The sequence below is a fragment of the Pseudomonas sp. RC4D1 genome, from assembly GCF_018390395.1.
GTDB lineage: Bacteria > Pseudomonadota > Gammaproteobacteria > Pseudomonadales > Pseudomonadaceae > Aquipseudomonas > Aquipseudomonas danubii.
Window position 1 is genome coordinate 1621153 of the sequence record NZ_JAHBAW010000002.1, and the last position, 114319, is coordinate 1735471.

Sequence of the window (114319 nt, forward strand, 5' to 3'; positions counted from 1 at the left end):
ACCCGGACTTCGCCCGCCTCTATGGCGCGCAGTTGCTGGCAGTGGACAACTGGCTCAGCCAACTCGGGGTGCGCCAGTTGCAACGCCGCGGGCTGGGCCTGGAGTTCAATCAACTGCGGGAGTTTCGCGAAGGCGACAGCCTGCGACAGATCGACTGGAAAGCCACCGCCCGCCAGCGCACGCCCATCGCCCGGGAGTATCAGGACGAACGCGACCAGCAGATCATCTTCATGCTCGACTGCGGACGCCGCATGCGCAGCCAGGACGGCGAGCTGGCGCACTTCGACCATGCCCTCAACGCTTGCCTGCTGCTCAGCTATGTCGCGCTGCGCCAGGGGGATGCAGTAGGCCTCTACAGTTTTGCCGGAGAACGCTCGCGCTACCTTGCGCCAGTCAAGGGCTCGGCCCAACTGAGTGTGCTGCTCAACGGCGTCTACGACCTGGACACCAGCCAGCGTCCAGCCGACTACCAGGCTGCAGCCAGTGAATTGCTGGCGCGGCAGAAGCGTCGGGCGCTGGTGGTACTGGTCACCAACCTGCGGGATGAAGACGACCAAGAGTTGCTGACTGCGGTCAAACGCATCAGCCGCCAGCACCGGGTACTGGTGGCCAGCCTGCGCGAGGAAGTGCTCGATCAGTTGCGCCAAAGCCCAGTACAGACCTTGCCCGAGGCGCTGATCTACAGCGCCGCCGTGAACTACCTCAATAGCCGGGCCGAACTGCATGAACGCCTGAGCGCCCACGGCATCGCCCTGCTCGACGCCCGTCCAGGCGAGCTGGGGGCGGAGCTGGTCAGCCGGTATCTGAGCTGGAAGAAAGCCGGCAGCCTGTAGTGGGCTGCCGCGACATTCAGGCCGATGTCTGCAACGGATGGAAGCTGAAGTAGTGCCGCAAGGCCTGCTCCAGTTCAGCGAATTCGGCGGTCGCCCGCAGCAGGCTGAAACCGCTGTCGTACTGGTGAGGGGTCAGGTCCTCATGGCACCACAGGCAACAGGCGCTGAAATCGATGAACTGCGTCTGTCCATCACTGCCGGGGACTTTCACCCGCAACTCGAACTCGGCACCGATCAGCATCGGCAACTGGCTGATCAACATCAGCCCGTCAGCGGAAATATTGCCCAGGTAACCGACAGGCTTGTCGGTAAACCGGTTAAAGACTTTCAAGTAGGACGGCAGTTGATGCCGCTCGATCCGAGGTTCCGTGAACATGCTGGGTATCGCTATGAAAGGTCATTAAGCATGACCGCACTAGTGCTTCGGAACGGGCCTTGAGTAGCGGCTCGTTCTCCCGGATTCGAGGTGCGAGGAAAATCTCCACAAGGATTTCAACGCCACTGCGCCAGGCAGGAACCGTGCAGTGTTCGAACAACCTGTACAAATGTTAGCTCAAGCGCGAGGGGCAATTACACTGCCCCTGACCGGTATCGCTTACAACGCTGTACGGCGAACTTGTGCTGCACCGTTTGCCGGGTAATGCCCCAGTTGCTGCAAGGTGTCCAAGCGGGCACGAGCACGGTAGGCGTATTCGCTGCTGGGGTACTGGGTAATGATGAACTGATAAGTCTGCGCCGCATCGACGAACAACTTCTGCCGCTCCAGGCATTGCCCGCGCAGCATCGACACTTCCGGCTGGATGTAAGGCCGCGCACGGCTGTTGCGGTCGACCTGGCTCAACTCGAGCATCACGCTCTCGCAGTTGCCGCGGTCATAAGCGCGGTAGGCGTTATTCAAATGATGGTTCATGGACCAGCGGGTGCAGCCGACAACACTGACGGCCAAGATAGCAATGAGTACGAATCGCATGGGGTATCTCCTGTCTTGTGCAGTGTATCGACTCATCGGCAAAAATCTTCAAGGTTGTTGCGGTAAACAAACAAAGCAATAAGTAGTGCAAACGAACAATGACTACAACTTCGGAGCATAGTAGCCTCTCGTTGCGCTTGAACTCAGGAGTCCGTGCATGTCCGTTCGTCGTACCAAAATCGTTGCCACCCTTGGCCCAGCCAGTAACTCGCCGGAAGTTCTCGAACAGTTGATTCTCGCGGGCCTGGATGTTGCCCGTCTGAACTTCTCCCACGGCACTCCGGACGAGCACAAGGCTCGCGCCCAACTGGTCCGCGACCTGGCCGCCAAGCACGGCCGCTTCGTGGCCATCCTCGGCGACCTGCAAGGCCCGAAAATCCGCATCGCCAAATTCGCCAACAAGCGTATCGAACTGAAGATCGGTGACAAGTTCACGTTCTCCACCGTGCACCCGCTGACCGAAGGCAACCAGGACATCGTCGGCATCGACTACCCGGATCTGGTCAAGGACTGCGGCGTCAATGACGAGCTGCTGCTGGACGACGGCCGTGTGGTGATGCGCGTGGAAACCGCCACCGCCACCGAGCTGCACTGCGTGGTGACCGTCGGCGGCCCGCTGTCCGACCACAAAGGCATCAACCGTCGTGGCGGCGGCCTGACCGCTCCGGCCCTGACCGAGAAAGACAAGGCCGACATCAAGCTGGCCGCCGAAATGCAAGTCGACTACCTGGCCGTGTCCTTCCCTCGCGACGCTGCCGATATGGAATACGCGCGCAAACTGCGTGACGAATCCGGTGGTACGGCCTGGCTGGTGGCCAAGATCGAACGCGCCGAAGCCGTGGCCGACGACGAAACCCTCGACGGCCTGATCAACGCCAGTGACGCAGTGATGGTGGCCCGTGGCGACCTGGGTGTGGAAATCGGCGACGCCGAGCTGGTGGGCATCCAGAAGAAAATCATTCTTCACGCGCGCCGCCACAACAAGGCAGTGATCGTCGCGACCCAGATGATGGAGTCGATGATCCAGAACCCGATGCCGACCCGTGCCGAAGTGTCCGACGTGGCCAACGCCGTGCTCGACTACACCGACGCGGTCATGCTCTCGGCAGAAAGCGCCGCCGGTGCCTACCCGCTGGAAGCGGTCCAGGCCATGGCGCGGATCTGTGTCGGTGCGGAAAAACACCCCACCAGCAAGACCTCCAGCCACCGCATGGGCAAGGTGTTCGAAAGCTGCGACCAGAGCATCGCCCTGGCCGCCATGTACACCGCCAACCACTTCCCGGGCGTGAAGGCCATCATCGCCCTGACCGAAAGCGGCTACACCCCGCTGATCATGTCGCGCATCCGTTCCTCGGTGCCGATCTATGCCTACTCCCCGCACCGTGAAACCCAGGCGCGTGCAGCCATGTTCCGCGGCGTCTACACCATCCCGTTCGACCCGGCTTCCCTGCCGCCTGAGCAGGTCAGCCAGGCTGCGATCGACGAGTTGCTCAAGCGCGGCGTAGTAGAGAAAGGCGACTGGGTGATTCTCACCAAGGGCGACAGCTACCACACCACCGGCGGCACCAATGGCATGAAGATCCTGCACGTTGGCGACCCGATGGTCTGAGCCCTGGCTCGCTGAACGCAAAAGCCCCGGTGGTGGAAACCCCGGGGCTTTTTTATGTCCGTCCTTCCCTGTAGCGACAGGTGTCAGCCTTTGGCGAAAAAACCCGACAAGGCGGCGATGGCTTCTGGTGAACGCAGGCGCTGAGTGAACTGCGCGCCCTCTTCTTCTATTACCTGGCGCAGTTGCTCACGGTAGGGAGCCTTCATCAGGCGCTTGCTCACTTGCACCGCCTCCGGCGCCAGTTGGCTGAAACGCAATGCCGCCTCCCTGGCTTTGGCCAGGGCTGCCGCGCCATCTCCCAGGGCCGCAGTGGCAATGCCCCAGGCCGCCGCCTGTTCACCACTGAAGCCTTCGCCGAGCAGCAACAACTCAGCGGCCTTGGCCTGTCCCAGCAAGCGCGGCAGGATCAGGCTCGAGCCAAATTCCGGGCACAGCCCGAGGTTGACGAACGGCATGCGCAACCGTGCATCACGGCTGACATAGACCAGATCGCAATGCAGCAACAAGGTGGTGCCAATGCCCACGGCCGCGCCGGCCACCGCAGCCACCACCGGCTTGCGGCAATCGAGCAGGTTGCGCATGAACTGGAACACCGGGCTGTCGAGGTCCCTGGGCGGCTGTTGCAGGAAGTCGGCGATGTCGTTGCCGGCGGTAAAGCATTCGCTGCTGCCGCAGATCAGCAGGGCATTGATTTGCGGATCGGCGTCCGCCTCGGCCAGGGCTTGCGCCAGACGACTGTACATGGCACGGGTCAAGGCGTTTTTCTTGTCGGGGCGGTTCAGGCGCAGGGTCAGCAGCCCGCCCTCGCGTTGCAGCTCGATGGCATCGGTCATGAAGATCTCGCTCTAGAAAAATCAGCGCTCAACCACGGGGCAGGAACACATCGGCCAGCAGTTGATTGCGCGGCAGCCCCGCCAGGTACAGGCGTCGGGCAAAGGCATCGACACTGTCGGGGTGCCCGCAGAGTAAGGCCTGGGTTTGCCGGGAAACAAGTCGCAGTTGCGCCAGGGCCGTCGTCAGCTGCGCCCCCTGCCACAGCTCCACACTCAGATGGGGACGGTTCGCTGCCAGGGCTGCCAAGGGTTTGGCCAGGTAATGCTCGGTGGCGTCATGGGCCAGGTGAATGATGCGGATAGGGCCTTGGTGATCCTGACGCAAGGCTTCGCGCAACACCCCGAACAAGGGCGCCAGGCCGGTTCCCGAGGCCAGCAGCCACAGCGGTCGCTGCTGCCAGTCCAGATCGTAGTGCAAGGCGCCGCCGCGCAACTCGCCCAGGCGGATCGGGTCGCCCAGTTGCAACTGGCGTGCGGCGTCGCTGAATTGTCCCGGATGCCGGCAGTCCAGATGAAACTCCAGGAAGCGGTCCTCTTCCGGCAGGCTGGCCAGGGAATACGGCCGGGCGATCTGGCTGGTGGTCCACAGCACCAGGTGCTGGCCGGCGCGATAACGCAACGGCCGCTCAGGTTGCAGACGCAAGCGCAGGACTGTGGGCGATAGCCAGTCGAGCCCGACCACTTGGGCCGGCCGGCCATCGCGCAACGGATCGAAAGTCTCGACCTGCAGGTCCTCCACCACCTGGCACTGGCAGGCCAGGCGCCAGCCGCGGCGGCGCTGTTCATCGCTCAGGGCATCCGGCCGACTGTCGTTGGGCAGGCCCTGGACGCAATGCACCAGGCAGGCATGACAACTGCCGGCGCGACAACTGTAGGGCACCGCCACACCGGCCTGATTCAAGGCATCCAGCAGGTTGCTTGCCGGTGCCACCGACCAGCGCCGGCTGCCCACGGTCAATTCAGGCATCGAGGTTTTCCCAGGCGGCGGAACAACGATTGCGGCCGTCGCGCTTGGCCCGGTACAGCGCCTGATCGGCGCGTTGCAGGGCATTGTCCAGATCATCACCGGCCTGCAGCAGGGTCATCCCTGCCGACAGGCTCAGGTCACGCACATTCAGGCCCACCAGTTGCACCTCCATGAAGGCCAGGCGCAGACGCTCGCAACAGGAGGTCAGGCGCTCGGCATCACAGTCGGGCAGTAGCACCACAAACTCCTCACCGCCGTAGCGGGCCAGTACATCACCGTCCCGCAGGCAGGCCGTGGCCACCGCGGCGAACGCCTGCAGCACCTGATCTCCTGCCGCATGGCCGTGAAGATCGTTGATGCGCTTGAAATGATCCAGGTCGATCAGCGCCAGCCCATGCATCTGTTCCTGGTCCATGGCCTGCAACTCACGGCTGGCGATACGCAGGAAGTGCCGGCGATTGAACAGCCCGGTCAACTCATCGGTAGCCACCAGATCTTCCAGTTGCCGCATCATCCCCCGCAAGGTGTCCTGATGGGCCTGCAAGGCAAAACGCCGCTGCCGCATGCGCGAACGCGACGCCTGGACATAGGCAGCGTACAGGCACATCCACACCAGTATCACCAGCAGCACACAGACTTGCAGCGCCGCCAGCTGGGGATCGTCGAGGACAAAGCGATAGCCGTCCCACAGGTTGACCCCGGCAAAACAGAAGAAGATCAGCGCCGCGCAACGCAGGTAGGCCCGGCGGGATAAATGGAACAGGCCGAACAGCAGCGGCAGGATATAGAACACCAGGAAAGCGCCCCGGGCCTGATCCAGGTGGGCGATCAGCCAGGTCTGCCAGGCAATGCCCAGGACCACTTGGACTTCAGTCAGGCTGGGGTCGGCAAAGCGCAGGTTGCGCCCGCTGATGAACACCCAGCACAGCAGGCCCTGAGTGGCCAACACCAACCCCGAGGCCAACAGCGCACTGCTGGTGGAGGCGCGATAGTGCCCCGCGAGAACCGCCAGCCAGAACAGCAGCAGGATCAGTCCGTAGGTGCCCGCAGCAATGGTGAAGCGCTTGAGTAACAAGCTCTGGATGGCTTTATGGGTCAATCGTTGACTCACCGTGAGAAAGGAGGCTTAAAGAGTTTCCTACCCTGCTGGCCAGTTGCAACTTTAGTGCTGCGCCCGGCAAATGACTATCCAAATTTTAAGCCGTGTTCTGCGGTTTTGCCGCTGATTCAGGCAAGAACAGTGCCCATCCGATGGGCGACTTTCGTTTGCCCGGCTGGCGGGTGTGCCGGACCCCCAGGCGCGGTATACTGCCGCGCCTTTTTAGCGTCGCGCCAGTTGTCTGTCCGGCGTGCCTTAGAAGGTGTCTGCAACCGACCGATACACCCTGCTGCAGCCACCTTATTAAATGTTCCCGTCTTTTAGAGGAGCGCGACTCATGACCGTGATCAAGCAAGACGACCTGATTCAGAGCGTTGCCGACGCCCTGCAGTTCATTTCCTACTACCACCCCGTGGACTTCATCCAGGCGATGCACGAGGCCTACCTGCGCGAGGAATCGCCGGCCGCTCGTGACTCCATGGCACAGATCCTGATCAACTCGCGCATGTGCGCCACCGGCCACCGGCCGATCTGCCAGGACACCGGGATCGTCACCGTGTTCGTTCGCGTGGGCATGGACGTGCGCTGGGACGGCGCCACCATGAGCCTGGACGACATGATCAACGAAGGCGTGCGTCGCGCCTACAACCTGCCGGAAAACGTCCTGCGCGCTTCCATCCTGGCCGACCCGGCAGGCGCCCGGAAAAACACCAAGGACAACACCCCGGCGGTGATCCACTACTCCATCGTTCCCGGCAACACCGTGGAAGTGGACGTGGCGGCCAAGGGCGGCGGCTCCGAGAACAAATCGAAGATGGCCATGCTCAACCCGTCCGACTCCATCGTCGACTGGGTCCTCAAGACCGTACCGACCATGGGTGCCGGCTGGTGCCCACCGGGCATGCTGGGCATCGGCATCGGCGGCACCGCCGAGAAGGCTGCGGTGATGGCCAAGGAAGTGTTGATGGAATCCATCGACATCCACGAGCTCAAGGCTCGCGGCCCGTCCAACCGCATTGAAGAAATGCGCCTGGAGCTGTTCGAGAAGGTCAACCAACTGGGCATCGGCGCCCAGGGCCTGGGTGGCCTGACCACGGTGCTCGACGTGAAGATCATGGACTACCCGACCCACGCCGCCTCCCTGCCGGTGTGCATGATCCCCAACTGCGCCGCCACCCGTCACGCGCACTTCGTGCTCGACGGCTCGGGCCCGGCCGCACTGGAAGCGCCACCTCTGGACGCCTACCCGGAAATCGTCTGGGAAGCCGGTCCGTCGGCACGTCGGGTCAACCTCGACACCCTGACCCCGGAAGACGTGCAAAGCTGGAAGCCGGGCGAGACCGTGCTGCTCAACGGCAAGATGCTCACCGGTCGCGATGCGGCGCACAAGCGCATGGTGGAGATGCTGAACAAGGGTGAAACCCTGCCGGTAGACCTCAAGGGTCGCTTCATCTACTACGTCGGCCCGGTTGATCCGGTGGGCGACGAAGTAGTGGGCCCGGCCGGCCCGACCACTGCCACGCGGATGGACAAGTTCACCCGGCAGATCCTCGAGCAGACCGGCCTTCTGGGCATGATCGGCAAGTCCGAGCGTGGCCCGACCGCCATCGACGCGATCAAGGACAACAAGGCCGTGTACCTGATGGCCGTCGGCGGCGCCGCCTACCTGGTGGCCCAGGCGATCAAGAAGTCCAAGGTCCTGGCCTTCGCCGAACTGGGCATGGAAGCGATCTACGAGTTCGAGGTCAAGGACATGCCAGTGACCGTCGCCGTCGACAGCAAGGGCGAGTCGGTCCACATCACAGGTCCTGCCATCTGGCAGAAAAAGATCAGTGACAGCCTGGCGGTAGAAGTGCAGTAAGCCCTTCTCACGTTTGGCCAAAGCGGCGGTGCTGTTGAGACAACAGCCCGTCGCTTTTTTTATGCCGCGCCCTTTCGCGACACTGTCGGCGATCAACGTTCCACCCGTCGCTCATGCTATCGTTCCCGCCCCCATTGCAGCCTGCCCCGACTCATGGCCCAGATCTCTCGCCCTCTCCGCTTGACGTTCTATATCCTGGTTATTCTCGCTGGCACCGTCATCAGCGCCGGCCTGGCCATGCGCCACGCCGAACGCCAGACGCTGGTGGAGGATGCCGCCCGAGCCAATGAACAGCTAGGGCTGTATGCCAACTCGCTGCACACCCTGATTGAACGCTATCGCGCCCTGCCAGCGGTGCTGGCCCTGGACCCGGAACTGCGTTCGGCACTTCAGGGCCCGGTGACGGCAGACACCCAGGATGCACTGAACCGCAAACTGGAAAAGATCAACGGCGCCGCCCGCTCCTCGACCCTGGAACTGCTGAACCATGAAGGCCTGGCCGTGGCGGCCAGCAACTGGCGACTGCCCAGCAGCTATGTCGGCCACAACTATGGTTTTCGCCCCTACTTCAAGCAGACCCGCAGCCAGGGCAGCGGGCGTTTCTACGCCGTGGGCGTCACCAGCGGCATTCCGGGGTATTTCCTCTCCAGCGCGGTCAAGGCCGACAACGAGGACTTCCTCGGGGCCATGGTGGTCAAGCTGGAGTTCCCCGAACTGGAGCATGAATGGAGCCAGGGCAACGACACCCTGCTGGTGAGCGACGCCCGGGGCATCATCTTTATCGCCAACCAGCCCGGCTGGCGTTACCGGCAGTTGCAACCGCTGTCCGCAAACGACCTGGCGGAGATCAAGCTGACTCGCCAGTACGACAAGCAACCGCTGACAGCGCTGCAACATACGACCCTGCAAACATTCGACGACAACAGCAGACTGGTCCAGGTCGAAGGCCCCGAGGGCGTGGCCAACTATCTCTGGGAATCCCTGCCGCTGACCGCCGAAGGCTGGACCCTGCACCTGCTGCGCAAGCCGGCCAGCGCTTTCGAGGAAAGCCGCAATGCCGGGCTGGCGGCCGCCGGTGCCTGGCTGACCCTGGTGTTCCTGTTGCTGTTCCTCAGCCAACGCTGGCGCTTGGGGAAAATCCGTCAACGCAACCGTGAAGAGCTGGAGCAATTGGTCCAGGAACGCACTCGGGATCTGCGCACCGCCCAGGAAGGCCTGGTGCAATCGGCCAAGCTGGCCGCCCTGGGGCAGATGTCCGCGGCCCTGGCCCATGAAATCAACCAACCCCTGACCGCCCAGCGCATGCAGCTTGCCACGCTGCGGCTGCTGCTGGATCACGGCCGGGTGGATGAGGCTTACAAAGCCCTGCGACCATTGGACGACATGCTGACCCGCATGGCCGCCCTTACCAGCCATCTCAAGACCTTCGCCCGCAAGAGCCCCGGCGGCCTGCGCGAACGCCTGGATCTGGCCGCGGTGGTGGACCAGTCGCTGCAGCTGCTGGAAACCCGGCTGCGTGCCGAAAACATCCAGATCGAGCTGCACCTGACCCGCCCGGCCTGGGTTCGCGGTGATGCCATCCGCCTGGAGCAGGTGCTGATCAACCTGCTGCGCAATGCCCTCGACGCCATGCAGAACAAGCCTGAAAAGCACCTGCAGATCAGCCTCGAAGCCGAGGACCAATTGTGGCAACTGCGGGTCGCCGACAACGGCGGCGGGATCGCCGAAGAGCACCTGCTGAGCGTGTTCGACCCGTTCTTTACCACCAAGCCGGTGGGCGATGGCCTGGGCCTGGGGCTGGCCGTGTCTTACGCCATCGTCCATGAACTGGGGGGACGCTTGAGCGCCGCCAACCAGGATCAGGGCGCGGTGTTCACCCTCAGCCTGCCCATCGATCTGGAGGCGCACATCCAATGCTGAACTCGGTAATCGTGGTGGATGACGAGGCCAGCATCCGTACCGCCGTCGAACAATGGCTGAGCCTGTCGGGGTTCGAGGTCCAGCTGTTCAGCCGCGCCGAGGATTGCCTGGCGCAACTGCCGAAGAACTTCCCCGGGGTGATCCTCAGCGATGTGCGCATGCCCGGTATCAGCGGCCTGGAGCTGCTGGCCCAGGTCCAGCGCCTGGACCCCGACCTGCCGATCATCCTGCTGACCGGTCACGGTGACGTGCCCATGGCGGTCGAGGCCATGCGCGACGGTGCCTATGATTTCCTGGAAAAACCCTTCAGCCCCGACACCCTGCTCAGCAGCCTGCGCCGGGCCCTGGACAAACGCCGCCTGGTCCTGGAAAACCGTCGCCTGCACCAGCAGGCTGACAGCCGGGCCAAGCTCGACGCCACCTTGCTTGGCATGTCCCGGGCCCTGCAGACCCTGCGCCGCCAGGTACTGGATCTGGCCGCCTTGCCCGTGAATGTGCTGATCCGAGGTGAAACCGGCAGCGGCAAGGAATTGATCGCCCGCTGCCTGCACGACTTCGGTCCCCGGGCCGGCAAGCCCTTTGTCGCCCTGAACTGCGCAGCGATCCCCGAGCAGCTGTTCGAGGCCGAGTTGTTCGGCCATGAAAGCGGCGCCTTCACCGGCGCCCAGGGCAAGCGCATCGGCAAGCTGGAGTACGCCCATGGCGGCACGCTGTTTCTCGACGAGATCGAAAGCATGCCCCTTGCCCAGCAGGTCAAGCTGCTGCGGGTGCTGCAGGAGCAGAAACTGGAACGCCTGGGCTCCAACCAGAGCATCAAGGTCGACCTGCGGGTGATCGCCGCCACCAAGCCCGACCTGCTGGAGGAGGCCCGGGCCGGACGCTTTCGCGAAGACCTGGCCTATCGCCTGACCGTCGCCGAACTGCGCCTGCCGCCACTGCGTGAGCGCCGCGAGGATATTCCACAGCTCTACGAACACTTCGCCCAGGCCGCCGCCGAGCGCCTGGGGCGCAGCGTCGCGCCCTTGAGTGGCGCCCAGTTGAGCCGCCTGCTCAGTCACGACTGGCCGGGCAACGTGCGCGAACTGGCCAACGCCGCCGAGCGTCAGGTGCTGGGCCTCGGGGAGCCGGAAGCCGAAGTCCTCGAAGCCGGCCAATCCCTGGCCGCGCAGCAAGAAGCCTTCGAAGCCCAGTGCCTGCGCGCTGCCCTGACTCGCCACAAGGGCGAGATCAAGGCCGTGCTCAACGAACTGCAACTGCCGCGCCGGACCCTGAATGAAAAAATGCAGCGTCACGGCCTGACCCGGGAAATGTTCCTCAAAGACCCATAACCCCCGCCTGTAGGAGCCGGCTTGCCGGCGAACAGGCCACAAAGCCAGGTACTGCCCCCAGCAACACCCTCACCCACAAAGACAACGCCTCCCACGAGCGCCTCCCGGAGCCGTGTTCACTTAGGCAATTTCCCGCCTACCCCACAGGCACTCATAGGCGGATTTCCGCTCATCACCACCGATCAAACCCCTCTAGCCCGGGCTTCTTGTCCTTGGCACAGGTCCTGCTATAGCCCCAGCAGGCTGCGCTTGCGCGCGCTCCACAAAAACAATGAATAGAAGGGTCCGTCATGGATATCTCTAATACCCTGCCTGCCGGGTCGGCGGCTGCATCCGCCACCGAAAAGACCACCGCCAGCCGCCTGAAGTCGATCTTCAGCGGTTCCGTGGGCAACATGGTCGAGTGGTACGACTGGTACGTCTACGCGGCATTCTCGCTGTACTTCGCCAAAGTCTTCTTCCCCAAGGGCGACACCACCGCGCAACTGCTGAACACCGCCGCGATCTTCGCCGTGGGCTTCCTGATGCGCCCGATCGGTGGCTGGCTGATGGGCCTGTACGCCGACCGCAAAGGCCGTAAAGCCGCGCTGATGGCTTCGGTGCTGCTGATGTGCTTCGGCTCGCTGATCATCGCCCTGACCCCGGGTTACGAAACCATCGGCGTCGGCGCCCCCATCCTGCTGGTGCTGGCGCGCCTGATGCAGGGCCTGTCGGTGGGCGGTGAATACGGCACCTCGGCCACCTACCTCAGCGAGATGGCGACTAAGGAACGTCGCGGCTTCTTCTCCAGCTTCCAGTACGTGACCCTGATCTCCGGCCAGCTCATCGCCCTGGGAGTACTGATCGTGCTGCAGAACATTCTGACCACCGAGGAGCTGCAATCCTGGGGCTGGCGGATTCCGTTCGGCATCGGTGCCCTGTGTGCGGTCGTGGCCCTGTACCTGCGTCGCGGCATGGAAGAAACCGAGTCCTTCACCAAGAAGAAAGAGAAGCCAAAAGAAAGCCTGATGCGCACCCTGATGCGTCATCCCAAGGAACTGATGACCGTGGTCGGCCTGACCATGGGCGGCACCCTGGCCTTCTACACCTACACCACCTACATGCAGAAATACCTGGTGAACACCGTCGGCATGAGCATCTCCGACTCCACCACCATTTCTGCCGCCACGCTGTTCCTGTTCATGTGCCTGCAGCCGGTGATCGGTGCACTCTCGGACAAGGTGGGCCGGCGGCCGATCCTGATTGCCTTCGGCATCCTCGGCACCCTGTTCACCGTGCCGATCCTCACCACCCTGCACACCATCCAGACCTGGTGGGGCGCGTTCTTCCTGATCATGGCGGCACTGATCATCGTCAGTGGCTACACCTCGATCAACGCGGTGGTGAAGGCCGAGCTGTTCCCCACTGAAATCCGTGCCCTCGGCGTGGGCCTGCCCTACGCGCTGACCGTATCGATCTTTGGCGGCACCGCGGAATACATCGCCCTGTGGTTCAAGAGCATCGGCATGGAAACCGGCTACTACTGGTACGTCACCGCCTGTATTGCCTGTTCGTTGCTGGTCTACGCGACCATGAAGGACACCCGCAAGCATTCGCGGATCGAGACCGACTGATAGAAAAACGGCGCCCGGGTGCAAGGCCCGGGCGCTTTTTTCGCGATCTGTGGGGAGGCTTTCGCCGGCCAGCCGGCTCCTACAGATGATCAACAGATCAGGCAAGTGCGGCGGTGCCCTGGCGCCCATAGCGGTTCTGGGCCCAGGTCGCCCCCACGATCATCACCAGCACAATCCCCGCCAATCCCGCCAACGAGCCGATGATGCCGAAGTCCAGGCCACCCTTTTCATGGGGCTTGCTGAGGAAGTCGCGCGCATTCGCGCCAAACGGCCGGGCCATCAACGACAGATCACCTGCGGTGTTATCCGGGATCGTCGCGCCGATGTTCATGACCCAGGGCCTGAGTGATCTGGGGGAGTTTGTTCACGGGCAAGGAAACTCACGGCGGCGCCTACGAGTGAGCCTCGTCATGGGGCTGGCTGAAAGAACCGCTGAAGGTTTTTTGTGCTGTTTTATCCGCCACCTGAACAATTAATGATCAGTTAATGGCGCATGCGCAGTCTGACAGTGAATCCAAGTTGCGACTTGGCACGTATCTGTAGTGAGGCCTGGGTGCGGTAACCGGTGGTCAGTAATGACGGCCTACATATCGGTAAATTCGATTTTAATTAGCATTAATTTGCGCTTTTTAATCAAATTTACAGGAGTAGGATTCATTCCAAGCCCAACGCAAACACCTCAACAAACCTGGAGTCACCACCATGAAAAGCAAACTGATCCTCGCCCTGACCCTGTCGGTACTGACTGCCAATACCTTCGCCGCTGACGGTTTCGATCGCACCGGTTCCGCCACCTTCGCTGCCGACGGTTACGACCGCACCGGTTCCGCCACCCTCGCTGCCGACGGTTACGACCGCACCGGTTCCGCCACCCTCGCTGCCGACGGTTACGACCGCACCGGTTCCGCCACCCTCGCTGAAGACGGCTACGACCGCACCGGCTCCGCTACCTTCGCTGCCGACGGCTACGACCGCACCGGCTCAGCCACCTTCGCTGCCGATGGCTATGACCGCACCGGTTCCGCCACCCTCGCTGAAGACGGCTACGACCGCACCGGTTCCGCTACCTTCGCTGCCGACGGTTACGACCGCACCGGCTCCGCCACCATCAGTTGATCAATTCACCTGACACCACAGCCCGGCTTCGGCCGGGCTTAGTCTTTTCTGGCCGAGGAAAATCTTTCGCCCCCTGGATCAACCGAGGCCGGGACGCTGGAATTCGACCAGAGCGCACTGCACTATGGCGCCCTTCACTCGCCCCACAGCAGGAACCTTGAGCCATGTCCGACGATATCCACTTTTACCAACCTGCCCTAGGCCACGGCCTGCCCCATGACCCGTTCAATGCCATCGTCGGCCCGCGTCCCATTGGCTGGATTTCTTCCCAGGATGCACAAGGCCGGCTGAACCTGGCGCCTTACAGTTTCTTCAATGCCTTCAACTACATTCCGCCGATCATCGGGTTCTCCAGCGTCGGGCGCAAAGACAGCCTGAACAACATCGAGGCCACCGGAGAGTTCGCCTGGAACCTGGCCACCCGGCCCCTGGCCGAGCAGATGAACCAGAGCTGCGCCGCGGTCCCCGCCGAGGTCGACGAGTTCGAACTGGCCGGGTTGACGCCCGTGGCCTCGAAGATCATCAGCGTGCCCCGGGTTGCCCAGAGCCCGGTGTCCTTCGAATGCAAGGTCACCCAGATCATTCAGTTGCAGCGTGCGGACAAGGAGCCAGTGCCGAGCTGGCTGATCCTCGGCGAAGTGGTCGCCGTGCATATCGCCAAGTGGCTGCTCAAGGACGGGATCTACGATACCGCCGCGGCAGAACCCATTCTGCGCGGCGGCGGACCGGCGGACTACTTCCAGCTGGGACCCGAGGCCCTGTTCAAGATGCACCGCCCGGGAGCGGTCAGGTAGTTCGGCGACTCAGTGACGGTGAAAGCTCAGTTCGCCGTCTTGATCGACGTCGGCCAGCTGTTCGAGTTGTTGCGCGGCAGCCTGGTCGGCTTCGTGAGCGGTCTTGAATGTCTGCTCAACCAGAACCTTATGAAAACGTGGAGCCCCTGAAGCGCCCAGGGCTTTGACGGCGATCGCTGCGCTGTATCCCCCCTCCCCTGGAACCACAGCGGAAACTGCTTCGTAGTGTGCAAACTCTTTACGTGCCATGTTGCTGATCCTGGCCAATGGAAAGTCGGCCATTCTAAACCTTCAACTGGCCAGCTTGTGCAGCGGCGCACGCTGTAGCTGCGCGTACTCTCCATGAGCCTCAAGCGCCGACACCGTGCTGAAGGTGTGGAAGTCCAGGCTGTTGACCACCAGGTCCTGCACCAGCTCGGCGAAGATGGCCATGGTTGGCGAGTTGAAATAGGCGGTCATGCTCTGCTGACTGCTCCAGAAGCCGGACACCAGCCACAGGTCGGCATCGCACTGCGAATGCTGCAGAGCAAAGTGCAGGCAACCGCTGGCCTGGCGCGATGGTTCGATCAGGCTACTCAAGCGCGCACCCAACTCCGTGGAGCGCCCGGCCCGGGCCCGAACAAAAGCCATGTGACTGACGGGAATATGCGTGGACATGTGGAACCCTCCCAGGGTGTTGTCGAGGCAGCCGGGGACGGGCTGCGACAGAATCAACGATACGGGGCGGGCCCACTTGCGCGTTAGTCGATTTCTGCCGTTGATTTGCCCAATCCTGCGACAAGCCCGCTGCTGCTGCGCATGGGCGGCGACAGGGCACAGAAGCGTTACAACGGTGTTTCAAGCAAGTGAAGCCCCCGAGCATCGGCTCATCTTGTCTATCTCGCGCGCAAGCAGCAGGATCAGGCAAGTTTTACGCAGAATTCGCCTACCCGCGACTCTTGCACAAACTTAAGCTGTGTCGACTGCAAACACCCCGAGGCGCCCCATGTCATCACTGGATACCCTGCCGCCGCCCCTGGCTCCGGAGATGGAACGCCAACGCGTAGAACTGGCTGCGATCATTGCGCGCAACACCACCGAAGATGGCAGCTATGCCACCGCCATCGACTCGCTGTTTGTCTCGCGCCACAGCACTTCCCATCACTTCGGCTCGGTGCTGGCGCAACCGGCGCTGTGCATCATGGCCCAGGGCCGCAAGGAAGTGCGCCTGGCCGATGAAAGCTACAACTACGACCCGCTGAATTACCTGGTGGTGTCGGTTTCCGTGCCACTGAGCGGCAAGGTGGCGATCGTTTCGCCGCAAGAGCCGATCCTGGCCCTGCGCCTGGACATCGACCCCGGGGAAATCAATGCACTGATCGCCGACGCCGGCCCTCTGGGCGTGCCCGCCCGGCCCACCGGACGGGGCCTGTACGTAGAGCGCCTGGACCCGGCGATGCTGGACGCCGTGCTGCGCCTGACCCGCCTGCTGGACACCCCGAAAGACATCGCCATGCTCGCGCCGCTGGTGCGTCGGGAAATTCTCTATCGCCTGCTGCGCAGCCCCCAGGGCCACCGTCTGTACGAGATCGCCACCGCCAACAGCCAGGGTCACCGAGTCAACCAGGCCATCAAGTGGCTCAACGGCAATTTCGTGCAGCCGTTGCGCATCGATGACCTGGCCCGGGAAGTGAACCTGAGCGTGTCGACCCTGCACCACCGCTTCAAGGCGATGACCGCCATGAGTCCCTTGCAGTACCAGAAACAGCTGCGTCTGCAGGAAGCCCGGCGCTTGATGCTGGCCGAAGGTCTGGAAGCTTCGGCGGCGGGGTATCGAGTCGGCTATGAAAGCCCGTCTCAGTTCAGCCGTGAGTACAGCCGACTGTTTGGCGCGCCGCCCTTGCGGGACATGGCGCGCCTGCGGGTTGGCGGGTAACCCGGGTTCACCGGCAAGCCGGCGCCTACAGCGCGCGGATTACGTGCTTGAGCTCCTGGAAGGCTTGCAGGCCCCAGGGGCCCAGTTCACGGCCGATGCTGCTCTGCTTGTAGCCGCCCCAGGCAGTCTGGGGAAAGATCACCTGGGGGGCGTTGATCCACACCAGGCCGGCCTGCAGGGCATTGGCCACCCGCTCGGTATTGTCCACGTCCGCCCCCACCACACTGGCCACCAGGCCGAACTCGCTGTCATTGGCCAGTTCGATCGCCTCTTGCTCGCTGCTGAAACTGCGCACACAGAGCACCGGGCCAAAGATTTCGTCACGCCACAGGGCACTGTCCAGCGGCACCTCGGTGAACACCGTGGGCTGGATGAAAAAGCCCTGCTGCAACCCGGCCGGGCGGCCGCCGCCACACACCAGCTTGGCACCGACATTCAGGCCACGATCGATGTGCGCCAGTACTCTGTGGTATTGCGCCTGGTTCACCAGGGCGCCCATGACCACCTCGGGGTCGAACGGGTCGGCCACCCGAATGCCTTCGGCCCGGGCCTTGAGCCGCAAGAGGAATTCATCGGCCAGCTCGTCGGCGACCAGTACCCGGCTGGTGGCGGAGCACATCTGCCCGGCATTGAAGAAGCCACCGCCACAGGCCAGCTCCACCGCCAGGTCCAGGTCGGCATCCGCCAGCACCAGCAAGGATGACTTGCCCCCCAGTTCCAGGCTCACGCCCTTGACGGTTTCCGCCGCCCGCTGCATGACCTGGACGCCCACCGCATTACTGCCGGTGAAGGAAATCTTCGCCACTCGCGGGTCCGCCGCCAAAGGCGCACCGACCGCCAGGCCCGTCCCGCAGACCAGGTTGAACACCCCGTTGGGCAAGCCGCTTTCGGCGATGATCGCCGCCAGCTCCAGCTCCGGCAGCGGGGTGACTTCCGAGGGCTTGAGCACCACGCTGCAGCCGGCGGCCAGGGCGGGCGCCAACTTCCAGGCCGTGGTGACCATGGGGAAATTCCACGGCACGATCAGCCCGACCACGCCACAGGGCTCACGACGCAGGCGCGCGCTGAAATCCTCACTGGGCAGCGGCACATTCGCATCCTGGGTCGCCTCCAGCTCCTCGGCCAGCCCGGCGTAGTACTCAAAGGTGGCGATGACATCGTCCACATCCATGGCCGCCTCGAACTGCGGCTTGCCGTTGTTGCTCGACTGCAGGTGCATCAGCCGCTCCCGGCGTTCGGCCACGCCGGCAGCGATCTTGCGCAGCACGGCGGCACGCTCGCTGCCACTGCTTTGCGCCCAGCGGGCAAGCCCCGCCGTAGCGGCCCGCAGCGCCTGATCCACGGCTTGCGGCCCGGCGCCTGCCACCCAGGCCAAGGGCGCCTCGGTGGACGGGTTGATCACCTGCAGGTGCTCGCTGCCTGCCGACCATTGGCCGTCGATGTACACACCGTTCAACAGGTGCGGCGAACTCATGCCTGTACTCCTTGAGTCCAGCGATTCTGGTCAACTTCAATCAAGGTCGGTCCCTGGCGGTCAACGGCCATGCGCAGGGCCGCACGCAGTTGTTCGACACTGTCGATGCGCTCGGCTGCGCACCCGAGGCCCTTGGCCACGGCAATGAAATCCGGGGTGTAGATGTCGACGCCGACTGGCTCGATGGCCCGATTGACCATGTATTTCTTGATTTCTTCATAACCCTGGTTGTTCCACAGCAGGACGATGATCGGCGTGCGGGCTTCCACGGCGCAGGCCAGCTCCGCCAGGGTGAACTGCAAGCCGCCGTCGCCGATCAGGCAAGCCACCGGTCGCCGCTGACTGGACTGGGAAGCGCCCCCGAGCCAGGCGCCGATGGCGGCCGGCAAGGCATAACCCAGGGTGCCGTAGCCGGTGGACGAGTTGAACCAGCGCCGCGGCTGCTCAGGATTGAACGTCAGGTTGCCGCTGTACACCGGCTGAGTGGAATCGCCCACCAGGACGATCTCCGGCAACTCCTGGACCACGGTTTCCAGAAACAGGGTCTGGGCCCGGGTCGGCGTATCCCACAGGTTCTCGAGTTCGCTGCGCAAGGCCGCGGCGCGGGCCTGGCCCCAATCGCTGCTGCGCTCGCTCAAGGTTTGCCGGGACAGCTCTGCCAGCAGGGCTTGGGCTGCGTTCCCGGCATCGGCCACCAGTGCCACTTTCGGTGGGTAGTTGCGCACCGTTTGATCGGCATCGATATCGATCCGCAGCAAGGCCCCGGGAATTTCAAAGCCGCCGGCAAAGGTCACGTCGTAATCGGTTTCCGCCAGTTCGGTGCCGATGGCCAGCACCACGTCGGCCTCGGCCACCAGGGCACGGGTTGCCACCAATGACTGGGTGGAGCCAATCAGCAGCGGGTGGGCCGACGGCAACATGCCCTTGGCGTTGATCGTCAGGGCCACCGGAGCCTGCAGCAGTTCCGCCAAACGGGTCAGGGGAGCGGCCGCATCAATGGCGCCGCCACCGGCCAGGATCAGCGGGCGCTTGGCCATCGCCAGCAGCTGACTCATCCGGGCGACAGCGTCCGGGGCGGCACCGGCACGGGCAATGGTTACCGGCTCGCTGGCCAGCAGATGATCGGCATCCTGAACCAGTACATCGAGAGGAATCTCGATATGCACCGGACGTGGACGTCCAGCCTGGAACAGGGCGAAAGCCCGGGCCAGCACCACTGGCAACTCGTCGGCGCTCATCAGGGTATGGGAAAACGCCGCCACGCCGCTGACCAGCGCACTCTGGTTCGGCAACTCATGGAGCTTGCCGCGCCCGCCACCCAGCTGGCTGCGGGTCTGCACGCTGGAGATCACCAGCATGGGAATCGAGTCCGCATAAGCCTGGCCCATGGCGGTGGTGATGTTGGTCATGCCGGGGCCGGTGATGATGAAACACACACCGGGCTTGCCGCTGGTGCGGGCGTAGCCGTCGGCCATGAAACCGGCACCTTGCTCATGGCGCGGGGTGACATGCTGGATGGGCGAGCGGGCCAGGCCGCGATACAACTCGACGGTATGCACCCCAGGAATGCCGAACACCTGCTCAACCCCATAACCTTCAAGTAACTTGACCAGTACTTCGCCGCACGTCGCCATCTCATCGCCCTTCTTATTGGTGGAATACCCGACTGACTGCCGACTGAAAAACTCAGCAGACGTCGGGAGGGCTATTGGAACGGTGAGGCTGTAGCCGCAACAATGGATAAAAAGTCATACTAGCCATGTCCTCACGTCATGCCTTGGCTGCCCATGAAACGCTTGCCTCCCCTGCCCGCACTGCACACCTTTCTGGTCACCGCCCAGTGCTGCAATTTCACGCGCGCTGCCGAGCAGTTGCACATCACCCAAGGAGCGGTGAGCCGACAAATTGCCGGCCTGGAAAGCCATCTGGGTTATCCGTTGTTCCAGCGCCATGCCCGGGGCTTGAGCCTCACTAACGAAGGGGCGCAATGGTTGCCGCGGGTGCAGCAGGTATTCGAACTGATCAATGGCGCGGTGGATGACATCGGTGGGCAGAGCCGCAACCTGCGCCTCAAGGCGCCGACCTGTGTGATGCGCTGGCTGCTGCCACGGCTGCTGCAGTGGCAGAGGGAACGCCCGGATGTACCGGTGCAACTGACCACCACCATTCAGCACGGCGTGGATTTCAGCCGCGAACCCTTCGATGCCGCCGTCATGTACGGAGCCCCGCCGTCCCCGACCCTGGGTTCGCGTCACCTGTTCAATGAACAACTGACGCCGGTCTGCTCGCGACCGCTGCTGGAGGGCCCGGTGCCCCTCAAGAACCCGGCGGACCTGCAACAGCACTTGCTGCTGCATCCCTCCCACGATCAACGGGACTGGCAAAGTTGGCTGAAAGCCGCCGGCACGCCACTCAATACCCTGGGCAAGGGTCAGCATTTCGAGACCCTGGACCTGGCAATGTCCGTGGCGTCCCAGGGAACGGGCGTGGCGATTGGCGACTGGGCATTGATTGGCGACGACCTGAGTGCCGGACGGCTGGTCATGCCTTTTGAACTGAAGATCCCGACGGGCCAGGCGTACTATCTGGTCTACCCGGAGCACCCAGGGCCTGCGGCGGCCTTGCAGGAACTGCTGGACTGGCTGGTGGAGCAGGCCAAACAGCGCTGAATGAGAAAACCCTGATGCCGGCAGACCGCAAAAAGGCCCGCGAGGGCCTTCAACACTGATCGGAACTCCCCGATAACCGCCAACGGTAGGCGGCTACCGGGGCAATCGGCCGCTCATCAGTAACCGACGGTGAAGCGCTGGCGACGGTGGGCCGGCTTCTCCACTTCATCGAGCATGGCGATGGCGTAGTCGGCGAAGCTGATCCAACTGCGCCCCTGGGCATTGACCAGCAGATCGTCCTGGCCCAGGCGGAACTGCCCGGTGCGCTCACCCTCAACGAACTCCGCCGATGGCGAGAGGAAGGTCCAGTCCAGATCCTGCTCCTTGCGCAAGGTGTCCAGGTACACGCCACCGGCGCTGGCCTCGGCCTTGTATTCCTCCGGGAAACCGGGGCTGTCGATGACCTTGCCACCACCGGGCAGCAACAGCGAACCGGCACCGCCCACCACCAGCAGACGCTTGACCCCGGCCTTTTTCACCGGATCGATGATGGCATCGGCCGGGATGGTGGAAAAATGCGCGGCACTGATCACCACATCGTGGCCGGCTACCGCCGCTTGCAATGCAGCACTGTCGGCCACATCCACTTCGCGGGTGAGCACGCCGGCACGCTGGCCGATCTTCGCCGTGTTGCGGGCGATGGCGGTGACGCTGTGACCACGACGCAGGGCCTCTTCCAACAGTTGGCTGCCGGCACGGCCGGTGGCACCAATGATTGCGATCTTGCTCATGACATGTCTCCAGTTGGCTAAGAGAGTACAGGGGCATCCGCTCCCCGAAGGGAGCGGGTCAAACCGGTTTCACCACTTCATTTCGCCCTTGGCAACCTTGGCGCTCAGTTCCAGGGAACTGTCTTCGCCCAGGTCCGGGTAACGCTTTTTCATGGCCGCGATCAGCGCAGCAGAGTCCTTGGCCTTGGCCGTCTCTTCATCGAAGGCCTTGATGTAGTCCGCGGTGAAGTGCACCGGGGCCAGGGAGCGTGCGCTGTCGCCGAGGAAGTGCCCGGGAATCACGGTCTTGGGGTTCAGGCCCTCAATGGTCTTCAGGGTGCTCAGCCAGTCCTGGTGGGACTGCGGGGTCTGGGTATCGGCCATCCATACGTGGATGTTTTCCGCGACCACCACACCACCGACTACCGCCTTGATCGACGGAATCCAGACAAAGCTGCGATCCGGTTGCTTGCCGTCCAGGCCGATGACTTCGAGCTTCTGCCCTTCCAGGGTCAGGCTGTGGCCCTTGAGTACGCCGGGCACGATGGTCTTGGCCGGAACGTCAGCGCCCATTTTCGGGCCCCAGAACGCCAGCTTGCCATCCACCGTGGCCTTGATGTGATCCACCGTAGGCTGTGAGGCAACAACCTTGGCATCAGGGAAAGCCTTGGTCAGGGTGTCGAGGCCGAAGTAGTAATCCGGATCACCGTGGCTGATGTAGATGGTGGTCAAGTGCTTGCCACTGGCACGGATCTTTTCCACCAGTTGCTGGGCCTGGGATTTGCCGAACTGGGCATCCACCAGGATCGCGTCCTTCTTGCCGCTGACCAGTACCGAGGTCACCGGGAAGATGGCATTGGCCCCCGGGTTGTAGACATCCAGCTTCAGGCTGGGCTCGGCGGCTGCGGCATGGGCGGCAAAACCCAGGGTGGCGGTGGCCAGCAGCAGGCGTTTAAGAGAGGTGAATCCGATCATGAGGGCAGCTCCAGCATCTGTTGGCTTGGTGAGAAGTGGACAAAGCTTAGTTGCCAGACTCGTTACAAAAAATGCGATGCTTGAACATAGTTTGTTTCTGAAAGCGGGCAAATCATGGATCGTCTCCAAGCAATGCGGGTCTTTGTCACCGTTGTGGACCTGGGCAGCCAGTCGGCCGCCGCCGACCACCTGGACCTTTCACGGCCAGTGGTTTCACGTTATCTGGCGGAGCTGGAGGATTGGGTCGGCGCCCGGTTGATGCACCGCACCACGCGCAAGCTCAGCCTGACCGCGGCCGGCGGCGAGATCCTGCCCCGCTGCCGGCAGATGCTGGAACTGTCCAACGATATGCAGGCTGCGGTGGGCGAGCCTGATGATGCGCCCCGCGGGCTGCTGCGCATCAGCGTCAGCACCTCGTTCGGCCAGTCACAACTGGCGGAGGCGGTGGCCGACTACGTCAAGCGTTATCCCGGTGTGAGCATCGATCTGCAGATGCTCGACCGCACGGTGAACCTGGTGGATGAGCGTATCGACTTGGCGATCCGCACCAGCAACGACCTGGACCCGAACCTGATCGCCCGACGCCTGACCGTCTGTCGCTCGGTGATCTGCGCCTCACCGATCTACCTCCAGGAGCACCCGGCGCCACAACGGGTGGAGGACTTGAGCCAGCACAACTGCTTGACCCACTCCTACTTCGGCAAAAGCCTGTGGCATTTCGAACAGGACGGCGAGCAAGTGTCGGTGCCGGTGCAGGGCAATATCAGCGCCAACGAAGCCAGTACCCTGCTGCGCACCACAGTGGCCGGCGCCGGCATCGCCATGCTGCCCAGCTACCAGGCCGGGGAGTACATCAAGCGGGGAGAACTGGTGCGCCTGCTGACCCATGCCGAACCCCGCAAGATGAACATGTACGCGGTCTACGCCTCGCGCAAGCACATGCCGGCGACCTTGCGCAGCATGCTGGATTTCCTGGTGCTCAGGTTTCCCCAGGAACCGCTCTGGGATGTGGGGCTGTAGACACGATCCAGCGGTTCAATACCTCGCCAAACAGGCTGGGCAGCAGCCTGGCAAGCCCCCGCAACTGACCTATGCTGATATCAGTGCCCCTGAAAACACGGGGTATTGGTTCAGAGGTCGTTGCCATGAACGTCAAGACAAGAAGGTACCTGGCCATCTTCATGACCTGCACCATGACCCTGGCGCTATACGGTACCGCCGCTTATCGCGTCGAGCAGGCCCGCATGCAACAGCGCAACTACGCCAGTTGCAACCTGGAACGCTGCATTCCCCACAACGCCACCTTGAACGCCCTCAGGTGAGCGGCAACGCCCCAGGTTCCCCCGCCTGATCGGCCTTGAGCCGGTCGCGGAACACCTTGGGCGAAATCCCCTCGCGGCGTCGGAACAGCCGGGTGAAATTGGTGGGATCGGAAAAGCCCAGGTCATCGGAAATCTCGTAGATGGTCATCCCGGTGTAGGTCAGCAGGCGCTTGGCCTCCAGCAGTTGACGCTCGTGCATGATCTGCAGCGCCGGTTGCCCGGCCAGCTCGCGGCAGGTGCCGTTGAGGTGCGATACGGAGATGCCTAGCTTGTGAGCCAGGTCCTCGACCTTCACATGCTCGCGGTAATGGGCCTCCACCAACTGGATAAAACCGTTGAAATACTCCCGGGCCCGCTGAGGACGCTGACTGGAACTGCTGCGCTGCAGTGCCTGGCGACCAATCCAGACCACAATCATGCTCACCAAGGCGTGCATGAGCATTTCCCGAGCCGGCTGCTGCCCTTGATACTCATTCTGCAAGGCACTGAACAAACCGTTCAGGTACTGCGCATCCTCCCGGGCCGGGTAGCTGCAAGACGTAGCCAGGGTATTTTCCGAACGCCCCAACTGAGCTTGCAAATGGCTCAACAGCGGCGCCGCCAGAGTCACGACATAACCTTCGACATCCTCGGAAAATCGAAAGCCATGGACCGATAACGGCGGCAACACCTGGATCATCGGTTCATCCAACAAGGTCCGCTGGCCTTCGACCTCCAGTTCGGCCTGCCCTCGGAAGACAAACAGCAATTGGCCGAGATCGGCATGCCGATGGGGTTTTATTTCCCACTGGTGCTCACGGCTGCGTTGACTGATGGACTCGCAATGGAGCAGATCCGGGGTGGGCCACTCCAGGCTTTCGCCATAGAGTTTGAACACGGGAATGGCAGCAAGGGCAGGCTTGTTCATCACTACAGTCCAGGCCTCAGAGTAACGGGGGGGGGGAGAATTGCACCGCTGAAAAAAAGCTCAGGTAACCGCCAGGTTTCATCGGCCCATTGACGGGTTCAGCCAGGAAAAACGCAAGCACCGGCAACACAAATAAACATTCGTACAGCCAGGATTCAGGAAGCCGGCACCGAGCGCACACTATACAGAATGCGTCCCATTACACATCAACACCAAGTGCCACAAAGCTTTTCGAGAGCGGTGAATCCAAGGCGCTTTGGCACAACCTCCCCCCTTGGAAACCTTCATGAAAAAACGCCGTACTCTTCCTTGTAGCGCTATCCGATAGCACCCTATCGAGTACACTGACGCCCATTCCCGCCAGCCTTGCCGCTACGGATCAATCACTGCCCGCAGGTTTTTTCGTGACTCACCTCCAACAGCCTGGCCCACCCAAACCGGCCATCCGCAGCGTGCTGATCGCTCTGATGCTGGCGATCTTTCTCGGCGCTCTGGACCAGACCATCGTCGCGGTCTCCATGCCGGCCATTTCCGCTCAGTTCAAGGATGTCAGCCTGCTGGCCTGGGTCATCTCCGGCTACATGGTGGCGATGACCGTGGCAGTGCCGATCTACGGCAAGCTCGGCGATCTGTATGGCCGGCGTCGGCTGATGCTGTTCGGCATGGGATTGTTCACCCTGGCCTCGCTGTTCTGCGGCCTGGCCCAGAACATGGAACAACTGGTGCTGGCGCGGATCTTTCAGGGCATCGGCGCCGGCGGCATGATCTCGGTGAGCCAGGCCATCATCGGCGACATAGTCCCGCCCAGGGAGCGCGGCCGCTATCAGGGCTACTTCAGCAGCATGTACGCGGTGGCCAGTGTCGCCGGCCCGGTGCTGGGCGGCTACATGACCGAGTTTCTGTCGTGGCGCTGGGTGTTCCTGATCAACCTGCCCCTGGGACTGGGTGCCTGGTGGGTGGCCCACCGTACCCTGGTAGGGCTGCCGGTGCCCCAGCGCAAACCGATCATCGACTACCTCGGCACTGTGTTGCTGATCATCGGCCTGAGCGCCCTGCTGCTGGGCATCACCCAAGTGGGCCAGGGCCACTCCTGGCGCAGCGCCGAAGTGCTCGACCTGCTGGCCATCGGCTGCATCGTCCTGGCTCTGTTCGTCTGGCATGAGCGCCGGGCTAGGGAACCCCTGCTGCCGATGCACCTGTTTGCCAACCGCAATGCGCTGCTGTGCTGGTGCACGATTTTCTTCACCAGTTTCCAGGCCATCTCGCTGATCGTGCTGATGCCCCTGCGTTTCCAAAGCATCACCGGGGCCGGGGCCGACAGTGCCGCCCTGCACTTGCTGCCCTTGGCCATGGGCCTGCCCATGGGCGCCTATTGCGCCGGACGCCTGACCTCGGTGACCGGACGCTACAAGCCGATGATCCTGGGCGGCGCGCTATTGATGCCGGTGTCGATTCTCGGCATGGCCCTGGTGCCGCCCCAGGAGGTCCTGCTGAGCAGCCTGTTCATGTTGCTCTGCGGGATCGCCGGCGGCATGCAGTTCCCTACCTCCCTGGTGGGCACCCAGAACTCGGTGGAGCAACGGGATATCGGTGTCGCCACCAGCACCACCAACCTGTTTCGCGCCCTGGGCGGCGCGGTGGGAGTGGCGCTGATGTCGGCCTTGCTGTTGGCCTTGTTGCAGGATTCCAGCCTGGCGCATCTGAGTGGCACAGGGCTGATGAACGAGGGGCACTCCGGCAATGCCTTGCTGCAAGGCCTGGACGCCGCGCCTGGACCCGCCCGCGACGCATTGCGCAACGAGTTGCTGCTGACCTTCCGACATCTGCTGCTGGTCAGTGCCGCAGTCTCCCTACTGGGGCTGGCGGCGGCGATTGCCATGCCCAATCGCCTGCTACGGGGCCGTGAAGACAAGGCGCATTGATCCTGATGCTGGCAGGGGCCAGCGTTCAGGACTCAGGGGCTGTAGTAACCCACGGCAACCAGCAGCTTCCCGACCTTGCGCAAGTAGGCATGCTTGTCCTCGACCTTGCCCGTCACCGGGTTCTTCCAGCGGTACTCGTATTCCCCCTGATCCTGGCCTGCCATCAGCGCCAGGATCGGCTCCCCCACCGGCTTGCCCTCTGGGTCCTTGATCTTGCCAAAATCGGTATTGAGCAGGCGCAGGTTGGTGCCATGGGCCAGATAGCGGTGGCTGTCGAGGTCCACCACGAACACATACAGATCGTCTTCGAGAAACCCGCCACGCAAGTCATTGATGGCTTTGAGCGTACCCGGCTGATCGCCGCCCAAGGCCGTGGCCGCTCGATCCAGCAGCGCCTTGGCCTGTTCGGCCGAGGCCCGAGGCAGGTAATACCCCACCGCCAGGATGCGTTCGCCGATACGCTGGAAGTACACATGCTTGCGTTCGATCTTGCCGTCGGCCCAGTTCTGCCAGCGGTATTCGGCTTGCTGGATGCCATTGGCCTCGGGAATCTTCAGGGCGTCCTTGAACGCCTTGCGCAGATCCGGTCCCAGGACTTCGGAAACATCTCGGCCAATCAGTGCCGACGAAGGACCGCCACTGGCCAGCATCACGCCCCGGGTGTCCACCACGAACACATAACGATCGCGATCGACAAACTCACCCTGGCGGCTGAAGGCCGCAAACGCCTTGTCACCCTGGTCGTGGTAATAGCGCAGGGCTTTTTCCAGCAGCGCCCGGGCCGCCACACCGTCATCGGCCGCCGGTACCGCCGCATGCAACGACCCCATGCACAGCAATAACAACCATCCCAGCCAGGTATTTTTCTGCAACAGCCTCATCGCTCGCTCCTCGTTCCTGATGGCGTTTGAAGAGCGTAGACGGCTGCGCAATATGGGTGAACATTCAGCACACTTTGGCCGAACAGCCCCCCCACGCCGTGCGCGGGGAGGGCCTGACTACTCAAGGACGGGTATTGATCTGCTGCTGCAGGTTCTGGATCTGGCTTTGCAGGGTATTGATGTTGCGGGTGACCTGGCCACGGAACGCATCGAACTCGGCGGTGCTGGCTCCGCTCTGGGCAGCGGGACGATTGTCCTGCTCACTCTTGAGTACCACCAGCTCCTGCTCCAGTCGCTCGATGGCAGCGCTCGGGTTGCCCTGTTTCTTCAATGCGGCAAGGTCGGCATTCAAACTCTTGAGCTGGCTATCGAGCTTGCCGGCGTCCGCCTGGACGCCTTTGAGGCTCGCCAGTTCAGCGCTCAAGGCTTTCACCTGGGCCTGCAACTGCACGTTGGCCGCCTGCTGCTCGGCAGTCTGGGCTGTCATCTGCGCCAGGCGCTTGTCCAGGTCAGTCGCCTGCCCGGCCACGCCCTGCTGTTGTCGGCTCTGATCCTGCAGCCGGCTTTCCAACTGTTTGATCTGCAGCTTCAAGGCTTCGCTGTCAGTGGTGACATTGGTCTGACTGGCCACTACCTTGCCGGAGATGTCCTGCAGACGGCCGGCGGCCTCCTCGCTGATCCTGGCGAAGCTTTCCTGGGTCGCCACCAGTTGCTGCTCCATCAGCGAAATCTGCTGGAAGCTCCACCAGGCAAGACCGATGAAGGCAAAGAACAACGCCCCCACCAATGCCCACAATGGACCGGTACTGGGCCCCTTGGCCTTGGCCACCGGAGCGCTGCGCGAATGCACGGTGGTGCGCTCACGGGCAGCGCTGGTGGTAGGAAAGATATCGTCATCGAGGGGATCGGCGCGCAGACTTGGAACGTCATCGAAGTCATCGTGTGCATCGTTACGCATGGGGCAACCTTTGTGAACCGCGGTGATGGCTGAATGCGGCGAGTATAAACCGCTAATTCACCCGGCCAATGGACCGGCCCGGGCAAACCGGGTTCAGTCTTTGATTTCAGCTTATGTCCTGAGCCTTCCACCAACTGCAGAACTCATCCAGAGCGGCCCACAAGCTGACCTTGGGCTCATAGCCGAGGTAATGCCGGGCCCGGCTGATATCCAGGGTGAAGTCCTTGTTCATGACCTGCATCCCCAAGCGCGACAAGGTCGGTTCAGGACGGCCGGGCCAGAGCTTGCAGAACCCCTCGTTGAGCGCCGCCACGCTATAGGCCAGGCCAAAAGAGCGATAGCGGGTGACTTGCGGCACCTGCATCTGGCGCATCACATAGTTGACCACGTCCCACAGCGGCACCGGTGCACCGTTGCTGATGTTGTAGACCTTGCCCAGGGCCGAACCACTGGCGTGCAGGCTGCTGAACAGGGCCTCGTTGAGGTTGTGCACACTGGTGAAGTCGACCTTGTTCAGGCCGTTGCCGACAATGGCCAGGCGACCTTTGCGCTGCATCTTCAACAACCGCGGGAAGATGCTCATGTCGCCGGCACCGGTGACAAAACGCGGCCGCAACGCAATGACCTCCAGCCCGAACTCCTGGGCACCGAAAACCTTCTGCTCGGCCAGGTACTTGGTGGCTGCGTAGGGGTGCTTGAAACGCTTGGGCACTTGCTCTTCGGTCAGCCCCAGGTGATCTCGGCCATCGAAATAGATCGACGGCGAGGACAGGTGCACCAGGCGCTGGACCCGTTGCTTGAGGCAGGCTTCGACCACATTCTCAGTGACCAGCACGTTGCCCTGATGGAAATCCTGATAACGGCCCCACAAGCCCACCGCACCGGCGCAGTGCACCACGGTATCGACATCGCGACAGAGTTCGCGCACCAGGCCGGCATCGTTCAAATCGCCCTGGACGAACTCGGCGCCACGGCGCACCAGATGATCCACCGCTTCGGCGCGACGGCCGTTGACCCGGACCTCCAGGCCCTGCTCAAGGGCAAAACGAGCAAAGCGCCCGCCGATGAAGCCGCTTGCGCCGGTAACCAGAATTTTCATGAATATTCCTAAACAAAGCAGTGACGAGCTACGAACTACAAGCCGCGCATTGAAAATCGAAGCGCAAGCTGTGCACTCGCAGCTTGTCGCTTGACGCTTATGGCTGCTCCCAAGGCACCAGCCATTGTGCAGATAAACGTGCCAGGTGCTCGGTCAACAAGCCCAGCAATTGTCCGCCGTTGCGCCAATGATGCCAGTACAGCGGCACATCGATGGGTTTATCCGGCAAAAGCTCCACCAGCAAGCCTCGCTGCAGTTGCTCGCGAACCTGCAGTTCGGGCACCAGTCCCCAACCCAGGCCGGCTTCGGCAAGACGGATGAAGCCCTCGGAAGACGGGCATAAATGATGCTCGAAACCGCCATCGACACCCAGGGACGCCAAGTAGCGATGCTGCAGGAAATCGTCAGGGCCGAACACCAACGCCGGGGTCCGAGCCAACTGCTCGGCGCGCACGCCCTGGGGAAAATGCCGGGCGATGAACGCCGGGCTGGCCAGGGCGCGGTAACGCATGGCCCCCAGCAGCAGGCTGCGGGCCCCGGCCACCGGACGCTCGCTGGCGCAGACACACGCTGCCACTTCGCCGGCGCGCATGCGCTTGAGGCCCACCGTCTGGTCCTCCACCACCAGGTCCAGAAGCAAGTGATGTTCGGCGCAAAAGTCAGCCACCGCTTCGGCCCACCAGGTCGCCAGGCTGTCGGCGTTGAGGGCGATGCGCAGGCGTTCCGGCAAGCCTTCTTCGTCCAGGGCCGGCACCAGGCTTTGCAGGTCCCGCTCCAGAAGGCGTACCTGCTGCACATGGTTGAGCAGGCGGCGACCGATTTCCGTGGGCGAAGGTGGCGTCACCCGCACCAGCACCGGCTGTCCGACCCGGGCCTCCAGTAGCTTGATGCGCTGGGAAATTGCCGACTGCGACAATCCCAGCACCTGGGCCGCCCGTTCGAATCCTGCCTGTTCGATCACCGCGGCCAGGGCGGAGAGCAACTTGTAGTCGAACATCAGTTTTCCTAATGAGTGATCAGCACTATTGGTTTTTCTTATACCGCCTGGAGCGAGAAAATAGCCAGCGTAAAACCCCTGCAATGCTTCTTCGCTCAAGGATTTTGTTCATGGCTGGTGAAACCTCCCTCGCTACCCTGCTGCGCAGCATGAGCCCGCAGCTCAACGACGGCGAGTACGTATTCTGCTGCATCGCTGACCGCAGCCTGCTGCAGGACTGCGAAGTGCTGGGCAGCTTTCGCGAACGCGAGGGACTGACGGTTATCCTCCCGCGCCAACAGGCCGAGCGCCTGGGCCTGGCCTTCGATTACGTGGCGGCCTGGATCACCCTCAACGTGCATTCGGCCCTTGAAGCCGTGGGCCTGACAGCGGCCTTCGCTGGCGCCCTGGGCCAGGCCGGGATCAGTTGCAACGTGATCGCCGGCTTCTACCACGATCACTTGTTTGTCGGTCAGGCGGATGCCCAGCGAGCCATGCAGGTTCTGCAAAAACTGGCCGCCGGCGAGGAGCAGTAATCATGTGGCAAAGCTATGTAAACGGTCTCTTGGTGGCCGCCGGCCTGATCATGGCCATCGGCACGCAAAACGCCTTCGTCCTGGCTCAGAGCCTGCGCCGTGAACACCACTTGCCGGTGGCGGCACTGTGCGTGACTTGCGATGCCCTGTTGGTGGCGGCCGGGGTGTTCGGCCTGGCCACCGTCCTGACCCAGAGCCCGATGCTGCTGGCCGTGGCGCGCTGGGGCGGCGCGGCGTTCCTGATCTGGTACGGCGCCCAGGCCCTGCGCCGGGCCTGCTCGAAACAAAGCCTGCAACAGGGCGAAGGCCAGACCGTGCGTTCGCTGCGGGCTGTCATGCTCAGTGCCCTGGCGGTCACCCTGCTCAACCCCCACGTCTACCTGGATACGGTGTTGCTGATCGGTTCACTGGGGGCGCAACAAACCGAGCCCGGCGCTTACGTGGTGGGGGCCGCCAGCGCTTCGTTGCTGTGGTTCTTCACCCTGGCCCTGGGCGCCGCCTGGCTGGCTCCGTGGCTGGCTCGCCCCAGTACCTGGAGGATTCTCGACCTGCTGGTGGCGGTGATGATGTTCAGCGTGGCGTTCCAGCTGATCAGCGCTGCGTGACTTATTCCAAAAGGCTCTGGAACCTCTATCCCACACAGTTGTTGCGTGGTTAAGCCGCCCCCCCGGTGCTATGATCCGAACCCTGCGCCGCAAAGAGTACAAACTCCCCGGCGCTTGTCTGGCCGCCCGTGATCGGCCTTGCGCTCACCGCAACTGACCTGATTAGGAGAATCATCATGGCTTTCGAATTGCCGCCGCTGCCCTATGCACACGACGCCCTGCAGCCGCACATTTCCAAGGAAACCCTGGAATACCACCACGACAAGCACCACAACACCTATGTCGTGAACCTGAACAACCTGGTGCCAGGCACCGAGTTCGAAGGCAAGACTCTGGAAGAGATCGTCAAAACCTCTTCGGGCGGCATCTTCAACAACGCAGCCCAGGTCTGGAACCACACTTTCTACTGGAACTGCCTGGCGCCAAACGCCGGCGGCCAACCTACTGGCGCTCTGGCCGAGGCCATCAACGCAGCCTTCGGTTCGTTCGACAAGTTCAAAGAAGAATTCACCAAGACTTCCGTTGGCACCTTCGGTTCCGGCTGGGGCTGGCTGGTGAAGAAGGCTGACGGTTCCCTGGCCCTGGCCAGCACCATCGGCGCCGGCAACCCGCTGACCAGCGGCGACACTCCGCTGCTGACCTGCGACGTCTGGGAACACGCCTACTACATCGACTACCGCAACGTTCGTCCTAAATACGTCGAAGCGTTCTGGAACCTGGTCAACTGGAAATTCGTGGCTGAGCAGTTCGAAGGCAAGAACTTCGTCGCTTAAGTCCGTTTGCAGTGCAAAAAACCCGGCCTGGCCGGGTTTTTTTTGCCTCTGACAAAGCCGGCATCTTGTCCCGCCCAGCCGAGACGCTAAGATTCATCTGATGTAAAAATCAACGCCGCCCCTCAAGTTGCAAGGCGTCGCTACCGACACACTATCCACAGCAAGAGCAATCCTGAATCTGATCACCCGGGCCTGGCCCGCAGACGTCCTGTTCTCGGCCTTAATGTCACTTTGACGGCCAACACGGGATTGCCAATACTCATGGCAACTTGACGCTACGCGCACGGAACAAGGAATAGCCCTTTGAAGCTGGAACTCAAAAACAGCTTGTCGGTGAAGTTGCTCCGGGTTGTGCTGCTGTCGGCACTCATAGTGGGCGTAGTCCTGAGCTGTGCCCAGATCGTCTTCGATGCCTACAAGACTCGGCAGGCGGTAGCTAACGACGCCCAGCGCATTCTCGACATGTTTCGCGACCCATCGACACAGGCGGTCTACAGCCTGGACCGGGAAATGGGCATGCAAGTCATTGAAGGCCTGTTCCAGGATGATGCGGTGCGCATGGCCTCCATTGGCCACCCCAATGAAACCATGCTCGCGGAAAAATCCCGCGAGCTGCAGCATTCTTCCAGTCGCTGGCTCACTGATCTGATTCTTGGCCAGGAACGCACCTTCACCACCCAGTTGGTGGGCCGCGGCCCCTACAGCGAGTATTACGGCGACCTGAGCATCACTCTCGACACCGCTACCTACGGCCAGGGCTTCATCATCAGCTCGGTGATCATCTTCATCTCCGGCGTCCTGCGCGCCCTGGCCATGGGCCTGGTGCTGTACCTGGTCTATCACTGGTTGCTGACCAAACCGCTGTCGCGAATCATCGAGCACCTGACTACCATCAATCCCGACCGCCCCAGCGAACACCAGTTGCCACTGCTCAAGGGGCACGAAAAAAACGAACTGGGAATCTGGATCATCACCGCCAACCAGTTGCTGGCCTCCATCGAGCGCAACACCCACTTGCGCCACGAAGCGGAAAACAGCCTGCTGCGCATGGCCCAGTACGACTTCCTGACCGGCCTGCCGAACCGTCAGCAACTGCAGCAGCAACTGGACAAGATCCTGGTGGACGCCGGACGCCTGCAACGCCGGGTGGCAGTACTGTGTGTCGGCCTGGATGACTTCAAGGGCATCAACGAACAGTTCAGCTACCAGACCGGCGACCAACTGCTGCTGGCCCTGGCCGATCGCCTGCGCGGCCACAGTGGCCGCCTCGGCGCCCTGGCTCGCCTGGGTGGCGATCAGTTCGCCCTGGTCCAGGCCGATATCGAACAACCCTATGAAGCCGCAGAACTGGCACAAAGCATCCTCGACGACCTGGAGGCCACCTTCGCCCTCGATCATCAGGAAATACGCCTGCGCGCCACCATTGGCATCACCCTGTTCCCGGAAGACGGCGACAGCACGGAAAAACTCCTGCAAAAAGCCGAACAGACCATGACCCTGGCCAAGAGCCGGTCACGCAATCGCTATCAGTTCTATATCGCCAGCGTCGACAGCGAAATGCGCCGGCGCCGGGAACTGGAGAAGGACCTGCGTGAAGGCCTGACCCGGGAGCAGTTCTTCCTCGTCTATCAGCCACAGATCAGCTATCGCGACCACCGGGTGGTAGGGGTCGAGGCGCTGATTCGCTGGCAACACCCGGAACACGGCCTGGTGCCGCCGGACCTGTTCATTCCCCTGGCGGAGCAGAACGGCACCATCATCGCCATCGGCGAATGGGTCCTGGATCAGGCCTGCCGCCAACTGCGCGAATGGCACGACATGGGCTTCAGCGACCTGCGTATGGCGGTCAACCTGTCCACGGTGCAACTGCACCACGCCGAACTGCCACGGGTGGTCAACAACCTGCTGCAGATCTACCGCCTGCCACCGCGCAGCCTGGAACTGGAAGTCACCGAAACCGGCCTGATGGAAGACATCAGCACCGCCGCCCAGCACCTGCTGAGCCTGCGACGCTCCGGAGCGCTGATCGCCATCGACGATTTCGGCACCGGTTATTCGTCCCTGAGTTACCTGAAAAGCCTGCCCCTGGACAAGATCAAGATCGACAAGAGCTTCGTCCAGGATCTGCTGGATGACGACGACGATGCGACCATCGTGCGCGCCATCATCCAGCTGGGTAAAAGCCTGGGCATGCAGGTGATCGCCGAGGGCGTGGAAACGGCCGAACAGGAGGCTTACATCATCTCCGAAGGCTGCCATGAAGGTCAGGGCTATCACTACAGCAAACCCCTGCCGGCGCGGGAGTTGAGCGCCTACCTGAAACAGGCGCAGCGCAGCAACGCGGTGATCCTCTGACCTAAACAGAGCACTGGCCGGCTTGACCTGGCGCAGTCCCCTTCTGAATAAGAAATATTTACAAGCGCGACTCTTTACACATAATGCAAATCTTTCGCATTATGTTGCAGTTTTGCGCGCCCCCAGCGCCGTCCACTCCCCCTCTCGAAGCAGGATGTTCGCCATGATTCGTATGCCTCTGGCTACCGCCAGTCTGTTGGCCATCGCTATTTCCCTCGCCGGCTGCGGCGAAGGCAAAGACGACAAGGCTGCCGCTCAAGCGCCGACCCCGGCCGCCAGCACTGCCACCCCAGCCACTGACGCTGCCGGCAAGGTCGACGAAGCCGCAGCCAAGGCTGTAGTCGCGCATTACGCCGACATGGTATTCGCCGTTTACAGCGACTCCGAATCCACCGCGAAAACCCTGCAAACCGCCATCGATGCCTTCCTCGCCAAGCCCAACGACGACACCCTGAAAGCCGCCAAGGCTGCCTGGGTTGCCGCTCGCGTGCCTTATCTGCAGAGCGAAGTGTTCCGCTTCGGCAACACCATCATCGATGACTGGGAAGGTCAGGTGAACGCCTGGCCACTGGACGAAGGCCTGATCGACTACGTCGACAAGAGCTACGAGCACGCACTGGGCAACCCGGGCGCCACCGCCAACATCATCGCCAACACCCAGATCCAGGTCGGCGAAGACAAGGTCGACGTGAAAGACATCACCCCGCAAACCCTCGCCAGCCTGAACGAGCTGGGCGGTGCCGAGGCCAACGTCGCCACCGGCTACCACGCCATCGAATTCCTGCTCTGGGGCCAGGACCTGAACGGCACCGGCCCTGGCGCCGGCGCCCGCCCTGCTTCCGACTACCTGGAAGGTGCCGGTGCCACCGGCGGCCACAACGAGCGTCGTCGCGCCTACCTGAAGGCCGTGACCCAACTGCTGGTCAACGACCTGGAAGAAATGGTCGGCAACTGGAAGCCGGATGTGGCCGACAACTACCGCGCCACCCTGGAAGCCGAACCGGCCGAGACTGGCCTGCGCAAGATGCTGTTCGGCATGGGCAGCCTGTCCCTGGGCGAACTGGCGGGCGAGCGGATGAAGGTATCCCTGGAAGCCAACTCCCCTGAAGATGAGCAGGATTGCTTCAGCGACAACACCCACAACTCGCACTTTTACGATGCCAAGGGCATCCGCAACGTCTACCTGGGCGAGTACACCCGTGTCGACGGCAGCAAGATGACCGGCGCCAGTCTGTCGTCCCTGGTGGCCAAGGCCGACCCGGCAGCCGACGCCGCCCTGAAAGCCGACCTGGCCGCCACCGAAGCCAAGATCCAGGTCATGGTCGACCACGCCAACAAGGGTGAGCACTACGACCAACTGATCGCGGCGGGCAACGAGTCCGGCAACCAGATCGTGCGCGACGCCATCGCCGCCCTGGTCAAGCAGACCGGTTCGATCGAACAGGCTGCGGGCAAGCTGGGCATCAGCGACCTGAACCCGGATAACGCCGATCACGAGTTCTGATCAGCGCGGCTTCAGCCAAAAGGCGACCTGCGGGTCGCCTTTTTTGTGCCCGTGGCGCTCCGTTTCAGGCGCCTGGACGCTTCCCGGCCAGCTTGTCCTGGGTCAAACCAAACGATAATTCCTCTTATTCAATCCAGGCGGCCCTGTTAGACTTTGCGCCCTTGTTTTGCTCGTCTTGCAGGATGTCCGATGCCCCCGTCGCTGCTTCGCTGGTCCGCTCTACTCATGGCCTTGAGCCTGAGTGCCTGCGATGACGCTCCGCGCTTTACCCAGGCCGAACCAGGGGAAGCCCGGGCCGGCGGCGCGACCACGGTCAACAAGGCCGATCGCAATGCCTTCTCCCTGCCATCGGCCAACCTGCCACCGACCCGACGCCTGGACTTCAGCGTCGGCAACAGTTTTTTCCGCAACCCCTGGGTGATCGCCCCTTCCACCACCACCGCCCGTGACGGCCTCGGCCCGCTGTTCAACACCAATGCCTGCCAGAACTGCCACGTCAAGGACGGCCGCGGCCATCCGCCCGCGCCGGATGCGCTGAACGCGGTGTCGATGCTGGTGCGCCTGTCGATTCCGGATACCCCGGCCTACGCCAAGGTCATTGAGCAGGTCGGCGTGGTGCCGGAACCGGTGTATGGCGGCCAGTTGCAAGACATGGCGATTCCCGGAGTCGTCCCCGAAGGCCGGGTACGGGTCGAATACGATCCGCTGCCCGTACGGTTCAAGGACGGCACCCAGGTGGAGTTGCGCAAACCCAGGCTGCAGATCACGGACCTGGGCTACGGCCCAATGCACCCCGAGACGCAGTTCTCCGCCCGAGTGGCGCCGCCGATGATCGGCCTGGGGTTGCTGGAGGCCATTCCCGAAGCGGCAATCCTGGCCAACGCTCGGCCCGCTGCCGGCAATAAGGCCATTGCCGGACGACCCAACTGGGTCTGGGATGACGCCCAGCAAAAGACCGTACTCGGGCGTTTTGGCTGGAAAGCCGGCCAACCCAACCTCAATCAACAAAATGTTCACGCGTTCTCTGGTGATATGGGCCTGACCACCCGCCTGAGGCCCTTCGATGACTGCACCGACGCGCAAACCGCCTGCAAGCAGGCCCCCAACGGCAATGGTCCGGACGGTGAGCCAGAAGTCAGCGACAACATCCTGCGCCTGGTGCTGTTCTACACTCGCAACCTGGCGGTACCGGCGCGCCGCGATGTCGATTCGCCCCAGGTCCTGGCCGGCAAGAACCTGTTCTTCCAGGCCGGCTGCCAGTCTTGCCACACCCCAAGTTTCACCACTGCGGCCAACGCCGCCGAACCCGAATTGGCCAATCAGGTGATACGCCCCTACAGCGACCTGCTGCTGCACGACATGGGGGAGGGCCTGGCGGACCACCGCACTGAGTTCAAGGCCAGTGGCCGCGACTGGCGCACTGCGCCCCTGTGGGGCATCGGCCTGACGGAAACCATCAGTGGCCACACCCAGTTCCTGCATGACGGCCGCGCCCGCAACCTGATGGAGGCGGTGCTGTGGCATGGCGGCGAAGCCGAGGGCGCGAAGCAACAGGTTCTCGCCTTCAATGCCGAGCAGCGTGCCGCGCTGCTGGCCTTTTTGAATTCGCTATAAACATTCGTCTTATCTGCTTTCTCCACAATAAAGGGAGCCCGAACATGTTCCGCCCCAAACTGCTGTTCACCAGCCTTGCCGCACTCGCCCTGGGCGCCTGCTCGCCCCAGGACCCACAAGCCGTGACCTCGGCCGCTATCGCCAAGCAGGTGATCCTGCCGACCTACAGCCGTTGGGTCGACGCTGACCGCCAGCTGGCCATCAGCGCCCTGGCCTTCTGCGAAGGCAAGGAAAGCCTGGACACCGCCCGTGCCGACTTCCTCCACGCACAAAAGGCCTGGGCCGAGCTACAACCGCTGCTGATCGGCCCGCTGGCCGAGGGCAACCGCGCCTGGCAAGTGCAGTTCTGGCCGGACAAGAAAAACCTGGTGGGCCGCCAGGTCGAACAACTGGTCAGCGCCAATGCGCAGATCGATGCCGCGGCCCTGGCCAAGTCCAGTGTGGTGGTGCAAGGCCTGTCGGCCTACGAGTACATCCTGTTCGACAGCAAGATCGACATGGCCGACAGCGCACAGAAAGCTCGCTACTGCCCACTGTTGACCGCCATCGGTGAACGTCAGAAACAACTGGCGGAAGAAATCCTGGCGGGCTGGAATACCAACGACGGCATGCTCGCGCAGATGAGCAAGTTCCCCAACCAGCGCTACGCCGACTCCCATGAAGCCATCGCTGATTTGCTGCGGGTCCAGGTCACTGCCCTGGATACCCTGAAGAAGAAGCTCGGCACGCCGATGGGCCGCCAGACCAAGGGCATTCCCCAGCCGTTCCAGGCCGACGCCTGGCGCAGCCAGTCGTCCCTGCAAGGCCTTGAGGCCAGCCTCAGCGCTGCTCAGACGGTCTGGGCCGGAGTCGACAACAAGGGCCTGCGCGGCCTGTTGCCAGCCGATCAGAAGCCCCTGGCCGACAAGATCGACGCTGCATACGCCGCCTCGCTGAAACTCTTCGCCAGCACCCAGCGCTCGCTGACCGAAATGCTCGGTGACGACGCCGGGCGCCAGCAGCTCAATGATCTGTACGACAGCCTCAACGTGGTCCACCGCCTGCACGAAGGCGAACTGGCCAAGGCGCTGGGTATCCAACTGGGCTTCAACGCCAACGACGGTGACTGATGATGCTGCGACGTCAGGCTTTGGTTCTGGGCAGCCTGCTGCTCAGTGCGGTGACCTTGGGCGGCTGGACGCTGTTCAAGCAAAAGGGCAAACAGCCCTTGCTGCTTTCGGCCAGGGACGATGGTGACGGCAAGCATTACGCCGTCGGTTATCAGCTGGACGGTAAACAGGTGTTTGCCACCCAGGTCGGCCAGCGTTGCCATGACATCATCAATCACCCGCAGTTGCCGATCGCCCTGTTCGTGGCCCGGCGCCCGGGCACCGAGAGTTACCTGATCGACCTGCGCAACGGCGCGCTGCTGCAGACCGTGACCTCGCAACCTGACCGGCACTTCTACGGCCATGCGGTGATCCACAAGGATGGCCAGTGGTTGTACGCCACCGAGAACGACACCCGGGACCCCGGCCGCGGCCTGCTCGGGGTGTATCGCTTCGAAGGCGAGCGCCTGGTGCACAGCGCTGAGCTGTCCACCCACGGTATCGGCCCGCACCAGGTGTCGTGGATGCCCGACGGTGAAACCCTGGTGGTAGCCAATGGCGGCATCCGCACTGAAGCCGAGAGCCGGGTGGAGATGAACCTCGATGCCATGGAGCCCAGCCTGGTGCTGATGCAGCGCGACGGCACCCTGTTGAGCAAGGAAACCCTGGCCCAGCAGATGAACAGCGTGCGCCACATGGGCATCGCCAGCGACGGCACCATCGTCACCGGCCAGCAGTTCATGGGCGCCGCCCACGAGCCCTCGGAACTCCTGGCAATCAAGCGTCCGGGCCAGCCCTTCGCGGCCTTCCCGGTGCCCGAACAGCAGCTGCAAGCCATGGGGCACTACACCGCCAGCGTCGCGGTGCACAGCGACCTGCGCCTGGTGGCCCTGACCGCCCCCCGGGGCAACCGCTTCTTCATCTGGGACCTAGACAGCGGCGCAGTGCGGGTCGATGCGCCCCTGCCAGACTGTGCCGGCGTCGGCGCCGTGGCCGACGGCTTCGTGGTGACGTCGGGACAAGGCCGTTGCCGCTTCTACGACTGTCGTCAGACACAGATTGTGGCAAAGCCGCTGGATCTGCCCGCAGGGCTCTGGGACAACCATCTGCATCTGATCTGAAAAAACCTCCCCGGCCTTGGCGCCGGGAGCTTCGCTGAACGACAGGACGCTCATCTGGAACCCGCACGCGACTCGGAGTAATGTCTACCGGGCTTGTTTACCGGGCTTTCCAAGGAAGCGGAATATGCTGCGTCGCCGCATGCTGATCATGCTGGGTGTGGTCCTGTTGGTCGTGCTGTTGCTGGCCGGCTACAAGGCGTTTTCGATCTACAAGATGGTCCAGGTCTACTCGGCCCCCAAGCCGCCGATCAGCGTGGCGGTGGTTACCGCCGACGAGCGCCCCTGGCAAAGCCGGCTGCCCAGTGTCGGCAGCCTCAAGGCCCTGCAAGGGGTCAACCTCAGCCTGGAAGTCGCCGGTACGGTCAAGGACCTGCAGTTCGAATCCGGGCAGCAGGTCAAGGCCGGCCAGCCGTTGCTGACCCTGGACAGCGCGGTGGAAAGCGCCCTGCTGGAAACCGCCCAGGCCGACCTCGGCCTGGCCCAGCTGGATTTCGGACGCGGCAGCCAACTGGTGGGCAGCCAGGCGATTTCCAAGGGCGAGTACGACCGACTCTCGGCACAGCTGCAAAAAAACAAGGCCACGGTCAACCAGCTCAAGGCAGCCCTGGCCAAGAAACGCATTCTCGCCCCCTTTGCCGGCACGATCGGCATCCGCCAGGTGGATATCGGCGACTTCCTGGCCAGCGGCACAGTGATCGCCACCCTGCAGGACCTGAGCAGCCTGTACGTGGACTTCTACATCCCGGAACAATCGGTGCCCAAGATCCGCCTGGGCCAGACCGTGGAACTCAGCGTTGCGGCGTTCCCCGGAGAGTCGTTCCCCGGCAGCATCAGCGCCATCAACCCCAAGGTCGAGAACAGCACCCGCAACGTGCTGGTACGCGCCACCCTGGCCAACCCCGGAGGCCGCTTGCTGCCAGGCATGTTCGCCGACCTGCAAGTATTGCTCCCCGATCCGCAGCTCAAGGTCGTGGTGCCGGAAAGCACCCTCACCTACTCCCTCTACGGCAACTCGGTGTATGTGGTAACGCAAAAGAAAGCCGCCGACGGCAGCCTGGAGAAAGACCCCAAGGGCCAGCCGCTGCTGGTCGCCGAGCGGCGCTTCGTCGACACGGGCGAGCATCGCGGCGGCCTGGTGATGATCAACAAGGGCGTGAAAAAGGGCGAACAGGTGGTCAGTGCCGGTCAGATCAAACTGGATAACGGCGCCGACATCAGCATCACTCCGGACAAGCTGCAACCGGAACAGCCGAACAGCCAGCCCCGCGCCGACTGATCAAGGAATCCCCATGGCCTTTACCGATCCGTTCATTCGCCGCCCGGTGCTCGCGACCGTGGTCAGCCTGCTGATTGTGCTGTTGGGGTTCCAGGCCTGGAGCAAGCTGCCCTTGCGCCAGTACCCGCAGATGGAGAACGCCCTGATCACGGTGACCACCGCCTACCCCGGGGCCAATGCCGAAACCATCCAGGGCTATATCACCCAGCCCATGCAGCAGAGCCTGGCTAGCGCCGAAGGCATCGACTACATGACCTCGGTGAGCCGGCAGAACTTCTCGGTGATCTCGATCTACGCCCGGATCGGCTCCAACAGCGACCGCCTGTTCACCGAACTGCTGGCCAAGGCCAACGAGGTCAAGAACAAGCTGCCCCAGCAAGCCGAAGACCCGGTGTTGAGCAAAGAAGCAGCCGACGCCTCGGTGCTGATGTACATCAGCTTCTCCAGCCCGCAACTGAACAACCCACAGATCACCGACTACCTGTCGCGCGTGATCCAGCCCAAGCTGGCGACCCTGCCGGGCATGGCCGAGGCGGAGATCCTCGGTAATCAGGTGTTCGCCATGCGCCTGTGGCTGGACCCGGTGAAGCTGGCGGCCTATGGCCTGGCGGCCAGCGACGTGAGCAATGCCGTGCGCCAATACAACTTTCTGTCCGCCGCCGGCGAGGTCAAGGGCGAGTACGTCGTCACCAGTATCAATGCCAACACCGAACTGAAATCCGCCGAGGCATTCGCCGCTATCCCGTTGAAAACCGATGGCGACAGCCGGGTCCTGCTCAAGGATGTGGCGCGGGTGGAAATGGGTGCGGAAAACTACAACGCCATCAGTTCCTTCGGCGGCGTCCCCTCGGTCTACATCGGCATCAAGGCCACCCCCGGAGCCAACCCTCTGGACGTGATCAAGGAGGTGCGCAAGCTGCTCCCGGAACTGGAAGCGCAATTGCCCCCGACCCTCAAATTAGACATTGCCTACGACGCCACGCTGTTTATCCAGGCCTCCATCGACGAGGTGCTCAAGACCCTGTTCGAGGCAGTATTGATCGTGATTGTGGTGGTGTTCCTGTTTCTTGGCGCCTTGCGTTCGGTGGTGATCCCGGTAGTGACCATTCCACTGTCGATGATCGGCGTGATGTTCTTCATGCAGTTGATGGGCTACTCGATCAACCTGCTGACCTTGCTGGCCATGGTCCTGGCCATCGGCCTGGTGGTGGACGACGCCATCGTGGTGGTGGAGAACATCCATCGGCACATCGAAGAGGGCAAGTCCCCCCTGGACGCGGCCATCGAAGGAGCGCGGGAAATCGCCATGCCGGTGGTATCGATGACCATCACCCTGGCGGCGGTTTACGCCCCCATTGGTTTTCTCCAGGGACTCACCGGGGCCCTGTTCAAGGAGTTCGCCCTGACGCTGGCCGGGGCCGTGGTGATTTCCGGGATCGTCGCCCTGACCCTGTCACCGATGATGTGTGCATTGTTGCTGCGCCGCGAGGAAAACCCCAGCGGCCTGTCCCATCGCCTGGACCGGATTTTCGACAGCCTGAAGCAGCGCTACCAGCGCCTGCTCCACAGCACCCTTGATACCCGCCCCGTCGTACTGGTGTTCGCACTGATTGTGCTGTGCCTGATTCCCCTGCTGCTCAAGTTCACCAAGGCGGAGCTGGCTCCGGACGAAGACCAGGGCATCATTTTCATGCTGGCCACGGCGCCGCAACCGGCCAACCTAGAGTACCTCAATGCCTACACCGATGAGTTCCTGGCGATCTTCAAGGAGTTCCCCGAGTACTACTCCTCATTCCAGATCAACGGTTTCAACGGAGTGCAGTCAGGGATCGGCGGCTTCCTGCTCAAGCCCTGGGACCAGCGCCAACAGACCCAGATGCAAATCCTGCCTCAGGTCCAGGAGAAACTGGCAGGCATTGCCGGCCTGCAAGTCTTCGGTTTCAACCTGCCAGCCTTGCCCGGTACCGGCGAGGGCCTGCCCTTTGCCTTCGTGATCAACACCCCCAACGATTACGAGTCCCTGTTGGAGGTGGCCAACCGGGTAAAGAAACGCGCCATGGAGTCGGGGAAATTCGCCTTTGTCGACATTGACTTGGCCTTCGACAAGCCCGAGGTAGTGGTCGACATCGATCGGGCCAAGGCGGCGCAGATGGGCGTTACCATGCAGGACCTGGGGGGTACGCTGGCGACCTTGCTCGGCGAGGCGGAAATCAACCGTTTCACCATCGACGGACGCAGCTATAAAGTGATCGCCCAAGTGGAGCGCGCCTATCGGGACAACCCTGACTGGCTGAACAACTACTACGTGAAGAACAGCAAGGGTGAGGCCTTGCCGCTGTCGACCCTGATCAAAGTCAGCGACCGCGCCCGCCCTCGGCAGTTGAACCAGTTCCAGCAACTCAATGCCGCGACCATTTCCGGTGTGCCCGTGGTCAGCATGGGCGAAGCCATCGACACCATGCGCCAGATCGCCACGCAGGAGGCCCCCGCCGGCTATGCGTTCGACTATGCCAGCGCCGCCCGCCAGTACGTCCAGGAAGGCAGCGCGCTCTGGGTCACCTTTGGCCTGGCCCTGGCGATCATTTTCCTGGTACTGGCGGCGCAGTTCGAAAGCTTCCGCGACCCGGTGGTGATTCTGGTGACCGTGCCACTGTCGATCTGCGGCGCCCTGATCCCGCTGTTTCTCGGCTGGTCGAGCATGAACATCTACACCCAGGTCGGCCTGGTGACGCTGATCGGCCTGATCAGCAAGCATGGGATCCTGATTGTCGAATTCGCCAACCAACTGCGCCGGGACCAGGGACTCAGCGCCCGACAGGCGGTGGAGCAAGCCGCGTCCATTCGCCTGCGCCCAGTGCTGATGACCACAGCGGCGATGGTGTTCGGCATGGTGCCACTGATCCTGGCCAGCGGTGCCGGAGCAGTCAGCCGCTTCGATATCGGCACGGTGATTGCCACAGGCATGTCCATCGGCACCCTGTTCACCCTCTTCGTCCTGCCCTGCATCTACACCCTGCTAGCCAAGCCGGACGCCTGAGCCGGGGACAAACAAAAGGCCTCGCAATGCGAGGCCTTCAGGTGGCAGTTTCAGGTCTTCAACTCTGGGGCTTCAACGCCTGGCTCATGCCGAACATGAACAGCAGCAGTTCATGATCCGGCTTGACCGCCACCGAGCTCTTTGCCCCCCGTGGCAATGGGCAATGTTCACCCTGAGCGGCGCTGAGAACCTGCGTTCGCGGCTGCTCCCAGACAACCATCGCCAAGGAAGCAACTGCCAAGGCTCCTGCCAGGAACAAACCTCGTGCAATTTCTAGCTTCATAGCTATAAACCTTTGATGGGGCTGCCAAACACCGTTCTATAAAGGTAGTAGAGCTTTTGCCAGTCGGTGTCATTCCACGACGAATGGCGGCGCAGTTGCTTAAGGTCGTGGGCCGCCGCCCGGCGGCTGCTCAGGCGCTGGCGGCACTTCTCGAAATCCAGCAATGCAATCCTCACCTGGGCCTGCTCGCCCTCGCCATCTACTCGCACGAAAACATGTTTGGAATACAGGCAGCCATGCTGCCAACGGCCCTTGTGCATGCGCGCCAGGGTCTGCGCCAGTGTCTGCAACACTCGTTCGTGCAACGCTTCGCCGTGGCGTTCACGCTCACCTGCGGCATACCAGTTGTCGATTTCCACGAAGCCGTCGAGCGCAGCGGTCACCAGTAGGGCCTGCCACTGGTGCTCGGGGCCGCGCCGGGCGCCGCAGAACACCAGTTCCGGCACCTCTATATCCAGCGAACGCAAGCTTTGCAGGGCATCCCGCTCACGCAGGACAGTCGGACGGCCAAAAGGATGCAGAAAACTGCGATGAATATGCCCGATCTGCCGCTTGGCATAGAGCAAACGACCGCCGCTGATCAGGCGCTGCACGCCGCTCTCACCGCCTCGACGCTTATTGGGTTGCTCGACCCATTCACCTTGTTGGTCCCAGAAGTATTCGAAGCAATCTGTGGGCACGGCATCCATTTCCGAAGCACATTCAACAGCCATCCTCTTACCTCTTGCGTAATACGTAGACTCGCCACATGGCGTAGAGCGGAAAGAAGTCCAGATGCTCCTGGACACGAAAACCGGCTTGCCTGAACTCTTCTTCGACCGTAGCCGCCGGTAACACGAAACGATTCTGGTAACCCTCCTGCCCACCTTCGGACAGCCGCTTGCGCTCCATACGCTTGCGCTTCCAGGCCTTGAAATTGCCATCGACCCATAGCGAGATAATCACGCTGTCACGGGTAACCCGCTGAAACTCCCGTAGCAGCGCCATCCGATGCTCGACCTCGCCGATGTGGTGCAGCAACCGCATGGAAAAAATGCAGTCCACAGCGTTGTCCGGTAAATCGATGGCAAACGCAGACGTCTGCAAGGCTCGTACCCGTTTCACCACGTCGGCCGGTTGCGCCACCGTAGCGGTGCTGAGCATAGCCGCTGAATTGTCAGCGCCAACAATGACTCGATTGGCCTTTTCGGTCAGCAGCGGCCAGAAACGGCCCGCGCCACACGGCAGGTCCAGCACCAGGCCCGGCTCTCCCGCCAGGGCCAGCGCAGCGCGAGCCAATTGTTCATCACGCTTGTGGGACAACTGTCGTGCCAGTCCTTGCTGGTGCTTGAGCAGGTATTGCTGCGCATGTTGGGCATCGTACTTGTCGGAAAATTCCAGCTTGATCGGTGTCGCCATCATCAAAGTCTCCTGCAACTGATGGCGCCACCTTAGGCAGCGGCATGTCAGCGACAGGTCATCCCCTTGTGAAAACTTCGTACCGTCCAACGATGAAATATTTCAGAGTTTTACAGGCAGCAGGCAATGGCCTGGGGCCACTTCAGAAGAAAAATCGACAAGCGAGTGGCCCTGCAAAACAGGGCCTGGCAAGAGTATTCAAGCCTTGGAAGGGGGGAGCTGAACGTGAAAACGACAGCCATTGGGGGTCATGGTACTGAGAGTGACGCTCCAGCCCTGGTTCTCGCAGATGCGCTGGACCAGGGACAGGCCCAGCCCCAGGCCCTCACCGCGTTTTTCATCGCCACGGACAAAGGGCTGGAACATCGCCTCACGTTTTTCCTCGGGAATGCCCACGCCGCTGTCCTCGACGACAAATCCATCCGCCACCAGACTCAAGCGAATGAATCCCTGTTCGGTGTAGTGCAAGGCATTGCGCAACAGATTGCCCATCACCGCATGCAGGAAGGTGGCGTTGTAGCGAGTTTCACCCGGTTGCCCCGGCTCGAAGATCAGCTCGATACCCTTGGCTTCGATGAATTCGCGCCACACCCCGATCAGGTCCTTGGCAGCCTGGGTCAACGTCAGTTGCGGCGACATGCTGGCATCTTCTCGCTGGGCCCGGGCCAGCATCAGGAACGTCTGCACCAGCTCACGCATTTCGTCGCAGGCCCGGGCAATACGTTCGACCTGGGATCGTCCACGGGGATCAAGCCCAGGGTTTTCCAGGAGCAGCTCGCAGGACGTGGCCAGAACCATCAGCGGCGTTCGCAGTTCATGGCTGACGTCACTGGTGAACAGGCGCTCACGGCTCAAAGCCTGGCGCAGACGTCCCAGCGTCGCATCGAAGGCGATCGCCAACTCGCCCACCTCATCCGCCGCATAATCCGGCGCCAGGGGCGGGGCCAGGCCCAGCAATTGATCGCGGTGACGGACCTGGCGAGCCAGACGAACCACCGGTGCCATCACCCTACGCGCCAAGACCCAACCCAGGAACACCGCCAGCGCCAGGCTGAGGACAAAGCCCACCAGCACCACCGCGAACAGCACCCGCTCGCGCTCTTCGAAATCACTCTGATCCTGCAGCAGCACATAACGCCGGCCATCCACCACTTCAACCATGGCGTGATAGGACAGCTGCTCGCGAAACACTTCATGGAAGCCTGGGTCCAGATGCCTCAGGTCCTTGGGCAACTCGAAGTCGCCGCGCCCGCCACTGTAGTAGAACAGCTGGTCGGGCTCGGGGCGGTGATTCCAGTCGGCAACGTTATCCATCAGCAACAGGCGTTGCAGATCGCCGCCAAGGCCGGCGGAGATGAGTTTCTCCTCCACCAGATGCACGGTCGCCACGATGCCCATGGCGAAAGCCCCCGCCACCAGTGCGCTCATCAAGGCAAAGGCGATGATGATGCGCTGGGCAAGGCTCTGCTTAAACTCCATCACGACCCTCGGCCAACCGGTAGCCGACACCGTGCACGGTGTGCAGCAACGGCTTGGCGAACGGCTTGTCGATCACCTGGCGCAGTTGGTGGACATGGCTGCGCAGGCTGTCACTGTCCGGACAGTCATCGCCCCACAGGGCCTCTTCGAGGATTTCCCGGCGCAACACATGGGGGCTCTTCTGCATCAACACTGCCAGCAGCTTGAGGCCCACCGGGTTGAGCTTGAGCAGACGCCCTTCGCGGGTGACTTCCAGGGTATCGAGGTCATAACTGAGGTCACCGACCTGCAGCGCTCGACGACCACCGCCCTGGGTACGGCGCATCACCGCCTCGATCCTCGCGGCCAGTTCGGACAGGGCAAATGGCTTGAGCAGATAGTCGTCAGCCCCGGACTTGAAGCCCTGAAGCCGGTCATCCAACTGGTCGCGGGCCGTGAGCATGATCACTGGGGTATCGCGCCGGGCATCTTCGCGCAGGCGCTTGCACAGGGTGTAGCCGTCGATCCCTGGCAGCATGATGTCGAGCACGATCAGGTCGTAATGCTCGGTGGCAGCCAGGTGCAACCCCGACAGACCATCCTGGGCGCAGTCCACGGTATAGCCCTTGAGTCCCAGGTAATCCGCCAGGTTGGCGAGAATATCGCGGTTGTCTTCGACCAGTAGAATTCGCATCGGCACTCTCTCCGCACACAGTTAGGGCCGTCTTGGCTCGCGCAGCTTAAGGCCAAGTCCGACTCGCCGCCAGCCTTGTCTGACCGCTCCTGGGGCACTTTTCACCCCTTCAATGGCTTAACAAATTTTTCACCGCTGGCTCACAACCTGACTACAGGGGCAAGCCCAGACTGCCGACCGTTTGCCGACAAGAAACAGACAGGAACAGCCACTTCCTGGCTTACCCGCCAAGCAGAATGAGCCAATGCGTTTCATTGGCCAGAACTCAGTGGATGTTCGCCGCGCCAGCGCTGTTGGGTTGTTGAACCTGAACGACGAATCGAGCGTCCTGGAACTGTTGCAAGACACCCCACGGCCACTGCGCTCCTGGTGGGCAACCACCAACACCTGGGACTGTTCGACGGCAAGGGCCTGGCCATTCTCAGTCCATGCCAAAGGCGGCACCGACAGGCGCCCCTCAATTTCAGGCACAAAAAAGCCCCGCCGGTTTTCACCGGCGGGGCTTTTTCAGTACGGGGGTAAGGCTGGCTTACATCATGCCGCCCATGCCACCCATGCCGCCCATGTCTGGCATGCCGCCAGCTGCAGGCTTGTCTTCCACGATTTCAGCAACAGCGGCTTCGGTGGTCAGAATCAGACCGCCGATGGACGAAGCGGCTTGCAGCGCGGAACGGGTTACCTTGGTTGGATCCAGGATGCCCATTTCGATCATGTCGCCGTATTCGCTGGTGGCAGCGTTGTAACCGAAGTTACCAGCGCCCTGCTTGACCTTGTCCACCACCACGCTTGGCTCGTCGCCGGAGTTGGCAACGATCTGACGCAGTGGGGCTTCGATCGCGCGACGCAGAACAGCGATACCCACGTCCTGATCGGCGTTGTCGCCTTTGAGGTCCTTGATGCCTTGCAGAGCACGGATCAGGGCTACGCCACCGCCAGGTACCACGCCTTCTTCAACGGCTGCACGGGTCGCGTGCAGGGCGTCTTCAACGCGGGCTTTCTTCTCTTTCATTTCAACTTCGGAGCCAGCGCCAACCTTGATCACTGCAACGCCGCCGGACAGCTTGGCCAGACGCTCTTGCAGTTTTTCACGGTCGTAGTCGGACGAAGTGTCGGCCACTTGTTGACGGATCTGGGTCACACGAGCCTGGATGTCCGCTTCAACGCCAGCACCGTCGATGATGGTGGTGTTTTCTTTGGACAGGATCACGCGCTTGGCGTTACCCAGGTGCTCCAGGGTGGTGCTTTCCAGGCTCAGGCCGATCTCTTCGGAGATCACGGTACCGCCGGTCAGAACGGCGATGTCCTGCAGCATGGCCTTGCGACGGTCGCCGAAGCCCGGTGCCTTGACGGCAGCGACTTTGACGATGCCACGCATGTTGTTCACAACCAGAGTCGCCAGGGCTTCGCCTTCAACGTCTTCAGCCACGATCAGCAGTGGGCGGCCGGCTTTGGCAACGGCTTCCAGCACTGGCAGCATTTCGCGAATGTTGGAGATCTTCTTGTCCACCAGCAGGATCAGCGGGCCGTCGAGTTCGGCGACCATGGTGTCCGGCTTGTTGATGAAGTAAGGGGACAGGTAGCCACGGTCGAACTGCATGCCTTCTACAACCGACAGTTCGTTTTCCAGGCCCGAGCCTTCTTCAACGGTGATCACGCCTTCTTTACCGACTTTTTCCATGGCTTCGGCAATGATGTCGCCGATGGAGTTGTCGGAGTTGGCGGAGATGGTGCCGACCTGAGCGATGGCTTTGGAGTCAGCGCATGGCTTGGACAGACCTTTCAGCTCTTTGACGATGGCGATGGTGGCCTTGTCGATACCGCGTTTCAGGTCCATCGGGTTCATGCCGGCAGCGACGGCTTTCAGGCCTTCGTTGACGATCGACTGAGCCAGAACGGTAGCGGTGGTGGTGCCGTCGCCAGCGTCATCGTTGGCACGGGAGGCAACGTCTTTGACCAGCTGCGCGCCCATGTTTTCGAAGCGATCTTTCAGCTCGATTTCTTTGGCTACGGAAACGCCGTCCTTGGTGATGGTCGGAGCGCCGAAGCTCTTCTCGATGATCACGTTACGGCCTTTCGGGCCCAGGGTCGCTTTTACTGCGTCAGCCAGAACGTTGACACCAGTGAGCATTTTCTTGCGGGCGGAATCGCCGAATTTAACTTCTTTAGCAGCCATGATCGATATTCCTTAAATACTGTGTAGTAGCGGGGAAATACGTGGGAAATCAGCCTTCGATAACGGCGAGAATCTCGTTCTCAGCCATTACCAGCAGATCTTCGCCATCGACTTTCACGGTGTTGCTGCCGGAGTACGGGCCAAACACCACTTTGTCACCCACTTTCACGGCCAGCGCACGTACTTCACCGTTGTCCAGCACACGGCCGGTACCTACAGCGACGATTTCGCCACGGTTAGGTTTTTCAGCAGCCGAACCAGGCAGAACGATGCCGCCAGCAGTTTTCGATTCTTCTTCGCTGCGACGGATGACGACGCGGTCATGCAGAGGACGAAGCTTCATTGTCGATCTCTCCTAATTGTGGTTTTCAACGGCCGGTGTCGATACCGGCGGGTTAGCAAATCCGGCTTTGCCGGGTGCGGCTCGACGAGCGAGCCGCGGAAGTCTGTCTGGTGTCAGCACCAGAAACCTTGCGGTGACCGTTACATAAGGGCGCATAAGGTTATTACAAGGGCTGGCTGATGAAATTTTTTACATCACCCGGGTTAAAACGAACACGGCACCCGAAGGTGCCGTGTGTTTGAGGCCAGTTATCAAGAATCTCGGTGCTCGAACTCACCTTCAATGACATTGGGCTCACGGCCCAACGGCTGTTGCGGCGCCGGGCCGCCACGGGCCGCACGCATGTCATCGGCAAAGGCGCGTTGGCGCAGGGCCTGCTCCTCGGCACGCTGGCGCATTTTATTGGCCATCAGACGACGACTGATAGGGAGCAGCATCAGCAGGCCGAATACATCGCTGATGAACCCCGGCAGGATCAGCAGGCCGCCACCCAGGGCCAGCATCAGCCCTTCGAGCATCTGCTGAGCCGGCAGCTCGCCGCGATTGAGACTTTCACGAGCACGCAGTGCCGTGGCCAGACCGGCCACGCGCAACACCAGCACACCGAGCATCGAACCGAGAATGATCAGCAGCAGTGCCGGGAAAAACCCGATGGCCGCGCTGACCTTGACGAAGACGAACAGCTCCAGCACCGGGAACAGTAAAAAGAGCAACAGAAAAGGGCGCATCAAATGGTTTCCTCTGCGGAAGAATGCCTTCCAGTAGACCGTAAATGACGTCGCCAATTCGTGAATTCAAGCACCCGGTGCCGGATTTTTCGGCCATTGATCGGCGTGGGCCAGAAAAACCAGGGCTTCGCGCACTTGTGTCGGCGTGTTGCAAAGGCTTGGAAAGGGCAGCCAGTAAAGAGCCTGGCCAATGCGCAGGTGCATGCCTTCACTGTCGATTCCGGCCAGTTGCGCGGGCTCGCTGTGCGGCAGTCCGGCCAACTCCACATAGTGGGCAATAGCTTTGGCGTGGTCGCTGTTCATATGTTCCACCATGCTCAGCTCGGCCTTGCCGGCGAACGGGTTGGCCAGGGCCACTTGATCCACCCAGTGAATGGCGCCGAAACCGCCGATATAGCGGTGACGCACGGGCTTGAGCACCCAGAAATCGAAGTCATGGGCCTTATGGTAGTTCTGGGATTCCGGGAAATAGCGGTAGTAGCGCTCGGCGGCGGCCTCGATGGCGTCCTGATCCTCAAGCTTCTCGGCTTCGGCCAGGTAGGTCAGGCGCCCCACTGCTTGCACGTCGTCGGCATCGCGCTCGCCCACCAGCAGCGAACACTTGGAATCCTTCTGCAGATTGTGGGTGTGCTGGGCAATGCGGCTGATAAGAATCAGCGGTCGCCCCTCGGCATCCAGGCAATAAGGCACTACGGACCCAAAGGGAAAACCCGGCATGGCCTTGGAGTGCGTCGACAACACGCCGCGGTATTCCTTGAGCAGCAATTCTCGTGCATTCTTGGCAGCTTCAACGCTCACTTTATGACTCCTTCTTTAGAATCCGTCGAAAACGGACGGGCGCCTGGAGCATTGTTCCAGCTACGCCAACGGGGCAATTCTCTTCTGCAGCCAGGCCAGGTCCGGCAGCCAGCCGAGGTGCCCCCAAAAGGACCACCCCTCAAGACCTGCTAGCGGGACATGCGAATGCAACTCACTGACAAAGTAATCATTATCACCGGCGGTTGCCAAGGTCTGGGCCGCTCCATGGCCGAGTATTTCGCCGCCAAGGGCGCACGGCTGGCCCTGGTGGACCTGAACCAGGAAAAACTCGACCAGGCGGTCGCGGCCTGCAAGGCCCACGGCGTAGAAGCCCGAGCCTATCTGTGCAACGTCGCCAATGAAGAACAGGTCAACCACATGGTGGCCCAAGTCGCCGAGGACTTCGGTGCCATCCACGGCCTGATCAACAATGCCGGGATCCTGCGCGACGGCCTGCTGGTCAAGGTCAAGGACGGCGAGATGACCAAGATGAGCCTGGCCCAGTGGCAGGCGGTGATCGACGTCAACCTGACCGGCGTCTTCCTCTGCACCCGTGAGGTGGCGGCGAAAATGATCGAGCTGAACAACAGCGGCGCGATCATCAACATCTCGTCAATCTCGCGCGCCGGCAATATCGGCCAGACCAACTATTCCGCGGCCAAGGCCGGCGTAGCGGCAGCTACCGTGACCTGGGCCAAGGAACTGGCGCGCTATGGCATCCGCGTGGCCGGCATTGCCCCGGGCTTTATCGAAACCGAGATGACCTTAGGCATGAAGCCTGAGGCCCTGGAGAAGATGACTTCCGGCATTCCGCTCAAGCGCATGGGCAAACCGGAAGAGATCGCCCATTCAGCGGCGTACATCTTCGAGAACGACTACTACACCGGACGCATCCTGGAAATGGACGGCGGCCTGCGAGTCTGAGCCCCCAAGAAAAAGCCCGATGTTTGCACATCGGGCTTTTTCTTGGGGGGTGCCGGCACCTAGAAGTACGGCGAATCAGTCATCGCTGACAGTGATGCTGGGCATCGCCGGAGCGCTGGCTTCCTGCAAGACGATGCGCGCGCCGACATGCCGCGCCAGTTCCTGATAGACCATGGCGATCTGGCTTTCAGGCTCGGCGATCACCGTCGGCTTGCCACCATCGGCCTGTTCGCGGATCAGCATCGACAACGGCAACGAAGCCAGCAGTTCAACATCGTATTGACTGGCCAGCTTCTCGCCACCGCCTTCGCCAAACAGATGCTCGGCATGGCCACAGTTCGAGCAGATGTGCACCGCCATGTTCTCCACCACGCCCAGCACCGGGATGTTGACCTTGCGGAACATCTCGACGCCCTTGCGCGCATCCAGCAACGCCAGGTCCTGCGGCGTGGTGACGATCACCGCACCGGCCACCGGGACTTTCTGCGCCAGGGTCAGTTGGATATCGCCAGTGCCCGGCGGCATGTCGATCACCAGGTAATCGAGATTGCCCCAGTCGGTCTGGGTCACCAGTTGCAGCAAGGCGCCGGAGACCATCGGGCCGCGCCAGACCATCGGCGTGTTGTCGTCGGTGAGGAAAGCCATGGACATGACCTCGACCCCATGGGACTCGATGGGCACGAACCACTTCTGGTCCTTGATCTTCGGCCGGGTGCCTTCGGCAATGCCAAACATGATGCCCTGGCTCGGACCATAGATATCAGCGTCGAGAATCCCCACCTTGGCGCCTTCGCGGGCCAGGGCCAGGGCCAGGTTGGCCGCAGTGGTGGACTTGCCCACGCCGCCCTTGCCGGACGCCACCGCCACCACGTTCTTGACGTTGGCCAGGCCCGGGATCTGCGCCTGGGCCTTGTGCGCGGCGATCACGCTGGTGATCTCGACCTTGGCCGAGCTCACGCCGTCCAGGCCCTCGATGGCCAGTTGCAGCATCTGCGCCCAGCCGCTCTTGAACAGGCCGGCGGCATAACCCAGTTCCATGCGGACCGTGACCCGGTCGCCCTGGACGTCGATGTCGCGCACGCAGCCGGCGCTGACCGGGTCCTGGTTCAGGTAAGGGTCGGTGTATTGGCGAAGGACGGCTTCCACCGCTGCGCGATTGACGGCGCTCATGGGCAACTCCGATAACAAGACTGGAAAATCAGGCGGCTATCCTACGCCGCCGACTCCTTCGTGGCGAGAAAGCTTGCTGTGCACAATGTGCCCGGAAGGGTGAAAAATCCGCGCTGGCGCTTTATAGTGGCCGACCTCCGTTTCATCAAGTAGCCGAGCCCCATGTCCGAGCCACGCAAGATCCTCGTCACCAGCGCCCTGCCCTATGCCAATGGTTCCATTCACCTTGGCCACATGCTTGAGTACATCCAGACCGACATGTGGGTGCGCTTCCAGAAGCATCGCGGCAACCAATGCATCTATGTTTGCGCCGACGACGCACACGGCTCGGCCATCATGCTGCGCGCGGAAAAGGAAGGCATCACCCCGGAACAACTGATCGCCAACGTCCAGGCCGAACACAGCGCCGACTTTGCCGACTTCCTGGTGGACTTCGACAACTTCCACTCGACCCACGCCGAAGAAAACCGTGAGCTGTCGAGCCAGATCTACCTCAAGCTGCGGGACGCCGGGCACATCGCCACGCGCTCCATCACGCAGTATTTCGACCCGGAAAAGAAAATGTTCCTGGCCGACCGCTTCATCAAGGGCACCTGCCCGAAGTGCGGCACTGAGGACCAGTACGGCGACAACTGCGAAAAATGCGGCGCCACCTATGCCCCGACCGACCTGAAAGATCCAAAGTCGGCGATCTCCGGCGCCACCCCGGTGCTCAAGGATTCCCAGCACTTCTTCTTCAAGCTGCCGGACTTCCAGCAGATGCTGCAAAGCTGGACCCGCAGCGGCACCCTGCAAGACGCCGTGGCCAACAAGATCGCCGAGTGGCTGGATGCCGGCCTGCAGCAGTGGGACATCTCCCGCGACGCGCCGTACTTCGGCTTCGAGATCCCGGACGAGCCGGGCAAGTACTTCTACGTGTGGCTGGACGCGCCAATCGGCTACATGGCCAGCTTCAAGAACCTCTGCGCCCGTCGTCCTGAGCTGGATTTCGACGCGTTCTGGGGCAAGGACTCCACCGCCGAGCTGTACCACTTCATCGGCAAGGACATCGTCAACTTCCACGCCCTGTTCTGGCCCGCCATGCTCGAAGGCGCCGGCTACCGCAAGCCGAGCGGCATCAACGTCCACGGCTACCTGACGGTCAATGGCCAGAAGATGTCCAAGTCCCGGGGCACCTTCATCAAGGCCCGCACCTACCTGGAGCACCTGTCGCCGGAATATCTGCGCTACTACTACGCCTCCAAGCTGGGCCGTGGTGTCGACGATCTGGACCTGAACCTCGAAGACTTCGTACAGAAGGTCAACTCCGACCTGGTGGGCAAGGTTGTGAACATCGCCAGCCGTTGCGCCGGCTTCATCCACAAGGGCAATGCCGGGCTGATGGTCGACAGCAATGCCGCCCCCGAGTTGACCGAGGCCTTCCTGGCCGCCGCGCCAAGCATCGCCGACGCCTATGAAGCCCGCGACTTTGCCCGCGCCATGCGCGAGATCATGGCCCTGGCCGACCGCGCCAATGCCTGGATCGCCGACAAGGCCCCATGGTCGCTGAACAAGCAGGAAGGCAAGCAGGATGAAGTCCAGGCCATCTGCGCCACTGGTATCAACCTGTTCCGCCAGCTGGTGATTTTCCTCAAGCCGGTGCTGCCGCTGCTGGCCGCCGATGCCGAGGCGTTCCTCAACGTTGCACCGCTGACCTGGAACGATCACCTGCACCTGCTGGCCAACCATCAACTCAACGAATTCAAGCCGCTGATGACGCGGATCGACCCGGTAAAAGTACAAGCCATGACCGACGCCTCGAAAGAAGACCTGACCGCCAGCCAGACCGACACCGGCGCAGCCGCGCCAGCAGGCAACGGCGAACTGGCCAAGGATCCGCTGTCGCCGGAAATCGACTTCGACACCTTCGCCGCCATCGACCTGCGCGTCGCCTTGATCGTCAAGGCCGAAGCCGTGGAAGGTGCCGACAAGCTGCTGCGCCTGACCCTGGATATCGGTGATGAGCAGCGCAACGTGTTCTCCGGAATCAAGAGTGCCTACCCGGATCCGTCCAAGCTCGATGGTCGCCTGACCATGATGATCGCCAACCTCAAGCCGCGAAAAATGAAATTCGGCATCTCCGAGGGCATGGTGATGGCCGCCGGCCCTGGCGGTGAAGAGATCTACCTGCTGAGCCCGGACAGCGGCGCCAAGCCGGGCCAGCGGATCAAGTAAGGCTGCAGGCTGGACCCCGTCCCCCCGTTGTGCCCGGCGCAACGGGGGGATTTGCATATCTGGCGGCCCTGCGCCCGCGCCGGAGTTTGCCTACTCTTGAGAGACCGCCTGCCCGTACCGGCCCAACCATGACCCACTTCCTCCTCGCCCTTGTCAGCACTGCCCTGATCAACAACTTCGTGTTGCAGTGGCCGCTGGGCGTCGATCCACTGCTGCAGGCCCCAACCGATAGCGCTCGGCAGCGGATTCACGCGCTGGGCCTGGCGACCACGGTCCTGATGCTGGTCAGTTGCGTGCTCGGCCATGTCCTTTATCGTGGCGCGCTGCTGCCTTGGGGGCTGGAATCCTTGCAGTTGTTTCTCTGGCTGCCCTTGAGCGTGCTGCTGATCAAACCGCTGTTGCAGTTGCTATCCCGGGCCTTGCCCAATGTTCCATTCGACGGCCTTTGGCCGCTGCTGCTGGGCAATGCCAGTGCGCTCGGCCTGCTGCTGATCGCCACTGGGGAAAACCTCGGGCTCGCGACCCTCAGCGCCATGAGCCTGGGGGCCGGACTGGGCTTCTGGCTGGTACTGAGCCTGTTCAGCGATCTGCGCCAGCGTATCTCCAACAACGATATTCCCCTGCCCTGGCGCGGCCTGCCGATCGACCTGATCAGCGCCGGCCTGCTGGCAGTAGCGTTTTTCGGCTTCAACGGACTGATCAAAACATGAGTCTGATTCAACGCATCGATGCCCTCCTGCCCCAGACCCAGTGCGGCAAGTGCGGCCACCCCGGATGCAAACCCTACGCCCAGGGCATCGCCAACGGCGAGGCCATCAACAAGTGTCCACCCGGCGGCGAGGAAACCATCGCCGGCCTGGCGCAACTCCTGCAGTTACCGGTGCTGGAGCTGGATCGCAGCCGCGGCGAAGCTCCGGCCCAGATCGCTTATATTCGCGAGGCCGAATGCATCGGCTGCACCAAATGCATCCAGGCCTGTCCAGTGGACGCCATCGTCGGCGCGGCCAAATTGATGCATACCGTGCTGGTCGACGAGTGCACCGGCTGCGACCTGTGCGTGGCGCCCTGTCCGGTGGACTGTATCGATATGCTGCCGCTGCCCGAGAGCAAGGTGGTACCGATCGTCGGCGGCCTGGCCACCAGCCCCGAGCAGCTGCAAGCCCGCAGCAGCAAGCGCGAGCAGGCGCGACGACGCTTCGAACAACGCAACGAACGCTTGCAACGGGAAGACGCCCGGCGCCTGGCCGAGCGCCAGGCCCGCGCACAACGAGCCGCGCAAACCACTGACGACAGCCAGAACCCGGTGCAGGCCGCCATCGAACGAGTCCGTGCGCAGAAGGCCGCGGCGGCCGATGCAGCACTGAAGAAAGCCAAGATCGAGCTGGCCATGAGCCGGGCCCAGTTGCACAAGTCGCTCAAGGCTTTCGGCCATCCACCGACCTTCGAGCAGCAAATGCAATTGATCGTCCTGCAGCGTCAGTTCGAAACCGCCGAGCAGGCCTTGGCCCAGCTGGAGTCCCAGGCGCCACCTGCTCCGCCGCCAGTGGCCAAGGATGCTGAGCTCAAGCGCGCGAAAATCCAGTTGGCGACGCGCCGCGCCGAACTGAAGAAAGCTCAGGCGGCTGACGCATCCAGTGCTGAACTGGAAACCCTGGGCGCAGCCCTGGCGGCGGCCGAACAGGCCCTGCATGCCGCCGAGGACGCCAGTGCGAAACCGGCGCCGACACTGACTCGTATCGAAAAACGTCCGATCGATCCACAGCTGCGGCAACTGAAAACCGAACTGGCCTACGCCCGCGCCGATCTGAACAAACTACAGCGCCAGCCCGACACCCGAGCAGAACAGCTGGCCCAGGCTCAGACACGCTTGTACGAGGCCGAGCGCCAGGTGAAGGCCCATGCTGATAGCTGACGGCGTCGACCAGCGCCTGCGCCAGGCCATGCAGCGAGTGCTGCTGGCCACGCTGCCGGGCCTGTTGGTGATGCTGTGGCTGTACGGATGGGGCGTGCTGCTCAATCTGCTGCTGACCGTCAGCGGCGCCCTGGCCATGGAAGCCCTGGTCCTGTACCTCAGAAGACGCCCGCTGCCGCCCAACCTAGGCGATGGCAGTGCCTTGGTCAGCGCCACGCTACTGGCCCTGGCCTTGCCAGCTTACTGCCCCTGGTGGCTGCCGCTGAGCGCGGCCGCTGCCGCCATTGTCCTGGGCAAGCACTTGTACGGCGGTGTCGGCCAGAACCCGTTCAATCCGGCCATGCTCGGCTACGCCCTGGCCTTGTTGTGTTTTCCCCAGTCGATGACCCATTGGCCTGCGCCCCACGCCATGGACCTGCTTGGCGGCCTGCAACAGGTATTCGGTGTCGCGGACGGCCTGCATGCGGACGCCTGGGTCCAAGCCACGGCACTGGACAGCCTGCGGATCAACAAGAGCCTGACCCTCGACGAACTCTTTGCCGACAACCCCGCCTTCGGGCACTTCGGCGGCCGTGGTGCCGAATGGATCAGCCTGGGATTTCTTGCCGGGGGGCTGTTTCTGCTGCAGCAACGGGTCATCAGTTGGCAGGCGCCCGTGGGCATGCTGGGCAGCCTCTTTGTCATCAGCCTGCTGTGCTGGAACGGCTCGGGCTCCGACTCCCATGGCTCACCGCTGTTTCACCTGCTCAGCGGCGCCAGCATGCTGGGCGCATTCTTTATCGTCACCGAACCGGTGTCCGGCCCCAAGGCAGCGAAAGCCAGGCTGCTGTTCGGCGTCGGCGTCGGCCTGCTGACCTACCTGATCCGCACCTGGGGCGGCTACCCCGACGGCGTTGCCTTCGCCGTACTGCTGATGAATCTGGCGGTACCGGGGCTGGAACGCCTGTGCCTCTCGGAACAGGAGAAAGCTTGAGCATGAAGAGAACGCGCGGTCTGCTCCTGCTGGTGCTGCTCGGCGTTCTCGGCGTGGGCGCCACCCTGTGGCTGCAATACGCTGGCGCACCGCGCATCGCCGCCGAGCAACGGGCGTTGCAGGCCCGCAAGTTACTCGACCTGCTACCCGCAGCAAGCTACGACAACCAGCCACTGGAGCAACCTCTGCCCTTGAGGGATGTACAACTGGACAACAGCCGCTTGCTGGACGGCTACCTGGCCACCCGCGCGGGTCAGCCCAGTGCCGTGCTGCTACGCACTCGAGTGAACGGTTACGCTGGCCCCATCGAGCTGCTGATCGCCATCGACAGTCATGGCCGCCTGCTGGGCAGCAAGACGCTCAAGCAGGATGAAACCCCGGGCCTGGGAGGCCGTATCGCCGAACAGCCCAACGCCTGGCTGCTGGGGTTTTCCGGCAAATCCCGCACGTCCCCGGACGATGCTGCCTGGGCCCTGAAAAAGGACAATGGCCAGTTCGATCAGATCGCCGGCGCCACCATCACCTCCCGCGCGGTGATCAGCGCCCTGCACGATGCCCTGCGCTACTTCGATGAGCATCGTCAGCAACTGCTTTCGGGAGCCGCCGATGAGTAAGCCACTGTCATTGCCGGGCCTGCTGATGCTGACGCCGTTGATCGGGGCCACGGATTCCTGGGTCAAGGCCCTGGGCCTGGCTCTGGCGTCCACGCTGCTGATCGGGACCTTCGGGGCCGGCATGGGCCTGCTGCGGCCACATTTGCAAAGCCGTCAGCAGTGGCTGGCCAGCCTGTTGCTCGCCGCCACTCTCGGCAGTTGGCTGTGGCTGGTGGTGCAAGCCTGGAGTTATGAGTTGCACCAGCAGTTGAGCCTGTACCTGGGCCTGCTGCCCCTGCAATGCGTGATATTGGAACAGGCGGGCTTCTTCCAGCACCGCGACCGGCTACGCCTAACTGCAGGTTTCTGTGGCGCGCTGGTGCTGGTGGGCGCGCTGCGCGAATTGCTGGGCACCGGCGCCCTGGGCAGCCATCTGGGCTGGCTCGCCGGCCTGCCCGGAGATAGCGCCGGTTGGGTGTTGCTGCCCCAAGGCGGATTGCGCCTGCTGACTCTGGCCCCTGGGGGTTTTATCCTGCTTGGCCTGCTGCTGGCGGCAAAGCGGGCCTGGACCACCTCTTCATCCTTCAACCGACCGCCTTCGAGGAAATGAACCACCGATGAATGCCGCCAAACGCCTGGAAATATTTCGCCGACTTCACGAAGACAACCCCGAACCAAAAACCGAACTGGCCTACTCCTCGCCGTTCGAGTTGCTGATCGCGGTGATTCTTTCGGCGCAATCGACCGACGTCGGGGTCAACAAGGCGACCGCCAAACTCTTCCCCGTGGCCAATACACCGGCAGCTATCCATGCACTGGGGGTCGAGGGCCTGTCCGAATACATCAAGACCATTGGCCTGTACAACAGCAAGGCCAAGAACGTCATCGAGACCTGCCGCCTGCTGGTGGAACGCCACAACAGTGAAGTGCCACAGACCCGGGAGGAGCTGGAAGCCTTGCCCGGCGTCGGCCGCAAGACCGCCAATGTGGTCCTCAACACCGCTTTCCGGCAATTGACCATGGCCGTGGACACCCACATCTTCCGGGTCAGCAACCGCACCGGGCTGGCCCCGGGCAAGAATGTAGTAGAAGTGGAAAAAAAACTGCTGAAGTTTGTACCCAAGGAGTTTCTGCTGGACTCCCATCACTGGCTGATCCTTCACGGTCGCTACGTCTGCCTGGCCCGTAAGCCACGTTGCGGTAGCTGTCGAATCGAAGACCTGTGCGAGTACAAGCAAAAGACTTCTGACGATTGAGGCAGCATTGATTTTGTTGATGAGTCGATTGAAAAAATCTTTTTTACCCGCCAGGAGAATATCGATATAAGGAGCGCCAATGGCAGTCTTAGCCTGGAGTTGACCTTATGAGCACTGGCAAAGAACAACTGGACGTGGAAGAAGACTTCATCGCAGCAGACACAGACGATGCTGAACCGGTGGTCGAGGTGGCGAAAACCAATCTGAGCAAGCGCAGAACCATCGACAATCTTCTGGAAGAACGACGGCTGCAGAAACAACTGGCCGATTACGACTTTGACCTCTAGTCACAAAAGAACCTCCAGACGGAGGTTTTTTTGTGCCTCTCTCGCCCTGAAACTCGACCGGTCAGCCCCTCGGCATGACCGGTCCGTTCCGAATTAGCAGATTGCTCCATTCAGGCTGTCGCTTCAGTCATCCACACTCATACCAACTGATGGCGCTGGGCAAATTCGATCAGGTCAACCAATGAACGAGCATTGAGCTTGGCCAACAACCGCCGCTTGTAAGTGCTGACGGTCTTGTTGCTCAAACACAAGCCCTCGGCGATTTCCTTGTTACTCATGCCATTGGTGAGCTGCTTCAATACGATCAACTCACGCCCTGAAAGAAGCTCGATCATTTCTTCCTCGCTGCTGATGCCCTGACTGGAACGAAAGGTGTGCAACGCCTCGTTGGGAAAGTAGCTGTAACCTGCCAGCACCGCCCGCACCGCACTGATCAGTTCGGTAATGTCCTGCTGCTTGCACACGTAGCCGGCGGCCCCGGCCTGCATGCAACGCATGGAAAAGGGTCCGGGAACTTGCAGGGTCAACACTAGAATTTTGATCGGCATGCCTCTGGACATCAGGCGGGTTATAACTTCAAGCCCATCAAGTTGTGGGATACCAATATCCAAAATCAAAATATCGGGAACATATTCAAGAGCCAACTTTAAAGCGTCCGTGCCGTTATCTGCTTCTGCTACTACTTCAAAACCATGGCGTTCCATCAACATGCGCACAGCCAGGCGAATAACAGGATGATCATCCACGATCAATACTCTTTTCATAGGTCCATCCAAGTCCTTAGAGTTTTTTAGAGCCCGCACAATACCCCAGAGAATTGACTCTGACACCGTGCTACCAGGGGCTACGACCCTACGAGGACGATCCTTACAAACAATACCGATTTACCTTACAAAAAAATTTAGATAAAGGTCACTTAACTGGAAAAGCGCTTAAGATTAATCGCTAGAGCAGCTACTTTTCGTACTAAAAGCCACATCATCAGGCAGCACTTTCAGCAGCGGGAGGGTGATTAACAAACTGCACTCAATAGCACTTCTTCGTTCAATCAACTGCCCTACTCAGCCTCTGCCCGTAGGCACCATTAATCAGAAGCAAAAAAAACCCCGCTTATCGCGGGGTTCTTTTAGCAACTCAAGGTATCAGACCAGGGTCCGGCCCTTGTTTGCAGCGATGCGCATGCGCAATGCGTTGAGCTTGATAAAGCCTGCTGCGTCCGCCTGGTTGTAAGCACCACCGTCTTCTTCGAAGGTGGCGATGTTGGCGTCGAACAGCGACTCATCGGACTTGCGACCGGTAACGATCACGTTGCCCTTGTACAGCTTCAGGCGCACTACACCGTTCACGTGGGCCTGGGAGGCGTCGATCATCTGTTGCAGCATCAGACGCTCAGGGCTCCACCAGTAGCCGGTGTAGATCAGGCTGGCGTACTTGGGCATCAACTCGTCTTTGAGGTGAGCCACTTCGCGGTCCAGGGTAATGGACTCGATGGCGCGGTGGGCGCGCAGCATGATGGTGCCACCCGGGGTCTCGTAGCAGCCACGGGACTTCATGCCCACGTAACGGTTCTCGACGATGTCCAGACGACCGATGCCGTGTTCACCACCGATGCGGTTCAGGGTCGCCAGCACGGTAGCCGGAGTCATTTCCACGCCGTCGATGGCGACGATGTCACCGTTGCGGTAGGTCAGCTCCAGGTATTGCGGGGTGTCAGGAGCCTTCTCCGGGGAGACGGTCCAGCGCCACATGTCTTCTTCGTGCTCGGTCCAGGTGTCTTCCAGCACGCCGCCTTCATAGGAAATGTGCAGCAGGTTGGCATCCATCGAGTACGGCGACTTCTTCTTGCCGTGACGCTCGATCGGGATACCGTGCTTCTCGGCGTAGTCCATCAGTTTCTCGCGGGACAGCAGGTCCCACTCACGCCAAGGGGCGATCACTTTGACCCCTGGCTTGAGGGCATAGGCGCCCAGCTCGAAACGCACCTGATCGTTGCCCTTGCCGGTGGCGCCATGGGAAATGGCATCCGCGCCAGTCTCGTTGGCGATTTCGATCAAACGCTTGGCGATCAACGGACGAGCGATGGAAGTACCCAGCAGGTACTCGCCTTCGTAGACGGTGTTGGCGCGGAACATCGGGAAAACGAAATCACGCACGAACTCTTCGCGCAGATCGTCGATGTAGATCTCTTTGACGCCCATGGCTTGCGCCTTGGCGCGGGCCGGCTCGACCTCTTCGCCTTGGCCCAGGTCAGCAGTGAAAGTCACTACTTCACAGTTGTAAGTATCCTGCAGCCACTTGAGGATCACCGAAGTGTCCAGGCCGCCCGAATACGCCAGAACGACCTTGTTTACGTCCGCCATGCCATCACTCCACGGGGTTGTACGGAAAGCCGTCGAGTCTACCGATCCACGAGGATAATTTACAGAGGCGCGACAGCTTATGACGACCAAGCGACAGATTATGTCGAGCGCGCGACGACGACAGCCGTATCAGGAAGTCGCCGCAGCGCTGGAACCGGAGGTGGCCTGAGGCGCCGGAGCCGGTTTTTCGGTGGGGGCGACCCGTTCCAGATGCACATTGACCCGGCGATTCTTCGCTCGGTTGGCAGGATTGGTGTTGGGAGCCAGGGGATAACGCTCACCATGGAAGCGCACCACAATCTGGTTTTCCGACAAACCGTTGGCCTTGAAGAACTCCATCACCGCCAAGGCCCGGCGGCGGGACAGGTCGCGGTTGGTCAAGCGATTGCCGCTGTTGTCAGAGTGGCCATCCAGTTCGACGTGATTGACCGTCGGATCGGCCTTGATGAAGTCCACCATCACCTGCAACTTCGCCTTGGCTCGAGCATCGAGTTCGATACCGCCGCCCGGGAACCCGATCTCGCCCTGTTTCACCTGTTCGTAGTTCATCGGCAGCAGTTTGGTCATGCAGCTTTGATAGTCGCTGTAGGCCTTGCTGAATTTCACCGGAAGCAGGCGCACCTCGGAAACCCCACCCTCGCGGGAAAAATGCCGGACCACCGGACTACGCCCCTCCAGCAAACCGATGATCAGGCGACCGGCCTGCATCTGATTGCTGTTGTACAGCACCCCATCCGTGCCGGCCTTGACCGCCCCGAGGTTGATGTCGCCACGCCCCGGCTGCCAGGGCGCCGCGGCCGCAAGCAGCGTCGCCGAGCCACCTGCCTGCATCGGGTTGAAACTCTTGAGGCGAAAAATCGCCTGCTCACCGGCGCGGCGAACGAATTCGCCGGAACCGAAATCGGTGACGGGCTGGATCAAGCGGCACTCGAATTTGTCACCTTCGACCGTCCACTCAATGCTCTCCAGACGGGTCTGGAAAGTGAGAGCCATCGCGGGCAGGCTGGCAAACACACTGAGCAAGGCTAGATAACGCTGGCGCACGGGAGGCTCCACTGACGTGTACAACAGAAAAATCGACAGGCGTTAATACGCCATACCTTCGGGATATCGGTTGCTCGTCGCAAAACTTGATAGCGAGTGCCTGGAAGAGTCTTTTCCGGTAGCATTCCCCCCGAGTTTTACCCGCCTGGAACCTCCAATGTCCGACCGCCTGACCCTGCTGCGTCCCGACGACTGGCATATTCATCTTCGCGATGGTGCCGTGTTGCCCAATACAGTCGCAGATGTCGCGCGCACCTTTGGCCGCGCCATCATCATGCCCAACCTGGTACCTCCGGTGCGCAACGCCGCGGAAGCCGACGCCTATCGCCAGCGTATTCTAGCTGCGCGCCCGGCCGGCAGCCGCTTCGAGCCGCTGATGGTGCTCTACCTGACCGACCGCACCCAGCCGGACGAGATCCGCGCAGCCAAGGCCAGCGGTTTCGTGCACGCCGCCAAGCTGTACCCGGCCGGCGCGACCACCAACTCGGACTCGGGCGTGACCAGCATCGACAAGATCTTCCCGGTGCTCGAAGCGATGGCCGAAGTTGGCCTGCCGCTGCTGATTCACGGTGAAGTGACCCGCGGCGACGTCGACGTCTTCGACCGCGAGAAAATCTTCATCGACGAGCATATGCGTCGCGTGGTCGAGCGCTTCCCCAGTCTGAAAGTGGTGTTCGAACACATCACCACCGGTGAAGCCGTGCAGTTCGTCAAGGAGGCTTCGGCCAACGTCGGCGCAACCATCACCGCGCACCACCTGCTGTACAACCGCAACCACATGCTGGTGGGCGGTATTCGCCCGCACTTCTATTGCCTGCCGATTCTCAAGCGCAACACCCACCAGGAAGCTCTGCTGGATGCGGCCACCAGTGGCAGCGAGAAGTTCTTCCTCGGCACCGACTCGGCGCCTCATGCCCAGCACGCCAAGGAAGCCGCTTGCGGTTGCGCCGGCTGCTACAGCGCCTATGCCGCGATCGAGCTGTACGCTGAAGCGTTCGAACAGCGCAATGCCCTGGACAAACTGGAAGCCTTTGCCAGCCTCAACGGCCCGCGCTTCTACGGCCTGCCGACCAACACCGATCGCATCACCCTGGTTCGTGAAGAATGGACCGCCCCCGCCAGCCTGCCGTTCGGTGAGCTGACTGTCATTCCGCTGCGCGCCGGTGAAAAACTGCGCTGGCGCCTGCTGGAGGATCACTCGTGAGTGACGACCATTTCGACGACGAACAAGAAGGTAACGGCGGCGGCCCTCGACACCCGATGGCAGCTCGTTTTCGCGGTTACCTGCCGGTAGTCGTCGACGTTGAAACCGGCGGCTTCAACTCGGCCACCGACGCCCTGCTGGAGATTGCCGCCACCACTATCGGCATGGATGAAAAAGGCTTCGTGTTCCCGGAACACACCTATTTCTTCCGGGTCGAGCCTTTTGAAGGCGCGAACATCGAAGCCGCGGCCCTGGAGTTCACCGGGATCAAGCTCGACCACCCGCTGCGCATGGCCGTCAGCGAGGAAACTGCACTGACCGATATTTTCCGTGGGGTGCGCAAGGCGCTGAAAGCCAATGGTTGCAAACGCGCCATCCTGGTCGGCCACAACAGCAGTTTCGACCTGGGCTTCCTCAACGCCGCTGTGGCGCGCCTGGATATGAAGCGCAATCCGTTCCACCCGTTCTCCAGCTTCGACACCGCCACCCTGGCTGGCCTGGCTTATGGACAGACCGTTTTGGCCAAGGCCTGTCAGAGCGCGGATATCGACTTCGACGGTCGCGAGGCTCACTCGGCCCGCTACGACACCGAGAAGACTGCCGAGCTGTTCTGCGGCATCGTCAACCGCTGGAAACAAATGGGCGGCTGGCAGGATTTCGACGACTGATCAATTCTTCGTCGGGTTGAATTGCCTGCATAAAAAAACCGGCCCTGAGGCCGGTTTTTTTTTATGCGTGACGCCTGGCTTACAGCTTGCCAGCGTTCTCGCTCAGGTAAGCAGCAACGCCTTCTGGCGAAGCGGTCATGCCTTTGTCACCTTTTTTCCAGTTGGCAGGGCAGACTTCGCCGTGCTCTTCGTGGAATTGCAGAGCGTCAACCAGACGGATCAGCTCTTCCATGTTACGGCCCAGTGGCAGGTCGTTGACGATCTGCGAACGAACAACGCCTTTGTCGTCGATCAGGAACGCGCCACGGAAAGCCACGCCGCCTTCGGACTCAACGTCGTAGGCCTTGGCGATGTCGTGCTTCATGTCAGCCGCCATGATGTATTGAACCTGACCGATGCCACCGGCATTGATCGGGGTGTTACGCCAGGCGTTGTGGGTGAAGTGCGAGTCGATCGAAACAGCGATCACTTCCACGTTACGTGCCTTGAAGTCAGCCATGCGGTGGTCCAGGGCGATCAGCTCGGACGGGCAAACGAAGGTGAAGTCCAGTGGATAGAAGAACACCAGGCCGTATTTGCCTTTGATGGCCGAGGACAGGGTGAAGCTGTCAACGATTTCGCCATTGCCGAGAACGGCCGGTACGGTGAAGTCAGGGGCTTGTTTGCCTACGAGTACGCTCATTGGATATCTCCTGGTGTGGACGTAGTAATGAAGAAGGGGATTGGCCTTGAGTCTGCCACGCGGATGCGACAGCTCCGTGACCTGACCCCGCTTCGCAAGGACCGGCCATCATACACCGCGTCTTTGAGCTGTCCTTAACGGTTTTTCATCAGCCCGGCTCACAAGGCGAAAAATGCGAATCATCTGTCACTATCGCGAACAAAACCGTTCGTCACCCTGGTAGGAAACTGCAACAAAGGTCGCCGAAACCACTTTGACAATCATTCTCGTTAACATTAAGATCCATCGCAATTGAGCCCTAACCAGCGACGGTTCTCATCCTATGTATGTCTGCCTCTGCACCGGTGTCACCGACGGACAAATTCGCGAAGCCATCTATGAAGGTTGCTGCAGCTACCGCGATGTGCGTCAGGCAACCGGCGTCGCCAGCCAATGTGGTAAATGCGCATGCCTGGCCAAGCAAGTGGTCCGCGAGACCCTGACCGAACTGCAGAGCAGCCAGGCAGCAATTTCCTATCCAGTGGAATTTAATGTCGCCTGATTTCTCGGATAAATAGCACTGTTTTAAACAACCGGACCTAGCGTCCGGTTTTTTTATGCCTGTAATTCAATCGCTTAGGGTCAAAACGCGGAACACAAACATTCTTATTCCGATTAATTTTCATATATTATTCAATAACTTAGGTTTGACAGTAATGTTTGCGCGGCTCAGACTCTGTCCTTATTCCACTAATTAAAGGGCAGGACCCCATCATGAAAGGCGACATTACAGTCATCCAGCATCTCAATAAAATCCTTGCCAATGAACTGGTCGCGATCAATCAGTACTTCTTGCATGCACGCATGTATGAAGATTGGGGCCTGAACAAGCTGGGCAAGCACGAGTACCACGAGTCCATCGACGAGATGAAGCATGCGGACAAGCTAATCAAGCGCATTCTCTTCCTCGAAGGCCTGCCGAACGTTCAGGACCTGGGCAAGCTGCACATCGGCGAACACACCAAGGAAATGCTCGAGTGCGACCTGCGTATCGAACGCACCGGCCATGCAGACCTCAAGGCAGCCATCGCCCATTGTGAGTCGGTGAGCGACTTCGGCAGCCGTGAACTGCTGGAAGATATTCTTGAATCCGAAGAAGAACACATCGACTGGCTGGAAACCCAATTGGGCCTGATCGATAAAGTCGGCATCGAGAACTATCTGCAATCGCAAATGGGTGACGAGTAACTTAACTCGTAATACTCACGCAATAAAAAGCCCCGCCCTCGAAAGAGAGGCGGGGCTTTTTATTACGCGGATATATTCGCGTCAGGCTTCAGTCTTGGCCGCGGCTTTTTCGGCTGCGTCCTTGATCAGAGTCTGCAATTCACCGTTGGCAAACATCTCAGCCATGATGTCGCTACCACCGACCAGCTCACCTGCCACCCACAGCTGTGGGAAGGTCGGCCAGTTGGCGTACTTAGGCAGGTTGGCGCGAATTTCCGGGTTCTGCAGGATGTCCACATAAGCGAACTTCTCACCACAGCCCATTACGGCCTGGGCGGCTTTCGCGGAGAAGCCACACTGCGGGGCATTCGGCGAGCCTTTCATGTAAAGCAGAATGGTGTTGTTGGCAATCTGCTCTTTAATAGTTTCGATGATATCCATGGAACACCTCGGCTGAACTTTCCGACGCTGTTGTCGGCACGGTGGCGCATTGTAACGGAAACCTGAGCGCCCTGCTCGGCCTCTCCGACAGACATCTCAGGCCGCTTCCACCTTGACTGGCACCCCGTTCAACGCCGCATTCCCAGACAACGCATCAAGCTGACGCTCATCGGTCAGATCATTGGCGCTGCAACCGGGCTGCGCCATGGCAATGCTCAGTTGCACCCCTGGGCGCCCGTGCCCCCAACCATGAGGCAAGCTCACCACCCCCGGCATCATTTCAGTGCTGGCCAGCACCTCTACCTCCACCGCACCAACCCGAGAGCTGATTCTCACCCGCTGACCGTCATTCAGCCCGCGACTGGCCAGGTCATCCGGGTGCATCAGCAACTGGTGACGGGGCTTGCCCTTCACCAGGCGGTGATAGTTGTGCATCCACGAGTTGTTACTGCGTACATGGCGACGACCAATCAGCAGCAACTCATCCAACGGCGGCACGCTCAACGCGGCAAATCGCGCCAGATCCGCCATGATTGGCGCTGGCGCCGCCTGAATCCGCCGATTCTCGGTTTTCAAGCGTGCCGCCAGATTCGGCTGCAGCGCCCCCAGATCAATACCGTGGGGATACTGGTCCAGTGTTGCCAAGGACAGTTTGAGCGGCGATGCATCGCCGTAGGCACCGGCTCGCAACCCCATGTCAATCATCTGCGCAGGGGGGATGGTCGGCTTCAGCGGTTGTTCGGTTTTCGCGGCAAACGCTTTGGCCAGGCCGACAAAGATCTCCCAGTCGTGCAGCGCACCCGCAGGCTTGGGCAGGATCGCCCGGTTGAAGCGACTGACGTTGCGCACTGCAAGGAGATTGAACGTGGTGTCGTAGTGATCGTTCTCCAGAGCCGAGGTGGACGGCAGGATCAAGTCGGCATAACGGGTCGTCTCATTGATGTACAAGTCGATGCTGAGCATGAACTCCAACCCGTCCAGTGCTTGCTCCAACTGCCGGCCATTGGGTGTGGACAACACCGGGTTGCCTGCCACGGTGATCAATGCCCGAACCTGCCCCTCGCCCTCAGTGAGCATCTCTTCGGCCAGGGCCGATACAGGCAGCTCGCCGCCATACTCCGGAAGCCCGGAAACCCGACTCTGCCAAAGGTTGAAATGCCCCCCCGAAGTCGCCGCTACCAGATCCACCGCCGGCTCGGTACACAGGGCCCCACCTACCCGGTCAAGGTTGCCGGTGATCAGATTGAGCAGTTGCAGCAACCAATGGCACAACGTACCGAAGGCTTGGGTCGAAACCCCCATGCGTCCATAACAGACCGCTCGCTCCGCCGAGGCGAACTCCCGGGCCAACTGCCGAATCTGCGGCGCCGCAATCGCACACAGCGGGCTCATGGCCTCTGCGGTGAAGCGGGAAATCGCCTGGCGCACCTCTGCCAATCCATCGACTTGCAGATGACTGTCGCGAATCAGCCCTTCCTCAAAAATCGTGTTCAACAGGCCAAACAGCAAGGCCACATCGCCTCCAGGACGGATGAACAGATGCTGATCGGCCATGGCCGCCGTTTCACTGCGCCGAGGATCGACCACAACCACCTTGCCACCACGAGCCTGGATTGCCCTCAAACGCTTTTCCACGTCCGGCACCGTCATGATGCTGCCGTTGGACGCCAAGGGATTGCCGCCGAGGATCAGCATGAAGTCGGTGTGGTCGATGTCCGGAATCGGCAGCAGCAGACCGTGGCCATACATCAGGTAGCTGGTCAGGTGCTGGGGCAACTGGTCGACCGACGTGGCCGAGAAACGGTTACGGGTCTTGAGCTGGCCAAGGAAGTAGTTGCTGTGAGTCATCAGCCCGTAGTTGTGAACGCTGGGGTTGCCCTGATAGACCGCCACCGCATTATTGCCATGACGCTGCTGGATGCTCGCCAGCCTTTCGGCTACCAGGGCGAAAGCCTCGTCCCACTCGATCGGCTGCCATTCATTGCCCACGCGCCGCACCGGCTGACGCAGGCGATCGGGGTCATTCTGAATATCCTGCAGGGCCACAGCCTTGGGGCAGATGTGGCCGCGACTGAAGCTGTCCTGAGCGTCCCCCTTGATCGAGGTAATGCGCGGAGCGCCACCCTCTTCCTCGGTGACTTCCAGGGTCAGGCCGCAGATCGCTTCGCACAAGTGGCAGGCACGGTGATGGAGAGTCTTGGTCATGGCCAGTCTCTATTGTTTGAAGGCAACCCATAGGGGGCCGCTGGAAGCAAAAACTATGGCGGCTGACCGCTGCTGACACCAGCGACGTTCGCCCCATGAATTCAGGGCCATCAGCCCCAGCCATGATCAGTGCTGTCAGTTCGGCGCCAAGCGCGGCAGGCCATCGGCAGCAATTGAGCAGCAATTCAAAAAAGGGCTGTCACTGAGGCGGTCATGTCAGTGAGCGTCCGGGCCGTGCCCTCCCCCAAAAGCGCCATCAGTTGCTGCTCCTTGGATTCCATCGCGCATCTATCCCGGCCGCAGATTCGCCTTGGTAACCGCAGTACTTTGCATTAGGAAATGTTTCAGACTGCCCCCCCCTGGCATGCCCATGGCAGCGATCTCGGCCCACAGGTCAGAAAACGACTGCAAGCGAACAGCCGGCGCCCCGCTGGATTGCCAAGGCGCGCCAGGGCAGTGTACAAATGCCTGGCTGCTGTCTGGAAACTGGTCTCAAAAGCGTCAGCGCAATCGCGTCCTGACCTCTCTTGCCCGTAATCGCCGTAGCACTATTGGTAAGACGCGACATTTAATTATAAGATCGCGCCTTCCCCTATTTCGTCGCCCCGTGCGGCTTTCGCCGCAGGTCCAGCCCGTTGTTCGATTAAACAAGGCTTTGAGAATCTGCGGTCCGTTGCAAAAAGGTAGTTAATGATGAGCGCAAGGCACTTTCTCTCCCTGATGGATTGCACGCCCGAAGAGCTGGTCAGTGTGATTCGTCGAGGCATCGAGCTGAAGGACCTGCGTAACCGCGGCGTACTCTTCGAGCCCTTGAAAAATCGTGTGCTCGGCATGATTTTCGAGAAGTCGTCGACCCGTACCCGACTGTCTTTCGAAGCCGGCATGATCCAACTGGGCGGCCAGGCCATCTTCCTTTCGCCACGGGATACCCAACTGGGACGCGGCGAGCCCATCGGCGACTGCGCCATCGTCATGTCGCGCATGCTCGACGCAGTGATGATCCGTACCTTTGCCCATAGCACCCTGACCGAATTTGCGGCCAACTCCCGGGTACCGGTGATCAACGGCCTGTCCGATGACCTGCACCCCTGCCAACTGTTGGCGGACATGCAGACTTTCCTTGAACATCGCGGTTCGATCCAAGGCAAGACCGTGGCCTGGATCGGCGATGGCAACAACATGTGCAACAGCTATATAGAAGCGGCCATGCAGTTCGATTTCCAACTGCGCGTCGCTTGCCCTGAAGGCTACGAACCCAACCCCGAGTTTGTCGCTCTGGCCGGCGATCGCGTGACCATCGTCCGCGATCCTCGCGAAGCGGTAACCGGCGCCCACCTGGTGAGCACCGACGTCTGGACCTCCATGGGCCAGGAAGAGGAAACCGCCAAGCGCCTCAAGCTGTTCGCGCCATTCCAGGTAAACCGCGCCCTGCTCGACCTGGCCGCGCCGGACGTACTGTTCATGCATTGCCTGCCCGCCCACCGCGGCGAGGAAATCAGCCTCGACCTGCTGGACGACCCACGTTCGGTGGCTTGGGACCAGGCGGAAAACCGTCTCCATGCGCAAAAGGCCCTGCTCGAGTTTCTTGTCGAACCGGCGTACCACCACGCATGAGCCAGCCATTACTGCTCAACCTGCGCAATCTGGCATGCGGCTATCAGGACCAACGGGTGGTGCAGAACCTCAATCTGCACCTCAATGCCGGTGATATCGGTTGCCTGCTGGGTTCATCCGGCTGCGGCAAGACCACCACCCTGCGGGCCATCGCCGGATTCGAGCCCGTACACGAGGGCGAGATCCAGTTGGCCGGCGAAACCATCTCCAGCGCCGGCTTCACCCTGGCGCCGGAGAAACGCCGGATCGGCATGGTGTTCCAGGACTACGCCCTGTTCCCACATCTGTGCGTGGCGGACAACATTGCCTTCGGCATTCGCAAGCACCCACAGAAAGATCGGGTGGTCGCTGAATTGCTGGAACTGGTCAACCTGAAGAACCTCGGTCAGCGCTTCCCCCACGAACTGTCTGGCGGCCAACAACAACGGGTGGCTCTGGCCCGCGCCCTGGCACCGGAACCCCAACTGCTGCTGCTGGACGAGCCCTTCTCCAATCTCGATGGCGAATTGCGCCGCAAGCTCAGCCATGAGGTGCGTGACATCCTCAAGGCTCGGGGTACCAGTGCCATCCTGGTCACCCACGACCAGGAAGAAGCCTTTGCCGTGAGCGATCAGGTCGGGGTGTTCAAGGAAGGCCGCCTGGAACAGTGGGATACCCCCTACAACCTCTATCACGAGCCGCAGACGCCCTTTGTCGCCAGTTTCATTGGCCAGGGCTACTTCATTCGTGGCCAGTTGAGCAGCCCGGAATCGGTGCAAACCGAACTGGGTGTGCTGCAGGGCAACCGGGCCTACACCTGGCCGTCCGGTGGAGCGGTGGACGTACTGCTGCGCCCCGACGATATCGTCTATGCGCCGGACAGCACTCTGAAAGCGCGGATCGTCGGCAAGACCTTTCTCGGTGCCTCGACCCTGTATCGCCTGCAACTGCCGACTGGCAGCCTGCTGGAGTCGATCTTCCCCAGCCATGCCGATCATCAGGTTGGAGCGGATGTGGGGATTCGGGTCGCCGCAGAACACCTGGTGCTATTCCAAGCCTCGGGCAGCACCGCCGCGCAGATTCCACACAGTGAATCAGGGGTACGCCGCTACAGCAGCGCGCACTGATAACGCTTCCCCTGGCCAACCGGCCCCTACAAGATCGCAACGAACTGTAGGAGCCGGCTTGACGGCGAAACACCGGGCACAGTCATTCCAGGTGCAAATGTCCGCTGGCAATCAGCCGCGCATGGCCACCGATCTTCACCCGCTCTCCCTCCAACCGACAGAACAAGGCTCCACCTCGCGCCGAACACTGATAAGCGCTCAACTGCTGTTTATCCAATTGCCGTGCCCAGTAAGGCGTCAGGCAGCAATGGGTCGAACCGGTCACCGGGTCCTCGTCGATGCCAATGGCCGGGGCAAAATACCGCGAGACAAAGTCATGCCGGTCTCCACGCGCCGTGACAATCACTCCAGGCCAGGGCAGCTTCGCCAACGCCGCCATATCCGGCTGGCAATCGCGCACCGCCTGCTCCGACTCCAGCACCGCCAACAGCTCATTGGCGCCCAGCAGCTCGATGACTCGAGCACCCAGTATCTGCGCCACGTCTTCCAGCCCAGCCTGGCTGCTGGGGCTGCGCAAAGGGAAATCAAGCCATAGCAGCCCGTCTTCGCGGGTCACACTCAAGGGCCCGGAACGGCTCTGAAAATCGATGCGTTGCGTCGGCTCGTCGTAGACCTCGAACAACACATAAGCACTGGCCAGGGTGGCATGCCCGCACAGGGGTACTTCAGTGGTCGGAGTAAACCAGCGGATTCGCCAGCCTTGCGCCTCGCGCACCACAAAAGCGGTTTCCGCCAGGTTGTGCTCGGCGGCGATCTGCTGCATCAGCGCCTCGTCAAGCCACGCCTCAAGCCGGTAAACCATGGCCGGATTGCCGGCGAAGGGGCGATCACTGAAGGCATCGATCTGCTGGAACTCAAGCGGCATAACTGTGCTCCTTGGATAGTCGGCCGCCAGCATGAGGCCCGGAACAAGGAACCCGACAGACACAGAAGGGAAGATTTTCCGGCATACAGCAGCAGCCCGGGCCGCTGCCGACGCCTGGGCTCAAGAGCGACCGATGTCGGCGAACTTCGCCTGGGTGTGCTCGGCCAGCACGGCCGCCGCCAACTCCACCTCCAGGCCACGGCGACCGGCACTGACGAAAATACTGGCCAACGGCTGGGCACTGTTGTCGATAAAGGTCCGCAGTCGTTTTTTCTGCCCCAGCGGACTGATGCCCCCCAGCAGATAACCGGTGGCACGTTGGGCAGCGGCCGGATCAGCCATCTCAGCCTTCTTCACCCCCGCAGCATGGGCCAGGGCCTTCAGATCAAGACTTCCGACGACCGGCACCACCGCCACCAGCAATTCGCCCTTTTCACTGCTGGCCAGCAGGGTCTTGAACACTTGCGCCGGATCGAGATTGAGCTTCTCCGCCGCCTCCAGGCCGTAGGACGCTGCCTTGGGGTCATGTTCGTAACTGTGGATGCGATGTTCGGCGCGAACTTTTTTCAGCAGGTCCAGTGCAGGGGTCATGGCAGCTCCAAGGGGGACGAAAAGGCAAAACCGAGCGGGCGAATTTTAGGCCATTCATCAGCAAAAGGCTCTATTCCAAGCCTTGATAACGCCCCATGAGAGCTGCCAGCACAACGTTCTCTGTCACTCCCGAGACTGCCACCCAGGATCATTCATCTGATTGATATCTATAAAATGACCAGTCGTTCACTTTCGACCTTTGACAGCGGTGTTTCTTGTCTATATTTTTTCGTTTCTGAATATCCTGCGGTAGATCCAAGGTTGCACCCAGTAGCAAGACGAGGCCGGAATGGGGATTCCGTCTTCGTTGGAAGTCGCGCTCCATGCCTTTTGCAGCAGCGCCAGACAACAACAAAAATCGAGGTTCACAATGACAACTGCTCTGCAACAACCGTCGCTATCGGGCCAATGCATGGCCGAGTTCCTGGGTACTGCGCTATTGATCTTCTTCGGCACCGGCTGTGTCGCCGCGCTCAAGGTCGCGGGCGCCAGCTTCGGTCTGTGGGAAATCAGCATCATCTGGGGGATCGGCGTGAGCATGGCGATCTACCTGACTGCCGGGGTCTCCGGCGCGCACCTGAATCCGGCCGTGAGTATCGCTCTGTGGCTGTTCGCCGACTTTGATAAACGCAAACTGCCGTTCTATATCCTGGCCCAGGTCGCCGGCGCCTTCTGCGCGGCGCTGTTGGTTTACACGCTGTACAGCAACCTATTCTTCGATTTCGAACAATCCCACCAAATGATCCGTGGCTCCCAGGCCAGCCTGGAACTGGCCTCGGTGTTCTCCACCTTCCCCAACCCGGCACTGTCCACTGCCCAGGCGTTCCTGGTGGAAGTGGTGATCACAGCGATTCTCATGGGGGTGATCATGTCCCTGACCGATGACAACAACGGCCTGCCTCGCGGCCCGATGGCGCCGCTGCTGATCGGCCTGCTGATTGCCGTGATCGGCAGCGCAATGGGTCCCCTGACCGGCTTCGCCATGAACCCGGCACGGGACTTCGGCCCTAAACTGATGACGTTCATGACTGGCTGGGGTGAAATCTCCTTCACCGGCGGCCGTGACATTCCGTATTTCCTGGTACCGATCTTTGCCCCGATTCTGGGGGCCTGCCTCGGTGCTGCGGCCTATCGCGGGCTGATTGCCCGGCATCTGCCCAGCGCTGTTGCCGCCTCCGAGGCCGAACCGGCCATAGAGGGCAAAGTCAAAGTTTCTTGATTCTCGCGGCGCATGATCCTGCCCAAATCGATCACGCGCCTGTTCTCACTCCCTTATTTCGTCCAAGGCAATCGACATGACCGACATTCAGAATAAGAACTACATCATTGCCCTTGATCAGGGTACGACCAGCTCCCGGGCGATCATTTTCGACCGCGATGCCAACGTGGTCTGCACTGCCCAGCGTGAATTCGCCCAGCATTACCCTCAGGCCGGCTGGGTCGAACATGACCCGATGGAAATCTTCGCCACCCAGAGCGCGGTGATGGTGGAGGCCCTGGCACAAGCCGGCCTGCATCACGATCAGGTAGCGGCCATCGGCATCACCAACCAGCGTGAAACCACAGTGGTCTGGGACAAGACCACCGGCCGCCCGATCTACAACGCCATCGTCTGGCAGTGCCGCCGCAGCACCGAGATCTGCCAGCAGCTCAAGCGCGACGGCCTGGAAGACTACATCCGCGACACCACCGGCCTGGTCACCGACCCCTACTTCTCCGGCACCAAGCTCAAGTGGATCCTCGACAATGTCGAAGGCAGCCGTGAGCGCGCCCGTAGCGGCGAACTGCTGTTCGGCACCATCGACAGCTGGCTGATCTGGAAATTCACTGGCGGCAAGACCCACGTCACCGACTACACCAACGCCTCGCGCACCATGCTCTTCAACATCCACACTCTGGAGTGGGACGCGAAGATGCTGGAGGTGCTGGACATCCCGCGGGAGATGCTCCCGGAAGTGAAGTCCTCGTCGGAAATCTACGGCCGTACCAAGAGTGGCATCGCCATCGGCGGTATCGCTGGCGACCAGCAAGCCGCATTGTTTGGCCAGATGTGCGTCGAGCCGGGCCAGGCCAAGAACACCTACGGCACGGGTTGCTTCCTGCTGATGAACACCGGCGACAAGGCGGTGAAGTCCCAGCACGGCATGCTCACCACCATCGCCTGTGGCCCCCGCGGCGAAGTGGCCTATGCCCTGGAAGGCGCCGTGTTCAACGGCGGCTCCACTGTGCAGTGGCTGCGCGATGAACTGAAAATCATCAACGACGCCCATGACACCGAATACTTCGCCGGCAAGGTCAAGGACAGCAACGGCGTGTACCTGGTACCCGCCTTTACCGGTCTGGGCGCTCCCTACTGGGACCCCTACGCCCGCGGCGCGCTATTTGGCCTGACCCGTGGCGTACGCGTGGACCACATCATCCGCGCCGCCCTGGAGTCCATTGCCTATCAGACCCGCGATGTGCTTGACGCCATGCAGCAGGATTCCGGCGAACGCCTGAAAGCCCTGCGGGTTGACGGCGGCGCAGTGGCCAACAACTTCCTCATGCAATTCCAGGCGGACATTCTCGGCACTCAGGTGGAGCGCCCGCAAATGCGCGAAACCACAGCCTTGGGCGCGGCCTACCTGGCGGGCCTGGCCTGCGGTTTCTGGGGCAGCCTGGAAGAGCTGCGAGGCAAAGCGGTGATCGAGCGCGAGTTCGAACCACAGCTGGCGCAAGAGGAAAAAGAAGGCCTGTATGCAGGCTGGAAGAAAGCGGTGAGCCGCACCCGCGACTGGGAACCCCACGACGAGGCCAAATAAGCCAAGCCGTGGATTGGTAACCGCTTGTAACTGGTCGGGAGGGGATTCCTGCGGCATCATGGGCAAATTTTGCACGGCAGCCCAAAGGAAGCCCCATGAATCTGCCTCCCCGTCAGCAACAAATCCTCGATCTGGTCCGCGAACGCGGGTACGTCAGCATCGAGGAATTGGCCCAGCTGTTCGTTGTTACCCCGCAAACCATCCGCCGCGACATCAACCAGCTGGCGGAAGCCAATCTGCTGCGCCGCTATCACGGCGGCGCGGCCTATGATTCCAGCGTCGAAAACACCGCCTACGCCATGCGCGCCGATCAGATGCGCGACGAAAAGCAACGCATCGGTGAAGCCGTTGCCGCGCAGATCCCCGATCACGCCTCGTTGTTCATCAACATCGGCACCACCACCGAGTCCATCGCCCGCGCCCTGCTCAACCACAGCCACCTGAAGATCATCACCAACAACCTGCACGTGGCCTCGATGCTCAGCGCCAAGGACGATTTCGATGTGCTGCTCACTGGCGGCAATGTGCGCCGTGACGGCGGCGTGGTCGGCCAGGCCAGCGTCGACTTCATCAATCAGTTCAAAGTGGATTTCGCCCTGGTGGGCATCAGCGGTATCGACGAAGACGGTAGCCTGCTGGACTTCGACTATCAGGAAGTACGGGTATCTCAGGCGATCATCGCCAACGCCCGACAAGTGATCCTCGCCGCCGACTCCAGCAAGTTCGGGCGCAATGCCATGATCCGCCTGGGTCCCATCAGCCTGATCGATTGCCTGGTCACCGACCAGCAACCGGTACCGGCCCTGACCCAACTGCTCAACCAGCACAAGATCCGCCTCGAAGTGGTCTGACCCCCTCCTCCCCTCCCGGATCCGGCTGTGTCCGAACGCCGCCCAGCAAGGGCTGCATCGTTTTCGGAATCGACACGGCCGATCACTCGCACACAGTCAAAGCCCGCGGCAGCGACTACAGTTACCCCTCGTTAATGTTCGTAAACTTTCCTTTCAGGGCATTTCGATCAGTTTTTTCAATCGAAACTTGCTGGATACGCCCTTCTTTATGCGCTAGTATTTTCGAAAATGAACATTAATGTTCGAATTCAAATATCAAAGCAACACGAGGCCTGTCGATGCCCACTTCTACCTTGCCCGCGCGCCCTCTCTCCGAGGTTTACGATATCGCCGTCATCGGCGGTGGGATCAATGGTGTTGGAATTGCCGCGGATGCGGCAGGTCGCGGCCTGTCCGTGTTCCTTTGCGAAAAAGACGATCTGGCCAGCCACACCTCGTCGGCCAGCAGCAAGCTGATCCACGGCGGCCTGCGCTACCTCGAACATTACGAGTTTCGCCTAGTGCGCGAAGCCCTGGCCGAACGTGAAGTGCTGCTGGCCAAGGCCCCGCACATCGTCAAGCCCATGCGCTTTGTACTGCCGCACCGGCCGCACCTGCGCCCGGCCTGGATGATTCGTGCCGGCCTGTTCCTGTATGACCACCTGGGCAAGCGCGAAAAACTCGCCGGCTCGCGCAGCCTGAAGTTCGGCGCCGACAGCGCCCTGAAGGCCGAGATCACCAAAGGCTTCGAATACTCCGATTGCTGGGTCGACGATGCCCGCCTGGTGGTGCTCAATGCCATGGCCGCCCGGGAGCACGGCGCCCACGTGCATACCCAGACCCGTTGCGTCAGCGCCCGGCGCAGCAAGGGCCTGTGGCAGCTGGAACTGGAGCGTGCCGACGGCAGCCTGTTCTCCATCAGCGCCAAAGCCCTGGTGAACGCAGCCGGCCCCTGGGTCGCCAAGTTCATCAAGGATGACCTGAAACTGGAGTCGCCTTACGGCATCCGCCTGATCCAGGGCAGCCACCTGATCGTGCCCAAGCTGTACGAAGGCGAGCACGCACACATTCTGCAGAACGAAGACCAGCGTATCGTCTTCACCATTCCCTACCTCGATCAGTTCACCCTGATCGGCACCACCGACCGCGAATACACCGGTGATCCGGCCAAGGTGGCGATTACCGAAGCGGAAACCGATTACCTGCTGCAAGTGGTCAATGCGCACTTCAAGAAGCAACTGAGCCGCAGCGACATCCAGCACAGCTACTCCGGGGTTCGCCCACTGTGCAACGACGAATCCGACAACCCTTCGGCGGTGACTCGCGACTACACCCTGGCCCTTTCCGGCACTGGCGAGGAAGCTCCGCTGCTCTCGGTGTTCGGCGGCAAGCTGACCACCTATCGCAAGCTGGCGGAATCGGCCATGGCGCAACTGGCGCCTTACTTCAAGCAGGCCAAGCCCAGCTGGACTGCCACAGCCACCCTGCCCGGCGGCGAGAACATGAGCACGCCACAGGCCCTGGCAGAAGCCATCCGCAAGAAATTCGACTGGGTGCCCAGCCAGATCGCCCAGCGCTGGGCCAGCACCTATGGCAGCCGCACCTGGCGCCTGCTGGAGGGTGTACACAGCCTCAGCGACCTGGGCGAGCACCTGGGTGGCGGCCTCTATACTCGTGAAGTGGATTATCTGTGCGCGGAGGAATGGGCACTGAAAGCCCAGGACATCCTCTGGCGCCGGAGCAAACTCGGCCTGTTCACCACCGTGGCGCAACAGCAGCAACTGGAAGACTACTTGCAGAAGGTCGAGCACAACCGCGGCAAGATCAAGGCCGCCTGAGTAGCTCGGATAGACAAAGCCCCTGCGCCCTAAGGTTCAGGGGCTTTTTTGTGGGCGACGCATTGAACGTTTCACCAGCACGCCGGCTCCTACAGGTGCCGGATGCGCATTCGGTTTTCCGAACACAGCACCGAAAATGATTCGGATAACCGGATAATCCGCAGTAAAAACCTTCGCAACAAATATTTAATAGCCTTTAAAATCAAGGCGTTGCCCATGAACAATGGGTCTGGCACGACTCATGCTCTACACTGTGCGACGAATGCCTGTCGTGCCAACACAACAGGAGCCGTCAAGGCATTCGCTGTATAAAAGAGCCGTCGAACTGGCTTCATAAAAAAAACAAATGTCGAGGAAATATTGATGCGCATCGTTCCCCATCTGTTGGGCGCAGCTATCGCTGCCGCTCTGATTAGCACTCCAGTTTTCGCAGCCGAACTCACCGGCACACTGAAGAAAATCAAAGAATCCGGCACCATCACCCTCGGACATCGCGACGCTTCCATTCCGTTTTCCTACATCGCTGACGCTTCCGGCGTGCCAGTGGGCTACTCCCACGACATCCAGCTGAAAATCGTCGAAGCGATCAAGAAAGACCTCGACATGCCTGACCTCAAGGTCAAGTACAACCTGGTCACCTCCCAGACCCGTATCCCACTGGTGCAGAACGGCACCGTAGACGTCGAGTGTGGTTCCACCACCAACAACGTCGAACGTCAGCAACAGGTCGACTTCTCCGTCGGCATCTTCGAAATCGGTACCCGTCTGCTGTCCAAAAAGGACTCGACCTACAAAGATTTCGCTGACCTCAAAGGCAAGAACGTGGTGACCACCGCTGGCACCACTTCCGAGCGCATCCTCAAGGCGATGAACGCCGACAAGCAGATGGGCATGAACGTGATCTCCGCCAAGGACCACGGTGAGTCGTTCCAGATGCTGGAATCGGGCCGCGCCGTGGCCTTCATGATGGACGACGCGCTGTTGGCCGGTGAAATGGCCAAGGCCAAGAAGCCTGCCGACTGGGCCGTGACCGGCACTCCTCAGTCCTACGAAATCTACGGCTGCATGGTGCGCAAGGGCGATGCCCCGTTCAAGAAAGCCGTGGATGACGCCATCGTCGCCACCTACAAGTCGGGCGAGATCAACAAGATCTACGACAAATGGTTCCAATCGCCGATCCCGCCAAAAGGCCTGAACCTGATGTTCCCGATGAGCGACGAGCTCAAGGCCCTGATCGCCAACCCGACCGACAAAGCGGCTGACGACAAGAAGTCCTGATTCCTGACTAACCTTATCTCCTGAAGGGGTCCTGCCCTTTCAGGAGCCTGTCACTACCTGCTGGCATTTTTTGGAAACACTCGAACCGGTGGTTGTCGAGCCGCTCGTGTGTGCCTGATCGTCATGATCAGGCGGGAACGGACGTCCCCAGGCGGGTGCTTGTACATCGAACGATCTGAGGGGTAACCCTAATGAATTACAACTGGGACTGGGGCGTATTCTTCAAGTCCACCGGTGTGGGCAGCGAGACCTATCTCGACTGGTTCATCAGCGGTTTGGGCTGGACCATCGCCATCGCCGTGGTGGCCTGGATAATCGCGCTGCTGCTGGGGTCGATCCTGGGCGTCATGCGCACCATACCGAACCGTCTGGTGTCGGGCATTGCCACGGTCTACGTGGAGATTTTCCGTAACGTGCCGCTGCTGGTGCAGCTGTTCATCTGGTACTTCCTGGTGCCGGATCTGCTGCCGGCCAACCTCCAGGAGTGGTACAAGCAGGACCTCAACCCGACCACCTCAGCCTACCTGAGCGTTGTCGTGTGCCTGGGCCTGTTCACCGCCGCACGGGTTTGCGAGCAGGTGCGTACCGGCATCCAGGCGCTGCCACGTGGCCAGGAATCCGCAGCCCGTGCCATGGGCTTCTCGCTGCCGCAGATCTACTGGAACGTGCTGCTGCCCCAGGCCTACCGGATCATCATTCCGCCGCTCACCTCGGAATTCCTCAACGTCTTCAAGAACTCCTCCGTGGCGTCACTGATCGGCTTGATGGAACTGCTGGCCCAGACCAAACAGACCGCCGAATTCTCGGCCAACCTGTTCGAAGCCTTCACCCTGGCTACCCTGATCTACTTCACCTTGAACATGAGCCTGATGCTGCTGATGCGCCTGGTCGAGAAAAAAGTATCGGTCCCCGGCCTGATCTCCGTGGGAGGTAAATAATGGAATTCGACTTCTCGGGCATCATCCCGGCCATTCCCGGCCTGTGGAACGGCATGCTGATGACCCTCAAGCTGATGGTCATGGGCGTGGTGGGCGGGATCATCCTCGGCACCTTGCTGGCACTGATGCGCTTGTCCCACAACAAGCTGCTGTCGAACCTGGCCGGTGCCTACGTCAACTACTTCCGCTCGATTCCGCTGCTGCTGGTGATCACCTGGTTCTACCTGGCGGTGCCGTTCGTGCTGCGCTGGATCACCGGCGAAGACACCCCGATCGGTGCGTTCACCTCCTGCATCGTGGCCTTCATGATGTTCGAAGCGGCGTACTTCTGCGAAATCGTCCGTGCCGGCGTGCAGTCCATTCCCAAGGGCCAGATGGGCGCTGCCCAGGCACTGGGCATGAGCTACAGCCAGACCATGCGCCTGATCATCCTGCCTCAGGCGTTCCGCAAGATGACTCCGCTGCTGCTGCAGCAGAGCATCATCCTGTTCCAGGACACCTCCCTGGTGTACACCGTGGGCCTGGTGGACTTCCTCAACGCCTCGCGTTCCAGCGGCGACATCATCGGCCGCTCCAATGAATTCCTGATCGTTGCCGGTCTGGTGTATTTCACAATCAGCTTTGCCGCCTCGCTGCTGGTCAAGCGTCTGCAAAAAAGGTTCGCCGTATGATCTCTATCAAGAACATCAACAAGTGGTATGGGGACTTCCAGGTGCTGACTGATTGCAGCACCGAGGTCAAGAAAGGTGAGGTGGTGGTGGTCTGCGGGCCGTCCGGCTCGGGCAAATCCACCCTGATCAAATGCGTCAACGCCCTGGAACCCTTCCAGAAGGGCGACATCGTGGTCGATGGCACCTCCATCGCCGACCCGAAGACCAACCTGCCGAAACTGCGTTCTCGCGTGGGCATGGTGTTCCAGCATTTCGAGCTGTTCCCGCACCTGACCATCACCGAGAACCTGACCATCGCGCAGATCAAGGTCCTGGGCCGCAGCAAGGAAGAGGCCACCAAGAAAGGCCTGCAACTGCTGGATCGCGTCGGCCTCTCCGCCCATGCCCACAAGCACCCGGGCCAGCTGTCCGGCGGCCAGCAACAGCGTGTGGCCATCGCCCGCGCCCTGGCCATGGACCCGATCGTCATGCTGTTTGACGAACCCACGTCGGCCCTGGACCCGGAAATGGTCAACGAGGTGCTGGACGTGATGGTGCAACTGGCCCAGGAAGGCATGACCATGATGTGCGTGACCCACGAAATGGGCTTTGCCCGCAAAGTGGCGAACCGGGTGATCTTCATGGACAAGGGCCAGATCATCGAAGACTGCCAGAAAGAGGAATTCTTCGGTGACATCAGCGCCCGCTCCGAACGTGCCCAGCACTTCCTCGAGAAGATCCTGCAGCACTAAACCTGTGCTTCTGTAGGAGCCGGCTGGCCGGCGAAGGGGACGCACCGGGCTCCCCTATCGCCAGGTTCGCCCGCTTTGCCGGCCGGCCGGCTCCTATGGACACCGCACAGTGGTTGACCCAAGGCATCTGTGATGAAATGCGACCCCACTCTCTATCGCGCCGCGCCGCCATCACTCGCCGTGAAACCCCGCCTGATCCGTCACCTGTTCCTGCCGCCCCTGGTCATCCTGCTGATGATCGGCCTGGGCTACGTCGGCTTCTGGATCAGCGAACACAATGGCATTCGCAGCCTCAGTGAAAATGGCGAACGCCAGCTGGAACTGCACGCCCGCGCCGTAGAAAGCGAGATCAGCAAATACACCTATCTGCCTAGCCTCCTGGAACTGGAATCCAGTGTCTCCAGGCTGCTGGCCGATCCCTCGCCGGAGCACCGGCAAACCGTCAACCAATACCTCGAAGGCCTGAATCGGCGCAGCCGCAGCCGGGCCATCTATGTCATGGACACCACCGGCCGGGTGCTGGCCACCAGCAACTGGCGCGATGTCGACAGCTACCTGGGTGAAGACCTGTCCTTCCGCGCCTACTACCAGAACGCCGTACGTGGCCAGCCCGGACGTTTCTACGGCATCGGCAGCACCAGCGGCGAGCCCGGCTACTACCTGGCCCACGGCCTGGAAGAACACGGCAAGATCATTGGCGTGGCGGTGGTCAAAGTGCGCCTGGAGGCCCTGGAGGAACGTTGGCAAAGGGCCCGCCTGGAAGCCTTCGTCAGTGACGAGAACGGCATCATCATTCTCTCCAGCGACCCGGCGCGACGACTCAAGTCGGTCCGCCCGCTCAGCGACGACACCAAGGAACGCCTGGCCCGCAGCCTGCAGTACTACTGGTTCCCCCTCAACGAACTGGAACCCCTGGCCCGGGAACGCCTGGCCGAAGGCGTGGAGAAGCTGACCTTTCCCGCCAATACCGAACTGGTATCCGATGACAAGGCCATCAGCTACCTGTCCCAGACCCGGCCGCTGAGCGACACCCCGTGGAACTTCACCCTGCTCACCCCGTTGCAGGACCTGCGCCGGGAAGCCATCAACCAGGGCATCCTGGTGGCCGTGGCCTTTGCCCTGGTGGCCTTCCTGCTGATCGCCTGGAATGAACGGCGCAAGGTCATCGCCACCCGCCTGGCCGCCCGAGAAGCCCTGCAGGAAGCCAACAGCCAGCTGGAGCGGCGGATCACCGAACGCACCGCCGACCTGCGGGCCAGCAACGAGCGCCTCAAGGGGCAGATCCGCGAACGCCGCCAGGCCGAAGAGACCCTGCGCCGGGCCCAGGACGAACTGGTCCAGGCCGGCAAGCTGGCGGCCATCGGCCAGATGTCTACCAGCATCGCCCACGAGTTGAACCAGCCGCTGGCGGCGCTGCGCACCTTGTCCGGCAACACCGTGCGCTTTCTTGAGCGCGGCGCCCTGGACACCGCCAGCGCCAACCTCAAGACCATCAATGAACTGATCGACCGCATGGGCCGCATCACCGCCAGCCTGCGCTCCTTCGCCCGCCGCGGCGACGACCAGGGCCAGGCCAGCCTGGACAAGGCTGTGGACGCCGCCCTGCAACTCCTCAACGCGCGCATCGAACCCTTGCCCCTGCAACTGCACCGAGCCTTCACCGAACAGACCCTGCAGATCGACCAGACCCGCCTGGAACAGATCCTGGTCAACCTGATCGGCAACGCCCTGGACGCCATGCAGGCCCAACCGGCGCCGGAGCTGTGGCTGGAAGGCGAGCTCGGCGACGGCAAGTATCGCCTGCGGGTCCGCGACAACGGCCATGGCATCGATCTTGAGGCGCGCAAGCACCTGTTCGAACCCTTCTTCACCACCAAACCCGGCGAGCAGGGCCTGGGCCTGGGCCTGACCCTGTCCGCCAGCCTCGCCGCCGCCACCGGCGGCAGCCTGGGGGTGGAACATCCGGCAAGCGGCGGCACCGCCTTTGTCCTCAGCTTGCCCCTGGCAAGCCCCAATCAAGCCGAGCCGATATGAACAACGAGCTGACCGTGCTGATCGTCGAAGACGACCCCCATGTCCTGCTGGGTTGCCAACAGGCCCTGGCCCTGGAAGATATTCCCTGCATCGGCGTGGGCAGCGCCGAAGAAGCCCTGGCCCAGGTCGGGGAGAACTTTCCCGGCATCGTGGTCAGTGATATCCGCCTGCCGGGCATCGATGGCCTGGAACTGCTGACCCAACTCAAGGCCCGGGATCGCAGCCTGCCGGTGGTGCTGATCACCGGTCACGGGGATATTTCCATGGCCGTGGGGGCAATGCAGAAAGGCGCCTACGACTTCATGGAGAAACCCTTTTCTCCCGAGCGTCTGGTGGACGTGGCCCGCCGCGCCCTGGAACAACGGGGACTGGCCCGGGAAGTGACCTCCCTGCGCCGCCAGTTGGCCGAACGCAGTTCCCTGGAGGGACGGATCATCGGCCGCTCGCCGGCCATGCAGAACCTGCGGGAGCTGATCGCCAACGTCGCCGACACTTCGGCCAACGTGCTGATCGAGGGCGAAACCGGTACCGGCAAGGAACTGGTCGCCCGCTGCCTGCACGACTTCAGCCGCCGCCACCAACAACAGTTCGTCGCCCTGAACTGCGGCGGCCTGCCGGAAAACCTCTTCGAAAGTGAAATCTTCGGCCATGAGGCCAACGCCTTCACCGGCGCCGGCAAGCGCCGTATCGGCAAGATCGAGCACGCCCACCAAGGCACGCTGTTCCTTGATGAAGTGGAAAGCATGCCGATCAATCTGCAGATCAAGCTGTTGCGGGTATTGCAGGAGCGGACCCTGGAGCGCCTCGGATCGAACCAGAGCGTGGCCGTGGATTGCCGGGTGATCGCGGCCACCAAGTCGGACCTGGACGAACTGAGCCGGGCCAAGGCATTTCGCAGCGACCTGTATTACCGCCTCAACGTGGTGACCCTGGAACTACCGCCCCTGCGCGAACGCCGCGAGGACATCCTGCAACTGTTCGAACACTTCCTGCAGCAGTCGTCCCTGCGTTTCGACCGCACCGTGCCAGAGCTGGACAACCAGACCCTATCGACCCTCATGAGCCACGACTGGCCGGGCAACGTGCGCGAGTTGCGCAACGTCGCCGAGCGCTTTGCCCTCGGTCTGCCGGCGTTCAAGAAGTCCGGCAGCAGCAACGCCCAGGGCCTGGGTTTCGCCGAAGCGGTGGAAGCCTTTGAACGCAACCTGCTGAACGATGCCTTGCAGCGCAGCGGTGGCAACCTGACCCAGGCCAGCCAGGAACTGGGCATGGCCAAGACCACGCTGTTCGACAAGGTCAAGAAATACGGCCTGAGCCACTAGGCTCTGTACGAAAAGCTTTGAGACGAAGGTCAGGCAAGGCGAAAACGGTCGAGGAAGCGGAGTTTACGGGTTGTAAATGAGCATTCCGAGACCGTTTTCAACGCAGCATCACCGAGTATCAAGGCTTTTCGTACAGAGCCTAACCCAAGGCGCAAACATTTATGGATCTATTATTGAAGGCCGCCCTGGGCGCGGCGGTGGTGGTGATTCTGGCGGCCCTGGCCAAAACCCGGAACTACTACATCGCCGGCCTGGTGCCGCTGTTCCCGACCTTTGCCCTGATTGCCCACTACATCGTCGGCAAGGGCCGTTCTCTGGATGACCTGAAGACCACCATCCTGTTCGGCATGTGGTCGATCATTCCCTACTTCGTCTACCTGGCGACGCTCTATGTAATGGTCGATCGCCTGCGCCTGGAAGCCTCCCTGGCGGTGGCCGCCGTGGCCTGGTTGATTGCCGCCACCCTGCTGGTCAGCGTCTGGGTCCGCCTCCACGCCTGAGCCCTAGCATTCCCGTAGGAACGAGCTTGCTCGCGAAGCCTGCGCCGCGGTCTCTCGCCGGCAACCTGGCCACGACCCTGGCCCGACCCTTGCATTTACCCTGTAAAGCCCGCCCAGCCTGCGTTTTCGCCTGATCACGCAGTTTTCTGGAGGGCGCTGCCATGGGTAAAGAACACCTTGAACATCTTAGATCTCGACCACAGCCTGACCGCCCAGGAGCCCATAGTCCGGCGCCTGAAAAGCGGCCAGGCGCGACGCCTGGACCTGCTGGACCTGGGCCCCAAGCTGCGACTCTGGTCCACCGAACGCACCTACCGTCATTTCCGCGAACGCCTGGGCCAACGCCCCCGGCACAGCGGCCCGCAACCGGAAATCTTCTTTGTCGGCTCCGGCGACTATCACCACCTGACCCCGGCCTTTCTCTACGATCTGCCCGAACCGATCAGCCTGATCCACTTCGACAATCACCCGGATTGGGTGCGCTTCGCCCCCCGCCGGCACTGCGGCTCCTGGGTCAACCGGGCGCTGCAGCTGCCCAATATCCAGCGCATTGTCACCCTGGGCCCGTGCAGTGAAGATCTGCACAACCCACAACTGCGAGGCGGCAACCTCGGCGCCCTGAAGCACGGCAAGCTGCAGCTGTTTCCCTGGCAGCACGCGCCGTCCAAGGTCTGGGGCCGGGTCGGCGATGGCGCCGGGCACCAGCAACAGGAAAACCACCTGCACTGGCGCAATCTGGCGGACCAGGACTGGGCCGCCTTCCTCGCACAAATGATCGACAGCCTGCCCACCGCAGCGGTGTGGATCACCATCGACAAGGACGTGCTGGCCAGCGAAGACGCCGCCACCAACTGGGACCAGGGCGGCATGCGCCTGACCCACTTGCTGCAAGCGATACGCGAACTGGCGGCGCGCAAGCGGGTGCTGGGCATCGATGTCTGCGGCGAGTTCGCCAAACCCGCCTTCAGCAATGCCTTCAAACGCTGGGAAGCCAAGTCGGACCAACCTCCGGCCGAGCGCTGGAGCCAGGACGACCTGCTGCGCAACTCAGTGACCAATGAAGCCCTGATCTCGCTGTTCGAGGAGCTGTTCCCGTGACCTTGACCGTTGTTCTGCTAGTCGCTTTTTCCATTGTGCTGGACGTCATCGGCCAGCTCTGTTTCAAGCTCGGCCTGGACCGCCTGCCGGAGCTGGACGGCGGCTTTCGCCTGAATGCCTTCTGGGGCCAGGTGTTCAACGCGCCCCTGCTGTGGTGCGGTATCGGGGCCTATGTGATCGAGTTTTTCGTCTGGCTCGAAGCCCTGTCCCGGGCCCCTCTGAGCCTGCTGTTTCCAGCTGCGGCCCTGGCCTATTGCGGCGTGGTGCTGGCGGGCAAGCTGGTGCTGGGCGAGACCGTCAGCCGGCGGCGCTGGATGGGCACGCTGGTGATCACCGCCGGGGTGATGCTGGTGTGCGTGGCCAGTACCTGAGCCTTATTCAACGAATAGAAGGAAACCTTTCATGAGTTCGAACACCTCCCACGGCTGGCTGCACGAGCGTCTGGGCACCATCGTGCTCTGGGCCCTGCTGATCGGCTTCGAGAGCGCCGGCCAGATCGCTACCAAAGTTGGCGGCGACCAATTGGGGCAGATGGATTTCAACCTGCAATGGCTGGCGGCGGTAGCGGTCAATCCGGGCGTGTTGCTGGCAATTGCCTGCTATATCGGCGCGTTTTTCGTGTGGATGCTGATCTTGCGTCGCAGCAGCCTGTCCCTGGCGTTCCCCTTGAGCTCCCTGGTCTTTGTCGTGGTGCTGCTGGGCTCCTGGCTGGGCCTGGGCGAACAGATCAGCCTGCTGCACTGGGTCGGGGTCTTGGTGATCATCGGCGGGATTGCCCTCTTGGCGGAGGGTGAAGAGGCCTGAGGGCCTCTTTGCTACAGCGAAGGGATGTTGTGTGAGAGCCGGCTTGCCGGCGAAGGCGATCTTGCCGACCCCTTCGCTGGCAAGCCAGCTCCTACAGCCACGGGGTTTAGGCCTTGCGGTGGGCAACCAGGAATCCCAGGCCGTGGGACACGGGAATCACTTTCACCCCCGCCGCCCGCTGCTGTTCGCGGATCTCGCGGTGGAAGGCCTTGACCTTGGTCCAATGCATTTTCGGCCGGTAATGGTGCTCGGCGTGATAGCCGTTGTTCATCCAGATCAGGTTGTACAGCGGGCTGTAGGAACTCACGCCCCAGGCAATCGGCAGGTCCGGATTGCCCCCCAGGTGCTCGTAGTAGCCATTGAGCGAAGACAGCGACTGCCCCAGGTACCAGAACGGCAGCAGCACCAGCACCGCATGCCAGTCATACAGCGCCAGGGCCAGATAGAACGCCACTGTGACGCCGATTTCCACTTTTACCCATCGAGCATCGTCAGGCCGTTTGCGCTGCATTTCCTGATAGATCTCCTTGGGATCGTCACGGAAAAAGCTCAGAAAAGTGTAGGCCCAGGGATTGTCCGGTTGGCCATTCTTGCCATGCAGGTAGATCGACAGCGGGTCCACAGTCTTGCCGTGGGCGTCCGGCAGGTCGGAGTTGCCCCGGTGATGGCGGTTGTGGATATCGCGGTACAGGGTCTGGGAGAAACCTATGGTCACCGACAGCAGCAGATCGAAGGCGCGGTTCATCCACCCGGGGGTGAAATAGGCGTTGTGGATCTGGTTGTGGGAAATGCTATTGATGCTCCACGACAGGCTGACTGAATACAGCAGCGCTGCCGGGACGATCAACCACCAGGACAGGGCGTGGAAATCCAGCACCAGCCACAGGACGAAGGCGAAATGCGCCACGGCCATGACAATCGGAATCAGGTCCCAAAGGGAATAGGCCAGTAGACGGTAGGCAGGTCGAGCCATGAAAAACTTCCTAAGAAATTGAGTGCATGGCCGTCATTGCAAAGGCCAGACCAGTTTTCCCTGGAAGCGCCGCAGGCCGGGGGGCGGCCTGCAGCAACGCGCCTCAGAACTTGTAGCTGACGGCGGTCTGCACCTGGCCCTGGTTGACTTCGCCCCGCTGACGAACAATGGAGCTGTTCGCTGCGGAGTTGACCAGACGGATCCAACTGGCACTGGCCACCAGCGACCAATTGTTGCCCAGCGGCACCTGGATGTTCTGGCTCAGGCTGAAGTTCTGCAGGCCACCGCCGGCACTGTAGCGATCGATACCCGAAGCCAGGGCTTCCTTGGCGTTGACGCCAAAGAAGGTCTGACTCTGGCGGGCGTCGGCAAAGTGCAGGGTCAGGTTATTGCTGCCGATGATGCCCATGCCCAAGGGATAGCCGATCTCCCCTCCGACCTTGCCCAGCATGCCGCCCTGGCCACCGGCACCGCCGACGGCCTGGCCCACGGCGGCGAACACCCGCCAGAAGTCGTCCGGGGCGTATTGCACGAAAGCCCCGACATCGGCCATGTCGCGCACATCCCGCAAACCGCGCAGCTCACCATCGGCGTTACGTCCCTGCAGGTAGTTGATATAGGGGCCGGCGCTGAAACCATTGCCCTTGAACGCATCCCAGGTCAGGCCGTCGTCGGTACTGAGGCTGACATCGCCCCAGTCCAGATCCAGGTACGGCAGCGGCACCGTGTCATAGCGGCTGCCCGTGGGGTCATGGGGTTGATAGCCGACGCCCAGACCGAGTTCGCCCGTGATGTCGGAATCGGCAAAGGCACTACAGGCAACGGTCAGCGACAGCAGGCCGGCGAGTAAAGCAGGGGAAGAAAGCCGAGGCATGAATGAGTTTCCTTGTCTGAACATGCGCGCATCAATCATCAGAGCGCCCCTGGAACGCAAGCACTGATGTTGTTTGTAGCGACCTACAAAATTTGTAGCAAGAACGCTACAAATCTCCCGCCGCCCTCGCCAGAGGCCCAGCCCTGCTGGGTTTTCGCAACTTGGCACAGTCCCTGCTCTACCCCTGTCGCAAGCGCAAACAGCGCTCTTATTCAACAGGTAACAGCAGATGATGCACTGGCATATCGTATGTGACTTCGACGGGACCATCTCCCGCGCCGACGTGATCGATAACGTTCTCCAACGCTTCGCCGACCCGAGCTGGGAAGGCATAGAACAGGAATGGCTGGACGGTCACATCGGCTCCCGAGAATGCCTCAGTCGCCAACTGGCCCTGGTCAAGGCTTCGCCCGCCGAACTGCTGGGCTACTTCGACAGTGTCGAAATCGACCCGGACTTCCCCGACTTCGTCGATCACGTGATCGGCCTGGGCGCTTCCATTGAAGTGGTCAGTGACGGCATCGAGCAAGGCATCGCCCGCATCCTGGCACGCAACTACGTGACCCTGCTGCCGATCCTCGCCAACCGCCTGCGCCAGGTCGACCACAACAGCTGGCGCATCGACTTTCCCTACGCCAGCGACGCCTGCCGCGCCGCCTCCGGCAACTGCAAGTGCAAATCCACGCCACGGGGCAAACGGGTGCTGGTGATCGGTGATGGCCAGTCGGACATGTGCGTGGCTGCCACCGCCGACTTCGTCTTCGCCAAGGATCGCCTGGCCGACTACTGCGAACGCAACAAGATTCCTCACGCTCGGTTCGACTCCTTCGCCGAACTGCCGGCGCTGTTGGCAAAACTGCCGAACAACGCGGCCAACGCCACCCATTTCTCCCTTGAAACCCAGGAACTCTTCCACCATGTCTGATATCCGCATCGCTACCGCCGAAGACCAGATCCTTCTGGAAAAAGAAGCCAAGTACTGCTCCTACGGCGATACCGTTCACTACATCGAACCCCCGCGCATCTTCAGCCGCTGCGAAGGTTCCTACGTCTGGGACACCAGCGACCAGGCCTACCTCGACCTGCAGATGTGGTACTCGGCGGTGAACTTCGGCTACGCCAACCCGCGCCTGAACAATGCCCTCAAGCAACAGATCGACACCCTGCCGCAGATTGCCAGCCAGTACCTGCACAAAGGCAAGATCGAGCTGTCGGAAATGATTGCCGTGGACGCCAAGAAGAAGTTCGGCCTCGACGGTCGCGTGCACTTCAACGTCGGCGGTTCGCAGTCGGTCGAGGACTCGCTGAAAGTGGTGCGTAACGCCACCAACGGCAAGAGCCTGATGTTCGCCTTCGAAGGCGGCTACCACGGTCGTACCCTGGGCGCCTCGTCGATCACCTCCAGCTACCGCTACCGTCGCCGCTACGGCCACTTCGGCGAGCGCGCGCAGTTCATCCCGTTCCCGTACCACTTCCGCGGCCCTAAAGGCATGACCAAGGAAGAGTACGGCAGCCACTGCGTGCAGCAGTTCGCCCGCCTGTTCGAGACCGAATACAACGGTGTGTGGGACCCGAAAGTCGGCCAGAGCGAATACGCCGCCTTCTACGTCGAGCCGATCCAGGGCACCGGCGGCTACGTGATCCCGCCGATGAACTTCTACAGCGAGCTCAAGCAGGTGCTGGACCAGCACGGCATCCTGATGGTGGTGGACGAAATCCAGATGGGCTTCTACCGCACCGGCAAGCTGTGGTCCATCGAGCACTTCGACGTCCAACCCGACGTGATCGTGTTCGGCAAGGCGCTGACCAACGGCCTCAACCCACTGGGCGGCATCTGGGCCCGTGAAGAGCTGATCAACCCGGGCGTATTCCCGCCAGGCTCGACTCACTCCACCTTCGCCTCCAACCCGCTGGGCACCGCCGTGGGCCTGGAAATGTTCAAGATGACCAGCGAGATCGACTACGGCGCGATGGTCATGGAAAAGGGCAAGTACTTCCTGGCCGGCCTGCAAGACCTGCAGAAGCGCTACCCGATCATCGGCGATGTCGACGGCCTGGGCCTGGCGCTGCGCTGCGAAATCTGCACCACCGACGGCTTCACCCCGGACAAGGCGACCCTGGACTTCATGGTCGAGGAAGGCATGAAGGGCGACATCGAGATCGACGGCCAGCGCCTGGGCCTGATCCTCGACGTGGGCGGCTACTACAAGAACGTCATCACCCTGGCCCCGTCGCTGGAAATCAGCTACGCGGAAATCGATCTGGGCATCGCACTGCTGGACCGCCTGCTGGATCGGGCCATGAAGCGATGAGCGCCGCTGAGATCGATCTGGGCGAAGGCGACGCCGGCTTCGTTCTCGGCACGGGTCCGGTCGGGGTCTTGTTGATCCACGGCCTGACCGGCACCCCGACGGAACTCCGTCGGGTGGCCCAGGGCCTGGCCAAGGACGGAACGTGCACGGTGTACGTTCCGACCCTGCCCGGGCACTGCGGGGACAACAGCGACCTGCAGGCCACCGGCTGGCAGGACTGGTACGAGGGCGTGCGCAAGACCTTTGTCGGCGTGCAACAGCGTCACGAGCAAGTGTTCGTCGGCGGTCTGTCCATGGGCGCCGTGATGTCCATGTACCTGGCGTCCGAGCATCCGGGGCAGATCAGCGGCCTGCTGATGTATTCCACCACCCTCAAGTACGACGGTTGGAGCATCAACAAGCTGGCGTTCCTCACCCCGTTGCTGATGAAGATTCCCTTCGGCGTGCACATCTGCCGCTTCGAGGAAAAGCCGCCCTACGGCATCAAGAACGAACGCCTGCGGGCCATTGTCGAGAAACAGATGAAGGCCGGCCAGAGCAGCGATGCAGGCCTCTTGACCATGGAGGGCGTGACGGTGCGCGAGTTGCACCGGATGAACGCCGTGGTCAAGAAACGCATGCCTTCGATCATGACCCCGGCCCTGGTACTGCACTCCAGCGAGGACGACATCACCAGTCCGTGGAATGCCGACTACGTGGAGCGCAAGCTCGGCGGCCCGGTGACCAAGATCCTCCTCGACAACTGCTATCACATGATCACCGTGGACCTGCAATACCAGCGGGTGATCGAGTTGAGCGTGGACTTCATCCAGCAGCGAGTGGTTGCACCTGCGGTGCGCGAAGACTATCGCCAGCTGGCATGACTTAAGGAAGATACGTGATTACCGCCCAAGCCTTTTCCACCATCCAGGCCATTGAACGCAGCGCCTGGAACGACTGTTTTCCAGACGCCCTGGAGGATTGGGACTACTACCTGGCCGTGGAAAAAGCCGCCATCGCCGACTTCCAGTGGCGCTACCTGGCGATCTACGAGGGCTCGACCCTGGTGGCGGTAGCGCCGGCCTTCACGACTCAGTATCGGCTCGACACCACGGTCTCCGGCCTGGCCAAACGCTTCACCGAACGCCTGGCACGCCAGTGGCCAGGTGCCCTGGAGCTGCGCCTGTACGCCATCGGCTCGCCCGTGGCCGAACAGTGCAGTGCCGGCACCGCCAGCCACGTTCCCCTGGAACGTCGTCAGGCGTTGCTGGAGCAGTTGTTGCAACTGGCCCGGCGCGACGCCGACCGCTTCGGCATCGGCCTGATGGCGGTCAAGGATGCCCCCAGCAGCGACCCGCAATGGGCCGCCAGTTGCCGGGCCGCCGGCCTGCAGGCGATGCCGAGCCTGCCCAGCGCGCTGCTGCCGGTGCCCTTCGCCTCGATCGACGCCTATCTTGGCACCCTGGGCAAGTCCACTCGCAAGGACCTGCGGCGCAAGCTGCGCGCCCCGGCGCCGCGCATCGAGTGGCGGCGGCAGATCGACGACGTGCTGCCCGACATCATGCGCCTCTACGAAGCCACCCTGGAACGCAGCGACCTGCAGTTCGAGCGCCTGCCGGCGGCCTATTTCACCGGCATTCTCGAACAACTGGACCAGCGCGCCGCCTGCGTCCTGTACTGGGTCCAGGACCAACTGGTGGCCTTCAACCTGGTACTCATCGACCAGCATCGGCTGATCGACAAATTCTTCGCCCACGACTTGAACGTCACCCGTGAGCACAATCTGTACTTCCGCAGTTGGCTGGCCAACGTCGACTACTGTATCCAGCAGCACATTCCCCTGTACGAGTGTGGTCAGGCCGGTTACGCCAGCAAGTTGCGCCTGGGTTGCCAGTTCACCGGTAACATGTTGTTTTTCCGACATCGCAATCCCTTGCTCAATGCCCTGCTCAAGGTGATAAAACGCTTTGTCCGTCCGGATCGCTCCGACCCCGCCATGGCTGCTGCAATAAGCGAAAGTACATGACCAGAAAAGATCGTCGCCCGCCCCGCCCTTTTGCCATCTCCCGCTGGAGCCTGCAGCGCAAGCTGGTGTTGGCGTTCTGGCTGGTCAGTGTGATTCCCACCATGATTGCCGCGGAGCTGGCGGCCACCACGTTGTCGGAGATTTTCGACAGCAACGTGCGCATCTGGCTGCAGGAATCCACCAAGATCGTCGAGGACGAGATCACCGAGATCCTCCATGACAACGCGCGGATCGCCCAGCTGTTCCTGCGCTATACGCGCCCGCCCACGGACCGCAATGCAGCCAAGCATGACAAGCTCACCGCCGACATTGCCGACTCCATGGGCATCGACGTGGTGGCGCTGATCCGCAAGAGCGACCACAAGGTGATGTTCACCACCGCCGCGGACGACGTGGTAGGGCAGATCAGCACCGCTTCCAACGCCGTCCTGCAGACCATCCAGGTGGGTGGTGTGGCCACCGGGGCGGTGGTCTCGACCTTCCAGACCCAGCTCGACGGGGTCGACTATCAGCTGTTGATCGCCACCTACCTGGACGCCAGCTTCCTCACCAGCGTGGCCGATGTGCACTCCCTGGACCTGCGCCTGTACCTGGCCAAGGCCGATGATTTCTCGGAGATCTTCGCCACCCAGCGCTTCGAGGACCATCCCCCCCGCGTGCCGCACAAGATCGAAGACATCCTGCGCGCCACCCGCCAGCCCACCGAGCAGTTCACCAGCCGCTACAGCGGCCTGTACCGGCCGATCTTCAACGACAGCGGCGACCTGGTGGGGGTGATTTTCAGTGGCCTGCTGCGCCACAGCAGCCTGGTGGGCCTGGTTAACCAGAGCAACCTGTTCATCCTGATCTTCCTCCTCAGCTCGGCCGCCTCGCTGTGTGTCGGCTGGCTGGTGTCGCAACGCCTGACGCGGCCGCTGCGGGGCCTGTCCAAAGGCGTCCAGGCGGTGATCGCCGGCGACTACCGGCAGCGGGTGCCGGTGATCGGTGGCGACGAACTGGCGGAGCTGAGCAGCACCTTCAACCACATGAGCGAGCGCCTGGGAGAACTGCAGCACCTGGAGGGCCAGTTGCGCCGTCGCGATCGCCTGCACGCCCTGGGCGAGGTGGCCATGGGCCTGGCCCATGAAATCCGCAATCCGCTGGGCATCATCAAGACCGCCACCCAGTTGCTGCACCGTCGGGCCAACCTGCCGGAAAACGACAAACGCCACCTGGAATACGTGATCAGTGAAGTCAGCCGGATCAACGACCTGATCACCGACTTTCTCGACTTCGCCAAGCCCAGCGCGCCCATTCGTGCCACTCAGGCGGCACGCCCGCTGGTCGAGGAACTGCTGGGCTTCTGCACCCCGGAACTGGCGACCCACAATATCGAAGCGCGGATCGACGACCAGGCACCGGGTGCGACCATCCACGCCGATGCCCGGCAGCTCAAGCAGGCCTGCCTGAACCTGATCCTCAACGCCATCGACGCCATGCCCGAGGGCGGCCGCCTGACCCTGGGCATCGCCCAGCAGGAAGACGAAACCATCCTCAGCGTCAGCGATACCGGCCAGGGCATCGAGCCGGACATGCTGGAACGCATCTTCACCCCCTTCGTCACCACCAAGGCCTCGGGCACCGGCCTGGGCCTGGCGAAAGTCTTTTCGATCATGGAAAGCCATGACGGCCACATCGAGTGCGTCAGCGAAAAAGATGCCGGCGCCACCTTCAGCCTGTACATTCCGGCCAACGGTGAAGAGGACGACGAGGACACTGATGACGCATAACCTGCTGGTGGTCGATGACGAACCCAAACTCTGTGACCTGCTGTCTTCGGCCTTGAGCCAGAACGGCATCCAGGTGTTCACGGCGAGCAATGGCCTGCACGCCCTCAAGGTGCTGGAGCAGGAAGACATCGACCTGGTGATCAGCGACTGGCGCATGCCGGGCATGGACGGGCCGCAACTGCTGGCAGAAATCAAGCAGCGCTACCCGAACCTGCCAGTGATCGTGATGACCGCCTACAGCACGGTGAAGAACGCTGTGCAGTCCATGCGCAACGGTGCCTACGACTACATTGCCAAGCCCTTCGATATCGATGAGCTGGACATCACCGTCAGCAAGGCCCTGCAGTTTCGCGACATCCTCAAAGACAACCAGCGCATGCGCGCCGAGCTCGACGAGCACCAGCAGTTCGACAGCCTGGTGGGCGACAGCCCGGCCTTTCGCCAGGTACTGCAGGCGGTGGACTCGGTACGCGAGAGCAGCGCCACCATTCTCCTGACCGGAGAAAGCGGCACCGGCAAGGAGATGGTCGCCCGGGCCATCCACAAGCACGGCAATCGCGCGGACAAACCCTTTGTCGCCGTCAATTGCGCGGCCATTCCCGAAGGCTTGCTGGAAAGCGAGATGTTCGGCCACCGCAAGGGCGCCTTCACCGGCGCCGTGGCGGACCGGGTCGGACGCTTCCAGCAGGCCGACAAGGGCACCCTGTTTCTCGATGAAGTGGGCGACATGCCCCTGGCCTTGCAGGCCAAGATCCTCCGCGCCCTGCAGGAACGCGTGATCGAGCCGGTGGGCGATCCCCGGGAGCGCAAGGTCGATGTGCGGGTGATCGCCGCGACCAACAAGAACCTGCTGGAAGCCGTGGCCAACAAGGAGTTCCGCGAGGACCTGTACTACCGCCTCAACGTCTTCCCCATTCCCTTGCCGGCGCTGCGCGAGCGGGTCGAGGACATCGCTCCACTGGCCCGCCACTTCGCCCACAGCCTGGGGGCCACCGCCGGCAAGCGCATCACGGGCTTCAGCCCCCAAGCCCTGCAGGCCATGGCCTCCTACACCTGGCCAGGGAACATCCGCGAACTGCAGAACTGCGTGGAGCGGGCCACCATCGTCGCCCGCGCATCGGTCATCGAAGAAAGTGACCTGCCAGGCTATCTGTTCGACACCCCACCAGCAGGAACCGAGGGCAACGTGGCCCTCAGCGTCGGCCCACAAGTGCCCAGCGACCTGGACGCGGCCCTGGCCGAAGTGGAGCGGGCCTACATTCTCGCGGCCCTGCACCAGAGCAACGGCGTCCAGGCGGCAGCGGCGCAGATGATCGGCATTTCCGAACGCAGCTTCTGGTACCGCCTGAAAAAGCTCGGCATTCAGGTAGACAAGATCATTCGTTGAGCGGGGGTTGCCTCATTCGCCGGCAAGCCGGCTCCTACTGGCGCATGACCTCACAGCACATTCGCGCTATCCACCGGCTCGATCTGGGCCCAGTGGGAAGTGTCTGCACGGTGGGTCTGCAGATAAGGCAGCACCGCCGCCAGCAAAGGCGCCTTGAAGGCGTCCTGGAAACGATGGGCCAACCCCGGAATCAGCTTCAGCTGGCTGCCCTGGATCTGCGCCGCCAGGTGCACCCCATGCATCACCGGCAACAGCGGATCGGCGGTGCCATGCACCACCAGGGCCGGCACCCGCAGTTGCTTGAGCAAGGCCACCCGACTCGGCTCGGCGAGGATCGCCATGATCTGACGCTTGACGCCCTCCGGGTTGAACGCCCGGTCATAGGACAACGCAGCCTGATGCAGCAGAACCTGACGGTCATCCGCGACCTTCGGGCTGCCCAGGGCCGCCAGCAGGTCCGCCTGCTGCTCCAGGGCGGCTTCACGGTTCGGTGCATTGCGCCGGGACAGCAATTGCACCAGCGCCTCGTTCGGCGCCGGCAGGCCTTCGGCCCCGGAACTGGTCATGATCAGCGTCAGGCTCTCGATTCGTTGTGGCGCCATGGCCGCCAGATGCTGGGCAATCATGCCGCCCATGCTCGCCCCCAGCACATGGAACTGCTCGATGTGCAGGGCATCCATCAACCCCAGGGCATCATCGGCCATGTCGCTCAGGGTATAAGGCGCAGCCACGGGCAGGCCGAGCTTGTAGCGCAGCACTTCGAAGGTCAGGTTGGCGCTGGCCGGAGCCTGGCGCCAGGTGGACAGGCCGACGTCGCGATTGTCATATCGAATCACCCGAAACCCTTGCTGACACAAGGCCTCCACCACTTCGTCCGGCCAGTGGATCAATTGTCCGCCCAGGCCCATGACCAGCAGCAATGCCGGATCGGAACTTCGACCGATGCTTTGGTAGGCCAGGCTCACCTGCGCCAGGTCGACCCGTTGCGTGGGTACGTTGACATCGCAGCGCGAGGCCGCAAAAGACAGCTGGCCGAGCAAAAGCCCGGCCAGCAGGATGACAGTGGAAAACAATCTTGCCCGCATGGAAAACACCGAAACGCAGAACCCCAGTAGAGCGCGAGTCTGATGAACTTCGATGTTTCGCGCTGCCACAGTTGCGTGACAGTTTGATGAAGCCCGCCCAGCGGTCATCGCTTAGGGGCGCTCGGGCGACGCCTCGTTTGCCGACGAGGTGGAGCTGATGATCGCCTTCGTCGGCAAGCAGGTTTCTACTGGCTTTCAGGCCAGCTGGCTGCGCAGCTGGCGGGCCGCGGCCACCATGTTCACCAGGGCCGCTTCGGTTTCCGGCCAGGCGCGGGTCTTCAAGCCGCAGTCGGGGTTGACCCACAGTCGCTCGGCGGGAATGCGTTTGACCGCCTTGCTCATCAACTTGACCATCTCGGCAGTATCCGGCACCCGTGGCGAGTGGATGTCATACACCCCCGGGCCGATGTCGTTGGGGTAGTCGAAGGCTTCGAAGGCTTGCAGCAACTCCATGTCCGAGCGGGAAGTCTCGATGGTGATCACGTCGGCATCCATGGCAGCGATGGACTGGATCACATCGTTGAACTCGCTGTAGCACATGTGGGTATGGATCTGAGTTTCGTCCCGCACACCCGAAGCGCTCAGGCGGAAGGCCTGCACCGCCCAGTCCAGGTACTCCTGCCATTGCGCGCGGCGCAGGGGCAGGCCTTCGCGGAACGCCGCCTCGTCGATCTGCACGATCTTGATCCCGGCCTGTTCCAGGTCCTGCACTTCATCGCGCAGGGCCAGGGCCAGTTGCTGGGCCTGAACCTTGCGCGATACGTCTTCCCGCGGGAAGGACCACATGAGCATGGTCACAGGACCAGTCAGCATGCCCTTCATGACCTTGTCGGTGAGGCTCTGGGCGTACTGGATCCAGTCCACGGTCATGGCCCGGGGCCGGCTCAGGTCGCCGTAGATGATGGCCGGCTTGACGCAGCGCGAGCCGTAGCTCTGGACCCAGCCAAAACGGGTGAACAAGTAGCCGTCCAACTGCTCGGCAAAGTACTCCACCATGTCGTTGCGCTCGGCTTCACCGTGGACCAGCACGTCCAGGCCAAGGCTCTCCTGAATCTGCACTGCGTGGCGGATCTCGCTGTGCATGGCATCGGTGTAGTCGTTGAGCGACAGCTTGCCCTGCCGGTAGGCCTGGCGCGCCAGGCGAATCGATGCAGTCTGCGGGAAAGAGCCGATGGTGGTGGTGGGAAAGACCGGCAATTGCAGGCGCGCTCGCTGCTGTTCGATACGTTGCGCAAAGGGCGACTGACGCTGACTGTCGGCGGCGCTGATGGCCTTGATCCGGGCCTGGACCTGGGCCTTGTGAATCCGCGGGGACTGGGCACGACTGGCCTGGACCTTCCGGCTTTGCGCCAGGGCCGCTTGCACCGCCGGGGCCTGGGGATCGTTCAGGGCATCACGCAGGACCGAGATCTCGCCGCACTTCTGCACGGCAAAGGCCAGCCAGCTTTTCAGTTCGGCATCCAGCTGGTCTTCCCGGGACAGGTCCACCGGGCTGTGCAGCAGGGAGCAGGAGCTGCTGACCCAAAGGTTGTCGCCGAAACGCTCCTGGGCCACCTGCAACTGCTGCAGGGCCTGTTCCAGTTCGCAGCGCCAGACGTTGCGCCCATTGACCAGGCCCACGGAAAGAATCTTGTAGGTCGGCAGCCGGTCCAGGACCTGGCCCAGTTGTTCCGGAGCCCGCACCGCATCGATGTGCAAGCCGTCCACCGGCAGGCCCACCGCCAGGCCAAGGTTGTCTTCCAAACCGCTGAAGTAAGTGGCCACCAGTTTTTTCAGCGGCGAGTACTGGAGGATGTGGTAGGCCCGCTCGAAGGCGCTCTTCCACTCCTGGGGCAGGTCGAGGGTCAGGATCGGCTCGTCGATCTGCACCCATTCCACGCCCTGGGCCTTGAGCCGGTTGAGGATCTCGCCGTACAGCGGCAGCAGGCGCTCCAGCAGGTCGAGCTTGTTGAATCCATTGCCCTTGGCCTTGCCCAGCCACAGGTAGGTCAAGGGGCCGATGATCACCGGCTTGACCTGATGACCCAGGGCATGGGCTTCCTCGACTTCGTCGAACAGTTGCTCCCAGCTCAGCTGGAACGGCTGGTCGGCGCTGAACTCGGGGACCAGGTAGTGGTAGTTGGTGTCGAACCACTTGGTCAGCTCCTGTGCATATTGCGCCTGGCCCTGCTCACCGCAGCAGCCAGCACTGGCGCCACGGGCCATGGCGAACAGAGTGTCCAGGGTCAGGCGGCCCTGGGCATCGCGAAGACCGTCGAAACGCTCGGGAATCACCCCGAAGGTCAGGGAGTGGCCGAGCACCTGGTCGTACCAGGCAAAGTCGCCCACTGGCAGCAGGTCGATGCCGGCGTCTTTTTGCACTTGCCAGTGCCGAGCCCGCAGCTCGCGACCGACCTCTTGCAATGCAGCCTGATCGAGGTCGCCCTTCCAGTAGGCTTCGAGGGCTTTTTTCAGTTCGCGGTCAGCGCCGATGCGGGGAAAACCGAGGGTGTGGGCCAGAGCCATGGGAAAGCGCCTCCTTGTCAAAGATGGCGCTATTGTCGACAGCCCGGGCAACATGAGACAAACTCAACCTTTTCGTGTTGATCACAAAATTTACTCATGGAGATCCTGGTGCTCGAAATCCGTCACCTGAAGACCCTGCACGCCCTGCGCGAAGCCGACAGCCTGGTTGAAGCCGCCGAACGCCTGCACCTGACCCAGTCCGCCCTGTCCCACCAGTTCAAGGAACTTGAAGAACGCCTGGGCATGCCGCTGTTCGTGCGCAAGACCAAGCCGGTGCGCTTCACCAGCGCCGGCCTGCGCCTGCTGCAACTGGCCGATGCCACCCTGCCGCTGCTGCGCGGCGCCGAACGGGACATTGCCCGCCTGGCCGGCGGCACCGCCGGCCGCTTGCACATGGCCATCGAGTGCCATAGCTGCTTCCAGTGGCTGATGCCCACCATCGACCAGTTCCGCGACGCCTGGCCGGAAGTGGAGCTGGACCTGGCCTCCGGCTTCTCCTTTGCACCGCTGCCGGCGCTGGCCCGGGGTGACCTGGACCTGGTGGTGACCTCCGATCCCCTGGAACTGGCCGGCATCACCTATGTGCCGCTGTTCACCTACGAAGCCATGCTTGCAGTGGCCAACCAGCATCCCCTGGCAAGCAAGCCCTACATAGTTCCGGAAGATCTGCTGAACGAAACCCTGATCACCTATCCGGTGGAGCGGGATCGTCTGGACATCTTCACCCGCTTCCTGGAACCGGCGGACATCGAACCGGCGCAGGTCCGCACTTCGGAACTGACGGTGATGATGATGCAGCTGGTGGCCAGTGGCCGCGGGGTGTGCGGCATGCCCCATTGGGCCCTGCATGAATACAGCTCACGGGGTTATGTGAAGGCCAAGCGACTGGGTGAAAAGGGACTGTTCGCCACCCTGTACGCAGCGATTCGCGCCGACATGCTGGACGCGCCCTATATGCGTGACTTCCTGCTGACCGCCAAGGACACCTCGTTCTCGACCCTGGACGGCGTCAGCGCTGTACGCTGAGCGCCACCCTCACGCAGGCGCCGGCTGGCCAGCGAGCAGGATCAGCGTGGCACTTCGCGCCACATGTGGATCTTGTCGAGATAGTCCTCCCCCACGCACACCGCCTGGGGTTCGAGCCCGAACTGGACAAAGCCGCAGCGCTGGTACACGGACAGCGCTGCGTCATTGCCCGCCGTCACCGTCAGTTGCACCAGGCGCAGCCCTTCATAATCGGCCGCCTCTGCCAGTAACCTCTGCACCAGCTGTCGCCCCAGGCCGCTGCCACGTTGCTCGGCCGTGACGTAGAGGCCGAACAGGGTCGCCTTGTGCCGGGCCTTGTCCCGCAGCTCGAAGGCCAGGCCGACGATCCCCGCCAGTCGCCCTCGGTCAAAGGCTCCCAGCATCAGGTCCAGTTCCCCATCCAGACGGGCACCCCACCAGGCCAAGGGCAGCTTCTCGCGCTCCCTGACGCTGGAAGTGAACGCCTGGGGATGGCGCTCATAGGCTTCGAGCATCAAGGCCCGGTATTGCGCGGCATCGTCAGGAGTCAGGTGTTGGATCTGCAGGCTCATGCGAGATCGTCAGTCCATCATGTTCAGTTGGTACGGCGTTGTTCGAACATCAAGCGCACCGCCAGCCCCGCCAGCACGAACCCCATGAAGTAACGCTGGACCGAAAGCCAGGTGGGGTTGCTGGCGAACCAGGAGGCAATGCCTGCGGCAAACAGGGCAATCAGCAGGTTCACCGAAAAGCTCACGCTGATCTGGGTCAGGCCGAGAATGAGGCTCTGGGAGAACACCGAACCGTGCTCGGGATGAATGAACTGCGGAAAGATCGACAGGTAGAACACCGCGATCTTGGGGTTCAGGGCGCTGGTCAGAAACCCCATGATCACCAGCTTGCGGGGCGAGTCCACCGGCAACTGCTGGGCTTCGAACGGCGATCGCGCGCCAGGCTTGAGCGCCTGCCAGGCCAGCCACAGCAGATACAGGGCACCGGCCCACTTGAGCACTTCATAGGCCATGGGCACCGCCATGAAGATCGCGGTCAGGCCCAGTGCAGCGGCAAACAGGTGGACGAAAAAGCCCGCCACGACGCCCAGTAACGACGTCACCCCGGCCTTGCGCCCCTGGCAGATCGAACGGGAAATCAGGTAGATCATGTTCGGGCCTGGGGTCAGCACCATCAGCAACGAGGCCGCGGCGAAAATCAGGTAGTCGTGAAGTGGGATCATGGCAGTCCTTGGCAACGGGAGGTCAGGCGAGGCTCGCCTGGGCCTTGCGATAAAACGGCAAGATCAGATCCCGTGTCAACGGCGCCAGAAACAAATCACCATCGCTGGCCGGATCGATCCAGCGCACCTCCTCGATCTCCGCCGCCGGGGTCACCGCAGTGTCGATGCGAACAAGAAAGACCTCCGCCTGCACCACATGGCCGGGCTCGTTGGCGGCCGGTGCGCAAAACTGTTGCAGATAGCGGGCCTGGCTCGGATCGATGCGCAGACCCAGTTCCTCTTCCAACTCTCGGGCCAGGGCCAGCACCGGCGGCTCGCCGGCTTCGATCTTGCCACCAGGCTGCATGAAGGCCTGGGTGCCGCGTTTGCGCACCAGCAGGGTCTGGCCATCGGCCCCCAGCAACAGGGCGGCGGCGATACGGATGACGGAGGGTGCAACGGCGGAGGGCAGCGACATGGGGACCTGGACACCTTGAGAACGAAGGCGCAAGGATCACATGCCCGGCAGCGGGTCGTCATCCGCCAGCGGTATATTTCCCGTCGTTCCAGGGCGTTTCTCAGGTGCCCGACTGCGGCTCTCGCGCCAGCTTGACGAACACGCTGTAACGGGCGCCTTCCATGGTTTCAAAGGCGATCAGTTTGTCCACCAGAGGCTGGCTCAGCACCTTGCCGGCGTTGAGCAAAAGCATGCCGTTGTCGGCATTCAGGTTGCGCGCCAGCAGCATGCCCGCCGCCAGCTCCCGTGTGCCCAGGACCTTGACCGAAGGGTCGCCCAGGGTCACATCGCTGAGGTACACAGAACACACTTGGATAAACCCCTCCACCAACTCGGGGTCGTACAGCCGGCCGGCGTATTTACGGATGAACACCAGGGCCTCGTCGCTGTTCATGTGCCGTTCGAGAATCAGCCCGCACTGCAGTTCGATAAAATCCACCGCCAGCTTGAGCAGCCGCGAGCCCAGGGGAATCGCCTCGCCCTTGAGGTGATCGGGAAAGCCGCTGCCATCCCAGTGTTCCTGGTGATGGCGGATCAGGCGCGCCGCATCCTGCACCGGTTCCAGGGTCATCAGCAGCGATTCGCTTTGCGCCGGATAAGCCCGATAGCGTTCACGCTCATGGTGGTGCAACCAATCGGCCGGGGTGATCATCATGCTGTCGCTCCAGCTCAGCTTGCCGATGTTGTGCAGGGCCGCGGCCATGGCCAGGTCGCGCTGCGCCACGGCGTCGATGCCGTGGATCTTGCAGTAGGCACGCACCAAATCGATGATCCGGCGGTTGGTCTGCTTGTCGCTCGGCAGACGTTGGTTCACCAGCAGCGAGAACAGCTCGGCGCCCGTGGCATAGCTGTGCTTGAGCTCCTCATAGGCCAGGTCCAGCATGTCGGCGGTTTGTTGCAGCTCCGCGGTGCGCGACGCGACGCGTTTTTCCAGCTCGGCATTGAGGGCCTTGAGCTGAGTGTTCTGCTCTTGCGCCAGAGCCTCCAGGCGCTGGCGTTCACGCACGGAATGCTGATGCTCCAGCGCCTGGCGCAAGGTCAGCAACAGTTCCTGATCATCCCAGGGCTTGCTCAGGTAACGGTAGATTTCCCCTTCATTGATCGCCTTGGCGATCAGTTTCAGGTCCGGGTCACCGGTCAGCAGAATGCGCGTAGTGTCCGGATAGTGCTGATGAATGCGCGCCAGCAGGGACGGGCCATCCATCTGCGGCAGATGGGCGGCGCTGATTATCAGGTCCACCTCCCGGGTGGCCATGACCTTCAGGGCTTCGCTGGCGTCGTGGGCAAGGTGCAGCACGTAGGAATGAGCACTGAGCAGTTGGTGCAGGCGTTGCAGGATCGCGTCCTGGCTGTCCACCAACAGAACCTCGGGCTGGCGTGTGACTGTGGCAACGTTCAGCTCACCCATGAGACACCTCGGGTCAACATCGATGCACATGTCCTTCATTCTTTTCACTGGCAACACTGATCCTTGTTGCCTGATTCAAGCGTAGAAGCATTTCCGAGGGAAATGATGGCTTTTTAATACCATCCGTCCGCTGAAAGAGCTCCAACGGACGGCGGCGAGAATGGAGGCCAATGACCTCACTTGGCAGCGGCTTTACCGCTGGAACCGAAGGAGGCAAAACGTTTATTGAAGCCAGCGATACGGCCTTCGGACTGGGTCTTGCGTTGCTGGCCGGTGTACACCGGGTGCGAAGCGCTGGACACATCCAGGGTCACGTAGGGATAGGTCTGGCCATCACTGTGCTGGTAAGTGCGGTCGGTATCGACGGTAGAGCCAATGAGGAAAAACACGTCGGCGGCAGTATCGTGAAACAGCACGGGGCGGTAGTCAGGGTGGATGTTGGGTTTCATCGGAGTCTCCAGCGGCTGGGGGTGAAAAAAACAATGTTATACAGTAACAATAAAATCCTCTTTAAACGAGAACTTATCGCAATAAGCTTCTACAACAATGGTCTGACTCCTGCCTCGTTCCCCCGATTCAGGCTTGCCCGTAAGGCCCCAGCGGGCCAGTATGCTGGGCTGCAACGCTCTGACACAGCCGTGAATTCCTATAAGAAATGCCTGTGCAGCCCACCGTCCCAGCCGTTCGGTGTCGCTGTCGATTACCCGTTATCAAGGCACCCGGTGCCTGATTGACCTGATGAGTCCGAACCAAGGAAACCGTATGAGCCTGTCACTTCTGAGCCGCTACGCCTTCTTTGCTGCCTGCGTGATATTCACCCTCGCCAGCCTGCCCTTTCTCGAACACGACTGGCTCTGGCCATTCACCCTGGTCACCGGCCTGCTGAGCCTGCTGGGGATCTTCGATCTGCTGCAAAGTCCCCACGCGGTACGCCGCAACTACCCGATCCTGGGCAACATCCGCTACCTGGTGGAAGGCATCCGTCCGGAGATCCGCCAATACCTGCTGGAATCCGACAGCGACGCCCTGCCCTTTTCCCGCGCCCAGCGCTCCCTGGTGTACTCGCGGGCCAAGAATGAAAGCGCCGACAAACCCTTCGGCACCCTGATCGATGTCTACCAGTCGGGCTTCGAGTTCATCGGCCATTCCATGCGCCCGGCGCCCTTGAGCGACCCCAGCAGCTTTCGGGTCACCGTCGGCGGCCCGCAATGCACCCAGCCCTATTCGGCCTCGGTATTCAACATCTCGGCGATGAGCTTCGGCTCCCTGAGTGCCAACGCCATCCGTGCCCTGAACCAGGGTGCCAAGCTCGGCAACTTCGCCCACGACACCGGTGAAGGCAGCATCAGCCCCTATCACCGTGAACACGGCGGCGACCTGACCTGGGAACTGGGCAGTGGCTACTTTGGCTGCCGCACCGCCGACGGTCGCTTCGACCCCGAGCGCTTCGCCACCCAGGCGCAGAACCCGCAAGTGCGGATGATCGAGATCAAGATGAGCCAGGGCGCCAAGCCGGGCCATGGCGGCATCCTGCCCAAGCACAAGGTGACCCAGGAAATTGCCGACACCCGCGGCATCCGCATGGGCGAGGACTGCATTTCGCCGTCAAGCCACAGTGCATTTTCCACCCCGATCGAAATGATGCATTTCATCCAGCAACTGCGTGAGCTGTCCGGCGGCAAGCCGGTGGGCTTCAAGTTCTGCCTGGGCCACCCGTGGGAATTCATGGGCATTGCCAAGGCCATGCTGGAAACCGGCATCCTCCCGGATTTCATCGTGGTCGACGGCAAGGAAGGCGGCACCGGCGCAGCCCCCGTGGAGTTCACCGACCACATCGGCGCGCCCATGCGCGAAGGCCTGCTGTTCGTCCACAACACCCTGGTGGGCCTGAACCTGCGGGACAAGATCAAGCTCGGTGCCAGCGGCAAGATCGTCAGTGCCTTCGACATCGCCAGCGTCCTGGCCATCGGCGCCGACTGGGCCAACTCGGCCCGGGGCTTCATGTTCGCCATCGGCTGCATCCAGTCACAAAGCTGCCACACCAACAAATGTCCCACCGGTGTCGCCACCCAGGACAACCTGCGCCAGCGTGCCCTGGTGGTGCCGGACAAGGCCCAGCGGGTGTACAGCTTCCACCGCAACACCCTCAAGGCCCTGGCCGAGATGCTGGCCGCCGCCGGCCTGCAGCACCCGTCGCAACTGGAAGCCAAGCACCTGGTGCGACGCATGTCGGCCACCGAGATCAAGCTGTTCTCCCAACTGCATGTGTTCCTCAAGCCCGGCGAATTGCTCACCGGCGAAGTCAACGGCGAGTTCTACTCGCGCATGTGGCAACTGGCCCGGGCCGACAGCTTCGAACCCAATACCCAAGCCGCCGCTTAAGCACGTCTGTCCAGGCCTCCCCGGCTACCTGGGGAGCCTGGCGACTCACAAGGAAGATTGGAATGCTCAAAGTTATCGCTGAAGATTTCATCAAGCCCGAACACCTGGAAACCGTGCGCCCGTGGTACGCCGAACTGGTTGAAAAAACCCGCCAGGAGCCGCTGTGCATCGCCTACGATCTGTTCGTCGATCAGAAAGACCCCGGCCACTTCATCTTCGTCGAACAGTGGCCGGACCGCGCCGCCCTCGACGCTCATTGCAACACCGAACACTTCACCCGCCTGGTACCACAGATCAACGCCTTCCAAGCCCGTGAATGCCGCGTGCTGCTGATGGACGAATTCTAGAAGCCGACATCCTCCCGATGCTTGACCGGACCACCGAAAGCAGACTGAACCACCACTGACCTTTCGCAGTTCCAGCATGCCCTTGCTGTCTTTCGAGCAACTGTCCCAGCAACTGCCCGGCAGCCACGGCACCCTGGTGATCATCGACGTCTAGCCTCACTCGGCACTCGACAAGGGTTCACAACCCGAACCGGGGCCGACTGTGGACGCCCCCTTTATCAGGGACATTCACGCCCGCCACAATGCACAAGCGCATAATTAAATTGCATTGACGCATATCTCATCTAAGGTTGCTTGCAGACCCGGCCAGCGCACGCCATCGAGGCTGGCGCCGCGCAGCACCCAGCGCCGGGTCCGGCAACTTGCTGTAGCCCAGATGCCACAGCGACACCAGCCGGAGGCTGGTTTTCACTCATGGAGGATGAACATGTTAAGCACCACCTTGACCCCCACCGGCAACCCGCAGGCCCTGCCCCAATGCCTGGCCGGTACGCTGATCGATCCGCAACTGGCTGAAATCGACCCACGCGCCGAGGCGGCACCCCAGGCCGGCGCCCGACTCAATTTCAGCGTGCAGCCGCAAACCCAGAGCAACTGGTGCTGGGCGGCACTGTCGGCATCGGTCGGCAACTACTACGGCACCGGCTCCTGGACCCAGTGCGGGGTGGCCAATGCCGAATTGGGCCGCAACTCCTGCTGCAGCCAGCCCGGACCGTGCAACGTCTACGGCTACCTGGACTCGGCCCTCAGAACCACCCGCAGTTATGGCGGCATGCGGGAAAACCGGATGCAGATGCCGGCCATCGAAAACCAGCTCGGCATGGGCCGTCCCGTCGGCCTGCGTTGCGCCTGGTATGGCGGCGGCGCGCATTTCCTGACGATCTACGGCACCGATGGCAGCTACATCCTGGTCGCCGACTCCATCTTCGGTTACTCGACCCGTGCCCTTAACAGCTTCCCCGGTTCCTACAACGGCGGCGGCAATTGGACCCACACCTACTTCACCCGGAAAAACTAGGAGGCGTCATGCAACTGACTTACCCCAAGGCGCCCACCCACGGCGTCCAGACCTTGCACCCGGCACTGCAGGCAGCCCTGCGCACCCAGGGTTTCGGCGTCAACCGCGCCTTTGCCAATGCCGGCACCCTAAGCCTGTCCCAGGCATTTCGCGGCTACGCCCTCAGCCTGGAGGACCTGGCCAACGGCAAGGGCCTGGACCAGGCCACGACGGGGGACTGGCATTACCTGGTGTTCGCCGGCGGTGTATCCATCGCCGACGCGCAACTGACGGAAGTGGCCGGCAAGGTCGAGTTCGCGGCGCTCAATCACGGCGCTCTGGCGGCGTCCACCATCAGTGCCCTGAACCTGGCGGAACAGGCCCCCCTGCTGCAGGGGAAATCCTGCGAGTTGAGGTTGCTGTTCATCCCGGCGTTGCAGGTGACGGCGATCTGGCTGCACGCAGCCGATGCCGAAGTGCTGATTCCCATCGACCCCACCCCGGCGAACCTAGCAGCCCACCAGCTCTATGACGCAGCGACGCTGTTGAGCCTGCTGACCCCCTTGGCCCGACAAGCCAAGGCGGTTTTCGATGCCGATACCAGCGGCACCCTAGGAGGCTGAACCGAGGCAAAAAAATCCGGCGGCCCTGGCGGGACGCCGGATTCTTCTGTTCAGGCCGTTGGCCCGGGATGCTCAAGACAAGAGCCCCCCGGGCGAGGGATCACGACGCCGAACGCACCGCCCCCTGCTGGACATTGGTCGGTTGCAGCTTGAACAGGTAGAACAGCACAGTTAGCAGCACCAGGAACGCCGGGCCGACATACAACGCCACGCGAGTGTCCGGGAAGTAGGCCATCAGCCCCACCACCAGCACCAGGAACGCCAGGGCGAAGTAGGAACTGACCGGGTACAGCCACATGCGGTATTTCAGCGCAACCCGTTCGCTCGGGCTCAGGCCTTTGCGGAACTTGAGCTGGGCCAGCAGGATCATCACCCAGGTCCAGATCGCCCCGAAGGTGGCGATCGAGGTCACCCAGACGAACACTTTCTCCGGCACCAGATAGTTCATCAGTACGCCCAGCAGCAGGGCGAAGATCGACAGCAGCAGCGCGCGACGCGGTACGCCGTTGCTCGAGGTCTTGGCGAAGCCGGCCGGGGCCTGGCCGTTCTGCGCCAGGCTGTAGAGCATGCGCCCGGTGCTGAAGATGCCGCCGTTGCAGGACGACAGTGCGGCGGTGATCACCACGAAGTTGATGATGCCGGCGGCGGTCTTGATGCCCAGACGCTCGAAGGTCATCACGAACGGACTGCCCTGGGTGCCGATCTCATTCCACGGGTAGATCGACAGGATCACGAACAGCGCGCCCACGTAGAACAGCAGGATGCGCCAGAACACCGAGCCGATGGCGTTGGGAATGGTCTTCTGCGGGTTGCGCGCTTCACCGGCGGTGAGGCCGATCATCTCTACGCCCAGGTAGGCGAACATCACCATCTGCAGCGACATCAGCACGCCGGTCACGCCATTGGGCATGAAGCCACCGTGGGCCCAAAGGTTGGAAATCCCCAGCGCCACGCCGTCGTTGCCGAAGCCGAAGGCAATGATGCCAACGCCGCCGATCACCATGGCGATGATGGTGACGATCTTGATCAGGGCGAACCAGAACTCGAACTCACCGAAGGCCTTGACCGCGATCAGGTTGATCGAGCCCATGCTCACCAGGGCCGCCAGGGCCCAGATCCAGCGCGGCACATCGGGGAACCAGATGCCCATGTACACCGCCACCGCCGTGATCTCCGCGACACAGGTCACCAGCCACAGGAACCAGTAGTTCCAGCCGGTCAGAAAACCCGCCAACGGGCCCAGGTAGTCTTGTGCGTAACGGCTGAAGGAACCGGCGACCGGGTTATGCACCGCCATCTCGCCGAGGGCGCGCATGATCACCAGGATCGCCAGGCCGCCGATGATGTAGGACAGCATGATGGCCGGACCGGCCATTTCGATGGCCTTGGCCGAGCCCAGGAACAGGCCGACGCCGATACAGGCGCCCAGGGCCATCAAGCGAATATGCCGTTCGCCCAGTTCGCGTTTCAGCGGGCCGCCCTGAGCGGTCTCGCCGTGGGGCAGTTGGTTGCCAACTGACATAGAGATACAACCTCATTTTGTTATTGGATATGAACCACCGAGTCTGCGAAGCCATGGCGGATAGCCGCAGCTTGCTCAACCGTACCGGCCTTGTGGGGCGGCGCGTCTGTAGGACAAGACCTGCCAGATCAGCGGGGTGCGCAGTATAAAAAGCTCCCGACAGGGCTTTTCACTCTATAAGTAGCTAAATTCAGAGAGAAATCTCGGCAAATACCGCTTTCGCGGAGAAGCATTACCTGCTTTTTGCCCTTAAACCTCACTCGGAAAGGGCCCGGAGTATTGCACAGCCCTGGTGCATCGTCATGCCCCTACCTAGGGCGTATTTACCTGGAAGAAGGCTCTATCACAGCCCTTTCCCACCGGTTCCTGATCAGCCCTGCGGCCACGGCCCGGTTCCAGGCCCCATTGCTTTCACAATTTCTTCTGCCGCGGCTACCACCGACTAAGCTTCAGACAAGTCCGATCAATCTGCGTGAATGGATCAATCGACTATGGGCGCTCTGTGGCAGACCGATTCGCGTAAAAACGCAGTGCCAAACCACAGCGAGGACGAAGCGCCTTTACCCAAAAAACCCAGGGCCCACCGTTATGCCTGGCGCCTGTTCTGGCTGCTACTGCTGATCACGCTGATCGCCCTGGGTGTCGCCGCCACCCGGGAAATGCGTACCTCCAAGCTCCAGGCCCGGGAATTCAGCAAGCT

At 61.8% G+C, this 114319-nt stretch carries 108 protein-coding genes and 1 pseudogene (2 of these 109 running past the window's edge); 64 read left to right on the forward strand and 45 right to left on the reverse strand.

Features of this window, described 5'->3' with window-relative positions; genetic code table 11:
* Positions 1 to 833 carry the 3' portion of a DUF58 domain-containing protein gene (locus KHO49_RS23010; protein WP_102880704.1) on the forward strand. It extends 499 nt beyond the left edge of the window, so the window shows 833 of its 1332 coding nt (coding positions 500–1332); its start codon lies beyond the left edge, outside the window; the stop codon is at positions 831 to 833.
* A gap of 16 nt (positions 834 to 849) precedes the next feature.
* On the opposite strand, the gene KHO49_RS23015 is transcribed toward KHO49_RS23010, so the two are convergent.
* Both KHO49_RS23015 and KHO49_RS23020 read right to left on the reverse strand, forming a co-directional pair.
* A complete protein-coding gene (locus KHO49_RS23015; RefSeq protein ID WP_102860531.1) occupies positions 850 to 1209 on the reverse strand; it encodes a PilZ domain-containing protein in 360 nt (119 codons plus the stop codon).
* Positions 1210 to 1428: 219 nt separating this feature from the next.
* Entirely contained in the window at positions 1429 to 1803 is a 375-nt protein-coding gene (locus KHO49_RS23020) for a tol-pal system YbgF family protein (RefSeq protein WP_102860530.1), read from the reverse strand.
* 157 nt (positions 1804 to 1960) lie between these two features.
* Between KHO49_RS23020 and pyk the strand changes: the two genes are divergently transcribed.
* A complete protein-coding gene (gene pyk / locus KHO49_RS23025) occupies positions 1961 to 3412 on the forward strand; it encodes a pyruvate kinase (RefSeq protein WP_016963242.1) in 1452 nt (483 codons plus the stop codon).
* 83 nt (positions 3413 to 3495) lie between these two features.
* Here pyk and KHO49_RS23030 read toward each other — a convergent pair whose 3' ends face one another.
* The 3 genes from KHO49_RS23030 to KHO49_RS23040 are packed head-to-tail and all read right to left on the reverse strand — an operon-like array spanning position 3496 to position 6311.
* Complete coding sequence (locus tag KHO49_RS23030; RefSeq protein ID WP_102880705.1) at positions 3496 to 4245, reverse strand: enoyl-CoA hydratase-related protein; 750 nt, start codon at positions 4243 to 4245, stop codon at positions 3496 to 3498.
* Between the two features lie 28 nt (positions 4246 to 4273).
* Positions 4274 to 5212 (reverse strand): iron-sulfur-binding ferredoxin reductase, encoded by a 939-nt coding sequence (locus tag KHO49_RS23035; protein ID WP_213665865.1) that lies wholly within the window; start codon positions 5210 to 5212, stop codon positions 4274 to 4276.
* The gene (locus tag KHO49_RS23040) at positions 5205 to 6311 is read right to left on the reverse strand and encodes a GGDEF domain-containing protein (protein WP_102880707.1); all 1107 of its coding nucleotides are present in this window, start codon (positions 6309 to 6311) and stop codon (positions 5205 to 5207) included. Before KHO49_RS23040 ends, KHO49_RS23035 begins: the two co-directional genes overlap by 8 nt.
* A 337-nt stretch (positions 6312 to 6648) precedes the next feature.
* Between KHO49_RS23040 and KHO49_RS23045 the strand changes: the two genes are divergently transcribed.
* The 4 genes from KHO49_RS23045 (at position 6649) to KHO49_RS23060 (ending at position 13033) form a co-directional block, all read left to right on the forward strand.
* Entirely contained in the window at positions 6649 to 8172 is a 1524-nt protein-coding gene (locus KHO49_RS23045) for a fumarate hydratase (protein ID WP_102860526.1), read from the forward strand.
* Between the two features lie 153 nt (positions 8173 to 8325).
* On the forward strand, positions 8326 to 10092 hold the full coding sequence (locus KHO49_RS23050; protein WP_213665866.1) for a sensor histidine kinase: 1767 nt from the start codon (positions 8326 to 8328) through the stop codon (positions 10090 to 10092).
* The gene (gene mifR / locus KHO49_RS23055; RefSeq protein WP_110651394.1) at positions 10086 to 11420 is read left to right on the forward strand and encodes a two-component system response regulator MifR; all 1335 of its coding nucleotides are present in this window, start codon (positions 10086 to 10088) and stop codon (positions 11418 to 11420) included. Before KHO49_RS23050 ends, mifR begins: the two co-directional genes overlap by 7 nt.
* Positions 11421 to 11710: 290 nt before the next feature.
* Positions 11711 to 13033, forward strand: a complete 1323-nt coding sequence (locus tag KHO49_RS23060; protein ID WP_047305837.1) for an MFS transporter — start codon at positions 11711 to 11713, stop codon at positions 13031 to 13033.
* Between the two features lie 97 nt (positions 13034 to 13130).
* Here the strand turns inward: KHO49_RS23060 and KHO49_RS23065 are convergent.
* A pseudogene (locus tag KHO49_RS23065) lies at positions 13131 to 13316 on the reverse strand (hypothetical protein); the annotation flags it as partial.
* A 419-nt stretch (positions 13317 to 13735) separates the two neighbouring features.
* Between KHO49_RS23065 and KHO49_RS23070 the strand changes: the two are divergent.
* Together KHO49_RS23070 and KHO49_RS23075 are read left to right on the forward strand one after the other, a co-directional pair.
* Complete coding sequence (locus tag KHO49_RS23070) at positions 13736 to 14149, forward strand: heme utilization protein (protein WP_213665867.1); 414 nt, start codon at positions 13736 to 13738, stop codon at positions 14147 to 14149.
* A gap of 164 nt (positions 14150 to 14313) precedes the next feature.
* Positions 14314 to 14943 carry a flavin reductase family protein gene (locus KHO49_RS23075; protein WP_102880712.1) on the forward strand — a complete coding sequence of 210 codons (630 nt, stop codon included), beginning with the start codon at positions 14314 to 14316 and terminating at the stop codon, positions 14941 to 14943.
* A 9-nt stretch (positions 14944 to 14952) separates the two neighbouring features.
* Here the strand turns inward: KHO49_RS23075 and KHO49_RS23080 are convergent, their stop codons facing one another.
* Positions 14953 to 15225, reverse strand: coding sequence for a hypothetical protein (locus KHO49_RS23080; protein WP_102880713.1), 273 nt, complete (start codon positions 15223 to 15225; stop codon positions 14953 to 14955).
* Between the two features lie 9 nt (positions 15226 to 15234).
* Complete coding sequence (locus tag KHO49_RS23085; RefSeq protein ID WP_102880714.1) at positions 15235 to 15600, reverse strand: putative quinol monooxygenase; 366 nt, start codon at positions 15598 to 15600, stop codon at positions 15235 to 15237.
* 328 nt (positions 15601 to 15928) lie between these two features.
* Between KHO49_RS23085 and KHO49_RS23090 the strand changes: the two genes are divergently transcribed.
* Positions 15929 to 16858, forward strand: a complete 930-nt coding sequence (locus KHO49_RS23090) for an AraC family transcriptional regulator (RefSeq protein WP_102860520.1) — start codon at positions 15929 to 15931, stop codon at positions 16856 to 16858.
* Positions 16859 to 16883: 25 nt separating this feature from the next.
* On the opposite strand, the gene KHO49_RS23095 is transcribed toward KHO49_RS23090, so the two are convergent.
* Together KHO49_RS23095 and KHO49_RS23100 are read right to left on the reverse strand one after the other, a co-directional pair.
* Complete coding sequence (locus KHO49_RS23095; protein ID WP_170001662.1) at positions 16884 to 18332, reverse strand: aldehyde dehydrogenase family protein; 1449 nt, start codon at positions 18330 to 18332, stop codon at positions 16884 to 16886.
* Positions 18329 to 19966: a 5-guanidino-2-oxopentanoate decarboxylase gene (locus tag KHO49_RS23100; RefSeq protein ID WP_170001660.1), complete on the reverse strand. Its 1638-nt coding sequence runs from the start codon at positions 19964 to 19966 to the stop codon at positions 18329 to 18331. Before KHO49_RS23100 ends, KHO49_RS23095 begins: the two co-directional genes overlap by 4 nt.
* Before the next feature lie 153 nt (positions 19967 to 20119).
* Between KHO49_RS23100 and KHO49_RS23105 the strand changes: the two genes are divergently transcribed.
* The gene (locus tag KHO49_RS23105) at positions 20120 to 21001 is read left to right on the forward strand and encodes a LysR substrate-binding domain-containing protein (protein WP_102860996.1); all 882 of its coding nucleotides are present in this window, start codon (positions 20120 to 20122) and stop codon (positions 20999 to 21001) included.
* Positions 21002 to 21117: 116 nt separating this feature from the next.
* On the opposite strand, the gene KHO49_RS23110 is transcribed toward KHO49_RS23105, so the two are convergent.
* Together KHO49_RS23110 and KHO49_RS23115 are read right to left on the reverse strand one after the other, a co-directional pair.
* Positions 21118 to 21732: an NAD(P)-dependent oxidoreductase gene (locus tag KHO49_RS23110; protein WP_110651388.1), complete on the reverse strand. Its 615-nt coding sequence runs from the start codon at positions 21730 to 21732 to the stop codon at positions 21118 to 21120.
* A 69-nt stretch (positions 21733 to 21801) separates the two neighbouring features.
* Positions 21802 to 22686 carry an MBL fold metallo-hydrolase gene (locus tag KHO49_RS23115; protein ID WP_102880719.1) on the reverse strand — a complete coding sequence of 295 codons (885 nt, stop codon included), beginning with the start codon at positions 22684 to 22686 and terminating at the stop codon, positions 21802 to 21804.
* Positions 22687 to 22800: 114 nt separating this feature from the next.
* Between KHO49_RS23115 and KHO49_RS23120 the strand changes: the two genes are divergently transcribed.
* Both KHO49_RS23120 and KHO49_RS23125 read left to right on the forward strand, forming a co-directional pair.
* A complete protein-coding gene (locus KHO49_RS23120; RefSeq protein WP_123394074.1) occupies positions 22801 to 23706 on the forward strand; it encodes a LysR family transcriptional regulator in 906 nt (301 codons plus the stop codon).
* Positions 23707 to 23831: 125 nt separating this feature from the next.
* A complete protein-coding gene (locus tag KHO49_RS23125) occupies positions 23832 to 24008 on the forward strand; it encodes a hypothetical protein (protein WP_162884084.1) in 177 nt (58 codons plus the stop codon).
* Here KHO49_RS23125 and KHO49_RS23130 read toward each other — a convergent pair.
* Complete coding sequence (locus KHO49_RS23130) at positions 24001 to 24915, reverse strand: helix-turn-helix domain-containing protein (protein ID WP_102880721.1); 915 nt, start codon at positions 24913 to 24915, stop codon at positions 24001 to 24003. The two genes, KHO49_RS23125 and KHO49_RS23130, sit on opposite strands and share 8 nt — an antisense overlap.
* 404 nt (positions 24916 to 25319) lie before the next feature.
* Here KHO49_RS23130 and KHO49_RS23135 point away from each other — a divergent pair, with 404 nt between their 5' ends.
* Positions 25320 to 26837 carry an MDR family MFS transporter gene (locus KHO49_RS23135; RefSeq protein ID WP_102880722.1) on the forward strand — a complete coding sequence of 506 codons (1518 nt, stop codon included), beginning with the start codon at positions 25320 to 25322 and terminating at the stop codon, positions 26835 to 26837.
* Between the two features lie 32 nt (positions 26838 to 26869).
* Here the strand turns inward: KHO49_RS23135 and KHO49_RS23140 are convergent, their stop codons facing one another.
* From KHO49_RS23140 to KHO49_RS23155, 4 genes are all read right to left on the reverse strand, one after another.
* Positions 26870 to 27718 carry a cache domain-containing protein gene (locus tag KHO49_RS23140; protein ID WP_102860511.1) on the reverse strand — a complete coding sequence of 283 codons (849 nt, stop codon included), beginning with the start codon at positions 27716 to 27718 and terminating at the stop codon, positions 26870 to 26872.
* Positions 27719 to 27839: 121 nt separating this feature from the next.
* Positions 27840 to 28676, reverse strand: coding sequence for an ATPase (locus tag KHO49_RS23145; RefSeq protein WP_213665868.1), 837 nt, complete (start codon positions 28674 to 28676; stop codon positions 27840 to 27842).
* 106 nt (positions 28677 to 28782) lie between these two features.
* Positions 28783 to 29775, reverse strand: a complete 993-nt coding sequence (locus tag KHO49_RS23150) for an NAD-dependent epimerase/dehydratase family protein (RefSeq protein WP_102880724.1) — start codon at positions 29773 to 29775, stop codon at positions 28783 to 28785.
* 97 nt (positions 29776 to 29872) lie between these two features.
* Positions 29873 to 30772 carry a LysR family transcriptional regulator ArgP gene (locus KHO49_RS23155; RefSeq protein WP_110594895.1) on the reverse strand — a complete coding sequence of 300 codons (900 nt, stop codon included), beginning with the start codon at positions 30770 to 30772 and terminating at the stop codon, positions 29873 to 29875.
* 110 nt (positions 30773 to 30882) lie between these two features.
* On the opposite strand from KHO49_RS23155, the gene KHO49_RS23160 reads away from it, so the two are divergent.
* From KHO49_RS23160 to KHO49_RS23205, 10 genes are all read left to right on the forward strand, one after another.
* Positions 30883 to 31287, forward strand: coding sequence for an ACT domain-containing protein (locus KHO49_RS23160; RefSeq protein ID WP_213665869.1), 405 nt, complete (start codon positions 30883 to 30885; stop codon positions 31285 to 31287).
* A gap of 2 nt (positions 31288 to 31289) precedes the next feature.
* Positions 31290 to 31892: a LysE/ArgO family amino acid transporter gene (locus KHO49_RS23165; protein WP_102880727.1), complete on the forward strand. Its 603-nt coding sequence runs from the start codon at positions 31290 to 31292 to the stop codon at positions 31890 to 31892.
* Between the two features lie 176 nt (positions 31893 to 32068).
* Complete coding sequence (locus KHO49_RS23170) at positions 32069 to 32665, forward strand: superoxide dismutase (protein ID WP_011063080.1); 597 nt, start codon at positions 32069 to 32071, stop codon at positions 32663 to 32665.
* A 303-nt stretch (positions 32666 to 32968) separates the two neighbouring features.
* Entirely contained in the window at positions 32969 to 35020 is a 2052-nt protein-coding gene (locus KHO49_RS23175; protein WP_110594897.1) for a putative bifunctional diguanylate cyclase/phosphodiesterase, read from the forward strand.
* 163 nt (positions 35021 to 35183) lie between these two features.
* Positions 35184 to 36524 (forward strand): imelysin family protein, encoded by a 1341-nt coding sequence (locus KHO49_RS23180; protein WP_213665870.1) that lies wholly within the window; start codon positions 35184 to 35186, stop codon positions 36522 to 36524.
* A 189-nt stretch (positions 36525 to 36713) separates the two neighbouring features.
* Entirely contained in the window at positions 36714 to 38138 is a 1425-nt protein-coding gene (locus KHO49_RS23185; protein WP_213665871.1) for a di-heme oxidoreductase family protein, read from the forward strand.
* A 44-nt stretch (positions 38139 to 38182) separates the two neighbouring features.
* Complete coding sequence (locus tag KHO49_RS23190) at positions 38183 to 39247, forward strand: imelysin family protein (protein WP_102860502.1); 1065 nt, start codon at positions 38183 to 38185, stop codon at positions 39245 to 39247.
* 2 nt (positions 39248 to 39249) lie between these two features.
* On the forward strand, positions 39250 to 40347 hold the full coding sequence (locus KHO49_RS23195; protein WP_102860995.1) for a DUF1513 domain-containing protein: 1098 nt from the start codon (positions 39250 to 39252) through the stop codon (positions 40345 to 40347).
* A 124-nt stretch (positions 40348 to 40471) separates the two neighbouring features.
* Positions 40472 to 41623, forward strand: a complete 1152-nt coding sequence (locus KHO49_RS23200) for an efflux RND transporter periplasmic adaptor subunit (protein WP_213665872.1) — start codon at positions 40472 to 40474, stop codon at positions 41621 to 41623.
* A gap of 13 nt (positions 41624 to 41636) precedes the next feature.
* A complete protein-coding gene (locus tag KHO49_RS23205; RefSeq protein WP_213665873.1) occupies positions 41637 to 44660 on the forward strand; it encodes a multidrug efflux RND transporter permease subunit in 3024 nt (1007 codons plus the stop codon).
* 58 nt (positions 44661 to 44718) lie between these two features.
* Here KHO49_RS23205 and KHO49_RS23210 read toward each other — a convergent pair whose 3' ends face one another.
* From KHO49_RS23210 to KHO49_RS23250, 9 genes are all read right to left on the reverse strand, one after another.
* Entirely contained in the window at positions 44719 to 44943 is a 225-nt protein-coding gene (locus tag KHO49_RS23210) for a hypothetical protein (RefSeq protein ID WP_102880734.1), read from the reverse strand.
* Positions 44944 to 44945: 2 nt separating this feature from the next.
* Positions 44946 to 45656: a lipopolysaccharide kinase InaA family protein gene (locus tag KHO49_RS23215; RefSeq protein ID WP_170001646.1), complete on the reverse strand. Its 711-nt coding sequence runs from the start codon at positions 45654 to 45656 to the stop codon at positions 44946 to 44948.
* A 4-nt stretch (positions 45657 to 45660) separates the two neighbouring features.
* On the reverse strand, positions 45661 to 46341 hold the full coding sequence (locus KHO49_RS23220) for a class I SAM-dependent methyltransferase (protein WP_102860994.1): 681 nt from the start codon (positions 46339 to 46341) through the stop codon (positions 45661 to 45663).
* Positions 46342 to 46539: 198 nt separating this feature from the next.
* Positions 46540 to 47820 carry a sensor histidine kinase gene (locus KHO49_RS23225; protein ID WP_102880736.1) on the reverse strand — a complete coding sequence of 427 codons (1281 nt, stop codon included), beginning with the start codon at positions 47818 to 47820 and terminating at the stop codon, positions 46540 to 46542.
* The gene (gene colR, locus KHO49_RS23230; protein WP_047305857.1) at positions 47810 to 48493 is read right to left on the reverse strand and encodes a two-component system response regulator ColR; all 684 of its coding nucleotides are present in this window, start codon (positions 48491 to 48493) and stop codon (positions 47810 to 47812) included. Before colR ends, KHO49_RS23225 begins: the two co-directional genes overlap by 11 nt.
* A gap of 529 nt (positions 48494 to 49022) precedes the next feature.
* The gene (groL, locus tag KHO49_RS23235) at positions 49023 to 50666 is read right to left on the reverse strand and encodes a chaperonin GroEL (protein ID WP_047288866.1); all 1644 of its coding nucleotides are present in this window, start codon (positions 50664 to 50666) and stop codon (positions 49023 to 49025) included.
* Positions 50667 to 50715: 49 nt separating this feature from the next.
* Positions 50716 to 51009: a co-chaperone GroES gene (locus KHO49_RS23240; RefSeq protein WP_011063093.1), complete on the reverse strand. Its 294-nt coding sequence runs from the start codon at positions 51007 to 51009 to the stop codon at positions 50716 to 50718.
* Positions 51010 to 51260: 251 nt separating this feature from the next.
* Entirely contained in the window at positions 51261 to 51737 is a 477-nt protein-coding gene (locus tag KHO49_RS23245) for an FxsA family protein (protein ID WP_213665874.1), read from the reverse strand.
* A gap of 66 nt (positions 51738 to 51803) precedes the next feature.
* Positions 51804 to 52535 carry a HugZ family pyridoxamine 5'-phosphate oxidase gene (locus KHO49_RS23250; RefSeq protein ID WP_102860495.1) on the reverse strand — a complete coding sequence of 244 codons (732 nt, stop codon included), beginning with the start codon at positions 52533 to 52535 and terminating at the stop codon, positions 51804 to 51806.
* 165 nt (positions 52536 to 52700) lie between these two features.
* Here KHO49_RS23250 and KHO49_RS23255 point away from each other — a divergent pair, with 165 nt between their 5' ends.
* On the forward strand, positions 52701 to 53459 hold the full coding sequence (locus KHO49_RS23255) for an SDR family oxidoreductase (protein ID WP_102860494.1): 759 nt from the start codon (positions 52701 to 52703) through the stop codon (positions 53457 to 53459).
* A 75-nt stretch (positions 53460 to 53534) separates the two neighbouring features.
* Here the strand turns inward: KHO49_RS23255 and apbC are convergent, their stop codons facing one another.
* Positions 53535 to 54629 carry an iron-sulfur cluster carrier protein ApbC gene (apbC, locus tag KHO49_RS23260; RefSeq protein ID WP_102880738.1) on the reverse strand — a complete coding sequence of 365 codons (1095 nt, stop codon included), beginning with the start codon at positions 54627 to 54629 and terminating at the stop codon, positions 53535 to 53537.
* Positions 54630 to 54791: 162 nt separating this feature from the next.
* Here apbC and metG point away from each other — a divergent pair, with 162 nt between their 5' ends.
* The 8 genes from metG to KHO49_RS23300 all read left to right on the forward strand — a co-directional run bounded on the left by metG (position 54792) and on the right by KHO49_RS23300 (position 61864).
* Positions 54792 to 56843 carry a methionine--tRNA ligase gene (gene metG / locus KHO49_RS23265; RefSeq protein ID WP_110594903.1) on the forward strand — a complete coding sequence of 684 codons (2052 nt, stop codon included), beginning with the start codon at positions 54792 to 54794 and terminating at the stop codon, positions 56841 to 56843.
* Between the two features lie 128 nt (positions 56844 to 56971).
* Positions 56972 to 57553, forward strand: a complete 582-nt coding sequence (locus KHO49_RS23270; protein ID WP_102880740.1) for an Rnf-Nqr domain containing protein — start codon at positions 56972 to 56974, stop codon at positions 57551 to 57553.
* The gene (gene rsxB, locus KHO49_RS23275; RefSeq protein WP_213665875.1) at positions 57550 to 58755 is read left to right on the forward strand and encodes an electron transport complex subunit RsxB; all 1206 of its coding nucleotides are present in this window, start codon (positions 57550 to 57552) and stop codon (positions 58753 to 58755) included. Before KHO49_RS23270 ends, rsxB begins: the two co-directional genes overlap by 4 nt.
* Complete coding sequence (locus KHO49_RS23280) at positions 58742 to 59728, forward strand: RnfABCDGE type electron transport complex subunit D (RefSeq protein WP_213665876.1); 987 nt, start codon at positions 58742 to 58744, stop codon at positions 59726 to 59728. The genes rsxB and KHO49_RS23280 overlap by 14 nt, the downstream gene beginning before the upstream one ends.
* 2 nt (positions 59729 to 59730) lie before the next feature.
* Positions 59731 to 60342: an RnfABCDGE type electron transport complex subunit G gene (locus KHO49_RS23285; protein WP_110594906.1), complete on the forward strand. Its 612-nt coding sequence runs from the start codon at positions 59731 to 59733 to the stop codon at positions 60340 to 60342.
* Positions 60335 to 60931 carry an Rnf-Nqr domain containing protein gene (locus KHO49_RS23290; RefSeq protein ID WP_213665877.1) on the forward strand — a complete coding sequence of 199 codons (597 nt, stop codon included), beginning with the start codon at positions 60335 to 60337 and terminating at the stop codon, positions 60929 to 60931. The genes KHO49_RS23285 and KHO49_RS23290 overlap by 8 nt, the downstream gene beginning before the upstream one ends.
* A gap of 7 nt (positions 60932 to 60938) precedes the next feature.
* Complete coding sequence (gene nth / locus KHO49_RS23295) at positions 60939 to 61577, forward strand: endonuclease III (RefSeq protein ID WP_060840796.1); 639 nt, start codon at positions 60939 to 60941, stop codon at positions 61575 to 61577.
* A gap of 107 nt (positions 61578 to 61684) precedes the next feature.
* Complete coding sequence (locus KHO49_RS23300) at positions 61685 to 61864, forward strand: PA3496 family putative envelope integrity protein (protein ID WP_102860487.1); 180 nt, start codon at positions 61685 to 61687, stop codon at positions 61862 to 61864.
* Positions 61865 to 62001: 137 nt separating this feature from the next.
* Here the strand turns inward: KHO49_RS23300 and KHO49_RS23305 are convergent, their stop codons facing one another.
* The 3 genes from KHO49_RS23305 to KHO49_RS23315 form a co-directional block, all read right to left on the reverse strand.
* Positions 62002 to 62628 carry a response regulator transcription factor gene (locus KHO49_RS23305; protein WP_102860486.1) on the reverse strand — a complete coding sequence of 209 codons (627 nt, stop codon included), beginning with the start codon at positions 62626 to 62628 and terminating at the stop codon, positions 62002 to 62004.
* A gap of 378 nt (positions 62629 to 63006) precedes the next feature.
* On the reverse strand, positions 63007 to 64224 hold the full coding sequence (locus KHO49_RS23310; protein ID WP_102880745.1) for an argininosuccinate synthase: 1218 nt from the start codon (positions 64222 to 64224) through the stop codon (positions 63007 to 63009).
* A 129-nt stretch (positions 64225 to 64353) separates the two neighbouring features.
* The gene (locus tag KHO49_RS23315; protein WP_213665878.1) at positions 64354 to 65268 is read right to left on the reverse strand and encodes a flagellar protein MotY; all 915 of its coding nucleotides are present in this window, start codon (positions 65266 to 65268) and stop codon (positions 64354 to 64356) included.
* 157 nt (positions 65269 to 65425) lie between these two features.
* On the opposite strand from KHO49_RS23315, the gene pyrC reads away from it, so the two are divergent.
* Positions 65426 to 66472, forward strand: a complete 1047-nt coding sequence (gene pyrC, locus KHO49_RS23320; RefSeq protein WP_110651376.1) for a dihydroorotase — start codon at positions 65426 to 65428, stop codon at positions 66470 to 66472.
* Positions 66469 to 67140 (forward strand): ribonuclease T, encoded by a 672-nt coding sequence (gene rnt, locus KHO49_RS23325; protein WP_102860482.1) that lies wholly within the window; start codon positions 66469 to 66471, stop codon positions 67138 to 67140. Before pyrC ends, rnt begins: the two co-directional genes overlap by 4 nt.
* Positions 67141 to 67219: 79 nt before the next feature.
* Here rnt and KHO49_RS23330 read toward each other — a convergent pair whose 3' ends face one another.
* The gene (locus tag KHO49_RS23330; protein WP_007922432.1) at positions 67220 to 67822 is read right to left on the reverse strand and encodes a peroxiredoxin; all 603 of its coding nucleotides are present in this window, start codon (positions 67820 to 67822) and stop codon (positions 67220 to 67222) included.
* Positions 67823 to 68144: 322 nt separating this feature from the next.
* Between KHO49_RS23330 and KHO49_RS23335 the strand changes: the two genes are divergently transcribed.
* Positions 68145 to 68363 (forward strand): bacterioferritin-associated ferredoxin, encoded by a 219-nt coding sequence (locus KHO49_RS23335; RefSeq protein WP_213665879.1) that lies wholly within the window; start codon positions 68145 to 68147, stop codon positions 68361 to 68363.
* Between the two features lie 212 nt (positions 68364 to 68575).
* Complete coding sequence (gene bfr, locus KHO49_RS23340; protein WP_025129649.1) at positions 68576 to 69049, forward strand: bacterioferritin; 474 nt, start codon at positions 68576 to 68578, stop codon at positions 69047 to 69049.
* An 81-nt stretch (positions 69050 to 69130) separates the two neighbouring features.
* Here the strand turns inward: bfr and grxD are convergent, their stop codons facing one another.
* Both grxD and KHO49_RS23350 read right to left on the reverse strand, forming a co-directional pair.
* Positions 69131 to 69469 carry a Grx4 family monothiol glutaredoxin gene (gene grxD / locus KHO49_RS23345; protein WP_075121425.1) on the reverse strand — a complete coding sequence of 113 codons (339 nt, stop codon included), beginning with the start codon at positions 69467 to 69469 and terminating at the stop codon, positions 69131 to 69133.
* 96 nt (positions 69470 to 69565) lie between these two features.
* Positions 69566 to 71674, reverse strand: a complete 2109-nt coding sequence (locus KHO49_RS23350; RefSeq protein ID WP_213665880.1) for a molybdopterin oxidoreductase family protein — start codon at positions 71672 to 71674, stop codon at positions 69566 to 69568.
* A gap of 693 nt (positions 71675 to 72367) precedes the next feature.
* Between KHO49_RS23350 and argF the strand changes: the two genes are divergently transcribed.
* Together argF and KHO49_RS23360 are read left to right on the forward strand one after the other, a co-directional pair.
* A complete protein-coding gene (argF, locus tag KHO49_RS23355; RefSeq protein WP_102860479.1) occupies positions 72368 to 73288 on the forward strand; it encodes an ornithine carbamoyltransferase in 921 nt (306 codons plus the stop codon).
* A complete protein-coding gene (locus KHO49_RS23360) occupies positions 73285 to 74394 on the forward strand; it encodes an ABC transporter ATP-binding protein (protein ID WP_102880750.1) in 1110 nt (369 codons plus the stop codon). The genes argF and KHO49_RS23360 overlap by 4 nt, the downstream gene beginning before the upstream one ends.
* Before the next feature lie 82 nt (positions 74395 to 74476).
* On the opposite strand, the gene KHO49_RS23365 is transcribed toward KHO49_RS23360, so the two are convergent.
* On the reverse strand, positions 74477 to 75259 hold the full coding sequence (locus KHO49_RS23365; protein WP_213665881.1) for a PhzF family phenazine biosynthesis protein: 783 nt from the start codon (positions 75257 to 75259) through the stop codon (positions 74477 to 74479).
* Between the two features lie 120 nt (positions 75260 to 75379).
* On the reverse strand, positions 75380 to 75850 hold the full coding sequence (gene ybaK, locus KHO49_RS23370) for a Cys-tRNA(Pro) deacylase (RefSeq protein ID WP_102860476.1): 471 nt from the start codon (positions 75848 to 75850) through the stop codon (positions 75380 to 75382).
* Positions 75851 to 76220: 370 nt separating this feature from the next.
* On the opposite strand from ybaK, the gene KHO49_RS23375 reads away from it, so the two are divergent.
* From KHO49_RS23375 to KHO49_RS23440, 14 genes are all read left to right on the forward strand, one after another.
* The gene (locus KHO49_RS23375; protein ID WP_102860475.1) at positions 76221 to 77069 is read left to right on the forward strand and encodes an MIP/aquaporin family protein; all 849 of its coding nucleotides are present in this window, start codon (positions 76221 to 76223) and stop codon (positions 77067 to 77069) included.
* A 76-nt stretch (positions 77070 to 77145) separates the two neighbouring features.
* On the forward strand, positions 77146 to 78651 hold the full coding sequence (gene glpK, locus KHO49_RS23380; protein ID WP_102860474.1) for a glycerol kinase GlpK: 1506 nt from the start codon (positions 77146 to 77148) through the stop codon (positions 78649 to 78651).
* Between the two features lie 95 nt (positions 78652 to 78746).
* Entirely contained in the window at positions 78747 to 79502 is a 756-nt protein-coding gene (locus KHO49_RS23385) for a DeoR/GlpR family transcriptional regulator (RefSeq protein ID WP_011063123.1), read from the forward strand.
* Between the two features lie 278 nt (positions 79503 to 79780).
* Positions 79781 to 81319, forward strand: a complete 1539-nt coding sequence (gene glpD, locus KHO49_RS23390) for a glycerol-3-phosphate dehydrogenase (protein ID WP_110594910.1) — start codon at positions 79781 to 79783, stop codon at positions 81317 to 81319.
* A gap of 363 nt (positions 81320 to 81682) precedes the next feature.
* On the forward strand, positions 81683 to 82597 hold the full coding sequence (locus KHO49_RS23395) for a glutamate/aspartate ABC transporter substrate-binding protein (RefSeq protein WP_102860472.1): 915 nt from the start codon (positions 81683 to 81685) through the stop codon (positions 82595 to 82597).
* A gap of 191 nt (positions 82598 to 82788) precedes the next feature.
* Positions 82789 to 83535, forward strand: coding sequence for an amino acid ABC transporter permease (locus KHO49_RS23400; protein ID WP_102860471.1), 747 nt, complete (start codon positions 82789 to 82791; stop codon positions 83533 to 83535).
* Positions 83535 to 84206: an amino acid ABC transporter permease gene (locus KHO49_RS23405; RefSeq protein ID WP_102880754.1), complete on the forward strand. Its 672-nt coding sequence runs from the start codon at positions 83535 to 83537 to the stop codon at positions 84204 to 84206. The genes KHO49_RS23400 and KHO49_RS23405 overlap by 1 nt, the downstream gene beginning before the upstream one ends.
* Complete coding sequence (locus tag KHO49_RS23410; RefSeq protein ID WP_102860470.1) at positions 84203 to 84937, forward strand: amino acid ABC transporter ATP-binding protein; 735 nt, start codon at positions 84203 to 84205, stop codon at positions 84935 to 84937. The genes KHO49_RS23405 and KHO49_RS23410 overlap by 4 nt, the downstream gene beginning before the upstream one ends.
* A 132-nt stretch (positions 84938 to 85069) precedes the next feature.
* Positions 85070 to 86971 (forward strand): two-component sensor histidine kinase AauS, encoded by a 1902-nt coding sequence (gene aauS / locus KHO49_RS23415; protein WP_213665882.1) that lies wholly within the window; start codon positions 85070 to 85072, stop codon positions 86969 to 86971.
* Positions 86968 to 88293 (forward strand): two-component response regulator AauR, encoded by a 1326-nt coding sequence (gene aauR / locus KHO49_RS23420; RefSeq protein ID WP_102880756.1) that lies wholly within the window; start codon positions 86968 to 86970, stop codon positions 88291 to 88293. The genes aauS and aauR overlap by 4 nt, the downstream gene beginning before the upstream one ends.
* Before the next feature lie 161 nt (positions 88294 to 88454).
* Positions 88455 to 88793, forward strand: coding sequence for a GlpM family protein (locus tag KHO49_RS23425; protein ID WP_102860467.1), 339 nt, complete (start codon positions 88455 to 88457; stop codon positions 88791 to 88793).
* 177 nt (positions 88794 to 88970) lie between these two features.
* The gene (locus KHO49_RS23430; protein ID WP_102880757.1) at positions 88971 to 89891 is read left to right on the forward strand and encodes an arginase family protein; all 921 of its coding nucleotides are present in this window, start codon (positions 88971 to 88973) and stop codon (positions 89889 to 89891) included.
* The gene (locus KHO49_RS23435; RefSeq protein WP_102880758.1) at positions 89888 to 90262 is read left to right on the forward strand and encodes a DMT family transporter; all 375 of its coding nucleotides are present in this window, start codon (positions 89888 to 89890) and stop codon (positions 90260 to 90262) included. The genes KHO49_RS23430 and KHO49_RS23435 overlap by 4 nt, the downstream gene beginning before the upstream one ends.
* Positions 90263 to 90293: 31 nt before the next feature.
* Complete coding sequence (locus KHO49_RS23440) at positions 90294 to 90695, forward strand: DMT family transporter (RefSeq protein ID WP_025129629.1); 402 nt, start codon at positions 90294 to 90296, stop codon at positions 90693 to 90695.
* Between the two features lie 106 nt (positions 90696 to 90801).
* Here the strand turns inward: KHO49_RS23440 and KHO49_RS23445 are convergent, their stop codons facing one another.
* Both KHO49_RS23445 and KHO49_RS23450 read right to left on the reverse strand, forming a co-directional pair.
* Positions 90802 to 91668, reverse strand: coding sequence for a fatty acid desaturase family protein (locus KHO49_RS23445; protein ID WP_213665883.1), 867 nt, complete (start codon positions 91666 to 91668; stop codon positions 90802 to 90804).
* Positions 91669 to 91771: 103 nt separating this feature from the next.
* The gene (locus KHO49_RS23450; protein ID WP_249735707.1) at positions 91772 to 92542 is read right to left on the reverse strand and encodes a MipA/OmpV family protein; all 771 of its coding nucleotides are present in this window, start codon (positions 92540 to 92542) and stop codon (positions 91772 to 91774) included.
* A 229-nt stretch (positions 92543 to 92771) separates the two neighbouring features.
* Here KHO49_RS23450 and KHO49_RS23455 point away from each other — a divergent pair, with 229 nt between their 5' ends.
* The 6 genes from KHO49_RS23455 to KHO49_RS23480 are packed head-to-tail and all read left to right on the forward strand — an operon-like array spanning position 92772 to position 100015.
* Positions 92772 to 93467 carry an HAD-IB family phosphatase gene (locus tag KHO49_RS23455; RefSeq protein WP_123394057.1) on the forward strand — a complete coding sequence of 232 codons (696 nt, stop codon included), beginning with the start codon at positions 92772 to 92774 and terminating at the stop codon, positions 93465 to 93467.
* Positions 93460 to 94854, forward strand: a complete 1395-nt coding sequence (locus KHO49_RS23460; RefSeq protein ID WP_102860462.1) for an aspartate aminotransferase family protein — start codon at positions 93460 to 93462, stop codon at positions 94852 to 94854. The genes KHO49_RS23455 and KHO49_RS23460 overlap by 8 nt, the downstream gene beginning before the upstream one ends.
* Complete coding sequence (locus KHO49_RS23465) at positions 94851 to 95717, forward strand: alpha/beta hydrolase (RefSeq protein ID WP_102880761.1); 867 nt, start codon at positions 94851 to 94853, stop codon at positions 95715 to 95717. Before KHO49_RS23460 ends, KHO49_RS23465 begins: the two co-directional genes overlap by 4 nt.
* 14 nt (positions 95718 to 95731) lie before the next feature.
* Positions 95732 to 96859: a GNAT family N-acetyltransferase gene (locus tag KHO49_RS23470; RefSeq protein ID WP_110651369.1), complete on the forward strand. Its 1128-nt coding sequence runs from the start codon at positions 95732 to 95734 to the stop codon at positions 96857 to 96859.
* Entirely contained in the window at positions 96856 to 98628 is a 1773-nt protein-coding gene (locus KHO49_RS23475) for a sensor histidine kinase (protein WP_110594913.1), read from the forward strand. Before KHO49_RS23470 ends, KHO49_RS23475 begins: the two co-directional genes overlap by 4 nt.
* Positions 98618 to 100015, forward strand: a complete 1398-nt coding sequence (locus tag KHO49_RS23480) for a sigma-54-dependent transcriptional regulator (RefSeq protein ID WP_110651367.1) — start codon at positions 98618 to 98620, stop codon at positions 100013 to 100015. Before KHO49_RS23475 ends, KHO49_RS23480 begins: the two co-directional genes overlap by 11 nt.
* A 50-nt stretch (positions 100016 to 100065) precedes the next feature.
* Here KHO49_RS23480 and KHO49_RS23485 read toward each other — a convergent pair whose 3' ends face one another.
* Both KHO49_RS23485 and metE read right to left on the reverse strand, forming a co-directional pair.
* The gene (locus KHO49_RS23485; RefSeq protein ID WP_213665884.1) at positions 100066 to 101100 is read right to left on the reverse strand and encodes an alpha/beta fold hydrolase; all 1035 of its coding nucleotides are present in this window, start codon (positions 101098 to 101100) and stop codon (positions 100066 to 100068) included.
* Positions 101101 to 101295: 195 nt separating this feature from the next.
* Positions 101296 to 103605: a 5-methyltetrahydropteroyltriglutamate--homocysteine S-methyltransferase gene (gene metE / locus KHO49_RS23490; RefSeq protein ID WP_213665885.1), complete on the reverse strand. Its 2310-nt coding sequence runs from the start codon at positions 103603 to 103605 to the stop codon at positions 101296 to 101298.
* A gap of 108 nt (positions 103606 to 103713) precedes the next feature.
* Between metE and metR the strand changes: the two genes are divergently transcribed.
* Entirely contained in the window at positions 103714 to 104631 is a 918-nt protein-coding gene (gene metR, locus KHO49_RS23495; protein ID WP_102860993.1) for a transcriptional regulator MetR, read from the forward strand.
* A 41-nt stretch (positions 104632 to 104672) separates the two neighbouring features.
* On the opposite strand, the gene KHO49_RS23500 is transcribed toward metR, so the two are convergent.
* The 5 genes from KHO49_RS23500 to KHO49_RS23520 form a co-directional block, all read right to left on the reverse strand.
* Positions 104673 to 105176 (reverse strand): GNAT family N-acetyltransferase, encoded by a 504-nt coding sequence (locus KHO49_RS23500; protein WP_375106966.1) that lies wholly within the window; start codon positions 105174 to 105176, stop codon positions 104673 to 104675.
* A gap of 29 nt (positions 105177 to 105205) precedes the next feature.
* Complete coding sequence (locus KHO49_RS23505; protein ID WP_110594917.1) at positions 105206 to 105844, reverse strand: LysE family translocator; 639 nt, start codon at positions 105842 to 105844, stop codon at positions 105206 to 105208.
* 22 nt (positions 105845 to 105866) lie between these two features.
* Positions 105867 to 106301: an NUDIX hydrolase gene (locus KHO49_RS23510; RefSeq protein WP_102880768.1), complete on the reverse strand. Its 435-nt coding sequence runs from the start codon at positions 106299 to 106301 to the stop codon at positions 105867 to 105869.
* Between the two features lie 100 nt (positions 106302 to 106401).
* The gene (gene nosR, locus KHO49_RS23515; RefSeq protein WP_102880769.1) at positions 106402 to 107748 is read right to left on the reverse strand and encodes a response regulator c-di-GMP phosphodiesterase, NosR family; all 1347 of its coding nucleotides are present in this window, start codon (positions 107746 to 107748) and stop codon (positions 106402 to 106404) included.
* 176 nt (positions 107749 to 107924) lie between these two features.
* The gene (locus KHO49_RS23520) at positions 107925 to 108197 is read right to left on the reverse strand and encodes a type B 50S ribosomal protein L31 (RefSeq protein WP_102860452.1); all 273 of its coding nucleotides are present in this window, start codon (positions 108195 to 108197) and stop codon (positions 107925 to 107927) included.
* Positions 108198 to 108510: 313 nt separating this feature from the next.
* On the opposite strand from KHO49_RS23520, the gene KHO49_RS23525 reads away from it, so the two are divergent.
* From KHO49_RS23525 to KHO49_RS23540, 4 genes are all read left to right on the forward strand, one after another.
* On the forward strand, positions 108511 to 110130 hold the full coding sequence (locus KHO49_RS23525) for an FMN-binding glutamate synthase family protein (RefSeq protein WP_102860451.1): 1620 nt from the start codon (positions 108511 to 108513) through the stop codon (positions 110128 to 110130).
* A gap of 62 nt (positions 110131 to 110192) precedes the next feature.
* Positions 110193 to 110477, forward strand: coding sequence for a putative quinol monooxygenase (locus tag KHO49_RS23530; protein ID WP_102860450.1), 285 nt, complete (start codon positions 110193 to 110195; stop codon positions 110475 to 110477).
* Positions 110478 to 110904: 427 nt separating this feature from the next.
* Positions 110905 to 111495, forward strand: a complete 591-nt coding sequence (locus KHO49_RS23535) for a papain-like cysteine protease family protein (protein ID WP_102860448.1) — start codon at positions 110905 to 110907, stop codon at positions 111493 to 111495.
* 8 nt (positions 111496 to 111503) lie between these two features.
* Positions 111504 to 112097 carry a hypothetical protein gene (locus tag KHO49_RS23540; RefSeq protein ID WP_110651361.1) on the forward strand — a complete coding sequence of 198 codons (594 nt, stop codon included), beginning with the start codon at positions 111504 to 111506 and terminating at the stop codon, positions 112095 to 112097.
* 100 nt (positions 112098 to 112197) lie between these two features.
* Here KHO49_RS23540 and KHO49_RS23545 read toward each other — a convergent pair whose 3' ends face one another.
* A complete protein-coding gene (locus KHO49_RS23545; protein WP_213665887.1) occupies positions 112198 to 113619 on the reverse strand; it encodes an amino acid permease in 1422 nt (473 codons plus the stop codon).
* A 491-nt stretch (positions 113620 to 114110) separates the two neighbouring features.
* Here KHO49_RS23545 and KHO49_RS23550 point away from each other — a divergent pair, with 491 nt between their 5' ends.
* Positions 114111 to 114319, forward strand: the 5' portion of a protein-coding gene (locus KHO49_RS23550; RefSeq protein WP_102880772.1) for a transglycosylase domain-containing protein. It continues 2899 nt past the right edge of the window; only the first 209 of its 3108 coding nucleotides appear in the window; the start codon lies at positions 114111 to 114113; its stop codon lies off the right edge, out of view.

Bases quoted from the DNA above. Each gene is read 5' to 3' on its own strand.
- pyk (WP_016963242.1), top strand. From the start codon at position 1,961: ATGTCCGTTCGTCGTACCAAAATCGTTGCCACCCTTGGCCCAGCCAGT.
- KHO49_RS23475 (WP_110594913.1), top strand. From the start codon at position 96,856: ATGACCAGAAAAGATCGTCGCCCGCCCCGCCCTTTTGCCATCTCCCGC.
- KHO49_RS23445 (WP_213665883.1), bottom strand. From the start codon at position 91,668: ATGGCTCGACCTGCCTACCGTCTACTGGCCTATTCCCTTTGGGACCTG.
- KHO49_RS23375 (WP_102860475.1), top strand. From the start codon at position 76,221: ATGACAACTGCTCTGCAACAACCGTCGCTATCGGGCCAATGCATGGCC.
- KHO49_RS23395 (WP_102860472.1), top strand. From the start codon at position 81,683: ATGCGCATCGTTCCCCATCTGTTGGGCGCAGCTATCGCTGCCGCTCTG.
- KHO49_RS23125 (WP_162884084.1), top strand. From the start codon at position 23,832: ATGAACGTCAAGACAAGAAGGTACCTGGCCATCTTCATGACCTGCACC.
- aauR (WP_102880756.1), top strand. From the start codon at position 86,968: ATGAACAACGAGCTGACCGTGCTGATCGTCGAAGACGACCCCCATGTC.
- colR (WP_047305857.1), bottom strand. From the start codon at position 48,493: ATGCGAATTCTACTGGTCGAAGACAACCGCGATATTCTCGCCAACCTG.
- KHO49_RS23100 (WP_170001660.1), bottom strand. From the start codon at position 19,966: ATGGCGACGTGCGGCGAAGTACTGGTCAAGTTACTTGAAGGTTATGGG.
- KHO49_RS23285 (WP_110594906.1), top strand. From the start codon at position 59,731: ATGAAGAGAACGCGCGGTCTGCTCCTGCTGGTGCTGCTCGGCGTTCTC.
- KHO49_RS23460 (WP_102860462.1), top strand. From the start codon at position 93,460: ATGTCTGATATCCGCATCGCTACCGCCGAAGACCAGATCCTTCTGGAA.
- pyrC (WP_110651376.1), top strand. From the start codon at position 65,426: ATGTCCGACCGCCTGACCCTGCTGCGTCCCGACGACTGGCATATTCAT.
- metE (WP_213665885.1), bottom strand. From the start codon at position 103,605: ATGGCTCTGGCCCACACCCTCGGTTTTCCCCGCATCGGCGCTGACCGC.
- KHO49_RS23450 (WP_249735707.1), bottom strand. From the start codon at position 92,542: ATGCCTCGGCTTTCTTCCCCTGCTTTACTCGCCGGCCTGCTGTCGCTG.
- KHO49_RS23505 (WP_110594917.1), bottom strand. From the start codon at position 105,844: ATGATCCCACTTCACGACTACCTGATTTTCGCCGCGGCCTCGTTGCTG.
- KHO49_RS23060 (WP_047305837.1), top strand. From the start codon at position 11,711: ATGGATATCTCTAATACCCTGCCTGCCGGGTCGGCGGCTGCATCCGCC.
- KHO49_RS23210 (WP_102880734.1), bottom strand. From the start codon at position 44,943: ATGAAGCTAGAAATTGCACGAGGTTTGTTCCTGGCAGGAGCCTTGGCA.
- glpD (WP_110594910.1), top strand. From the start codon at position 79,781: ATGCCCACTTCTACCTTGCCCGCGCGCCCTCTCTCCGAGGTTTACGAT.
- KHO49_RS23180 (WP_213665870.1), top strand. From the start codon at position 35,184: ATGATTCGTATGCCTCTGGCTACCGCCAGTCTGTTGGCCATCGCTATT.
- bfr (WP_025129649.1), top strand. From the start codon at position 68,576: ATGAAAGGCGACATTACAGTCATCCAGCATCTCAATAAAATCCTTGCC.
- KHO49_RS23190 (WP_102860502.1), top strand. From the start codon at position 38,183: ATGTTCCGCCCCAAACTGCTGTTCACCAGCCTTGCCGCACTCGCCCTG.
- ybaK (WP_102860476.1), bottom strand. From the start codon at position 75,850: ATGACCCCTGCACTGGACCTGCTGAAAAAAGTTCGCGCCGAACATCGC.
- KHO49_RS23330 (WP_007922432.1), bottom strand. From the start codon at position 67,822: ATGAGCGTACTCGTAGGCAAACAAGCCCCTGACTTCACCGTACCGGCC.
- KHO49_RS23195 (WP_102860995.1), top strand. From the start codon at position 39,250: ATGCTGCGACGTCAGGCTTTGGTTCTGGGCAGCCTGCTGCTCAGTGCG.
- KHO49_RS23535 (WP_102860448.1), top strand. From the start codon at position 110,905: ATGTTAAGCACCACCTTGACCCCCACCGGCAACCCGCAGGCCCTGCCC.
- KHO49_RS23155 (WP_110594895.1), bottom strand. From the start codon at position 30,772: ATGTTCGACTACAAGTTGCTCTCCGCCCTGGCCGCGGTGATCGAACAG.
- KHO49_RS23270 (WP_102880740.1), top strand. From the start codon at position 56,972: ATGACCCACTTCCTCCTCGCCCTTGTCAGCACTGCCCTGATCAACAAC.
- nth (WP_060840796.1), top strand. From the start codon at position 60,939: ATGAATGCCGCCAAACGCCTGGAAATATTTCGCCGACTTCACGAAGAC.
- KHO49_RS23120 (WP_123394074.1), top strand. From the start codon at position 22,801: ATGGATCGTCTCCAAGCAATGCGGGTCTTTGTCACCGTTGTGGACCTG.
- KHO49_RS23215 (WP_170001646.1), bottom strand. From the start codon at position 45,656: ATGGCTGTTGAATGTGCTTCGGAAATGGATGCCGTGCCCACAGATTGC.
- KHO49_RS23280 (WP_213665876.1), top strand. From the start codon at position 58,742: ATGCTGATAGCTGACGGCGTCGACCAGCGCCTGCGCCAGGCCATGCAG.
- KHO49_RS23465 (WP_102880761.1), top strand. From the start codon at position 94,851: ATGAGCGCCGCTGAGATCGATCTGGGCGAAGGCGACGCCGGCTTCGTT.
- KHO49_RS23240 (WP_011063093.1), bottom strand. From the start codon at position 51,009: ATGAAGCTTCGTCCTCTGCATGACCGCGTCGTCATCCGTCGCAGCGAA.
- KHO49_RS23520 (WP_102860452.1), bottom strand. From the start codon at position 108,197: ATGAAACCCAACATCCACCCTGACTACCGCCCCGTGCTGTTTCACGAT.
- KHO49_RS23030 (WP_102880705.1), bottom strand. From the start codon at position 4,245: ATGACCGATGCCATCGAGCTGCAACGCGAGGGCGGGCTGCTGACCCTG.
- glpK (WP_102860474.1), top strand. From the start codon at position 77,146: ATGACCGACATTCAGAATAAGAACTACATCATTGCCCTTGATCAGGGT.
- KHO49_RS23255 (WP_102860494.1), top strand. From the start codon at position 52,701: ATGCAACTCACTGACAAAGTAATCATTATCACCGGCGGTTGCCAAGGT.
- nosR (WP_102880769.1), bottom strand. From the start codon at position 107,748: ATGGGTGAGCTGAACGTTGCCACAGTCACACGCCAGCCCGAGGTTCTG.
- KHO49_RS23105 (WP_102860996.1), top strand. From the start codon at position 20,120: ATGAAACGCTTGCCTCCCCTGCCCGCACTGCACACCTTTCTGGTCACC.
- KHO49_RS23200 (WP_213665872.1), top strand. From the start codon at position 40,472: ATGCTGCGTCGCCGCATGCTGATCATGCTGGGTGTGGTCCTGTTGGTC.
- groL (WP_047288866.1), bottom strand. From the start codon at position 50,666: ATGGCTGCTAAAGAAGTTAAATTCGGCGATTCCGCCCGCAAGAAAATG.
- mifR (WP_110651394.1), top strand. From the start codon at position 10,086: ATGCTGAACTCGGTAATCGTGGTGGATGACGAGGCCAGCATCCGTACC.
- KHO49_RS23020 (WP_102860530.1), bottom strand. From the start codon at position 1,803: ATGCGATTCGTACTCATTGCTATCTTGGCCGTCAGTGTTGTCGGCTGC.
- KHO49_RS23485 (WP_213665884.1), bottom strand. From the start codon at position 101,100: ATGCGGGCAAGATTGTTTTCCACTGTCATCCTGCTGGCCGGGCTTTTG.
- argF (WP_102860479.1), top strand. From the start codon at position 72,368: ATGAGCGCAAGGCACTTTCTCTCCCTGATGGATTGCACGCCCGAAGAG.
- KHO49_RS23545 (WP_213665887.1), bottom strand. From the start codon at position 113,619: ATGTCAGTTGGCAACCAACTGCCCCACGGCGAGACCGCTCAGGGCGGC.
- KHO49_RS23075 (WP_102880712.1), top strand. From the start codon at position 14,314: ATGTCCGACGATATCCACTTTTACCAACCTGCCCTAGGCCACGGCCTG.
- KHO49_RS23015 (WP_102860531.1), bottom strand. From the start codon at position 1,209: ATGTTCACGGAACCTCGGATCGAGCGGCATCAACTGCCGTCCTACTTG.
- KHO49_RS23225 (WP_102880736.1), bottom strand. From the start codon at position 47,820: ATGGAGTTTAAGCAGAGCCTTGCCCAGCGCATCATCATCGCCTTTGCC.
- apbC (WP_102880738.1), bottom strand. From the start codon at position 54,629: ATGAGCGCCGTCAATCGCGCAGCGGTGGAAGCCGTCCTTCGCCAATAC.
- KHO49_RS23095 (WP_170001662.1), bottom strand. From the start codon at position 18,332: ATGAGTTCGCCGCACCTGTTGAACGGTGTGTACATCGACGGCCAATGG.
- KHO49_RS23170 (WP_011063080.1), top strand. From the start codon at position 32,069: ATGGCTTTCGAATTGCCGCCGCTGCCCTATGCACACGACGCCCTGCAG.
- KHO49_RS23335 (WP_213665879.1), top strand. From the start codon at position 68,145: ATGTATGTCTGCCTCTGCACCGGTGTCACCGACGGACAAATTCGCGAA.
- KHO49_RS23540 (WP_110651361.1), top strand. From the start codon at position 111,504: ATGCAACTGACTTACCCCAAGGCGCCCACCCACGGCGTCCAGACCTTG.
- KHO49_RS23455 (WP_123394057.1), top strand. From the start codon at position 92,772: ATGATGCACTGGCATATCGTATGTGACTTCGACGGGACCATCTCCCGC.
- KHO49_RS23085 (WP_102880714.1), bottom strand. From the start codon at position 15,600: ATGTCCACGCATATTCCCGTCAGTCACATGGCTTTTGTTCGGGCCCGG.
- KHO49_RS23365 (WP_213665881.1), bottom strand. From the start codon at position 75,259: ATGCCGCTTGAGTTCCAGCAGATCGATGCCTTCAGTGATCGCCCCTTC.
- grxD (WP_075121425.1), bottom strand. From the start codon at position 69,469: ATGGATATCATCGAAACTATTAAAGAGCAGATTGCCAACAACACCATT.
- rsxB (WP_213665875.1), top strand. From the start codon at position 57,550: ATGAGTCTGATTCAACGCATCGATGCCCTCCTGCCCCAGACCCAGTGC.
- KHO49_RS23080 (WP_102880713.1), bottom strand. From the start codon at position 15,225: ATGGCCGACTTTCCATTGGCCAGGATCAGCAACATGGCACGTAAAGAG.
- KHO49_RS23220 (WP_102860994.1), bottom strand. From the start codon at position 46,341: ATGGCGACACCGATCAAGCTGGAATTTTCCGACAAGTACGATGCCCAA.
- KHO49_RS23480 (WP_110651367.1), top strand. From the start codon at position 98,618: ATGACGCATAACCTGCTGGTGGTCGATGACGAACCCAAACTCTGTGAC.
- KHO49_RS23035 (WP_213665865.1), bottom strand. From the start codon at position 5,212: ATGCCTGAATTGACCGTGGGCAGCCGGCGCTGGTCGGTGGCACCGGCA.
- KHO49_RS23245 (WP_213665874.1), bottom strand. From the start codon at position 51,737: ATGCGCCCTTTTCTGTTGCTCTTTTTACTGTTCCCGGTGCTGGAGCTG.
- KHO49_RS23310 (WP_102880745.1), bottom strand. From the start codon at position 64,224: ATGGCGGACGTAAACAAGGTCGTTCTGGCGTATTCGGGCGGCCTGGAC.
- KHO49_RS23045 (WP_102860526.1), top strand. From the start codon at position 6,649: ATGACCGTGATCAAGCAAGACGACCTGATTCAGAGCGTTGCCGACGCC.
- KHO49_RS23360 (WP_102880750.1), top strand. From the start codon at position 73,285: ATGAGCCAGCCATTACTGCTCAACCTGCGCAATCTGGCATGCGGCTAT.
- KHO49_RS23300 (WP_102860487.1), top strand. From the start codon at position 61,685: ATGAGCACTGGCAAAGAACAACTGGACGTGGAAGAAGACTTCATCGCA.
- KHO49_RS23165 (WP_102880727.1), top strand. From the start codon at position 31,290: ATGTGGCAAAGCTATGTAAACGGTCTCTTGGTGGCCGCCGGCCTGATC.
- KHO49_RS23205 (WP_213665873.1), top strand. From the start codon at position 41,637: ATGGCCTTTACCGATCCGTTCATTCGCCGCCCGGTGCTCGCGACCGTG.
- KHO49_RS23140 (WP_102860511.1), bottom strand. From the start codon at position 27,718: ATGAGGCTGTTGCAGAAAAATACCTGGCTGGGATGGTTGTTATTGCTG.
- KHO49_RS23530 (WP_102860450.1), top strand. From the start codon at position 110,193: ATGCTCAAAGTTATCGCTGAAGATTTCATCAAGCCCGAACACCTGGAA.
- KHO49_RS23525 (WP_102860451.1), top strand. From the start codon at position 108,511: ATGAGCCTGTCACTTCTGAGCCGCTACGCCTTCTTTGCTGCCTGCGTG.
- KHO49_RS23350 (WP_213665880.1), bottom strand. From the start codon at position 71,674: ATGACCAAGACTCTCCATCACCGTGCCTGCCACTTGTGCGAAGCGATC.
- KHO49_RS23115 (WP_102880719.1), bottom strand. From the start codon at position 22,686: ATGATCGGATTCACCTCTCTTAAACGCCTGCTGCTGGCCACCGCCACC.
- metG (WP_110594903.1), top strand. From the start codon at position 54,792: ATGTCCGAGCCACGCAAGATCCTCGTCACCAGCGCCCTGCCCTATGCC.
- KHO49_RS23110 (WP_110651388.1), bottom strand. From the start codon at position 21,732: ATGAGCAAGATCGCAATCATTGGTGCCACCGGCCGTGCCGGCAGCCAA.
- KHO49_RS23145 (WP_213665868.1), bottom strand. From the start codon at position 28,676: ATGCGTAACGATGCACACGATGACTTCGATGACGTTCCAAGTCTGCGC.
- KHO49_RS23150 (WP_102880724.1), bottom strand. From the start codon at position 29,775: ATGAAAATTCTGGTTACCGGCGCAAGCGGCTTCATCGGCGGGCGCTTT.
- KHO49_RS23425 (WP_102860467.1), top strand. From the start codon at position 88,455: ATGGATCTATTATTGAAGGCCGCCCTGGGCGCGGCGGTGGTGGTGATT.
- KHO49_RS23185 (WP_213665871.1), top strand. From the start codon at position 36,714: ATGCCCCCGTCGCTGCTTCGCTGGTCCGCTCTACTCATGGCCTTGAGC.
- KHO49_RS23305 (WP_102860486.1), bottom strand. From the start codon at position 62,628: ATGAAAAGAGTATTGATCGTGGATGATCATCCTGTTATTCGCCTGGCT.
- KHO49_RS23405 (WP_102880754.1), top strand. From the start codon at position 83,535: ATGGAATTCGACTTCTCGGGCATCATCCCGGCCATTCCCGGCCTGTGG.
- KHO49_RS23385 (WP_011063123.1), top strand. From the start codon at position 78,747: ATGAATCTGCCTCCCCGTCAGCAACAAATCCTCGATCTGGTCCGCGAA.
- KHO49_RS23050 (WP_213665866.1), top strand. From the start codon at position 8,326: ATGGCCCAGATCTCTCGCCCTCTCCGCTTGACGTTCTATATCCTGGTT.
- KHO49_RS23440 (WP_025129629.1), top strand. From the start codon at position 90,294: ATGAGTTCGAACACCTCCCACGGCTGGCTGCACGAGCGTCTGGGCACC.
- aauS (WP_213665882.1), top strand. From the start codon at position 85,070: ATGAAATGCGACCCCACTCTCTATCGCGCCGCGCCGCCATCACTCGCC.
- KHO49_RS23160 (WP_213665869.1), top strand. From the start codon at position 30,883: ATGGCTGGTGAAACCTCCCTCGCTACCCTGCTGCGCAGCATGAGCCCG.
- KHO49_RS23070 (WP_213665867.1), top strand. From the start codon at position 13,736: ATGAAAAGCAAACTGATCCTCGCCCTGACCCTGTCGGTACTGACTGCC.
- KHO49_RS23510 (WP_102880768.1), bottom strand. From the start codon at position 106,301: ATGTCGCTGCCCTCCGCCGTTGCACCCTCCGTCATCCGTATCGCCGCC.
- KHO49_RS23400 (WP_102860471.1), top strand. From the start codon at position 82,789: ATGAATTACAACTGGGACTGGGGCGTATTCTTCAAGTCCACCGGTGTG.
- KHO49_RS23130 (WP_102880721.1), bottom strand. From the start codon at position 24,915: ATGAACAAGCCTGCCCTTGCTGCCATTCCCGTGTTCAAACTCTATGGC.
- KHO49_RS23090 (WP_102860520.1), top strand. From the start codon at position 15,929: ATGTCATCACTGGATACCCTGCCGCCGCCCCTGGCTCCGGAGATGGAA.
- KHO49_RS23290 (WP_213665877.1), top strand. From the start codon at position 60,335: ATGAGTAAGCCACTGTCATTGCCGGGCCTGCTGATGCTGACGCCGTTG.
- KHO49_RS23410 (WP_102860470.1), top strand. From the start codon at position 84,203: ATGATCTCTATCAAGAACATCAACAAGTGGTATGGGGACTTCCAGGTG.